Annotated in this window: 106 protein-coding genes and 2 riboswitches (2 of these 108 only partly in view); of the genes, 38 read left to right on the forward strand and 68 right to left on the reverse strand. The window is 66.5% G+C overall.

From position 1 onward, the window contains the following. The 4 genes from U743_RS12190 to U743_RS12200 all read right to left on the reverse strand — a co-directional run. Nucleotides 1-968, reverse strand: partial view of a putative bifunctional diguanylate cyclase/phosphodiesterase gene (locus tag U743_RS12190; protein ID WP_156966532.1) — the 5' portion only. Its footprint begins 583 nt before the window's first position; the window shows 968 of its 1551 coding nt (coding positions 1-968); the start codon lies at nt 966-968; the stop codon falls past the left edge of the window. Between the two features lie 112 nt (nt 969-1080). Next, nucleotides 1081-1707, reverse strand: coding sequence for a PDC sensor domain-containing protein (locus U743_RS19510; RefSeq protein ID WP_156966427.1), 627 nt, complete (start codon nt 1705-1707; stop codon nt 1081-1083). Then, nucleotides 1700-2122, reverse strand: a complete 423-nt coding sequence (locus tag U743_RS12195) for a type 2 periplasmic-binding domain-containing protein (protein ID WP_052368071.1) — start codon at nt 2120-2122, stop codon at nt 1700-1702. The genes U743_RS19510 and U743_RS12195 overlap by 8 nt, the downstream gene beginning before the upstream one ends. Nucleotides 2123-2135: 13 nt before the next feature. Then, complete coding sequence (locus U743_RS12200) at nt 2136-3356, reverse strand: porin family protein (RefSeq protein WP_156966428.1); 1221 nt, start codon at nt 3354-3356, stop codon at nt 2136-2138. Between the two features lie 374 nt (nt 3357-3730). Here U743_RS12200 and truD point away from each other — a divergent pair, with 374 nt between their 5' ends. Further along, complete coding sequence (gene truD / locus U743_RS12205; protein ID WP_043768638.1) at nt 3731-4738, forward strand: tRNA pseudouridine(13) synthase TruD; 1008 nt, start codon at nt 3731-3733, stop codon at nt 4736-4738. A gap of 35 nt (nt 4739-4773) precedes the next feature. On the opposite strand, the gene U743_RS12210 is transcribed toward truD, so the two are convergent. Next, on the reverse strand, nt 4774-5568 hold the full coding sequence (locus U743_RS12210) for an SDR family NAD(P)-dependent oxidoreductase (RefSeq protein WP_043768639.1): 795 nt from the start codon (nt 5566-5568) through the stop codon (nt 4774-4776). Between the two features lie 4 nt (nt 5569-5572). After that, a complete protein-coding gene (locus U743_RS12215; protein ID WP_043768641.1) occupies nt 5573-6238 on the reverse strand; it encodes a TetR/AcrR family transcriptional regulator in 666 nt (221 codons plus the stop codon). 445 nt (nt 6239-6683) lie between these two features. On the opposite strand from U743_RS12215, the gene U743_RS12220 reads away from it, so the two are divergent. Then, complete coding sequence (locus U743_RS12220) at nt 6684-9410, forward strand: LuxR C-terminal-related transcriptional regulator (protein ID WP_198022024.1); 2727 nt, start codon at nt 6684-6686, stop codon at nt 9408-9410. A gap of 42 nt (nt 9411-9452) precedes the next feature. On the opposite strand, the gene U743_RS12225 is transcribed toward U743_RS12220, so the two are convergent. From U743_RS12225 to U743_RS12235, 3 genes are all read right to left on the reverse strand, one after another. Continuing rightward, nucleotides 9453-9794 (reverse strand): hypothetical protein, encoded by a 342-nt coding sequence (locus U743_RS12225; protein WP_043768644.1) that lies wholly within the window; start codon nt 9792-9794, stop codon nt 9453-9455. Nucleotides 9795-9999: 205 nt separating this feature from the next. Next, on the reverse strand, nt 10000-10320 hold the full coding sequence (locus tag U743_RS12230) for a 2Fe-2S iron-sulfur cluster-binding protein (protein ID WP_043768645.1): 321 nt from the start codon (nt 10318-10320) through the stop codon (nt 10000-10002). A gap of 96 nt (nt 10321-10416) precedes the next feature. Then, on the reverse strand, nt 10417-11682 hold the full coding sequence (locus tag U743_RS12235; protein WP_052368074.1) for a cytochrome P450: 1266 nt from the start codon (nt 11680-11682) through the stop codon (nt 10417-10419). Nucleotides 11683-12064: 382 nt separating this feature from the next. On the opposite strand from U743_RS12235, the gene U743_RS12240 reads away from it, so the two are divergent. Beyond that, nucleotides 12065-12559 carry a hypothetical protein gene (locus U743_RS12240; protein ID WP_052368076.1) on the forward strand — a complete coding sequence of 165 codons (495 nt, stop codon included), beginning with the start codon at nt 12065-12067 and terminating at the stop codon, nt 12557-12559. Between the two features lie 299 nt (nt 12560-12858). On the opposite strand, the gene U743_RS12245 is transcribed toward U743_RS12240, so the two are convergent. From U743_RS12245 to gatC, 5 genes are all read right to left on the reverse strand, one after another. After that, nucleotides 12859-14970, reverse strand: coding sequence for a PQQ-dependent dehydrogenase, methanol/ethanol family (locus tag U743_RS12245; RefSeq protein ID WP_198022152.1), 2112 nt, complete (start codon nt 14968-14970; stop codon nt 12859-12861). 800 nt (nt 14971-15770) lie between these two features. After that, nucleotides 15771-16691 carry an Hsp33 family molecular chaperone HslO gene (gene hslO / locus U743_RS12250; RefSeq protein WP_052368078.1) on the reverse strand — a complete coding sequence of 307 codons (921 nt, stop codon included), beginning with the start codon at nt 16689-16691 and terminating at the stop codon, nt 15771-15773. Then, nucleotides 16688-18154, reverse strand: a complete 1467-nt coding sequence (gene gatB, locus U743_RS12255; protein WP_043768648.1) for an Asp-tRNA(Asn)/Glu-tRNA(Gln) amidotransferase subunit GatB — start codon at nt 18152-18154, stop codon at nt 16688-16690. Before gatB ends, hslO begins: the two co-directional genes overlap by 4 nt. A gap of 145 nt (nt 18155-18299) precedes the next feature. Then, a complete protein-coding gene (gene gatA / locus U743_RS12260) occupies nt 18300-19754 on the reverse strand; it encodes an Asp-tRNA(Asn)/Glu-tRNA(Gln) amidotransferase subunit GatA (RefSeq protein WP_043768650.1) in 1455 nt (484 codons plus the stop codon). Between the two features lie 13 nt (nt 19755-19767). Beyond that, the gene (gatC, locus tag U743_RS12265; protein ID WP_043768652.1) at nt 19768-20055 is read right to left on the reverse strand and encodes an Asp-tRNA(Asn)/Glu-tRNA(Gln) amidotransferase subunit GatC; all 288 of its coding nucleotides are present in this window, start codon (nt 20053-20055) and stop codon (nt 19768-19770) included. Nucleotides 20056-20262: 207 nt separating this feature from the next. On the opposite strand from gatC, the gene U743_RS12270 reads away from it, so the two are divergent. The 17 genes from U743_RS12270 (at nt 20263) to ettA (ending at nt 35337) form a co-directional block, all read left to right on the forward strand. Beyond that, the gene (locus U743_RS12270) at nt 20263-21300 is read left to right on the forward strand and encodes a rod shape-determining protein (protein ID WP_043768654.1); all 1038 of its coding nucleotides are present in this window, start codon (nt 20263-20265) and stop codon (nt 21298-21300) included. A gap of 98 nt (nt 21301-21398) precedes the next feature. Next, nucleotides 21399-22355 carry a rod shape-determining protein MreC gene (gene mreC, locus U743_RS12275; RefSeq protein WP_052368080.1) on the forward strand — a complete coding sequence of 319 codons (957 nt, stop codon included), beginning with the start codon at nt 21399-21401 and terminating at the stop codon, nt 22353-22355. Continuing rightward, nucleotides 22352-22834, forward strand: a complete 483-nt coding sequence (gene mreD / locus U743_RS12280) for a rod shape-determining protein MreD (protein ID WP_052368082.1) — start codon at nt 22352-22354, stop codon at nt 22832-22834. The genes mreC and mreD overlap by 4 nt, the downstream gene beginning before the upstream one ends. A 6-nt stretch (nt 22835-22840) precedes the next feature. Further along, nucleotides 22841-24721, forward strand: coding sequence for a penicillin-binding protein 2 (mrdA, locus tag U743_RS12285; protein WP_043768656.1), 1881 nt, complete (start codon nt 22841-22843; stop codon nt 24719-24721). Beyond that, the gene (rodA, locus tag U743_RS12290; RefSeq protein ID WP_084191518.1) at nt 24718-25845 is read left to right on the forward strand and encodes a rod shape-determining protein RodA; all 1128 of its coding nucleotides are present in this window, start codon (nt 24718-24720) and stop codon (nt 25843-25845) included. Before mrdA ends, rodA begins: the two co-directional genes overlap by 4 nt. A gap of 53 nt (nt 25846-25898) precedes the next feature. Continuing rightward, entirely contained in the window at nt 25899-26879 is a 981-nt protein-coding gene (mltB, locus tag U743_RS12295) for a lytic murein transglycosylase B (RefSeq protein ID WP_232226776.1), read from the forward strand. Then, nucleotides 26876-27697: a septal ring lytic transglycosylase RlpA family protein gene (locus U743_RS12300; RefSeq protein WP_052368084.1), complete on the forward strand. Its 822-nt coding sequence runs from the start codon at nt 26876-26878 to the stop codon at nt 27695-27697. Before mltB ends, U743_RS12300 begins: the two co-directional genes overlap by 4 nt. 52 nt (nt 27698-27749) lie before the next feature. After that, nucleotides 27750-28895, forward strand: coding sequence for a D-alanyl-D-alanine carboxypeptidase family protein (locus U743_RS12305; RefSeq protein WP_084191790.1), 1146 nt, complete (start codon nt 27750-27752; stop codon nt 28893-28895). Beyond that, nucleotides 28885-29184, forward strand: a complete 300-nt coding sequence (locus U743_RS12310; protein ID WP_043768662.1) for a DUF493 family protein — start codon at nt 28885-28887, stop codon at nt 29182-29184. Before U743_RS12305 ends, U743_RS12310 begins: the two co-directional genes overlap by 11 nt. Nucleotides 29185-29249: 65 nt before the next feature. Continuing rightward, the gene (gene lipB, locus U743_RS12315) at nt 29250-29849 is read left to right on the forward strand and encodes a lipoyl(octanoyl) transferase LipB (RefSeq protein WP_408607402.1); all 600 of its coding nucleotides are present in this window, start codon (nt 29250-29252) and stop codon (nt 29847-29849) included. A 5-nt stretch (nt 29850-29854) separates the two neighbouring features. Then, nucleotides 29855-30667: an ABC transporter ATP-binding protein gene (locus U743_RS12320; RefSeq protein WP_043768663.1), complete on the forward strand. Its 813-nt coding sequence runs from the start codon at nt 29855-29857 to the stop codon at nt 30665-30667. Further along, complete coding sequence (gene mlaE / locus U743_RS12325; protein WP_043768665.1) at nt 30664-31434, forward strand: lipid asymmetry maintenance ABC transporter permease subunit MlaE; 771 nt, start codon at nt 30664-30666, stop codon at nt 31432-31434. Before U743_RS12320 ends, mlaE begins: the two co-directional genes overlap by 4 nt. A gap of 14 nt (nt 31435-31448) precedes the next feature. Beyond that, nucleotides 31449-31910, forward strand: a complete 462-nt coding sequence (gene mlaD, locus U743_RS12330) for an outer membrane lipid asymmetry maintenance protein MlaD (protein ID WP_043768667.1) — start codon at nt 31449-31451, stop codon at nt 31908-31910. A 4-nt stretch (nt 31911-31914) separates the two neighbouring features. Then, nucleotides 31915-32574, forward strand: a complete 660-nt coding sequence (locus U743_RS12335; protein WP_084191520.1) for an MlaC/ttg2D family ABC transporter substrate-binding protein — start codon at nt 31915-31917, stop codon at nt 32572-32574. A gap of 4 nt (nt 32575-32578) precedes the next feature. Beyond that, complete coding sequence (locus tag U743_RS12340) at nt 32579-32836, forward strand: STAS domain-containing protein (protein WP_043768669.1); 258 nt, start codon at nt 32579-32581, stop codon at nt 32834-32836. Further along, nucleotides 32830-33591: an MlaA family lipoprotein gene (locus tag U743_RS12345; RefSeq protein ID WP_043768670.1), complete on the forward strand. Its 762-nt coding sequence runs from the start codon at nt 32830-32832 to the stop codon at nt 33589-33591. The genes U743_RS12340 and U743_RS12345 overlap by 7 nt, the downstream gene beginning before the upstream one ends. An 81-nt stretch (nt 33592-33672) precedes the next feature. Further along, complete coding sequence (gene ettA, locus U743_RS12350; protein ID WP_043768672.1) at nt 33673-35337, forward strand: energy-dependent translational throttle protein EttA; 1665 nt, start codon at nt 33673-33675, stop codon at nt 35335-35337. A 54-nt stretch (nt 35338-35391) separates the two neighbouring features. On the opposite strand, the gene U743_RS12355 is transcribed toward ettA, so the two are convergent. After that, nucleotides 35392-36471 (reverse strand): GGDEF domain-containing protein, encoded by a 1080-nt coding sequence (locus U743_RS12355; RefSeq protein WP_043768673.1) that lies wholly within the window; start codon nt 36469-36471, stop codon nt 35392-35394. 323 nt (nt 36472-36794) lie between these two features. Next, the gene (locus U743_RS12360; protein ID WP_043768675.1) at nt 36795-37052 is read right to left on the reverse strand and encodes a hypothetical protein; all 258 of its coding nucleotides are present in this window, start codon (nt 37050-37052) and stop codon (nt 36795-36797) included. A gap of 174 nt (nt 37053-37226) precedes the next feature. On the opposite strand from U743_RS12360, the gene U743_RS12365 reads away from it, so the two are divergent. After that, nucleotides 37227-38060 carry an ATP-binding protein gene (locus U743_RS12365; protein WP_084191521.1) on the forward strand — a complete coding sequence of 278 codons (834 nt, stop codon included), beginning with the start codon at nt 37227-37229 and terminating at the stop codon, nt 38058-38060. 118 nt (nt 38061-38178) lie between these two features. Here the strand turns inward: U743_RS12365 and U743_RS12370 are convergent, their stop codons facing one another. The 15 genes from U743_RS12370 to U743_RS12440 form a co-directional block, all read right to left on the reverse strand. After that, nucleotides 38179-38439 (reverse strand): acyl-CoA-binding protein, encoded by a 261-nt coding sequence (locus U743_RS12370; protein WP_043768677.1) that lies wholly within the window; start codon nt 38437-38439, stop codon nt 38179-38181. Nucleotides 38440-38504: 65 nt separating this feature from the next. Continuing rightward, nucleotides 38505-39683, reverse strand: a complete 1179-nt coding sequence (locus tag U743_RS12375; protein ID WP_156966429.1) for a BamA/TamA family outer membrane protein — start codon at nt 39681-39683, stop codon at nt 38505-38507. A 95-nt stretch (nt 39684-39778) separates the two neighbouring features. After that, nucleotides 39779-40261, reverse strand: coding sequence for a dihydrofolate reductase (locus U743_RS12380; protein ID WP_043768679.1), 483 nt, complete (start codon nt 40259-40261; stop codon nt 39779-39781). Between the two features lie 76 nt (nt 40262-40337). Then, nucleotides 40338-41735, reverse strand: a complete 1398-nt coding sequence (locus U743_RS12385; RefSeq protein WP_043768680.1) for a hypothetical protein — start codon at nt 41733-41735, stop codon at nt 40338-40340. Between the two features lie 260 nt (nt 41736-41995). Next, nucleotides 41996-42757, reverse strand: a complete 762-nt coding sequence (locus U743_RS12390; RefSeq protein ID WP_043768681.1) for a class I SAM-dependent methyltransferase — start codon at nt 42755-42757, stop codon at nt 41996-41998. A 148-nt stretch (nt 42758-42905) separates the two neighbouring features. After that, nucleotides 42906-43700 (reverse strand): thymidylate synthase, encoded by a 795-nt coding sequence (locus U743_RS12395; RefSeq protein ID WP_043768683.1) that lies wholly within the window; start codon nt 43698-43700, stop codon nt 42906-42908. 183 nt (nt 43701-43883) lie between these two features. Beyond that, complete coding sequence (locus U743_RS12400) at nt 43884-44666, reverse strand: tetratricopeptide repeat protein (RefSeq protein ID WP_156966430.1); 783 nt, start codon at nt 44664-44666, stop codon at nt 43884-43886. Between the two features lie 402 nt (nt 44667-45068). Next, nucleotides 45069-46415 carry a hypothetical protein gene (locus U743_RS12405; RefSeq protein WP_043768687.1) on the reverse strand — a complete coding sequence of 449 codons (1347 nt, stop codon included), beginning with the start codon at nt 46413-46415 and terminating at the stop codon, nt 45069-45071. 214 nt (nt 46416-46629) lie between these two features. After that, complete coding sequence (locus U743_RS12410; protein WP_156966431.1) at nt 46630-48315, reverse strand: hypothetical protein; 1686 nt, start codon at nt 48313-48315, stop codon at nt 46630-46632. Between the two features lie 44 nt (nt 48316-48359). Beyond that, nucleotides 48360-52121 (reverse strand): LVIVD, encoded by a 3762-nt coding sequence (locus U743_RS12415; protein WP_043768692.1) that lies wholly within the window; start codon nt 52119-52121, stop codon nt 48360-48362. A gap of 45 nt (nt 52122-52166) precedes the next feature. Next, nucleotides 52167-54224: a hypothetical protein gene (locus U743_RS12420; RefSeq protein WP_052368086.1), complete on the reverse strand. Its 2058-nt coding sequence runs from the start codon at nt 54222-54224 to the stop codon at nt 52167-52169. Further along, nucleotides 54214-56355 carry a heme-binding protein gene (locus U743_RS12425; RefSeq protein WP_043768694.1) on the reverse strand — a complete coding sequence of 714 codons (2142 nt, stop codon included), beginning with the start codon at nt 56353-56355 and terminating at the stop codon, nt 54214-54216. Before U743_RS12425 ends, U743_RS12420 begins: the two co-directional genes overlap by 11 nt. Then, nucleotides 56327-57961: an FHA domain-containing protein gene (locus tag U743_RS12430; RefSeq protein WP_043768696.1), complete on the reverse strand. Its 1635-nt coding sequence runs from the start codon at nt 57959-57961 to the stop codon at nt 56327-56329. The genes U743_RS12425 and U743_RS12430 overlap by 29 nt, the downstream gene beginning before the upstream one ends. Before the next feature lie 4 nt (nt 57962-57965). Beyond that, the gene (locus tag U743_RS12435; RefSeq protein ID WP_052368091.1) at nt 57966-58943 is read right to left on the reverse strand and encodes a hypothetical protein; all 978 of its coding nucleotides are present in this window, start codon (nt 58941-58943) and stop codon (nt 57966-57968) included. Next, complete coding sequence (locus U743_RS12440; protein WP_043768698.1) at nt 58930-61347, reverse strand: cyclic nucleotide-binding domain-containing protein; 2418 nt, start codon at nt 61345-61347, stop codon at nt 58930-58932. Before U743_RS12440 ends, U743_RS12435 begins: the two co-directional genes overlap by 14 nt. Before the next feature lie 197 nt (nt 61348-61544). Here U743_RS12440 and U743_RS18185 point away from each other — a divergent pair, with 197 nt between their 5' ends. From U743_RS18185 to U743_RS18190, 3 genes are read left to right on the forward strand one after another with little or no spacing between them, the layout of a single operon-like run. After that, complete coding sequence (locus tag U743_RS18185; protein ID WP_052368093.1) at nt 61545-62876, forward strand: multiheme c-type cytochrome; 1332 nt, start codon at nt 61545-61547, stop codon at nt 62874-62876. A 51-nt stretch (nt 62877-62927) separates the two neighbouring features. After that, entirely contained in the window at nt 62928-63629 is a 702-nt protein-coding gene (locus U743_RS12450) for a PP2C family protein-serine/threonine phosphatase (protein WP_043768699.1), read from the forward strand. Between the two features lie 4 nt (nt 63630-63633). Beyond that, entirely contained in the window at nt 63634-65964 is a 2331-nt protein-coding gene (locus tag U743_RS18190) for a serine/threonine-protein kinase (protein ID WP_052368095.1), read from the forward strand. Between the two features lie 52 nt (nt 65965-66016). Here U743_RS18190 and U743_RS12465 read toward each other — a convergent pair whose 3' ends face one another. From U743_RS12465 to gcvT, 8 genes are all read right to left on the reverse strand, one after another. After that, nucleotides 66017-66907, reverse strand: coding sequence for an adenylate/guanylate cyclase domain-containing protein (locus U743_RS12465; protein ID WP_084191524.1), 891 nt, complete (start codon nt 66905-66907; stop codon nt 66017-66019). Nucleotides 66908-66962: 55 nt separating this feature from the next. Further along, a complete protein-coding gene (locus U743_RS12470) occupies nt 66963-67649 on the reverse strand; it encodes a hypothetical protein (RefSeq protein WP_043768700.1) in 687 nt (228 codons plus the stop codon). Between the two features lie 153 nt (nt 67650-67802). Further along, nucleotides 67803-68591: a prolipoprotein diacylglyceryl transferase gene (gene lgt / locus U743_RS12475; RefSeq protein ID WP_043768702.1), complete on the reverse strand. Its 789-nt coding sequence runs from the start codon at nt 68589-68591 to the stop codon at nt 67803-67805. A 100-nt stretch (nt 68592-68691) separates the two neighbouring features. Then, nucleotides 68692-69624: a carbohydrate kinase family protein gene (locus tag U743_RS12480; RefSeq protein WP_043768704.1), complete on the reverse strand. Its 933-nt coding sequence runs from the start codon at nt 69622-69624 to the stop codon at nt 68692-68694. A 120-nt stretch (nt 69625-69744) separates the two neighbouring features. Next, nucleotides 69745-71217: an aminomethyl-transferring glycine dehydrogenase subunit GcvPB gene (gene gcvPB / locus U743_RS12485; RefSeq protein WP_043768705.1), complete on the reverse strand. Its 1473-nt coding sequence runs from the start codon at nt 71215-71217 to the stop codon at nt 69745-69747. A gap of 26 nt (nt 71218-71243) precedes the next feature. Further along, nucleotides 71244-72617 carry an aminomethyl-transferring glycine dehydrogenase subunit GcvPA gene (gcvPA, locus tag U743_RS12490; RefSeq protein WP_043768708.1) on the reverse strand — a complete coding sequence of 458 codons (1374 nt, stop codon included), beginning with the start codon at nt 72615-72617 and terminating at the stop codon, nt 71244-71246. Nucleotides 72618-72676: 59 nt separating this feature from the next. Continuing rightward, a complete protein-coding gene (gene gcvH / locus U743_RS12495) occupies nt 72677-73057 on the reverse strand; it encodes a glycine cleavage system protein GcvH (RefSeq protein WP_043768710.1) in 381 nt (126 codons plus the stop codon). A 46-nt stretch (nt 73058-73103) separates the two neighbouring features. Continuing rightward, nucleotides 73104-74183: a glycine cleavage system aminomethyltransferase GcvT gene (gene gcvT / locus U743_RS12500; RefSeq protein WP_043768713.1), complete on the reverse strand. Its 1080-nt coding sequence runs from the start codon at nt 74181-74183 to the stop codon at nt 73104-73106. Nucleotides 74184-74231: 48 nt separating this feature from the next. After that, nucleotides 74232-74340: riboswitch (glycine riboswitch) on the reverse strand. Nucleotides 74341-74352: 12 nt separating this feature from the next. Next, nucleotides 74353-74445, reverse strand: a riboswitch (glycine riboswitch). Between the two features lie 121 nt (nt 74446-74566). Here gcvT and U743_RS12505 point away from each other — a divergent pair. Both U743_RS12505 and U743_RS12510 read left to right on the forward strand, forming a co-directional pair. Beyond that, complete coding sequence (locus U743_RS12505; protein ID WP_043768715.1) at nt 74567-75472, forward strand: alpha/beta fold hydrolase; 906 nt, start codon at nt 74567-74569, stop codon at nt 75470-75472. A 38-nt stretch (nt 75473-75510) separates the two neighbouring features. Next, nucleotides 75511-75918 (forward strand): thiol-disulfide oxidoreductase DCC family protein, encoded by a 408-nt coding sequence (locus tag U743_RS12510; RefSeq protein WP_156966434.1) that lies wholly within the window; start codon nt 75511-75513, stop codon nt 75916-75918. Between the two features lie 9 nt (nt 75919-75927). On the opposite strand, the gene U743_RS12515 is transcribed toward U743_RS12510, so the two are convergent. Genes U743_RS12515 through U743_RS18195 form a run of 4 tightly spaced genes read right to left on the reverse strand, consistent with a single transcriptional unit; the run spans nt 75928 to nt 80202 of the window. After that, nucleotides 75928-77100, reverse strand: coding sequence for an FAD-dependent monooxygenase (locus U743_RS12515; RefSeq protein ID WP_043768717.1), 1173 nt, complete (start codon nt 77098-77100; stop codon nt 75928-75930). After that, nucleotides 77097-78284: an FAD-dependent monooxygenase gene (locus U743_RS12520; RefSeq protein WP_043768720.1), complete on the reverse strand. Its 1188-nt coding sequence runs from the start codon at nt 78282-78284 to the stop codon at nt 77097-77099. Before U743_RS12520 ends, U743_RS12515 begins: the two co-directional genes overlap by 4 nt. Next, the gene (locus U743_RS12525; protein ID WP_043772098.1) at nt 78281-79621 is read right to left on the reverse strand and encodes an aminopeptidase P N-terminal domain-containing protein; all 1341 of its coding nucleotides are present in this window, start codon (nt 79619-79621) and stop codon (nt 78281-78283) included. Before U743_RS12525 ends, U743_RS12520 begins: the two co-directional genes overlap by 4 nt. A gap of 14 nt (nt 79622-79635) precedes the next feature. Next, the gene (locus U743_RS18195) at nt 79636-80202 is read right to left on the reverse strand and encodes a UPF0149 family protein (protein WP_052368100.1); all 567 of its coding nucleotides are present in this window, start codon (nt 80200-80202) and stop codon (nt 79636-79638) included. Nucleotides 80203-80265: 63 nt separating this feature from the next. Here U743_RS18195 and argE point away from each other — a divergent pair, with 63 nt between their 5' ends. The 3 genes from argE to bioA all read left to right on the forward strand — a co-directional run bounded on the left by argE (nt 80266) and on the right by bioA (nt 84808). Next, entirely contained in the window at nt 80266-81423 is a 1158-nt protein-coding gene (argE, locus tag U743_RS12535; RefSeq protein WP_043768723.1) for an acetylornithine deacetylase, read from the forward strand. 674 nt (nt 81424-82097) lie between these two features. Beyond that, a complete protein-coding gene (gene argA / locus U743_RS12540) occupies nt 82098-83441 on the forward strand; it encodes an amino-acid N-acetyltransferase (RefSeq protein ID WP_043768725.1) in 1344 nt (447 codons plus the stop codon). After that, the gene (gene bioA, locus U743_RS12545; RefSeq protein ID WP_043768728.1) at nt 83438-84808 is read left to right on the forward strand and encodes an adenosylmethionine--8-amino-7-oxononanoate transaminase; all 1371 of its coding nucleotides are present in this window, start codon (nt 83438-83440) and stop codon (nt 84806-84808) included. Before argA ends, bioA begins: the two co-directional genes overlap by 4 nt. Here bioA and U743_RS12550 read toward each other — a convergent pair. Both U743_RS12550 and U743_RS12555 read right to left on the reverse strand, forming a co-directional pair. Further along, a complete protein-coding gene (locus U743_RS12550; protein ID WP_043768730.1) occupies nt 84787-85590 on the reverse strand; it encodes a CsgG/HfaB family protein in 804 nt (267 codons plus the stop codon). The genes bioA and U743_RS12550 overlap by 22 nt on opposite strands. Continuing rightward, nucleotides 85571-86233: a CsgG/HfaB family protein gene (locus U743_RS12555; RefSeq protein ID WP_043768732.1), complete on the reverse strand. Its 663-nt coding sequence runs from the start codon at nt 86231-86233 to the stop codon at nt 85571-85573. The genes U743_RS12550 and U743_RS12555 overlap by 20 nt, the downstream gene beginning before the upstream one ends. A gap of 108 nt (nt 86234-86341) precedes the next feature. On the opposite strand from U743_RS12555, the gene U743_RS12560 reads away from it, so the two are divergent. Next, nucleotides 86342-87073 carry a 16S rRNA (uracil(1498)-N(3))-methyltransferase gene (locus U743_RS12560; protein WP_043768734.1) on the forward strand — a complete coding sequence of 244 codons (732 nt, stop codon included), beginning with the start codon at nt 86342-86344 and terminating at the stop codon, nt 87071-87073. On the opposite strand, the gene U743_RS12565 is transcribed toward U743_RS12560, so the two are convergent. The 9 genes from U743_RS12565 to U743_RS18825 all read right to left on the reverse strand — a co-directional run bounded on the left by U743_RS12565 (nt 87067) and on the right by U743_RS18825 (nt 95969). Then, complete coding sequence (locus U743_RS12565; protein WP_052368102.1) at nt 87067-87948, reverse strand: alpha/beta hydrolase family protein; 882 nt, start codon at nt 87946-87948, stop codon at nt 87067-87069. The two genes, U743_RS12560 and U743_RS12565, sit on opposite strands and share 7 nt — an antisense overlap. 7 nt (nt 87949-87955) lie before the next feature. Beyond that, the gene (gene ubiA / locus U743_RS12570; RefSeq protein WP_043768736.1) at nt 87956-88822 is read right to left on the reverse strand and encodes a 4-hydroxybenzoate octaprenyltransferase; all 867 of its coding nucleotides are present in this window, start codon (nt 88820-88822) and stop codon (nt 87956-87958) included. A 13-nt stretch (nt 88823-88835) separates the two neighbouring features. Further along, entirely contained in the window at nt 88836-90917 is a 2082-nt protein-coding gene (recG, locus tag U743_RS12575; protein WP_084191528.1) for an ATP-dependent DNA helicase RecG, read from the reverse strand. 5 nt (nt 90918-90922) lie between these two features. Further along, nucleotides 90923-91312, reverse strand: a complete 390-nt coding sequence (locus U743_RS12580) for a RidA family protein (RefSeq protein ID WP_043768738.1) — start codon at nt 91310-91312, stop codon at nt 90923-90925. A 49-nt stretch (nt 91313-91361) separates the two neighbouring features. After that, entirely contained in the window at nt 91362-93542 is a 2181-nt protein-coding gene (locus U743_RS12585) for a RelA/SpoT family protein (protein WP_043768740.1), read from the reverse strand. Nucleotides 93543-93649: 107 nt separating this feature from the next. Then, complete coding sequence (gene rpoZ, locus U743_RS12590) at nt 93650-93919, reverse strand: DNA-directed RNA polymerase subunit omega (protein WP_043768742.1); 270 nt, start codon at nt 93917-93919, stop codon at nt 93650-93652. A gap of 30 nt (nt 93920-93949) precedes the next feature. Continuing rightward, nucleotides 93950-94600 carry a guanylate kinase gene (gene gmk / locus U743_RS12595; RefSeq protein ID WP_043768743.1) on the reverse strand — a complete coding sequence of 217 codons (651 nt, stop codon included), beginning with the start codon at nt 94598-94600 and terminating at the stop codon, nt 93950-93952. Continuing rightward, nucleotides 94593-95444: a YicC/YloC family endoribonuclease gene (locus tag U743_RS12600; RefSeq protein ID WP_232226779.1), complete on the reverse strand. Its 852-nt coding sequence runs from the start codon at nt 95442-95444 to the stop codon at nt 94593-94595. The genes gmk and U743_RS12600 overlap by 8 nt, the downstream gene beginning before the upstream one ends. A 108-nt stretch (nt 95445-95552) precedes the next feature. Beyond that, on the reverse strand, nt 95553-95969 hold the full coding sequence (locus U743_RS18825; protein WP_043768747.1) for a hypothetical protein: 417 nt from the start codon (nt 95967-95969) through the stop codon (nt 95553-95555). Nucleotides 95970-96119: 150 nt separating this feature from the next. On the opposite strand from U743_RS18825, the gene U743_RS12610 reads away from it, so the two are divergent. The 7 genes from U743_RS12610 to U743_RS12640 all read left to right on the forward strand — a co-directional run bounded on the left by U743_RS12610 (nt 96120) and on the right by U743_RS12640 (nt 103289). Continuing rightward, nucleotides 96120-96917, forward strand: a complete 798-nt coding sequence (locus U743_RS12610) for a glutaminyl-peptide cyclotransferase (protein ID WP_052368106.1) — start codon at nt 96120-96122, stop codon at nt 96915-96917. Between the two features lie 116 nt (nt 96918-97033). Next, nucleotides 97034-98245 carry an acyl-CoA dehydrogenase family protein gene (locus U743_RS12615; RefSeq protein ID WP_043768749.1) on the forward strand — a complete coding sequence of 404 codons (1212 nt, stop codon included), beginning with the start codon at nt 97034-97036 and terminating at the stop codon, nt 98243-98245. A gap of 105 nt (nt 98246-98350) precedes the next feature. Continuing rightward, the gene (locus U743_RS12620) at nt 98351-100642 is read left to right on the forward strand and encodes an AsmA family protein (protein ID WP_043768750.1); all 2292 of its coding nucleotides are present in this window, start codon (nt 98351-98353) and stop codon (nt 100640-100642) included. Beyond that, the gene (gene mutY / locus U743_RS12625; RefSeq protein WP_232226780.1) at nt 100608-101681 is read left to right on the forward strand and encodes an A/G-specific adenine glycosylase; all 1074 of its coding nucleotides are present in this window, start codon (nt 100608-100610) and stop codon (nt 101679-101681) included. Before U743_RS12620 ends, mutY begins: the two co-directional genes overlap by 35 nt. Continuing rightward, entirely contained in the window at nt 101678-101965 is a 288-nt protein-coding gene (locus tag U743_RS12630; protein WP_043768752.1) for an oxidative damage protection protein, read from the forward strand. Before mutY ends, U743_RS12630 begins: the two co-directional genes overlap by 4 nt. A 2-nt stretch (nt 101966-101967) precedes the next feature. Next, nucleotides 101968-102603 (forward strand): 2-polyprenyl-3-methyl-6-methoxy-1,4-benzoquinone monooxygenase, encoded by a 636-nt coding sequence (coq7, locus tag U743_RS12635; protein ID WP_052368108.1) that lies wholly within the window; start codon nt 101968-101970, stop codon nt 102601-102603. Between the two features lie 2 nt (nt 102604-102605). Further along, nucleotides 102606-103289, forward strand: a complete 684-nt coding sequence (locus U743_RS12640) for an MliC family protein (protein WP_052368110.1) — start codon at nt 102606-102608, stop codon at nt 103287-103289. On the opposite strand, the gene speD is transcribed toward U743_RS12640, so the two are convergent. The 5 genes from speD to U743_RS12665 all read right to left on the reverse strand — a co-directional run bounded on the left by speD (nt 103286) and on the right by U743_RS12665 (nt 107703). Next, nucleotides 103286-104092: an adenosylmethionine decarboxylase gene (gene speD / locus U743_RS12645; RefSeq protein WP_043768754.1), complete on the reverse strand. Its 807-nt coding sequence runs from the start codon at nt 104090-104092 to the stop codon at nt 103286-103288. The two genes, U743_RS12640 and speD, sit on opposite strands and share 4 nt — an antisense overlap. A 101-nt stretch (nt 104093-104193) precedes the next feature. Continuing rightward, nucleotides 104194-104619, reverse strand: coding sequence for an OsmC family protein (locus U743_RS12650; RefSeq protein WP_043768756.1), 426 nt, complete (start codon nt 104617-104619; stop codon nt 104194-104196). Between the two features lie 668 nt (nt 104620-105287). Further along, nucleotides 105288-106082, reverse strand: a complete 795-nt coding sequence (gene trpC, locus U743_RS12655) for an indole-3-glycerol phosphate synthase TrpC (RefSeq protein ID WP_043768759.1) — start codon at nt 106080-106082, stop codon at nt 105288-105290. After that, on the reverse strand, nt 106079-107107 hold the full coding sequence (trpD, locus tag U743_RS12660; RefSeq protein ID WP_043768761.1) for an anthranilate phosphoribosyltransferase: 1029 nt from the start codon (nt 107105-107107) through the stop codon (nt 106079-106081). Before trpD ends, trpC begins: the two co-directional genes overlap by 4 nt. After that, a complete protein-coding gene (locus tag U743_RS12665; protein ID WP_043772115.1) occupies nt 107107-107703 on the reverse strand; it encodes an anthranilate synthase component II in 597 nt (198 codons plus the stop codon). Before U743_RS12665 ends, trpD begins: the two co-directional genes overlap by 1 nt. Before the next feature lie 123 nt (nt 107704-107826). Between U743_RS12665 and U743_RS12670 the strand changes: the two genes are divergently transcribed. Next, the gene (locus U743_RS12670) at nt 107827-108261 is read left to right on the forward strand and encodes a DUF3293 domain-containing protein (RefSeq protein ID WP_052368112.1); all 435 of its coding nucleotides are present in this window, start codon (nt 107827-107829) and stop codon (nt 108259-108261) included. A 12-nt stretch (nt 108262-108273) separates the two neighbouring features. Here U743_RS12670 and U743_RS12675 read toward each other — a convergent pair whose 3' ends face one another. The 9 genes in view from U743_RS12675 to ccoO are tightly spaced (at most 56 nt apart) and all read right to left on the reverse strand, a layout consistent with a single transcriptional unit that may run on beyond the window. Then, entirely contained in the window at nt 108274-108912 is a 639-nt protein-coding gene (locus tag U743_RS12675; RefSeq protein ID WP_052368114.1) for a LysE family translocator, read from the reverse strand. A gap of 13 nt (nt 108913-108925) precedes the next feature. Then, nucleotides 108926-109561 carry a nuclease-related domain-containing protein gene (locus U743_RS12680; RefSeq protein WP_043768763.1) on the reverse strand — a complete coding sequence of 212 codons (636 nt, stop codon included), beginning with the start codon at nt 109559-109561 and terminating at the stop codon, nt 108926-108928. 56 nt (nt 109562-109617) lie between these two features. Continuing rightward, nucleotides 109618-110337 (reverse strand): sulfite exporter TauE/SafE family protein, encoded by a 720-nt coding sequence (locus U743_RS12685; protein ID WP_043768765.1) that lies wholly within the window; start codon nt 110335-110337, stop codon nt 109618-109620. Between the two features lie 48 nt (nt 110338-110385). Continuing rightward, entirely contained in the window at nt 110386-110571 is a 186-nt protein-coding gene (gene ccoS / locus U743_RS12690; protein ID WP_043768767.1) for a cbb3-type cytochrome oxidase assembly protein CcoS, read from the reverse strand. Continuing rightward, nucleotides 110568-113027: a heavy metal translocating P-type ATPase gene (locus U743_RS12695; protein ID WP_052368115.1), complete on the reverse strand. Its 2460-nt coding sequence runs from the start codon at nt 113025-113027 to the stop codon at nt 110568-110570. Before U743_RS12695 ends, ccoS begins: the two co-directional genes overlap by 4 nt. 34 nt (nt 113028-113061) lie before the next feature. Continuing rightward, a complete protein-coding gene (locus U743_RS12700) occupies nt 113062-113265 on the reverse strand; it encodes a hypothetical protein (protein WP_043768769.1) in 204 nt (67 codons plus the stop codon). Next, a complete protein-coding gene (ccoP, locus tag U743_RS12705; RefSeq protein WP_043768771.1) occupies nt 113262-114176 on the reverse strand; it encodes a cytochrome-c oxidase, cbb3-type subunit III in 915 nt (304 codons plus the stop codon). The genes U743_RS12700 and ccoP overlap by 4 nt, the downstream gene beginning before the upstream one ends. Continuing rightward, nucleotides 114173-114385: a cbb3-type cytochrome oxidase subunit 3 gene (locus U743_RS18205; protein WP_052368117.1), complete on the reverse strand. Its 213-nt coding sequence runs from the start codon at nt 114383-114385 to the stop codon at nt 114173-114175. The genes ccoP and U743_RS18205 overlap by 4 nt, the downstream gene beginning before the upstream one ends. Then, nucleotides 114382-114502: the 3' end of a cytochrome-c oxidase, cbb3-type subunit II gene (ccoO, locus tag U743_RS12715; RefSeq protein ID WP_043768774.1), read on the reverse strand. Its footprint extends 530 nt past the window's final position; only the last 121 of its 651 coding nucleotides appear in the window; the start codon falls outside the window, past its right edge; it ends in the stop codon at nt 114382-114384. Before ccoO ends, U743_RS18205 begins: the two co-directional genes overlap by 4 nt.

A 114502-nucleotide genomic window follows, 5' to 3' on the forward strand; every position in this document is an offset into this window, starting at 1 on the left:
TCCCGCGGCGGAATCAGGCCGAGCTCCGGATGCTGCCAGTACAGCAGCGCCTCCATGCCGGTCAGGCTGTTGTCGGCCATGCTGCGCTTGGCCTGATAGAACAGCCGCAGCTCGCCGCGCTCCAGGGCATTGCGCAGGCTGGATTCCAGTGCCAGCCGCTCCAGCGAATCCGTGCTCAGCTCTTCTGAATAGATCTGATAGTTGTTCTTGCCCCGGCTCTTGGCGTGATACATCGCCACGTCAGCGTTCTTCATGAGTGTCTGCTCGTCCTCGCCATCACCGGGGAAGACGGCCACGCCGATGCTCACCGTGACCCGGAACTCCTGGCCGACCAGCGTCATCGGCCGAGCCACCGCCTCGAGCACCTTCTCCGCCACCGGCACCACCTGCCCGCGCGTGGCGATTTCCGGCAGCAGCACCACGAACTCGTCGCCGCCCAAACGCGCCACGACATCGCTTTCGCGCACCGAGCCGGCGAGGCGTCTCGCCATTTCCTGCAGCAGTTCGTCGCCCGCCTCGTGTCCGAGCGAGTCGTTGATGTTCTTGAAACGGTCCAGGTCGAGGAACAACAGCGCCAGGCTTCGCCCATGACGCCGTGCCTGCTGCATCTCCCGACCCAGAAGATGGCTGAAGAAGGCCCGGTTCGGCAGATCGGTGAGATTGTCGTGAAAGGCCAGATACTCGACGCGCTCGGCGTGGGCGATGCGCTCCGCCAGAACCCGGGCACGCGCCTGATGCAGGCGCCAGCTCATGAAGCCGAGCAGGGCCACGACGATGAGCACAACCGCGCTCGCCGCAGCAGCACGCCACATGTAGATCATCTCCAGCCGCTCGGCCGGGGCCAGCTGCTCCTCCTCCGACAAGCCCACCACGATGGCCAGCGGGAACTCGAAGAGCTTGCGTGCAATGGTGTAGCGACGGACCTCGTCCCAGGCATTGACCCGGACTTCGGCCGGCTGCTCGCTCATGCCCTCCTCGACGATCAAGGCTCCTGAATCGATCGCCGAGCCGGCGGACAGAGCATCACCCGTGCGCCGCACGCGGAAAACGCCATCCGTTCCGAGCAGGCCGAGCACGCCCTCATCGCCAAGTGCCGCCGGCTCGTAGCCGCTGACGAAATAACCGGCATGCACCGAAATCACGACGGCGCCGGAATCGACGCCGTCGCCGTTGGCAATCGCCCGTGCGAAGCGCAGCCGCCACTCTCCATCCTCTGCCTCCCGGCGCGGCTGGCCGATCACCCAGGGCATCGGCGCTTCGCGCGCGCTGCAGCAGCTCGGCAAAGGCAGCATCCACTGGCTCAGCTCCCCCTTCGGTGCTGGCAACAACCCGCCCCTCGCCGTCCAGCACGTTGACCGTGAACAGCAAGGAGGGGAGCAGCAGATCCTGCTCGGCCAGATTCTCCAGGACATCGGAGGCGGCGGCATCGCCGGGACGATCGATCAACTCGTAGCGTACGAGCTTCAAGGCATGATCGATCTCGCGCAGGGCACGGACGACCTGCGCCTCGTAGGTATCCGCCACATCCGTGGCGAGTGAGGCCGCCGTGCGGTGCGCGGCAGCGTGCTCCTTCGCGGCGAGGTTCAAGGTTGCGCCCCAGATAACCGCCAGCACGAGCAAGCCGATCGCCGTGAACAGCACCGGCGGCTCGACCAGAAGCTGCCATCGGCTGCGCCTGGCAGGCGTTTCGGGTTCCGGACTACTCAAGCTGCACCACCCGCAAGCCATCGCCCACGCGCTCGGCATCCATATAGCCGATGGCATTCGGCGTTGCGGCGATGCGATCCGCCAAGGTCTCGACATCGCGCAGCGAGGGCGGCGGCCGCCCGCGACCGGTGAAGATCAGGCGCGACCAATGCGCCTTGATCTGCGCCGGTGTGCGCCCGAGATAGTTCTCGTAGAAGCGCTCGTAGGCGGCGCTGCTTTCGGCCTGGTCGAGGGGGAGCAGCGGCTCGCCGCTCGGCAGGCGGACCACCCGTCCAAGATAGGCGTCCGCGAGCTCCGCACGACTCAGCGAGTCAACCGGGCTATCGCTGGAGACCACCACCACGACATCCGCGGCGCTCGCCGTCGTCGCGGCGCTCAGCAGAAGCCCGAAACCTGCGACTGCGAGAGATTTCAATAGGCTCGCCATCTCAGAACACGAAATCGAGCGCAAGACTGACCAAGGTGGCCGAACCGCCACGACGGAAACCGGGTTGCGGGTTGACCAGCACGCCGCTCGAATCGGAATCCAGGTCCAGATAATCGAGTTGCAGTTTCAGGGCCATGCTGGGCGCGAAATCCCATCGCGCGCCGAGGGCAATGCTCTTCTGCCGCGCCGCGCTGCCGAGCAAGTCGTTGAGCGCGGCATTGAAACCCTGGGCTTCCGGATTGCTCAGCCCCGGATCGCTGGTGTTGCTCGCGACCCAAACCCTGGCCAGCGTGAGGTAGGGTGTAACGGCACCCAGCCGATAACCGCCGGTGACATACCAGCCACGGAAATCCGCAATGAAGGTACGGCTCTCGCGGAGCGCGAACTCCCCCATCGCGAACCAGTCGCCGGGGTCGTAGCGTGCCCCCGCGCTCAGGATATTTAGGGGTGTGTCGTCGGCGTCGTAGCGGTTGGCAATCGCCTCGCCCTCCGGCCCGAAGGAACGAAAGGCATCGAACAAGGGTGCGAAGCCATCGGCGGTGATATGCGTCCGGCTGTAACTGGCGAAAAGCGTCCCCGCGCCGCGCTCGATGGTATTCGCGATGGTGAAGCCGTTGCGCGTCTCTATCTCGCCGCCCCCGGGGGTCGAGGTATCCTTACCGCCGTAGACCAGCTGAAGATGGTTGTCGTAGCTGCCGAGGCGCCGCCGGTAGCTTGCCGCAATGCCGTCGAAATTGGTGGCCGGGACCGTCTGATAGACCTCAGGCGGCGGTCGCACCCATGGGTTGGCGAAACTCACCTTCCGGTATTCGGAGGCGAGGAATATCGGCAACACCATGCGCCCGGCGCGCAGCGTCAGCCGCGGCGTAGCGTCGAAGCGGATATTCGCCCACTCCAGGGTGGGCTTGTAGGTATCGTCGTAGCGCTGCTCCACCACGACCTGCACGATGCCGGACAGCCGCGGGGTGAATTCGGAACCGAGTTGCAGGCCAAGCCGGCTATCCACCTCGGGGCTCAGGTCGCGGGTATGGCCGGCTCCATCGGGGGCGAAGACATTGGAAACGAAGTCAGCCCGGTCCTCGTTGGAGTGCACCACGCCGACCGTGCCGAAGCCATCGAAGCTCAGGGTCGGCTCAGCCGCGGCTTCCGGCATCCACGCTACGGCCGCGCAACATAGTCCGACGGCCACCTGAAGTGTTGTCGTCATCGTTGCTGCCGCCATGCTGGAGCGCCTCCGTCTCCTCGCGCCGTGACGGTCGAGCGGCAGACTGCCACGAAAGCACGCGGTGGCACAGCTACCATTGCGTCTTCGAGCTTGCACTCGGATCGCTCAGGCGAACGTGCGCCACTCGGCTTCTCCAGCACAGCGCCTCCTCCCTATCCGTCGAGACGACCTTCCCGCAGCACGCCCGCAGGTCCGCCCTCAGCTTGCGCCATGCACCACCATGAAACAACCAAGGCCGACCTACGGTCCCTTCGGGCGGGCAATGGGGCGAATGGGACCGTCCAACTGGACCCTGAGCCCCCAATCCGGCCCGACTGGCTCAGTGGAAGCGCGGCTAGGATGACACCACCCCCGCCCCGGTTGCGTTCGCATTGACCGATTCCCTAGCCCACGCGCACGGTCGCCCACCCCTGCAGGCGCGACTGCGCAGCAGCCCCGAGGACTTCGTGGTGGAGGAGTTGCCCAATGTTGCCCCGGACGGCGACGGCGATCATCTGTGGCTGGAGGTACGCAAGCGCAACACCAATACCGACTGGCTCGCCAAGGAGCTGGCGCGCTTCGCCGGCGTCAATCCGGTGGATGTCGGCTATGCCGGAATCAAGGACCGGGATGCGGTCACGACACAGGCTTTCACGATCCACCTACCGGGCCGCGAGGCACCGGACTGGGCAGCCTTCCCGCACGCGGAGGTATCAATCACCCCGCGCGGCCGTCACCGGCGCAAGCTCAAGCGCGGCGCACTGGCAGGCAACCGCTTCCGGCTGACCCTGCGCGAGGTGCAGGGCGACTCCGCGGCGGCCGAGCACTGCCTGACCGCGATCCGCGACCGCGGCGTGCCAAACTACTACGGCGAGCAGCGCTTCGGCCTCGGCGGTGCCAATGTGGCACGGGCAGAGGCGATGTTCGCCGGCCGGCGCGTCGACCGCAACACCCGCTCGATGCTGCTGTCGGCCGCTCGCTCGCACTGCTTCAACGCCGTGCTGAACGCCCGCGTGCACGAGGGCAACTGGGATCAGGGTCTGGATGGCGAGATCTGGTGTCTGGCCGGCTCGCGCTCCTGGTTCGGGCCGGAGGCAGCCTCGCCGGAGCTGCAGGCACGGCTGGCCGCCGGCGACATCTCGCCCTCCGGCCCGCTCTGGGGCTGCGGCGCGCTGCCCACGGCCGACACCGCGCGGGCGCTGGAGGAGCGCGTGCTGGCCCCCTTCGCCACGCTGAAGGCGGGCCTGGAGTCCGCCGGCATGGAACAGTATCGGCGCGCGCTGCGACTGCTACCCGGCGAATTGCGCTGGAGCTGGCCGGAGACCGACGTGCTGACCCTGGACTTCCGCCTGCCGCCGGGCGCCTACGCCACGGTGGTGGTGCGCGAGCTGACGCACTAAACGGAGACTTCCGAAACCCAGCTGGGACATCGACACTACTCGTTGCGCATCACCAGCCAAGCAATGCGCGCCAGCATCGGTCGCGGCGTGAAACGCGTCGTAAAAGCCATGAAGGCATTGATCCAGCCCGGGATGATCTCGGGACGACGGCGCAGCATGCGACGCAGGCCGCGGCGCGCGACACTCGGCGCATCCATCATCGTCAGGCGGTGATACCAGGTCTTGCGCTGGCCGGATACCTGCAGGAACTCGGTGGCCGTCACACCGGGGCAGACGGTGGTGCAGGACACACCAGTACCGCGCAGCTCGAAATGCAGCGCGTGGCCGAAACTCAGCACATAGGCCTTGGCCGCGGAGTAGGCAGCGTAGGTGGGCGTCGGCTGAAAGGCGCCAGTGGAAGCGACGAGCAGGATGTAGCCCTCTCCACGCGCCACCATGTCGTCGACGAAGAGCCGCGTCAGATGCGTCAAAGCCATGACGTCGACCTCCAGCATGGCCTGCATCCGGGCCCATTCCGTGTCGCGGAAATCGCCGAAAACGCCGAAGCCGGCGTTGTTGATCAGCACCTGCACCGGGCGTCCTTCGGCGCGCAGATCGGCCGCGAGCTTCTCGCGCGCGCCGGGGTCGGCGAGATCGACCGCCATCACGTCAACGTGTACGCCGTGATCGCGACGGATGTCGCTTGCCACCGTCTCCAGCAACTCCCGCCAACGCGCCACCAGGATCAGATCGGCGCCTTCGGCGGCGAGCTGGTGCGCGAAATCGGTGCCGAGGCCACTGGAGGCACCGGTGACCAGGGCGGTCTTTCCGTTCAGTCTCTTGCTTGCCATATGCTCAACCCTCGTCCTGCCAGCCGCGAATCAGCGCGGCCAGGCTATGATGAAAGGCAGGCGCGAAGTCAGCCCGGAACAAGGCGAGCTGCGGCTCGGCCAGCAACTCGGCGACGACCGGCGCGGGCTCGGCGAGGTGACGCCAGCCCACTGCCAGCGCCTCGACGTTCAGCAGCAGCCGCGCCCCGTCACCCGCCGCAAGCTGCGGCAGCAAGCCCTCCAGTCGCGCGCCGGTAGTATCGGTGCGCTCGCGCAGCATCATCTTGAAGGGACGCGCCTCGGTTGGGCTGATGTTGTGCTCCAGCACGACATGCAGCAGCGCCACGAGCTTGAGGAACAGCGGATGCGCGGTCAGCGACTCGGTAACCGCAGCCGCCACGGCTTCCGCGCCGGCCGGTGCCGTCATCGCCGCCAGTGCCGCGTCCAGCACGTCAAAGCAGCTGGTGTACTCGCTGCTCAACAGTTCCAGGAACAGGGCTTCCTTGGTCGGGAAGTACAAATAGAGCGTGCCCTTGGCGACTCCCGCCGCGCGCGCGATGTCCAGCATGCCCACAGCATCGTAGCCATGCGCCAGAAGCAACTCCCGACCAGCCGCGACGATGGCCTCGCGGCGCTGTTGCCGCTGCTCAGGGTGATGGGCGCGCTTCAGAACGGCGGCACTGTTGACCATAGGTCATTAATAACTGACTTCAGGTCATTGGTCAACAGGAGCAGCTTCTAGTTGTGCGTGGAACTGATCAGCGGGTAGCCGACAATAGGGATTGACGGGGTCCAGATCGCCCCCCCCCCTTCCTTTTGTGAGGTTCACGCACTTCGAGGGCGGGAGTAGCGTAGTGGCGCACATAGATCTACCGAACGCTGGCGTACGTCACCATCCGGCCGACTCGCCGGCGTGGGGGCGTCTATTAGAACCAACCAGGGGCCATCGAGAGGCACCCCGACGGCTGAGAAATCGGGTGCCAACCCTGTGCGGCGAATGAACTCCAACGGAAGGCCCCATCCATCACCTTCAGAGACTCGACCGATCGAGATCAGGAGTACCATGACGCTGCACTGGAGTTCCTACATCTCCGGCCCAACGCTCCCGACCGGCGGGGTATAGCGACGTGACGGTAGTGAACGGCGTGAAAGACCCCCCGCCCGGCGGCGAACCTCATAGCTGGGAGCTCCCTCGCGACCGCCTGCAACTGCCAGAAGCCATCTGGACGCAAAACAAGGCGATCGTAGTGGTCCACGCCGGGCCCGGATACGGCAAGTCGACCCTACTGTCGCAATGGCACCGCCAAGCCTCCAGTTCCGGTCACCGCGTGATCTGGCTCACGGCAGAGGCCGATGATCGACATGGCGACCAACTTCTTGTGGACCTCGCCGCAGCACTGGGAAGGACGGACACCGCGGCCGGGACTTCTGTGCTGGACAGCTATGGCAGCGAAGGGCGATTGGCCATGGTCAAGGCACTACTGAGCGACCTCGAATCCCGCGAGCGCCGCACGGTCTTGTTTATCGACGATGTTCATGAGGTACTCGAACAGTCCGCCTCATCAACCCTGCGCCTGCTGTTGCGTTATCAACCCAACGGCATAGTCCTGGTTTTCAGCGGGCGCTCCTATCCGAGCGCAGCTTTCAGCAAGCCCCTGCTCGAAGGGCGCCTGCATCGCTTCAGCGCCGATCAGTTGGCGCTGAACCAGGATGAAATTTCGAGGATGCTGGCTCAGCATGGCATCGAACCACGCAAAGAGCTGATCGATCAGTTAATCGGACGCGCGCAGGGATGGCCGGCTGCCGTCAGATTGGTTGCTTTGTCGCTGCAGGGGGAACACACATCACAGGATCACCTGCTCGCCGGCCTCATAGAAGGCACCCAACCGCTGACCGATTACCTGAACGATGCCTTCCTGTCCCAACAATCGCCGCGCATACGGGATTTTCTGCTGCGCCTGTCGGTTCTGCGCAATTTCACCCTGCCCCTGGCCGTTGCCGCCACCGATATGCCGGATGCCGGCACCCTGCTGAAGGAACTCGACCAGCGCGCACTCCCGATCAGCCGCAGTGGCGCAGCAGACCCCCGATATGCTCTGCACCCGCTGGTTCGCGACTTCCTGTTAGAGCACCTGAAACGAAATGATCGACCGCTTCTTGAGGAAGTGCGCGACCGGGCCCGAAGCTGGCTGGCGGCACAAGGTCACGTCGACCTCGCGATAGAGGTATCGCTGGACACGGAAGACCCCGACACCGCGGCCGCGTTGATCGATGAGCACGCAAGCGTAATGGTCCAGCACTTCGGACGACATACCACCTATCTCCATTGGATCAACAAACTGCCGCAGAGCGAGTTATCCCGCTTTCCGGAAATTCGATTGCGGCAAGCTTGGTCGCTCGACTTCGTTAAACAGCACGCGGACGCAGAGAACATCCGCCGCGAACTCGAGCAACAACGCATTAGCGCCCCTGTCGACCAGTCCCCCCTATCGGCCGACAAACTCGAGGAAGCCATCGAGTTGCAACGATGTGTGGAGGCCGGCTTACAAGACCGAGCCGAAGAGGCCCACACACGGACGCAGCGCTGGCTCGCACGCTGGCCCGATGCCAGCATCTTTGATCGAGGCGCAGCCCATGCCGTACTGGCTTTCTCGGCCAAGTCCTTGAGTGATTTCAATGTCGGACTGCAGCATGCCCGCCTGTCCCAGGAACTGGCGCGGCAGTGTGACGCCCCATACATTCTGGCGTGGGGACACATGCTGGCTGTCGCCAACCTGATCAAGCGCGGCCAGTACCGGCAGGCACTGCACGAAGCCACAGAGTATGTGGCGGAACTCGACGCCCAATTGGGCGAGTGGTCCCGTGCGGTGACAATGCTCCATGCATTGCGCGCTGGACTGCTGTACGAGTTCAACCAGTTGCCCGAAGCAGGACACGCGCTTGATCGCGGCCTCTCAACGCTGGTCGAGGAAAGCTCGACGGACCCGGTGATTGTCGGCTACGTGACACTCGCCCGCATTCAGAATGTGCAGGGCGCCGCGCTAGACGCCCTGGAAACCCTCGCCGAGGGCGAAGCATTGGCACGCGGACGCGGACTGCCTCGATTGGCAATCGCACTCGGCGCCGAACGGGCGGTGCTCCTTCTGCATCACGGTGAGCACGAACAAGCAGAAGCTGTATGGCAGGAATTCCGGCACTCGCCGCCGACCGGCTGCAGCTCGCTGGAAGCTCTGCAAGGTGCACTGGAAGACAAATCCGTCCGAATACACGCGCGAACCGCGCTGCTCCAGGGCAAACACGCAGAGGCCTGTGAACTCCTTGCACCGATTCTGCGCCACGCCAAGCAGAGCGGGCAAAAGAAGAAGGAGGTCGAGATCCTGATACTTCAGGCGCTGGCGTTGTATCAATCGGGCGACGAGCGCAAGGCACTCTCCCTTTTTTCTGACGCGCTCAAGCTGGCGATGCCTGAGGGGTACCTGCGCACCTTTGCCGACGAGGGGGCAGCACTGCGCCCCCTGCTGTCCAAGTATCTGCAATCAGCCTGCCAGGCAACGCCAAACTCCCCGACAACCAAGTATCTCGAACAAATCGCCGGCATCATCGGCCTAAGCGAAGCCGAAGAAGCGGCGCAGACAACAAGCAGCCAGGAGAAGCAACCGCTCGTCGAGCCCCTGACGTCCCGCGAGCTGCATATTCTTTCCCGCTTGCAGGCAGGTCTAGGCAACCGCCAGCTGGCCGACTCACTGTTCATCACCGAAGGGACCCTGAAGTGGCACCTTCACAACATCTACGGAAAACTCGCGGTCTCCAGCCGGCTTGCCGCTGTGGCGCGTGCGCGTGAACTCGGGCTGCTGGACAGCTGAGCACTGCAATTCCCCTGGACTCAGCCCCCCTGGCTAGAGACTTCAGAAAGCGGACAGCCCGAGCAGCGCGAGGCCGGTAACCCCCAGTGCAGCGTGACCGGCGATAAGCTTGATTGGCGCGCGGTCCCTGAACAGGAATCGGAACAAGAAGCCTCCACCAAGGAAACCGGCGGCGAGAACGCCGAAGGCCCACCATGCCAAAGCGCCGTTGTCCGCTGTCAGGTTCGCTGCCAGAAAGATCGCTAACGCCACCAGTGCCAGAAGGCCATGCCCATTGCTCAACGCCCGCGGGACCCGGTACTTGAGCAAGATAAGGCACGCCATGAGCACACCACCCAGGGCAAGAGCGAGAAAGATGAAGAAAGTCAGCTGTAACAAGGTCACGACATTATCTCCCTTGTGATCGGCGCAACGCGTCTCACGCTCACATGGATTGCACTTCACTCAAGCCATAACACGGCGGTGCAAATCAACAACCCGCTGGTCCATCAAGGCCCGTCATAGCGGATCACATGCCGCGTGACCGGCGCCGCCTTCTGTGCGCCCCTGGCTCTAAACGGCTGTCTTCGCTTGATGGACCGGGCTCGGGTCAATGCTGGCCCAAAGGCGTCTGCACGACGATGCCCGACAACCCGGGTCCAAGCTTGATCTGGCAACCGAGACGCGAGCGCTCGTCGCGCTCGTCGGTAAGATCGAGCATTGAATTCTCCATATCACTCATGGGCGGCAACTTGTCGCGCCAAGCCGGATCAATGTGGACGTGGCAGGTGGCGCAGGCGCACTCGCCGCCGCAATCACCGTCAATGCCGGGCACCATATTGCCCACGGCCGCTTCCATAATGCTGCTGCCGTCGACCGCCTCGACCTCTCTAACCGTGCCGTTGAATTCCACGAACGTAATCTTGCTCATTACTCTCTCCTTGGAGCGGTAGACGCCATCTGGCCCCGTAAAGCGAATGCGCGCCCCGCGCGGGCCGCACGCGGACACTCGCGGACAGGCGCTAGATCAGGCGTTGATGCGCACCGGTAGGGATTCGTAGCCCTTCACGAAACTCGATTCGACCCGCTTGGGCTCGCCGACCACCTCGATCTGCATGGGATCGGGCCAGCGCTGCAACAACCCCTCCCACAGGATCCGGATCTGCAGTTCCGCGAGGCGGTTGCCCACGCAGCGGTGAATCCCGAAGCCGAAGGACAAATGATGACGCGGGCGGGCGCGGTCGATGATGAACGCCTCCGGATCGTCGATGCTCTCCTCGTCGCGGTTGCCGGATACGTACCACATCACCACCTTGTCCCCCTTCCGTATTCGCTTGCCGCGCAACTCGGTGTCTTGAGTCGCCGTGCGCCGCATGTATGCCAGTGGCGTCTGCCAGCGAACGATTTCCGGCACCGCCGACGAGACCAATTCCGGATTGGCGCAGAGTTTGCGGTATTCGTTGGGGAAGCGGTTGAAAGCCAGCAGGCCGCCGCTCATCGAATTGCGAGTGGTGTCGTTACCGCCGACGATGAGCAGGAAGATGTTGCCGAGGAATTCTTCCGGCGTCATGTCACGCGTCTTGTCAGAGTGCGCCAACATTGAGATGACGTCGGCCCCCGGCTCGGCATTCACGCGTGCGTTCCACAGCCGCGTCATGTACTCGGCGCAGGCTTGCATTTCGACGTACCGCTCCTCCTCGCTATCAATCAGACCGGCCCCGGGCAGGGTGGTCGCGATATCGGACCAGTGGGTTAACAGATGCCGGTCCTCGAAGGGAAAGTCGAAGATCGTGGCCAACATCTTGGTGGTCAGGTTGATCGACACCCTTTCCACCCAGTCGAAGGTCTCGTTGACGGGGAGTTCGTCAAGGGCGTCGGCGGTACGCTGCCGGATCAACCCCTCCAGCCTTGCCAGATTGTCCGGCGCCACGATCGGGCTCACGACCTTGCGCTGCTCGTCATGCTTCGGCGGGTCCATAGCGATGAACATGGGCAGTTTTGCAACGGTGTTGTCGTCCATGATCGTGATACCGCCATAGCGCCAATCCGAGGAATAGATCTCCGGATGGGTTTCGACCTGCATGATGTCCTTGAACTTGGTCACGGACCAGTACGGGCCAAACCGGCTGTCGGCGCAGTAATGGACAGGGTCCTCCGCCCGCAGCCGCTGAAAAAGGCCCCACATCGCGTCGTCCCGGAACAGCTCCGGATTGCTGACGTCGATCCAGTCGAGCGGTATGGCGCCGGCGTCGCCGGCCTCTTCCAGCGTTTGCTGGGCTCCGATTTCGGTCATCGTCTCCTCCGTATCGCCCTGCCCCGGGTGAGGCTTGTGGCTATCGTTTAAGAGGAATCTTTGATGAGGAAGCGCGGGTCGTCGCCTTTCTTTTGTCAGGTATGCGGGAGAAGGCATCGGTGCATCTGGAAGCCCGGGACCAGGCAACTTGGTCGCTGAGCCCGTCACTGCCGCTCGCAGAGCTTGATATGCCGATCGTGGACGGCGTTGCGGCGCAACAGGGCCAAATAAGTGCCCGGCCGTCGCTTGCCGAAGAAGGCGGACTCACTTCATCGCCGCACGCGGCATGGAAGCTCGCTACTCGGCGAGTGAAACCACAAGGCGTCGCGCACGATGAATAACGCGCCGACAAAGGCCCGAGCGCGTGCGCGGGATCACTTACATGGAATCCATCGTCAAACCTCTGAGTTGGGAAGAATGGCCGGACTCCATTCGCGAGATCTTTCAGGCTCTCCGATCGGACGCCGGAAGCGAAATGATCCTCGATAAGAACCTGTTCATCGAAACGATCCTCCCAGGCGCCATTCTCCGGGACCTCACCACGGAGGAAATGGCGGAGTATCGCCGCCCCTTCGCAGACGCGGGCGAAGCACGCAGACCGACACTGACATGGCCGAATGAACTTCCGATCGCAGGCGAGCCCGCCGATGTCATCGAGGACATTGAGGCATACGGTGCATGGTTATCGGCGAGCGAGGTCCCGAAACTCTTCATCAATGCAGAGCCAGGGGCGATTCTGGTGGACGGCGCGCGCGAGTTCTGCCGCAGCTGGCCCAACCAGACGGAAGTAACGGTCAGCGGCCACCATTTCGTCCAGGAAGACTCGCCCGACGAGATAGGACACGCCATCGCCAACTGGCTACGTGACATCGAATAGCCGCCATCACGACGACGAGCATTCCGCCCCCGCACGGTGCCTAAGCCCGCGCGCCCCTCCTTGCAGGCATAGCAGCAATGGCAAGGAGGGTGCGCGGCACTGAGGACGACCGCCCGCGGGAAGCTGCTCCAGGCGACAGTACGACCATCCATCGTGCCGGCCTTGGGGAACGCGGCAATCCTGGCATGAAGAACCCGCGTCTTGCCGAGCAGCAGGCGCCTGCGCTCTGACGCCGGCGGGCTTGGCATGGCGGCGGCCAGCGCCGCCCCAGAGCCGTTGGCCCTCGAAAGCGAGAGGAACTATTCGCTGCTCGCCTTCTCGATGTCCGCCACCAGATCGTGACTGCGCTTGATCACGTACTCGTGCACTAGACGAATCTGATCATTATCCCCGCCCAGGATGTGGCCAAATGACGGCATGCCTTGGTGGGCACGCGCGCCGTGCACAATCGCCGCGAAGTGCTCGTGAGTCTCCGCGTCCAGGTAGCGCAGATCCGGCACCACCCCGCTGCTCTCCACATTGACACCGTGACAGGTGGCGCAGACCCCGTTGTAGAGATATTTCCCGGTAGCCAGCGACTCGGCGCCAATGTCGGCGTCGCGCTCCGGCGGCTCCGGTACCGGCCGCGGCTCGTTGCGCGGCGGCGGCAACTTGCCCTTGCCATCAAGCTTGTAGGTCAGAACCCGGGATTCGGGCTGCACGTCGATTCTGGAGGCCAGTGGACCGGTCAAGAGCGTAAAAGCGCCGCCCCAGCCAACCATGAAGGTCACGTACTGCTCGCCGTCGATCTCATAGGTCATGGGTCCGGCCAGCACACCGCTGTTGGCGCGCGACTTCCACAGCAGCTCGCCACTATCAGCGGCGTACGCCCGCACTTCCCCCTGAGCGTTGCCCTGGAATACCAGATTGCCGGCGGTGGTCAGCGTACCGCCGTTCCACAGGTGCGGGTGCTCGACCTTCCAAGCCGCCTCTTGCTTCACCGGATCCCAGGCCAAAAGCGCGCCGTGGAATTGCTCGGCCAGTGCGTCGATCTCGTCCGGGTCCTCCGGCAACTCGAGCGGCTCCAAGCCAATGTTCCACAGGTTCAAAGCGACGATCGGATCCGCCTCGGAATCCGCGTACAGAAAGCTGGCGTACTGCGCCGGGATATAAACCAGCCCCGTATCCGGGTTGTATGACATCGGCTGCCAATTGTGGCCGCCAAAAGGACTGGGAGTGACCAGCTTCGGCTTTTCGCTGTAGTCCCCGGCTTCGCTAAAGATCGGCCGTCCGGTATCCATGTCGATACCCTCCGCCCAGTTCACCGGCACGTAGTTCTCGGCCGATAGCAGCTCGCCCGTCTCGCGGTCGATCACATAGAAAAAACCATTCTTGGGGGCCTGCATCAGCACCTTGCGACGCTCTCCGTCCAGGCTCAGCTCTGCCTGGACAAGGTGCTGGGTAGCGGTGTAATCCCACTTGTCGCCCGGCGTCGTCTGGTAATGCCAAATGTATTCTCCAGTGTCGGGATCCAGCGCCACAATCGACGACAGGAAAAGATTGTCGCCCTTGCCCTCGCTGCGATCGGCGATGTTCCAGGGCGAACCATTACCGACACCGATATAGAGCTGATCCAACTCCGGGTCATAGGCGATCGAGTCCCAGACCGTGCCGCCCCCGCCCTGCTTGTAGTAGGTCTCTCCGTGCCAGGTCTCCCGGGCCATCTCGAGGATATCGTTCTCCACAGGTTTGGAAGGATCGCCCGGCACCGTGAAGAAGCGCCAATCCAGATCGCCCGTATCGGCGTCGTAGGCGCTGACATAGCCACGAACCCCCAGCTCGGCACCGCCGTTGCCGATAAGTACCTTGCCCTTGACCACCCGCGGGGCGCCCGTAATGGTATAGTTGGGATAGCCGTTGTCTACGATCGTATTGGTCTCCCAAACCACCTCGCCGCTGGCCGCGTCGAGTGCAATCAGCCGGCCATCGAAGGCCCCGACGTAGACCTTGCCCTGCCACACCGCGACGCCGCGGTTAACGACACCGCAGCAGGCCTTGCCGCCGGTCGCTCGCGGCACCTGTGGGTCGTACTTCCAGATCAACTCGCCGGAGACCGGATCCAGGGCGTAGACGATGCTGTAAGGCCCAGTGGTATACATCACGCCGTCGACCACAATCGGCGTGGCTTCCACCCCGCGATCCACGTCCAGCTTGAAGCTCCAGGCCAGCCCGAGCCTATCGACGTTGTCGTCGTTAATGGCGTCCAGCGGCGAATAGCGCTGCTCGGAATAGGTGCGACCGTGACTCATCCAGGCGCCCGACTCGCCGTCGGCGGCTCGCAGGCGTTTTCCATCGACCGCAGCAACTTCTGTGCCCTTGGCGGCTTCGTCATCGGTGTGCGGCGCATCCGACTGTGAGCAGGCGGGCAGCATCAACACGGACAGACCGACTAGGAGCAGGCTCCTAAGACTATCCATCACGCCAAGGGATACTGCGCCAGAGCGCTCGCGGAAGCCCGAACCGTGTATCCGCGTGGCCTTTGGGATCACCACCATGAGTCTCTCCTCTAGTTTTTGTCTTCGTGCGGACTCTCGTCAGCCAGGCCGACCGATCCCACAGCTCGCTAGCCCCGCCCTCCAACTCAAGATCGATCTTCTATCGAACAGAGCGGTCCGAGCATGCTCATCATCGAGGCTTGAGACCGAAGCCCATTGGGCTGGAGGCCCTCATCGACGCAAGACCTGGCTACGTTGGCGATGAAGCCGCTCAAGCCGGGCGACGGGATTGATCCACGACGAGTTTCTGGTTCCGCTTGCCTCATTCCGAGTCGGTGCGTAGACGAGTCAGTGCAAAAATACAGCCTGACCTTTTGTGAGCCTGGCCCTGGTTCCTTACAAAATCACAAACAAGATAATCGACCGTCAGGCGGAGAGCTTATCCCCACTAAAGCAACGAGACTGCTCACTAACCACATTCATGCAGTGACAACCTTGAGCTTTCAGTACGGCCATAGACGGCGGACAGCGCCGAAGCCTTGGGTAGGCTTATTGCACTCCGCGGGATGGGGCAGCGCCCCCTACTAAAGGAGGGTTTTGGCTGCGCCAACGCATGACCTCAGCTCGCATCAGGCGACACATTTCGTCGCCGGCGCAATGCTTAGAGAAGCTTGGAGCACTCGACCAATGTCGCGCGCAAGGATGGCCCCACAGCGCCCCTCAGGTTGAGGGCGCTATCAGTGCAGCCCGCCGCTGGGGGGCACCGGGTCAGTGGCGCTGGCGTTCACGGCGGCGAAGAGCGTCTGTATCTGCGCCGGGTCGTAGTGGTAGCCCTGACCACAGAAATCGCAGTGCACCGTAACCGAGCCCTGCTCCGCCAGGATGTCGCGCACTTCGTCTTCGCCCAGCGACAGCAGCACGCGCGAAACCTTGGCGTGACTGCAGGAGCAGGCAATGGCCACCTGTCGCGGTGCGTGCAGCTGCAGATCCTCGGCGTGAAAGAGGCGCTTCAGGATGACGGCGGGCGATTGCGCGATCAGCTCTTCGCCGCCCAAGGTGTCGACCAGCGCCTCGACATGCGCCCAGCCGGCATCGGCCTCGGCGCCCACTCCTGGAAGACGCTGCAGCATGAGCCCGGCGACACGCTCACCGTCGGTGGCCAGCACGAAGCGCGTCGGCAGCTGTTCGCTCTGCGCGAAGTAGGCCTCCAGCGCCTGCTCGCAGCTGGCGCTGCCCAGCGGCACCATCGCCTGATAGCTCTGCCCGGATTTCGGCTCCAGCGTCACGCCGAAGACGCCGTCCCGCGTCAGCTGCGCGAAGTCGCCGGCACCGCCCGTGTCGCTGCGCACCCGGGCCATGCCGCGCGTGCGCAGATCGTCCTCGGTCTGTACCAGCAGCAGCGCCAGCTCGGCACTGTTCTGGATCTGCAGCCCCATGCGGCCCCTGAACTTGAGATTGGCCGCCATCAGCGGCCCGGCGGCGAGCAGCTCGCCGAGCAGGCGCTGGACGTCAGGCGGATGCCCGTCGCGGGCCACCATCGCCGGCACGCCCTCGCCGGCGCGCAGAATGGCGCCGCGCACGCCGTACTCGGGCAGATGAAAGCCGGTGAGCTGCTCGTCGGGGGCGTGCTCGGTCTGTAGATCCCGGACGGTGCTCATTCCGACGACGGCGGGCCGAGTCGCTCCTTGAGCAGCCGGTTGACCGCATCCGGATTCGCCTTGCCACCGGTGGCCTTCATGACCTGACCGACAAAGAAACCGAGCACCCGCTCCTTGCCGCCCTTGTACTGCTCGAGCTGCTTGGGATTGTCGGCAACGACCTGCTCGATGATCTCGCCGATCGCGCTGTCGTCCGTGATCTGGCGCAGGCCCTTGGCCTCGATGACGGTGTCGGCGTCGCCTTCGCCGTTCATCATGGCCTCGAAAACCTCCTTGGCGATCTTGCCGGAGATGGTCTCGTCGACCATGCGCTGGACCAGACCGGCCATCTGCCCGGCCGACACCGGCGATTCGGTGATCCCCAGTCCGGCCTTGTTGAGGGCTCCGAGCAGATCGGTGATGACCCAGTTCGCGCAGAGCTTGGCCTCACCGCCGGCGGCAGCAACCATGGCCTCGTAGAAATCGGCCAGCGGCCGCTCGCCGGTGAGCACGGTGGCGTCGTAACGCGACAGGCCGTACTGCTGCTCGAAGCGGTTGCGCTTGTCGATGGGCAGCTCGGGCAGCGAGGCGCGGACCTCCTCGATATAGGCCGGCTCGCAGCGGATGGGCAGCAGGTCGGGGTCCGGGAAGTAGCGGTAGTCGTGCGCGTCCTCCTTGGAGCGCATGGCGCGGGTCGTGCCGCTGGAGGGATCGAAGAGGCGCGTCTCCTGGTCGATGCTGCCGCCGGCTTCGAGCACGTCGATCTGGCGATGGATCTCGTGCTCGATGGCCTTCTCGACATAGCGGAAGGAGTTGACGTTCTTGGTCTCCGTGCGCGTGCCGAACTCGGCCTGGCCGACCGGCCGCACCGAGACGTTGGCGTCGCAGCGGAAGGAGCCTTCCTGCATGTTGCCGTCGCAGATGCCCAGATAGACGACGATCTGGTGCAGCTTCTTCAGGTAGGCGACGGCCTCGGCCGGCGTACGCAGCTCCGGCTCGGAGACGATCTCGATGAGCGGCGTGCCGGCGCGATTAAGGTCAATGCCCGAGGCGCCGACAAAGCCCTCGTGCATGGACTTGCCGGCGTCCTCCTCCATGTGCGCGCGGGTGATGCCGATGCGCTTTTCTTCCTCGCCGACGACGATGTCCAGATGCCCCTTGCCGACGATGGGCAGTTCGTACTGCGAGATCTGGTAGCCCTTGGGCAGGTCCGGGTAGAAGTAGTGCTTACGCGCGAAGACCGACACCGGCGCGATGTCGGCCTCGACGGCCAGACCGAACATGACGGCCATGCGCAGCGCGTCGCGGTTGAGCACGGGCAGCACGCCCGGCATGCCGAGGTCGATGGCCGAGGCCTGCGCATTCGGCGGCGCGCCATAGGCGGTGGGTGCGCCGGAGAAGATCTTCGACTGCGTCGAGAGCTGGCAGTGGACCTCCAGGCCGATGACGGCCTCCCAGCCCTCGGGAATACGAACATCACTCATAAATAAAGTGGCCTCAGTGCGTAGCGAGCGGGTGCCTGAGAGCGGCCGCCGGAGCGCAGGGCGCGCAGTGTATAAGGCAATACATGAGCAGTCCGAGCACCGCCGGACGCGCTCAGGCGCACGCGCAGTAGCTCTGTGGCCACTTTCATGCGAAGGCCTCGGGGAAGCGCGTATGCCAATCGGTGACCTGCTGGTAGGCGTGGGCCGCGGCCAGCAACCGCCCCTCGTCGAAGTGGCGACCGATGAGCTGCGCGCCCGCCGGCAGGCCGTCCTTGAACCCGCAGGGCATGGACAGCGCCGGCAAGCCGGCCAGATTGGCGGCGATGGTATAGACGTCGTTGAGATACATCGTCACCGGGTCGTCCGCCTTCTCGCCGAGCGCGAAGGCCGTGCCCTGGGTGGTCGGCCCCAGGATCAGGTCGACGTCGGAGAAGGCGCGCTCGAAGTCCTCGGCGATCAGGTGGCGCACCTTCTGCGCCTGCAGGTAGTAGGCGTCGTAGTAGCCGTGCGACAGCACATAGGTGCCGATGAGGATGCGGCGCTGGACCTCCTTGCCGAAGCCCTCGCCGCGCGAGCGCTTGTAGAGGTCCTCCAGATTCTCGGGGTCGGCGCAGCGATAGCCGTAGCGCACGCCGTCGTAACGCGACAGATTGGAGGAGGCTTCGGCCGGCGCTACCACGTAGTAGGTGGGCACCGACAGCGGCGAATTGGGCAGCTGGATCTCGACCAGCGTGGCGCCCAGCTTCTCGTACTCGCGCGCGGCCGCCATGACCGCTTCGCGCACGGCGTCGTCCAGTCCCTCGGCGAAGTACTCGGCGGGCAGGCCGATACGCAGCCCGGCCATGGGCTCGTCGAGCGCCGCGCTATAGTCCTCGACCTCGCGCTCGGCGCAGGTGGAGTCGCGCGGATCGAAGCCGGCCATGCCCTGCAGCACCAGCGCGGCGTCGGCGGCGCTATGCGCCACCACCCCGGCCTGATCCAGCGAAGAGGCGAAGGCCACCATGCCGTAGCGCGAGACGCGCCCGTAGGTCGGCTTGATGCCCGTTAGGCCGGTCAATGCCGCGGGCTGGCGGATGGAGCCGCCGGTGTCGGTGGCCGTGGCCGCAGGCGCCAGCCCGGCCGCCACTGCCGCGACACTGCCACCCGAAGAGCCGCCGGGAACGCGCTCGGTATCCCAGGGATTCCTGGTGGGGCCGTAGAAGCTGGTTTCGGTCGAAGAGCCCATGGCGAACTCGTCCATGTTCACCTTGCCAAGCGTGACCATGCCGGCCGCGTCGAGCAGCTCGACGATGTGCGCATCGTAGGGGGCGACGAAGTTGTCCAACATCTTCGAGCCGCAGGAAGTGCGCACACCCTGAGTACAGAAGAGGTCCTTGTGCGCCAGCGGAATGCCGGTCAGCGGCCCCGCCTCACCCTTGGCAATGCGGGCGTCGGCGGCGTCGGCCTGGGCCAGCGCGCGCTCGGGCGTGACGGTGACATAGCTGTTGAGCCCGCCATCGTGCGCGTCGATGCGCGACAGGAAGTGCTCGGTCAGCTCGCGGCTGGAGAATTCGCGGGCGCGCAGGCTCTCGGCGAGCGCGGCGAGGGATCGGCTGTGCATGGTGGCCTTCTGCTTATTCGATGACGCGCGGCACGCGGTAGAGGCCGTCGACGGCCTCGGGGGCCAGGGCCTGGAAACGGTCGCGCTGGTCTTCCTCGGTCACGATGTCATCGCGACCGCGCTGGGGCATGGCCAGCGGGTGCGCCATGGGGGTGACGTCGGACGTATCGGCCGCGCGCAGCGCGTCGACCATGCCGAGGATGGCGTCGAGCTCGCCGCCAAGGCTATCCAGCCGCGGCTGCTCGATGTGGAGCCGCGCCAGATGCGCCACGTGGCGGAGCTGTTCGTTGCTGAGTGGCATGCTGCCTCGCGATGAGCTATGGCCCGCGCGCCGACCGCCGCGGGTGCGGCGCCGATTCACGGGCGGAAGCGGGAAAATCCATTATGATGCGTGCATTATCTTAGCTCTTGTGCAGGCAGACCGCCGCCAAGTCAACGGCCCGAGGCCGTTGCCATCCGGCGCTGTCGGCGACCATCCCCGTTAGATTCCTTCCCCCGTCCTGAACTGATGCTCGAAGCGTTTCGCCGGCTCTTTATCAACGACCTGTCCATCGACCTGGGCACGGCCAATACCCTCGTTTATGCCCGCGATGAAGGCATCGTGCTCAACGAGCCCTCGGTGGTGGCCATTCGCACCGAAGCCGGCGGCCGCAAGCGCGTCGAAGCCGTCGGCACCGACGCCAAGGAGATGCTCGGTCGCACGCCCGGCAATATCTCGACGGTGCGCCCGCTGCGCGATGGCGTCATCGCCGACTTCACCGTCACGGAGAAGATGCTGCAGCACTTCATCCGCAAGGTGCAGAAGGGCCGCATGCTGCGCCCGATGACGCGCGTCGTGGTCTGCGTGCCGCACGGCTCTACGCAGGTCGAGCGCCGCGCCATCCGCGAATCGGTGGAGAACGCCGGCGCGCGCAAGGTCTTCGTCATCGAGGAGCCGGTAGCCGCCGCGCTGGGCGCGGGCATCCCCATCGGGGAAGCACGCGGCTCGATGGTGCTGGATATCGGCGGCGGCACCTCCGAGGTCGGCATCATCAGCCTCAACGGCATCGTCTTCGCCGAGAGCGTGCGCATCGGTGGCGACAAGTTCGACGAAGCGATCATGAATTACGTCCGGCGGCAATACAACATGCACGTCGCCGAGCCCACCGCCGAGCGCATCAAGATCAAGATCGGCACTGCCTTCCCGGGCCACGAGGTGCAGGAGATCGAGATCGTCGGCCGCCACGCCGCCGCCGGCGTGCCGCGCACCTTCACGATGAACTCCAACGAGGTTCTCGACGCGCTGCAGGAGCCGCTCACCGGTATCGTCGCCGCGGTCAAGAAGGCGCTGGAGAAGACCCCGCCCGAGCTGGGCGCCGACATCGCCGAGCGCGGCATCGTGCTGACCGGCGGCGGCGCGCTGCTGCGCGACCTGGACAAGCTGCTCTCCGAGGAGACCGGCCTGCCGGTCATCGTCGCCGACGACCCGCTCACCTGCGTCGCACGCGGCGGCGGCCTGCTGCTGGACATGCTGGACCGGCAGGGCGAATTCCTGTCGCCGGAATAGCCACGGCGGAGGCGCGGCCCCGGCCGCGCGTCCGGCTTTGATGATTCCGCGCTTCGCCTTATGCTCGAAGCCCGCCAGCCCGTGATGATGCCAAGGTCTTGAATACGCTCTCGCGCCCGCGACGCCCGCTCTTCCAGCGCAGCGGCACGGGCAGCCGGCGCGCGCTGGTGCTGGCGCTGCTCTGCCTGGCGCTGATCGCGGTCGACCTGCAGACCGAGCGCCTCGCGCCGCTGCGCAGCGCCGCCATGGTCGCCGCCAGCCCGCTGGTCTGGCTGGCCGAACAGCCCGCCGAGTTGCGCCGCTTCGTTAACTTCATCTCGCTGCGCGCCGAGGAGCTGGAAGCCTACGAACAGCTGCAGCGCACGCATCTGAGGTTGATGTCACGCGTGCAGCGCGTAGAGGCGCTGGAGGCCGAGAACCGCCGGCTGCGCGCGCTGTTGTCCTCAACCGATGTGCTGGAAGCACGCGCCTTGGTCGCCGAAGTGCTTGCCGCCAGCCAGGACCCCTACCAGCAGCGCCTGATCCTCAATCGCGGCAGCGAGCACGGCGTCTATCGCGGCCAGGCCGTCATCGACGCCTCGGGCGTGCTCGGGCAAGTCGTGCGCGTGCATGCGCGCTCGGCGAGTGCGCTGCTGGTCACCGATCCGGACCACGGCATCCCGGTGGAGGTCAACCGCACCGGCCTGCAGACCATCGCCGTCGGCCGCGGCGACGGCCAGTCGCTGTCGCTGCCCTACCTGCCGGGCAACGCAGACATCCGCGTTGATGACCTGCTGGTGTCATCCTCGCTGGGCGGACGCTTCCCCTCTGGTTACCCGGTAGCGCGCGTACGCGAGGTGCGATACGAACCTGGACAGAGCTTCATGGAGGCCATAGCCCTGCCCGAGGCACGCGTCAACCGCAGCCGCCAGGTGCTGCTGCTTTGGAGCGAGGAGGGCCTGGGCGAGGATGGCACGCGCATAGAGACCATCCCCGAAGATGCCTTCGAAGTCATGCCACCCACTCCGTCCGAACCGGCTAAGGCGCCGGAAAACGAAGCGGAGGAAACGCCATGACCACGCTACGCGACGGCCTGCTCCTGATTACCTTGACGGCGCTGGCGCTGCTGCTGACGCTGCTGCCGCTACCCGAGCCGATCATGCCGCTGCGGCCGGCCTGGCCACTGCTGGTGCTGTCAGCCTGGGCCATGCAGCGCGATCCGATGGCGGTGCTGCCGCTGGCGCTGGCCGCCGGGCTGATGCTGGACGCCGTGCGCGGCGTCACGCTGGGCCTGCACGGCGCCGCGCTGCTGCTGCCACTGGCCGCGACCATGCAATGGCGCGCCGCGTTGCGCACCATGCCGCTGTGGCAAGCATCGATCGCAGCCGGAGTGCTTTTCCTGCTGCACGCGCTGCTGCTAAGCCTGCTCGACGCGCTCACGGGCGAGCACAGCCTACGCAGCGCGCACTGGTGGGCCATTCCCGTCTCCCTGCTGCTGTGGCCGCTGGCCGTGCTGCTGCTACGCCCAGCGCCCGTGGCCAAGTCGCCGGGCTGAGCGCCGGTGGGAAATTTCGACCGCATTAGGGATCTCTACGCGGAGCGGCGCAGCTTCTTTGCGCGCGTCTTCCTGGCCGGCGGGATCTGCCTACTGCTGATGTTGCTGCTGATCTGGCGCAGCTTCGACCTGCAGGTGCTACAGCACGAGCAGCTGTCCACGCGCTCCAACGACAACCGCATGCGGCTGGTCACTGTACCCCCCGTCCGCGGGCTGATCTTCGATCGCAATGGCGTCGTACTCGCCCAGAACAGCCCGGCTTACGTGCTGGAGCTGGTGCCGGAGCAGGTTGACGACATCGACACCACGCTGGCCGAGCTGGGCGAGATCATCGACATCAGCGACGCCGACATCGACCGCTTCCGCGAGCGACTGGTGCGCACTCCGCGCTACCGCGGCGTGCCGGTGCGCACGCGGTTGTCCTTCGAGGAGGTCGCACACTTCCAGGTCAACCGGCACGACTTTCCCGGTGTGGACGTACGCGCCGGCCTGACGCGCGAGTATCCCCTGGGTGAGGCTATGGCCCATCTGGTGGGCTATGTGGGCGGCATCACCGAGCGCGATCTGCGGGTGTTTCCAAACGCCGATTATCGCGGCACCACGCATATCGGTAAAACAGGGGTGGAACGGCAGTATGAGGAGCGACTGCACGGCACCACCGGCGCCAAGATGGTGGAGACCAACGCCACCGGCAGGCCGCTACGCGATCTGGAGCACCGGCCCGGCAAGCCCGGCGCCAACCTCCACCTGACAGTCGACGCCAATCTGCAGCTCGAGGCCCACGCGGCGCTGGAAGGCCACGAGGGCGCAATCGTGGCGATGGACCCGCGCAACGGCGAGATCCTGGCACTGGTTTCCAAGCCGGGCTTCGATCCCCGGCACTTCGTCGATGGCATCTCGCACAAGCGCTACCGCGCCCTCAACGACGACCCACGCCGGCCGCTGTTCAACCGGGCGCTGACCGGCACCTACCCCCCAGGCTCCACCATCAAGCCGATGATGGCGATGATCGCGCTGGAGGAGGGCGTCGTCAGCCCGGAGCAGCGCGTCTACTGCCCCGGCCACTTCGAGCTGCCCAACGTCAGCCGTCGCTTCCGCGACTGGAAACGGCGCGGGCACGGCTGGGTCGATCTCGAGCGGGCGATCTCGGAGTCCTGCGACGTCTACTACTATCAGGCTGCTCACGAGCTGGGCATCGAGCGCATCGAGGGCATGCTCAGCTGGTTCGGCCTGGGCAAACCCACCGGCATCGACCTACCCAGCGAGCGAGCCGGTATCGCCCCATCGCGCGAATGGAAACGGAAGGCGCGCGGCGAGATCTGGTTCCCCGGCGAAACCCTGAATATCGGTATCGGCCAGGGTTACATGACGATGACGCCGTTGCAGATCACCTATATGACCGCCCGCATCGCCACGCGCGGCGGCGGCGCACGCCCGCACGTGCTGCGCGCAGTGGAGCGCGTCGCCGAGGGCCACATCGTCGCCGAGCCACAGGAAGCGCTACCGCAGATCCCCATCTCGCACGCCGAGCACTGGGACCACGTCCACGAAGGCATGGTCACGACTATGCACGCCCCGCAGGGCACGGCCTACCGCAGCGGTCGTGATGCCCCTTACCGCATCGCGGGAAAAACCGGCACGTCTCAGGTAGCCGGCCTGTCGCAGGAAGATGACCAGGCCCCGGAAATCGAGGATGTACCCAAGCGCCTGCGTGATCACGCCCTGTTCACGGCCTACGCACCGGCCGAGGACCCCCGCATCGTGGTGAGCGTACTGGTGGAGCACGGCGGAAGCGGCGGCGCCGTGGCCGCGCCCATAGCGCGACGGGTGCTGGATGCCTGGCTGGTCGAGCGTACACCGCCCGTCATCACGGAGATCACACCGTGAATCCACTGCAGTCGGACGCCGGCCGCGACGCCGGCAACATCCCCGGCTTTTTCGCCCGCCATCACATCGACGGTCCGCTACTTGGCCTGATCCTGGTGCTGATGGTGGTCAGCCTTGCCACTCTGTACAGCGCCACCGGCCAAGACGCCGGCGCGATCTGGAGCCAGAGCAAGCGGCTGGCAGTAGGCTTGGTGATTCTCGTCATCTGCGCGCGTATACCGCCAGACGGCTACCGCGCCGTGGCACCGGCCTTCTATGTACTCACACTGCTGCTGTTGGGGCTGGTGCTACTGCTGGGCGACAGCTCCAAGGGGGCTCAGCGCTGGCTCGACCTGGGCATCCTCCGCTTCCAGCCCTCGGAGCTGATGAAGCTGGCCATGCCCATGGCGGTGGCGGCCTATCTACACGCCACCGGCACGGCGCCGGGCACCCGCCGGCTTGGCGTGGTGGGCATCATCATTGCTCTGCCCGTCGCCGCCATCATGATCCAGCCCGACCTCGGTACCTCGGTCATTGTCGCCATGACCGGAATGATTGCGCTGTACCTGGGCGGGCTGCGCTGGCGCTGGATCGCCGGCTTTGCCGGCACCATCGCCGCGGCCCTGCCCGTGCTCTGGCTCAACATGCACGACTACCAGCGCTCGCGCGTGCTCACCTTTTTGAACCCGGAGCGCGACCCGCTCGGAACCGGCTACCACATCACCCAGTCGAAGATAGCGATCGGCTCGGGCGGCGTCTTCGGCAAGGGCTTCGGCAACGGCACGCAGGCCAGCCTGGATTTCCTGCCCGAATCACACACGGACTTCATCTTCGCCGCCTTCGCCGAGGAGGCCGGCCTGACCGGGGCAATGCTGCTGCTACTACTCTATATGGCGCTAACCGGACGCTGCCTCATCATCTCGCTCCGCGGCCAGGAAACCTTCCAGCGCTTGCTGGGCGGCACGCTGGGCATCATCTTCTTCGTCTATGTCTTCATTAATGTGGGCATGGTCTGCGGTCTGTTGCCGGTGGTAGGTGTGCCGCTGCCGCTGATGAGCTTCGGCGGCACCTCAACGGTCAGCCTGCTAGCCGGCTTCGGCATACTCATGTCCATTCAGACCCACCGCAAGCTGGTCCCGAGCTGAGGTGCCCCGACGCGATGCATGTGATCCGACGATTTGCCTGCGGACTCCTCTTGATGGCCCCCTTCGCCGCCCCAGCGGACTATTCCGAGCACCCGCGCGCGGCTCTGCTGCTCGATCGTCTGGAATCCGAGCACGGCTTTGACGCAGCTGACCTGCAAGCGGCGCGCGAGGCGCTGACGGCAGCCGAAAAGCTGCCGGAGTTGATCGAGCAAGAGCAAACCGCTCCGGAGCACACGCTGACCTGGACGGCCTACCGCAAGCTGCATGTCACCGAGGCCATGATCCAGCGCGGTGTGGCCTTCTTCGAGGAGCACGAGGCGACGCTGCGTCGTGCCGAGGACGACTACGGCGTGGCGCCGGAGGTCATCGTCGCCATCCTCGGCGTCGAGACTCGCTACGGCGGCTTTACCGGTCGCACACGCGTGCTCGACGCGCTGGCCACGCAGGCCTTCGACCACCCCAGCCGCGGTGATTTCTTCCTCTCCGAGCTGGCCGCCTTCCTGGCGCTGACGCGCGAAACCGCCCTGAAGCCGACGGAGCCGGAGGGCTCCTACGCCGGCGCCATGGGCTGGGCGCAATTCATGCCCAGCAACTACCGGCGGCTGGCGGTGGATTACGACGACGACGGCAGTATCGACCTGTGGACCCCGGCCGACGCCATCGGCTCCATCGCGCGCTACCTGATCGACTACGACCCGCGCTCGGCCTGGCGCGCCAGCGAGCCCATGGCACTGACGCCGCGGCGCTTTCAGGTCCGCGCCGACGCCATCGCCTTCAACACACTGCGCCCGAACAGCAGCGTCGCTGAGCTCGCCACCATCGGTGCCGAGCCGACGCGCGCAATGCCGGCCGACATGCCGGCCGGCCTGCTGGAGCTGCAGCGCGACGAAGGCCGCGAGTTCCTTGTCGCCCTGCCCAACTTCTACGCCGTCATGCGCTACAACCCGCGCGTCTTCTACGCCATGGCCGTCGGCGACCTCGCCGAGGCGATATCGCAGGCGCGTGGCGAGCCGGCCGGACGCTTCATGCCATGAAGACACGCACCCGACTCAGTCTGACGGGACTGGCGCTACTGATCGGCGGCTGCGCTACCACTCCCGAGACCGCCGAGGATCGCTTCGGCACGCCCGCACCCCGGCATGAACAGGACCGTGCGCCGTCGGAGCACGAGATCCCGGCCAACGTCGCCCTGACGCCGAATCCCGAGGTGCGCGACGAGCCGAAGAGCCGCTACGGCAACCCCTCCAGCTACGAGGTCTTTGACCAACGCTACTTCGTGCTGGACAAGGCCGAAGGCTACCGCGAGCGTGGCGGCGCCTCCTGGTACGGCAAGAAGTTCCACGGCCGCCGCACCTCCAGTGGCGAACCGTACGACATGTACGAAATGACGGCGGCACATCGCACGCTGCCGCTGCCCAGCTATGTTCGCGTCACGCATCTGGGCAACGGGCGCTCGGCGATCGTGCGCGTCAACGACCGCGGCCCCTTCCACGAGGACCGCATCATCGATCTTTCTTACGCCGCCGCCGCGCGCCTGGGCATAACCGAAGCGGGCCACGCGCCGGTGGAAGTCGAAGCGCTCGCACCGCCCGGCGAGCCATCGACCAACGACGGTGGCTATCTGCGCGTGTGGCAACCCACCACCGATCCCGTAGAGGCCGTCCAGCGTCGCGAGCAGTTGCTCGGGCTGGGCGTGGACAACGCTGCCATCCACCTGATCGAAGGTGCCGACGGCCGCGCGCGCCATGAGGTGCGCATCGGGCCATTGGAAGACGCCGAGCAGGCTGCCGAACTGGCGCGTTGGCTGCGCGCACGCGACGTCCCGGCGCAGCACATGCGCGCGGCGCGCTGAGATCCCTGCCGAAACCGCTATCATGAGGGATTCATTCGTAATGCCGAGCCTGATGCCCCGCCTTCGCCTGCTTGTCGCCCTCCTCGCCGTCCTTCCCGCCGTCGCCGCCGCGCGCTCGGTGCCGGAGGCGCCACCTCTGCAGGCTGAGGCCTATGTGCTGATGGATGCGGCCACCGGGCAGATCATCGCCGAGCACGCTCCCGACGAACGGCGCAGCCCGGCCTCCATTACCAAGGTCATGACCAGCTACGTCGCCTTCGAGGAAATCGCCGCCGACCGCGCCTCGATGGACAACCGCGTACTGATCTCGGAGAAGGCGTGGCGACAAGGCATCGACTCGACGCAGTCGCGCATGTTCATCGAGGTCGGCACGCTGGTGAAGCTGGAAGACCTGCTGCGCGGCATCATCGTGCAGAGCGGCAACGACGCCAGCGTGGCAGTGGCCGAGCACCTCGCCGGCAGCCAGGCCGGCTTCGCCAGCATGATGAACGCCGCCGCCGAGCGCCTGGGCATGGAGAACAGCCAGTTCCAGAACGCCTCCGGCATGCCGGAGGAAGGGCACTACTCCACCGCTGGCGACATCGCCAAGCTCGTTCGGGCGCACATTCGCGATTTCCCGGAGGGCTACGCGATTTACTCCGAAAAGGAGTTCACCTACAACGACATCCGCCAGTTCAACCGCAATCGCCTGCTGTGGCGGGACGATTCGGTCGACGGCGTCAAGACCGGCTACACCAGCGAGAGTGGTTACTGTCTGGCCTCCAGCGCGGTGCGCGACGGCCGCCGCCTGATCTCGGTCGTACTGGGCACACCCAGCCCGGATCAGCGCACGCAGGATTCGCTGGCCCTGCTCAACTACGGTTTCCGCTTCTTCGACACCGTCACACTCTTCGCTGCGGGCGAAAGCGTGCAGACGCGCGCCGTCTACGGCGGTGAGCAGTCGGAGCTGGCGGTGGGTCTCGGCGAAGCGCTGCAGGTCACCGTGCCGCGCGACGCCACCGACCGCCTGTCACTGGACGCCGAGATCCGCTCACCACTGCAGGCGCCCATCGCCGCTGGCGAGCGCCTGGGCACCCTGACCGTGCGGCTGGATGACGAAACGCTGCGCGTCGAGCCTTTGGTCGCTACCGAAGCCGTGCCGCAGGGCGGCATCTTCAAGCGGCTCGTCGACGCCGTCAGGCTGCGCCTTGGCGTCTGATCCGGACAAGCCGAAGGTCAGCGGGCCGCAGGTCGACGATGAAGCGGTCTACAAGCTGCCCTGCCGCGTTCCCTTCAAGGTCTTCCTGCGACCGGACGCCAATGCCGAGCAGGCGCTGATCAGCGCCTGCCGGGAGACCGCCGGCGTCCATATCGACGCCGAACGCCAGCCCTCGCGCAAGGGCAACTTCATGTGCCTGCGCCTTACGCTGCACGCCAGCGAGCACGACCAGATCCGGCGCGTGCGCGCAGCGATCGCTGCCGATACCTCGGTGATCATGGCGCTGTGAGCCGGTCGCCCGCCCCCATCGTCCGGCGTCTCGGCTTCGTCGACTACGCCGCCGCCTTCACGGCGATGCACCGCTTCACCGACGCGCGCGACATCGACACCGCCGACGAGATCTGGCTGCTGCAGCATCCGCCGGTCTTCACGCAGGGGCAGGCCGGCCGACCGGAGCATGTCCTCGATCTCGGCGACATTCCGTTGGTACAGAGCGACCGCGGCGGCCAGGTGACCTACCACGGGCCGGGCCAGATCGTCGGCTATCTGATGGTCGACCTGCCGCGACTGGGTATCGGCATCCGTCGGCTGGTGGAGCGCATCGAGCAGGCCATCATCGACACGCTGGCCGCGCACGACATCGCGGACGGGTGCCTGCGCGACGGGGCGCCGGGCGTCTTCTGCGCCGACGGCGCCAAGATCGCCTCGCTGGGCCTGCGCGTGCGCCACGGCTGCAGCTTCCACGGGCTGGCACTGAATGTCGACATGGATCTGGCGCCCTTTTCGCGCATCAACCCCTGCGGCATGCAGAATCAGCGCATGACCGACATGCGCGGCCGCGGCGCGAGCGCTTCGCTGACCGAGGTCAGCGCCACGCTGGAGGCGCGCCTGCTGGCGGACGGCCTGGCGCCGCTGGCCGCTTCACAGGCGGTTCAGGCCGTGAGCGGAGACTGAGCTCCATGCCGGAATCCAACGCCAATCTCGTGGAAGTCCGCGGCCTGCGCTTTTCCCAGCCGGGCCGCCTGCTCTTCGACGGCATCGATCTGGATATCCCGCGCGGTCGCATCACCGCCATCATGGGACCCTCCGGCACCGGCAAGACGACGCTGCTGCGCATGATGGGGGGCCAGATCCGGCCGCAGGCGGGCAGCCTACGCCTTAATGGCGAGGAGATCGTGGGTGCGCCACGCCGCCGGCTCTACGCCATGCGCCGGCGCATGGGCATGCTCTTCCAGAACGGGGCGCTGCTCACCGATCTCACCGTCTTCGAGAATGTCGCCTTCCCGCTACGCAACCACACGAAGCTGCCGGAGACGCTGATTCGCGATCTGGTACTGCTCAAGCTGGAAGCCGTCGGCCTGCGCGGCGCCGCCGGGCTCTTCCCGGCGCAGCTCTCCGGCGGCATGGCCCGTCGCGTCGCGCTGGCTCGCGCCATTGCTCTGGACCCGGATCTGGTGCTCTACGACGAGCCCTTTACCGGCCAGGACCCGATCTCCATGGGCGTGCTGCTGCGGCTGATCCGCGGCCTCAACGACGCCCTGGGCACGACCTCGGTGATCGTCTCCCACGACGTCACCGAAACCCTGTCCATCGCCGACCACGCCTATGTGCTGTCGGAAGGCCGGCTGCGCGCTGCGGGCACCGCCGCCGCCCTGCGCGACAGCACCGACCCGCGCGTACGGCAGTTCCTCGACGGCGAGGCCGACGGCCCCGAGCCCTTCCACTACCCGGCGCCGCCGCTGGCAGCGCAACTGCTGGGGAGCGCGGCATGAAGGCGCTGATCGCCTGGCCGGCCGATCTGCTGGCGGGACAGGGTCGCGCAGTGCTCTTCGGCCTGCGCACACTGGCGGCGACGCCGGCGGCCTTCGCCCGGCCGCGCCAGCTGGCGCTGCAGCTCTACGCCAGCGGCATGCTGTCGCTGGCCATCATCGTCATCGCCGGTGCCTTCGTCGGAATGGTGCTGGCCCTGCAGGGCTACCGCCTGCTGGTGCAGTTCTCGGCCGAAAGCGCGCTGGGGGCCTCGGTGGCGCTGGTCATCATTCGCGAGCTGGCGCCGGTACTGACCGCCCTGCTGCTTGCCGGGCGCGCAGGATCGGCCGTCACCGCCGAGATCGGCCTGATGCGCGCCACCGACCAGCTCTCGGGCATGGAAATGATGGCCGTGGACCCGATGAAGCGGGTGATCGCGCCACGCTTCATCGCACTGACACTGGCCGCGCCGCTGCTCAACCCCATCTTCATCGTCATGGCCATCGGCGTGGCCGGCGGCCATCTCGTCGGCGTCGAGCTGCTGGGCGTGGACGCCGGCAGCTACTGGGGACAGATCCGCGCCGCCGTGGATATGGGCGATCTCGCGGACAGCAGCCTGAAGGCGCTGGTCTTCGGTGCCGTCATCGCCTGGATCGCCGTCTATCAGGGCTATCACGCCACCCCGACCGCCGAAGGCGTGGCACGGGCCACGACTTCCACGGTCGTGGTGGCGTCTCTGGCCGTGCTCGGCCTCGACTTCCTGCTGACCGCGGCGATGTACGCCGCCTGACCCCGGAGCACCTCATGCCCTCGCGCGCTGCAGAAATCATGGTCGGACTCTTCTTCGTCCTCGCCGTGGCCGCCGTCTTCCTGCTGACCTTCCGCGTCGCCGGGCCGGATGGCGCGGCCGTGGAGGACGGCTACAACGTCACCGCCGACTTCAACAATATCGGCGGTCTGAAGCGCGGTGCGCCCGTGACCCTTTCCGGCGTGCGCATCGGGCGCGTCGCCGACATCCGCATCGATCCGGTGACCTTCTCGGCCCGCGTGACGATGCGTATCTCGGCCCAATACGATGACCTGCCCGCCGACAGCGGTGCCAGCATCCTCACCAGCGGCCTGCTCGGCGAGCAGTACATCGGTATCGATCCGGGCGGCGCCGAGCAGGCGCTGGCGGAGGGAGACCGTCTGCCGCTGACGCAGGACGCCCTGGTGCTGGAAAAGCTCGTCGGCCGCTTTCTCGAATCCATGACCCAAAAGGACTGACCCCATGCTCCGAATCATGAAAACTCCGCTTTCCGCGCTCGCGATGCTCGTCGTCGCGGCACTACCCGCCTCCTGGGCACCTACTGCCGTCGCCCAGGAAGCTTCCGAAACCCGGCCGCCGGACGAGGTCATCAAGACCGCCGTCTCGCGTGTGCGCGACCTCATCAAGGAGAACGCCGACACCTATCGCGAGGACAGCGACGCCTTCTACGCGATGATCGACGAGGAGATCGTCCCCTACTTCGACATGCCCTATATCGCGCGCCTAGTGCTGGCCCGCCACGCCCGCAGCGCCGACAAGGAGCAGCGTCGCCGCTTCACAGAGGCGTTCAAGAACACGCTGATGCGCACCTACGCCGACGCCATGCTCGAGTACAACGAGGCGGTGGAGGCCGAGTTCCTGCCGCTGCGCATGGAGGAAGGCGCCGAGCAGGTGACCGTCGACACTCGGCTGGTGGTCGAGGACGGCGAGAACGTCCCCGTGGGCTTCGTCATGCACAAGGTCGACAGCGAGTGGCTGATCTACGACATCAACGTCGAGGGCATCAGCCTAGTGACCAACTTCCGGGCCCAGTTCAATCAGCGCATCCGCGAGAACGGGCTCGACGCGCTGATCGAACGCCTGGAAGGCGGCGAGATCAGCACCGAAACGCCCGGCGCCTGAGGTCATGGCCCAGCTGTCGGGAGCGCTCACCCACGAAGGCATCGCGGCGCGCTACGACGCCCTCGTGACGAGCGTGGAGCCGGCGGATGTCCTGGATCTGTCCGCAGTCGAGGCTATCGACAGCGCGGCAGTGGCACTATTGCTCGATATCCGCCGTCGCCACGGTCGGCCGTTGCAGTTAACAGGCGTTCCCGAACGCTTGCACCAGCTGATCGCCTGCTTTGGCGCCGAAGACCTGCTGACCGGAAAGCCGTCATGCTGAGACGCCAACTTGCCCATGGCGCCGTCGCGGCCCTCACCACAGGGCTGCTCGCCGCCTGCGCCCATACCCCAGCCTACGACCCCGCTGACCCGCTGGAGCCGCTCAACCGCGGCATCTACAGCTTCAATCGCACGGCGGACCGCTATGTGCTGAGGCCGGTCGCGCGCGGCTACAAGAATGTCACGCCGCAGCCGGTGCGCAGCGGCATCGGCAATTTCCTGTCGAATCTGAGCTATCCGGTCACCATTCTCAACGCAGCGCTACAGGGAAAGTTCGCGCAAGCCGGCCGCGACACCGGCCGCTTCCTGATCAACAGCACGGCGGGGCTCGTCGGCTTCATCGATGTGGCCACCCCCGTCGGCCTGCGGGAAAATGACGAAGACTTCGGGCAGACGCTGGGCCACTGGGGCGTCGGACCCGGCTGGTATCTGATGGTGCCCTTCCTGGGGCCGAGCACCAACCGCGACATCCTCGGCCGCGGCGCCGATTCCTTCTCCACCCCGGAGCGCCTGCTCAACAACGAGGTGCAGTACGTCATCACCGGCTTTCGGGTGATCGATCTACGCGCGCGGCTGCTGTCAGCCGACGGTTTTCTAGAGGGCCAGGTCGACGAATACGTCGCCCTGCGCACGGTTTACCTGGAGAGTCGCCTGAACCTGGTCTACGACGGCAACCCGCCCATCGACTACGGCGAAGAGCCGCTCGAAGAAGGCGAAGACAGCGACGCCGACGACGACTGGCGCGACGACTGGTAGCGCCCCACGCCGCAGCACGGCTGCTGCCAGCGGCCGCGCGCGCCGGTACACTGCGCAACCTCGCAAGCTGCCAGTAAGACCATGAGCCAGTACGTCTACACGATGAACCGGGTTGGCAAGACCATCCCGCCGCGCAAGGAAATCCTGCGCGACATCTCGCTGTCCTTCTTTCCGGGCGCCAAGATCGGCGTGCTCGGCTACAACGGCGCCGGCAAATCGACGCTGCTGCGCATCATGGCCGGCGTCGACAAGGAGTTTCACGGCGAGGCGCGCGCCCAGCCCGGCATCAAGGTCGGCTATCTGCCGCAGGAGCCGCAGCTCGACGCGAACAAGGACGTACGCGGCAACGTTATGGACGGCGTCGGCGAATTGGCCGAGTGGCTGAGTGAATTCGACGCGGTGACCAAGGAGTTCGAGAACCCCGAGGCCGACTTCGACGCCCTCATCGCGCGCCAGGGCGAGCTTCAGGAGAAGATCGACGCCGCCAACGGCTGGGAGCTCAACGTCATGCTCGACAAGGCTGCCGAGGCGCTGAACCTGCCACCCTGGGAGGCCAGCGTCGACCGGCTGTCCGGTGGCGAGCGCCGACGCGTGGCGCTGTGCCGCCTGCTGCTGTCCAAGCCCGACATGCTGCTGATCGACGAGCCCACCAACCATCTGGACGCCGAGTCGGTTGCCTGGCTGGAGAAGTTCCTGCACGACTTCGAGGGCACCGTCGTTGCCGTCACCCACGATCGCTACTTCCTCGACAACGTCGCCGGCTGGATCCTGGAGCTGGACCGCGGCCACGGCATCCCCTGGCAGGGCAACTACTCGAGCTGGCTGGAGCAGAAGGAAAAGCGCCTGGCCGGCGAGGAGAAGCAGGCCGACGCCCGGCGCAAGGCCATGGCGCAGGAGCTGGAGTGGGTGCGCTCCAACGCCAAGGGCCGGCAGAGCAAGTCCAAGGCCCGCCTCAAGGCCTTCGAGGAGATGCAGAGCCAGGAATACCAGAAGCGCGCCGAGACCAAGGAGATCTACATTCCGCCCGGCCCGCGGCTCGGCGACGTCGTCGTGCAGTTCGACGATGTGGCCAAGGGCTACGGCGACCACAAGCTCTACGAAGGGCTGTCCTTCGATGTGCCGAAAGGCGCCATCGTCGGCATCATCGGCGCCAACGGCCGCGGCAAGACCACCCTCTTCCGCATGATCACCGGCGAGGAGCAGCCTGATGCCGGCACCGTGCGCGTCGGCGAGACCGTGCAACTGGCCTATGTCAACCAGAGCCGCGACAGTCTCGCCGACGCCAAGACCGTCTTCGAGGAGATCTCCGGCGGCAACGACATCCTCAAGATCGGCAATTTCGAGATGCCCTCGCGCGCCTACATCGGCCGCTTCAACTTCAAGGGCGGCGACCAGCAGAAACGCATCGGCGACCTGTCGGGCGGCGAGCGCAATCGCGTGCATCTGGCCAAGCTGCTGCTGGCCGGCGGCAACGTGCTGCTGCTCGACGAGCCGACCAACGACCTCGACGTCGAGACCCTGCGCGCGCTGGAGGAGGCCCTACTCGACTTCCCCGGCTGCGCCATGGTGATCTCGCACGATCGCTGGTTCCTCGACCGCATTGCGACGCACATCCTTGCCTTCGAGGATTCCGGAGAGATCGTCTTCCGCGAAGGCAACTATCAGGACTACGAGGAGGACTTCCGCAAGCGCCATGGCGGCGAGCCGGGCGTCAACCGACGCGCCCAGCACAAGAAGCTGGCCTGAAGCGCAACGCACCTCGCGGCCGCGCGCCGCGCCGCGCCGCCTACCGGCGTGCGCTCAACCGGTTTCGCACTGCCTGGCGCCTACAGGGGCGCTGCTCTGCGACGCGCTGGGCGGAAAGATCGTCACGCAGTTCCGCCCATTCGCCTTCGAGGAATACAAGGCTTCATCGGCGGTGCGCATGTAGACCTCCGCGTCCCGGTCGACCGGCGGGACGCAGACGCCCACCGATATCGTGATCTGGCCGATCTCCTCGCCACCGTCGCGCCGCTTGACGCGACCACGCGCGACTTCCGCGCGCACGCGCTCGGCCAGCGCCCGCGCTTTCCCCCGGGAGGCGTCGGGCATCACGATCGCGAACTCCTCGCCGCCGTAACGCGCTGCAGTTTGACCCGGTACAAGCGCATCGCGCAGCACCTTGGCCACCGCAACGATGACGCGATCCCCAAGCAGGTGGCCGTAGGTATCGTTCACGCGCTTGAAGTGATCGATGTCTACAAGCAACAGGCAGCAACCGCTGTCTTCCCGGCCGGGGTCGGCGCGCAGCGCTTCGTTCAGCGCCGCGTCGAAGCCGCGGCGGTTGGCAATACCCGTCAGCGGGTCACGCAGCGATTCTTCGCGGGCCTGCTCAAGCGCCTCCTGAAGGCGGCCGATCTCCTGCACCGTCGATGCCAGCTGCTGCTGTATCGCACCGACATTGCCGCGCATGGTTGTCGTATCGCTTATTAGCGAAGTCAGCGTGCGCGACAGCTCGTCGGAATTCTGAGGCTGCTGCAGGCGTGCAACATGCTCCTGCAGAGACTCCTCGAAAGCCTCGGTCTGCGCGCGGGACTCCTGCGTGCTGCGTGCCACCGTATCCACCACGCCCGCCAGATCGCTGCGAACGCGCCGAATCTCTTCAATATCGTAATCGTTGATGTACTGATCGAAGAGGCTGCGCACCTGTTGCGACGTCAAAGGATCGTTGAGCACCAGCTGTGCGCGGACATCTTTTACCAGCGCCGGCATGCTCCCCGCCACGAAGGTGTACCAGAGCGCGTAGTTCAAGGGATTCATCGAGGAGCCGTGACGCGCCATCTGGGGCAGGGTCAGACGCAGCAGCTCCGCGCTGTAGGCCATCTCATCCTGCCTGCACATGTGCGCGCTCCCTCAGACAGGTGCCGCCAAAGACGCGGCGAGAGGCTCGGTATTCTGTATCCACGGCGCACATCCTGTGACAACTCTCCTGGCGCACAGCATCTGCCCATCGAAAAGACATACGAGCATCGCGGTCGACCAGTGGTAGCTTCTGGCTGCCCGGCGCTGCGAGGGCTCATTGCCTAGGAAACGCTCACCCCGTTGCCCAACCGTGCGGCCGCCAAGGCGTGAACGGACCTGGGCCTAGTCTCCGGCACGCAGGCTAGAATCTTCGAGTTGCACCAAGCCCCTTCAGGCGCTTTGAACCGGTGCCAACAAGCCAATCATCGCTTCGAGAGGATCGCCGGAGACTGGCACATCCGGCGCGGTGAGCCGGCCGCCCTCGCGCGGGACTCGGCATCAGCCGCGCCAGGCACCAGATCGCCCGGAATCAGGCGGTCGACGAGGCTGCGCAGGGTCGCGCGCTCGGTGTCAGCGAGAAAGCGCGCCAGCGGCGTCGGGCCCGGCGGGCCGCGCAGATCGCCGCTCGCGACGGCGCTGGATCCGCCACAGCCGGCGCGCGGCACCAGCCAGGCACTCATCACAACGCGACGCGACCGTCCCTACCGCGGTTTCGTCTTCTCCACCCCCGTCTCCCTAGCGCGAGCGACGCAATGCGGTGCGCTCGCGGATTCTCGATATCTGCGTGGAATCTGGCGCCGAACGCGTGACGCGCCCATCGTAGGAGTGACGAGATCCCACTTTCCCGAACGAGGATGCGGCGGCAGAATGCGTGCTCACCAACCAGCGAGGAAACCGTGACGCCCGAGCAACAGGATCCCTCGACGCTGGCCTACCGTTGGCGCGATGGCGGCCTTCAGACGATCGCGCACCCGCATACCCTCGCCCTTGAGGATCTGCATGGCATCGACCGCCAGAAGGCGGCCCTGCTGGCGAACACGCAGCAATTCGTGGCCGGCCATCCATCCAATCATGCGCTGCTCACCGGCGCACGGGGCACCGGCAAGTCCTCGCTGGTAAAGGCGATGCTGCACCGCTTTGCCGACGAGGGCCTGCGCCTGGTAGCCGTGCCACCCCACGATCTGGTGGCGCTGCCCGACATCGTCGCGCCGCTGCGCGACCGCGCCGAGCGCTTCCTGATCTACGTCGACGACTTCTCGGTAACACCGGGCGACCGCGCCCTGATGGAGTTGAAAACCGCTCTCGACGGCGGCATTGAAGAGCCGGCGGAGAACGTGCTGATCTACGCGACCTCGAACCGCCGACATCTCATGCCGGAGCATCAATCCGAGAACGAGGCCTACCGCATGGTCGACGAGGAGCTGCACCCCGGCGAGACGACCGAGGAGAAGATCTCGCTCTCCGAGCGCTTCGGGCTGTGGCTGTCCTTCCCGCCCTTCGAGCAGCAGCAGTATCTGCAGCTGGTGGATCACCACCTGCAGGCGCTGGGCAGCAAAATGGACGAAGCCGCACGCGAGGCAGCGCTGCGTTGGGCGCTACAGCGCGCATCCCGCTCCGGGCGCGTCGCCGCGCAATTCGCGCGCGACTGGGTGGGGCGCCGAGCTATAGAATCCCGCGAAAAATCCTAGAACCAGAGATTTCGCAAATTGACACAGATCTTTCTGGTGTCTGCTGGCGCTGACAAAGTCAGCGCCAGCAGAAGGAACCCCGGGAATCTGTGGAGCCCGTGGTGACTCGCTATCGGCCCTAGCGGCCGAGCAGCTCGTTGACCTTGTCGATGTACTTCTGCATGGCGTCATCCTTGCTCACGCCCTTGAGGCCGGCCCAGGCGTCGTACTTGGCGCGACCCACCATATCCAGCATGCCCGGGCGCTTGCCCGAAACGTCGCCGTCGGTGGCCTGCTTGAAATGGGCGTAGAGGGCGAGCAGATCGTCGTTGCTGGGGCGCTCGGTCAGAGTCTTGACGTCGGCCTGGGCCTGCTCGAATGCGGACTTCAGATCACTCATGCGATGCACTTCCCGGTGAGATTGTTTGAGATACCGGTTTTACCACGAATGGCCCCGAAGCCGTCTCAAACGCCGCCGGCAAAACCGCGGAGGCCATCGCCGCCACGCAGCGGGTAGGCAACGCCGAGTTCGATTTCGGCGTCGACGAACCACGTAAAGCGAACGCGGAAGCCGAGACCGATGCTGGCCATGAAGCCGGGATCCCGGTCCGGGAAGCTGGCGCGATGGACCTGACCGGCCTCGAGCACGGCGAGGACTCGCAACCATTCCCAGCCGACGGGGCGCAGGTACTCCGCACCCACGGTCCAGAAGACATCACCCTCCCCGAACTCGTTGTCGTAGCCGCGCAGATTGCTGGCCCCGCCGAGCTGAAAGGTGTCGCTGCGTCGCTGGGACGGGCCGCCGTGGAAGCTGCCAGCGCTGGCGCGCAGATGCAGGCGCTGGTGCGCGCGCTCGCCAATGGGCTGAATGTGCAGCACCGCACCACCGAAGCGCGTCTGATCGTAGTCCGAGAGCTCGGGAACACTCGCGGACATGGCGATGCGCGCGGTAAAACCACGCTCACTGTAGACCGAGGAGTGCAGATCCGTGTAGGACAGCCCGATGCTGGGCGCGACCAACACACCCTCGTCGGGCGGCGCCTCGCGCCCGCGATTACTGCCGCGCACCCAGTCGAGGCCGCCATCCAGCGCCCAGCCTTGACCGGTCTGGTGACTGGTGAGCTGCCTGGAGGCCCCCACACCGAAGCTCATCTCGCGATCCTGGAAACGACTATCACCGTCGACAGCGCTCTCGCGACTGTCGCTGCCGCGCAGCGTGATATTCGTGCGCGTCCCGCCAAAGCGGCGCCAGTTGTAGGCGGCGCTGACGATGGTTTCGTCGTCGAGCGTGCGCTCCTCGAGTTCGCGTCGCACCGCGCTCATCGACAGGCGGTGATTACGGCCGCCAACATTGTTCCAGTTCAGACTCACGCCCAGACCGAAAGTCGCGTCGCTGTTGGCGTCGACCCGTGGAACAGGCAGAAAGTACCAGCGCTCGCGCACACTGTAGACGACGCGCAGCCCCCCGTCCTCAGTGGCCTCCTCGTGCCAATTGACCTCGCGAAAGAGACGCAGGTCGAGCAACGCCTGACGTCCACGCTGCAGATCAGCTGGACAAACCGGGTCGCCAGGGCCGAACGCGAGTTCGCGCGTCAGCGTTTCGCGACGCGTCACCTCGTTGCCTTCGAATACGATTTCCGCCACGGGGCGCGACCGCTCGCCTTCCGGGCATTCAGCGGCGAAAAGCAGCGATGGCGCAAGCAGCCCGTAACAGGCGATTGCCAAGCAGCGCCCTGACCTCACCGCGGAACCAGTGTCTGGAAGCTGTAGGGCCAGGCATGACGAGAATCGGGCTGATGGACGACCAGGTCAGTGGTGCGCCAGCCTTCCAGCGCCGGGTCGGGGAAATAGGCATCCCCCTTGAGCCGAGCGTGGATGCGTGTCAGCTCGATACGCGTGGCCTTCGGCATCAGCTGCTCGTAAACGCGCGCCCCGCCAATCACAGCCAAACCGCTCGTTGGTGCGGCCGCAAGCAGGCTATCGATATCCGTGAAAACACGCGCGCCGTCGGCCTCGAAGCTCGGATCCCGGCTGAGCACCCAATTGTCCCGCCCATCGAGAGGACGCCCGATGCTCTGCCAGGTCGTTCGTCCCATGACGATCGTCCGGCCCATCGTCAACTCCCGGAAGTGGCGCAGGTCGGCTGGCATACGCCAGGGTAACCCGCCGGCGGCACCGATGAGACCGTCGTCGTCCATCGCCAGCACGAGAGTAATATCCATGCCGGCAGTGTAAAAGACGGCGGCGCCTCTAGGGCGCCGCCGATCGATAGAGAATGCGGTTTATTTCCCGCTGCGATCAGGCGCCGAGCAGCCCGGCCAAGCTGTCCAGCAAGCCCTGCAGACCACCACTGTCGCCGCTGGCCAGCGTCGAGAAGATGCTCTGCAGCGTGCTCGCGAGCGGGTTGTCGCCGTTGCCGAGCTGCGGCAACAGGGCCAGCAGCCCCTCGGCATCGGTGGGCAGCTCGGAGGCATCGCCGCCGCCGGCGCTCTGCAACTGACCGGCCGCGCTCTGTAGCGCCTCCAGCAGGCTCGGCAGGCCATCTTCACCGCCACCGGATAGCAGCGCGGAGATCAGCGGCAAGCCGCCTTCCAGTTCGCCCGTATCGACGCCGTCAGCAGCCAGCACCTGAGCCAGAATGTCGCCGAGCACCGGGATGCCGGCAAGACGCTCAGCCAGCGGTGCGGTGCCGAATCCGTCTGCGCCGGCAATGGCACCGGCGAGCGCGAAATCAGTCTCCCCGGCGAAACCACCGGCAAGGAAATCGGCGAAGGCATCGGGCTGGAAGCCGCCATCGCTCAGTTGACCGGCGATGGCGTCGAAGAGCGGCACCAGCAGCTGACCCAGCCCTTCGCGCAGCGAGGCTTCCGCCTGCGCCAAAGGCCCGGCTGCCGCATCACCCGGGGCCAGGTTCAGCACCCCGCTAAGCACGCCGCCGACGGCGGTCGAGAGCCCGTCGGCGACACCCTGACCATCCAGCGTTCCCGCAGCGCGCAATGTGTCGGCGATATCGGCGAGCAGGATGCTGGGCAGCGTGAGTAGTCCCTGGAGCTCCGGAGGCACGCCCGGAAGGCCGATGTCCTGCGCCGCCAGCGTGGCGAGAGCCGACAAGGTCTCGGCAACATCGGCGATGCGCGCGGTCAGCGTCTCAATGCCTTCCGGCCCGAGAGTCGCGGGGTCCTGGGCATCCAGCGCCAGCGCGAGATTCTTGAGATCCTCAAGCAGTTGATCCATCTCGGGCAGCGTCGCCAGCGGGCTGGCCTGCCCCGCCTCGGCGAGGGAAGCCGCGCCGCATTGCAGCGCCTGCGTCGCACCCAGCAGATCCTGACTCGCAAGTTCGGGATCCTGGCTGACGGCCAGGCTCTCGCCGCTCGCCGCGAGCGCATCCACGACATCCAGCAGACGCGAAACGCCGGTGATGATCGCGACTGCGGATTCGCCGAGCTGCTCGTTGTCGCCGAGATTGCTGGCTGTCTGCTCGATCAGCGCGCTCTGCGCCTCGTCCAATGGTCCAGCGACCGGCCCCTCTGCAGCGAAGCTGCAGTCGAACTTCGCGAACACTTCATTGACAGAGGCGTTGTTGTCGTCGCCTGGATTGCCAGCATTGGGAGTGGAGCCGCCACCACCACCGCCGCAGGCCGCCAGCAGCAGCGCCGCCGCGCCGACGGATAGCAACGAAATCGGATTCTTCAGCATCGAACTGTCTCCTTCCATGTGTTTTCCCTCCACCCTGCGCACCACCCTACGCAGGGACCTCGGAGTAAAACGCCAGCCACCGATGATCGGTAGCGTCCGCCTGAAGGAGCGTTCAGGTAAGCCTGGGATGACAAGCTGTAGCTGACATCGCACGACCACTCCGGGCGGGCAAGCGCCGGAGCGCCGCTGCCGCCGTGATGGTCAGAGGAGGGATGCCGCGGCTGATGGCGTCGCGCCGCTGCGCACGCCAGTGGTTACGCCTAGGCGCGGCGGCGCAGCACCCAGACTTCCAGCAGCGCCCATTCCTCGCCGGGATAGTTCTCCCGCTCGATGGGCGACATCATGCGATGGCGCGAGGCCATGCTGCCGACGAACTCGAAGCGCTCGAGCAGCGTGCGCTTGGTGGCATCGGCCGCTTCGAGAGCGAAGGGGTTGAGGAAGTTGACGAGCATATAGCCTTCATCCTGCCCATCGGCGAAGGCATCCATCAGCCGCGCAACAGCCTCCGGTTCGAGATAGACCAGCGCCGCGGTGGAGATCAGGATGTTCGCCGCGCGCAGCGTGTCGCTGAGCTGCGCCTGGGTCTCTGCGGATGGATGGTTGAGATCCGCCTCGATCGTGGTGTCGTAGATCCCGGCCGACTTACCGTAGGCCAGCGCATTGGCAGAGATGTCGATACCCGTGACCTGCGCCGGGAAACGGCGTGGCTGCGCAACCTTTCTGGCAGATTCGGCATCCTTCCAGTTATCGCGAATGGCGTCGTAATCCATGCCGTTGAGCGTGGCCATGGTGGTATTTCCGAAGCAGCCGGCCAGATCGACGAAATTGAGAGGCGTACCATTGGCTGTCTTCTGCTGCGCCCAGGGCAGGATCAACCGATCGAAACTCTGCTGGTTGAAGTTGTCCGAGACATACTGCAGCGCGTCCATGATCCGTTCCTTGAAAGGAACCGGATTCTCGGCCACGTAGATGTCGTCAAAGTGCTGCTTCTTCTCGTCGGTCTTGACGCCGGAATCACTCATTCGCGGGGATACCCCTGACTGGAAAGCAGCGAATGATCCCCGTCACCCGGGGATGGGTCAAGCCGGTAGGGCGCCTGCAAGCGCGGCCGAAGCCGGCCGAAGATCCCCAGGAATGCCGCAGCAGTGGGCCCTGCGGCCCATGCCAGCATCAGACGGCGACCGCCGCCGGGATATGCGGGTGTGGGTCGTAGCCCTCCAGCGTGAAGTCCCCGTAGGCGAAAGCGAAGAGATCGCGTCGCTCGGGATTCAGGCGCATCGTGGGCCGCGGTTGTGGTGCGCGCTCGAGCTGGGTGCGCGCCTGCTCGAAGTGATTGCTGTAGACGTGACAATCGCCGCCGGTCCAGACGAAATCGCCCGGTTGCAGATCGCAGACCTGCGCCACCATCAGCGTCAGCAGCGAATAGCTGGCGATATTGAAGGGTACGCCCAGGAAGATGTCGGCGCTGCGCTGATAGAGCTGGCAGGACAGCCGGCCATCGGCGACGTAGAACTGGAAAAGCAGATGGCAGGGCGGCAAGGCCATCTCGGGCAACGCGGCGACATTCCAGGCTGAAACGATGTGCCGACGCGAATCGGGATTGTCGCGAATCTGCTGCAGGACCTGGCTGATCTGATCGATATGCCCGCCATCAGGCGTCGGCCAGCTGCGCCACTGCGCGCCGTAGACCGGACCGAGCTCACCGTCCGCGCCGGCCCATTCGTTCCAGATGCGCACGCCGTGCTCCTGCAGCCAGCGCGCATTGGTTTCGCCACGCAGGAACCAGAGCAGCTCGTAGATGATGCTCTTCAGATGCAGCTTCTTTGTCGTCAGCAGCGGGAAGCCTTCGGAGAGATCGAAGCGCATCTGATGCCCGAAAACCGAGCGCGTGCCGGTGCCGGTACGGTCGGTCTTATCCGTTCCCTCCTCGAGGGCGCGGCGCATCAATTCGAGATAGGGCGTCATGTAACGGGCAGTTAGTCGTGAGCCGGCGCGCCGCGCATCAATAAGGCCGATGGATCAGCGATTCGACATAGCGGCAGTGCGGCTTCGCATGATACATCCGGCGAAGGAACCCGACGCCTGTTGGCGCAACAAGCGAACACTCCGGTATACGAACTCCCCTGCCGCGGCGCACGCACAATCAAGCTACTGTTCGAGCTTGAGCCGCAGCGCCTCTCCCGTGGCAGGACGAATTTCGCCCTGCGCTTGCGGGTCACCCGGATTGCCGGTCGCCTCGCCGCTGGTGGACAGGCGCGCACCCACCATGAGTCGGTCATAGCTCGCCAGCGAGCGACCCTCCTGCAGGCGGTCGGCATCGCTGATGGTCAGAGTCAACGGGAAGCTCGGCGCGCCCACACGCTTTGCCGCCAGCGGCATCGGCGGTCCTTCCGGACGGCGGAGAAACACGAACAGCGTCCCACCAACAGCTTCAATAGCCGCGTCTGCTTCCACCACGATCTCCATCGCCGTTGCGACCTCCGCTTCGACAAACTCCGTCGTGGCGGCTTCTCCCCGCCACTCCGCGATGCGATCCCGCAGCAGCGACTGCGCATCGGGCTGCAGAATGCCCGAGTCCAGCACCAACTCCAGATGCGGCAGCGCCCCCTGAGTGTCGCCGGCCTGAAGCTTCAGCGAAGCGAGGTAGTAGTTGGCACCCGGATGCTCCGGCGCCAAGGCCAGCGCCTGATCCAGACGCTCTCGCGCCAAGCTCGCGCCGCCGTCGGCGTGCGGCGCATTCAGCCGGGCCTGCGCCTCGGCAACCAGCATGTCGGCGTTGCCAAAGTCCGTCCTGCGATTAGCGAGCGCGTAGGTCGCGGCCGCCTTTTCGTACTTGCGCGCCGCCTCCTGGGTTCGCGCGAGCAGAACCAGCTCATCGACGCTGACATCCTCGCCACGAGCGGCGAGCTCAGCCTCGAAGCTTTCCGCCAACCCGGTCGATGTACGCTCGGGATTATCGCGGTGGGCGCGGAGACTGTCGCCCTGTACGCGCTCCTCGGCGCCAGCGAAGTGCCAACCTGCCCACACGGAAAAGGCGAGCACAAGAACCGTGGCGAGAGCCATATAACCGGCGAAACGGGCGCCAAAACCGAAGTGACGCAACAGGCCCCACGCAATCGGAAGAACCGCGATAACGCCTACGCCCAATCCGATAAGAAACGCATTCATGAGTGAATTGCCTCTGGCTAACTGCAGTTAGCTACGAAGAAATGCCGTGCTGATCCACGTGTCAGGCCCATGCTCCATGCTCCATGCTCCATGCTCCGCGCATGTGACCCCCTATCAAACGAAAAGGGGGCCGAAGCCCCCTTTCCGATCCGTTGCACCGTCGACTTACTCGAGGCGCGTCCAGTTGTAGGTGAGCCGAACATCAACATTGATCTGCTGGGTTTCACCATCCTGCGTGCAGGTTCCATCAGCGAAATAGTCGATGATCAGTTCAACCACCGTACCAACTTCGCCGCCGCCATTTCGCGTGAAGTCGAGCTGCTCGACTTGGGCCTCGCCGTCGAACTGGTCGCACGCTTCCTGAAAACCGGCGGAGAAGCTGTCGGAAAGGACAATATCGCTCTCATCCGGCTGTTGCTGCGGGACGCTGAGCCCATTCACGGGCTCCGGACTCTCGAAGCTGACATTCTGCGTCTCACCGTCCTGCGTAACTTCTCCGTTAACCGAGAAGCTCCAAGCCTGATCTTCCAGAGGCGTGCTGCTTCCACCGCCTCCACCATTGCTCTGCGGTCGCAGGTACGGATCCTGCCCGGCGAAACCCGTCGGACGGGCGGAGGGCGAACCGTTCTCCTCACCGACGTTGAGAAAGAGCTCATCCGGCTGCTCGGTAACCCGCAAGATCCCGGAGAACTGCAGACCGACATCCTCCGGTGCATCTGACTCGGTGACCTCGGCGTCGAACTCGTTCGCGAACAGACCATCGTCAGCCGTGAAGGCGGGTCCGATCGAATACTGGAGCGTGTCGTTGAAGGTATCGACAACAGCTCCCGAGCAACCGGTTTCCGCGTACTCGGTCTCGCTGAAGCTCAGGGTGCCACCTTGGAAGGTTCCGGTCTCCAGAAAGCGACCGTTGCAGAGTTCCCATGTGCCCTGGAGGCGAGCCTGGACCGCAGCCGGACTGAACTCCTCGGGGCGGACGTTGAAACAGACCTGCTCGCTTTCAGAAGTCCGGGACTCCGTATCGCCGACTGAGATATCCACGCAGAACTCGCCAGCGCCCAAATTCTCCGGAATATCGAAGCTGAGTGTTATCGGAGCGTTCGTCTGCTTGGTGAGCGACTGCGTCTGATCCACACCGGCTTCGAAGTAATCGTCGGAACCGGTCACCTTGGCGTACAGGGCCGCAAGCGCCGAAGACGGGCTGGCATCAGCATTGAAGCTGATCTCCTTGGTCTCCCCCGGAGTCACATCTTCCTCTCCGGGAACATCGCTGACCGTCGGGTTTTCCGGATCACTAGGATTGGAAGCTGGCGGATCCCCTTCCTTGCGCTCCGCATCCACGCCCCCGAACTTCACCGCGAGTGCGCGGGACATGGCATTACTATCCTCGGGGTCGATGACACCACCACCACCACCGCCGCCGCCGCAGGCGGTCAGTCCGACGACAAGGATTCCCGCCAGCAGGCTCGCAAGAAAACGGGGCCACAGGCTATTGCCTTCGTTTGCACTCATCACGTTACTCCGCCTTTGTGTTTTCACCAGATTACTCCTTTGGCCGAGAGAGGCAAGTGGGCTGCGTCCCCATTCTTCGGGTCATGTCGCTCCTTGCAGCAAATGCTTCGCAGAAAGGGCCGTAGTTCATCTGCACCCGACGCATCGAGGGCATCAGATATCGGCTGGCACAGCGTAGACCGGTGCCAATCGTCAGCGTGGCGCGGGGCCTCGGCTACTGCCGCTCAAAGCTCACGGAATCCTCGATATGTTGATCACCATCCTCATCCACCTCCAGAGTCAGCACATCACCATTCGCGCTCAGGAAGAGATTGGGCGGCGGATCGTAGGCGTCGGACAAGCCCGTCGATCCGTTCTCGTCGAAGCGACCGCTTACCGTCAGCACCCCGCTGGCGGGGTCGTGCGTGTAATCGCCCCACTCCAATCCGGAGGTTTCCTCAGGATCGTCGTCGTCGACTTCGAAATGGATGTAGCTGCCGTCGTCGAGAAAGTTGAAGAGCAGGAGGTCGTTCTCGTTGGGCTGCCGCACGAGCCAGGTGCCCAGAATCCCGTTCGATGCGATGGGGTCGAGCTCGAGCCGCTCGTCGGCCTGCCCGTCCTCGAAGACCTCGATGACGAGCCGCTCACCGCTCAGGTTCACGAAGATATCCTCGACCTGCTGATCTCCCTCGGTGGTATCGAACAGGCCGGCCGCGCCGGTGCTGTCGAAGATGATGCTGATGTCCAGCAGCCCCGACTCGGCATCGCGCGTGTAGCTCGCCCATTCCATGCCGCGCTGATCGACGGAGTCCTGCTGGCTGACGGAAGCCAGCACATAAGTGCCGTCGGGCAGGAAGTTGATAAGTGCGAGACTGTCGGGGTCGCCGGTGTCGAGTCGCCAGCTGCCCGTGAGCTGCGCGTTGCCGCCTCCGGCTGCTCGCGTGTAAGGATTGTCGAGGTCGAGCGCCGTCGGTCGGTTCTCTGGACTGCTCGCATCGTCCAGACTGGTAAAGAGTTGGTCAGTGTCATCATCAACGCGAAAGATGCTGAACTCCCTGTTGCCTATCTCGCTTTCGTTGGGAGAATCGATCACCTCAAGGTCAATCTCGTTGACAGTGAGGCCGCTGTCAGAGATCAGCTCGGGGCCGACCGTGATCTGCAACGTATCGCTGAAGGTAGCGAGCACATCACCAGTGCAATTCTGGTTTGCGTACTCGGCCTCCGAGAAGTCGAGAATGTCGCCGTCGATCGCCAGCATCTCGATTCGCCCGTCGAAACAGCGTTCCCAGTTTCCCTGCAGACTTTCCAGAGCAGCGGCGGCGCTACCGTCCGCGGGCACGCTCTCGAAGCAGATCTCATCGACATTGGAAACGCGCTGCGCGTCGTCCTGGATCGACACCTGTACGCAGAACTCTCCGGCTCCCAGGTTGCCCGGAATTTCCAGGCTGAGGCTCGGCAAGCCGCCGCTCTGTTTGGAATAGGCTTGCGCCTGGGAGAGTTCTGCGCGGAAGAAGCTGCCCGAGCCCGTAACCTTGGCGTAGAGCACCGATAAGGCAGAGGCGCCCTCGGTATCGGCGTCGTAGCTGATCTCCTTGGTCTGTCCAGGGGTTACCCGACGGTCCTGTTCATCGGGCACATCCAGCGCCGGATTGCCCGCAGTTTCGGTGTTCTGCCGGGGCGGATCGCCTTCCACTACGGTCGCGTCACTGCCCCCGAACTTCACTCGGAGGGCATCGGCAACGCTATCGCTGTCGCCGGGGTCGATGATCCCGGCGCCGCCGCCACCTCCGCCGCAAGCGGTGAGCATGGTGGCCAGCAGAACACTTCCGGCGAGATGAACAGGACGCAGTGCAAATGTCATGGCGCTTCTCCTTGCTTCTTCGTGGCTCTTCGAGGGGGACACGACGCGCCACAACTCCATTCGCAGCCCGCAGCCCACAGCCCGCCAAGCGTTCGTTCAGTCGTTCATGGCTCGTCGGTCACGAACCAGGGCTCGCCTGCATCGTTCAGGTACATCGCCTGCTGCTCTTCCAGCGTGAAGGGCCGCGAGCCGATGCGGCCGAAGACCGCCATCTGGCCACCGGTCTCGTCAACGGCGCGGTCGCGATGCAGGCCCTCGGATAGCGCGCGAGCCGGCTTCGGTGTCCGGTACCAGGCGATCAGCTCGGGCTTGGGTGCCGGCGAGAAGCCGTAGTAGTTCGGCTGGCTTTCCGGGCTCATCAGCTGCAGCACTTTCAGGCCGGCCTCGCCATCCGCCACGTAGGCGTAGAGAGAAGCGTAGGCACCGCCCACCTGCACGTCCCAGGCATCCTTGATCTGGCCATCGGCGTCAAAGCTCTGTACCAGCTTGGGTTCCTCGGGGTTCTTGATGTCGACGATGCCGAGACCCTCGCTGCCCGCCGCCACATAGGCGTAGGTACGCACCGGATAGACCTTGCGTGCGTTCTCGAAGGGGACCTTCGCGCCGGTGAGACGCGGCTCGTTGGGGTCGGTCACATCGACGACTTCCAGCCCGGCGTCGGTGGTGGCGAAGAGATAGCGGAACTGCACGGCCGTGGCGCGCACGCCCTGCAGCGGAATGCGGGCGGCCACGCGCGGCTGCATCGGATCGTCGAGATTGAGCACGACGATACCCTCGTCGGTGGCGACATAGACGTAGTAGCCGGCCACCGTCAGGTGGCGCGCGCCGTCGAGCACTCCGCCTTCGTTCCAGGTGAGCGCGCGCTCCAGGAAGTTGTTGCGCGGCTCGCCATCAGAGAGCGTGTTGACGTCCACCAGGATCAGGCCTTCTTCCGCGTCGGTGATCAACGCGAAGTCGTAGATCGGATGGAAGGGCTGCTCCTGATTAACCTCCTGCATGTACTCGGTGTTGCGATCCGGATGGATCGGCTGCGTCGTCGGCAGCGCCACACAGGTCGCGTTGGCCGAATCCACCTGCGTATCGTGGCCCAGCGCCGAGAAGGGCGCGCTGATCATCCGCTGCGAGAAGCCCTTGTTGCCGATAGACGCTACGTCATAGGCCTCGAAGCCCCCGTCACCCTGCGCGACGTAGAGATACTCGCCGCGCAACTGAATGCAGTTGACCGGCCCGGGCGCATTGTGGGAGTGCGCGATCGGCTCCTCGCGACCCTTCAGCTCGCGATCCCGCTCCAGATGCTGCTCGTGCCAGTCCGGGTAGGCTTCGCGATGCAGATAGCTGCCGATGACCGCCTGCGGCTCTTCCCACTCGGTGACCTTGACCGCGGAGAGGCCGCCGTCCAGACCCACCCACGAGTGGTAGCCAATCAGGTTCATGAAATTGGTGCCGTGCAGCAGCAGCTGCGCCATCCAGGCGTTGTTGTCGTTGTCCTCCGACAGGTGACAGTCCGTGCATCCCTGCGTCTCGGTCTTGCGCTCGGTATGCGGATAGTGCGGCGCGAAAGCCTGCGAGGAGTAGCCGCTGGAAGACACCGGCGGCTGCTGCACGTAGATCTTCTCGCGGTTGGCATTGGTGGAACTGAGCACCAGCGCACTGGAGGAACGCACGGGCGCGATGCGGTTGCCCTTGGCGGGTCCGTGACGGCCCAGCTGGTAGACGTCGTTGCGCGTGATCTGCGGATTGTAGGTCGCGAAGTTGCGCCGCTTGCCGCCTTCGTAGTGCTGTCGCTCGGTCTTCCAGTTGGCCTCGACCGGCAGATGGCAGCCTGCGCAGCTCGTGGTCCAGGAACTGTGGCAAGTGATGCACATCATCTCTTCGTTCTTGTGCGCACGATCCTCGGGCGCGACGTCCGCGCCCCAGTTCTGGGTCTCGGTATCCGAGCTCATCAACTTGGCGCGCGCGGCCTTGCTGTTGTATGCGGCGTGCCCCTTGGAAACGCTGTCCTTGACCAGCGACATCTCCCACTCCAGATCCTCATCAAGGTTGGAGCGCTGGATCAGCTTGCCGCCGCGCCATTCGAAGCGAAGCTCGCCGAAAGGCGTGCGCATCGTCGACAGATCGGTGCCACCTTCCGGCGCAGCCGGCCCGGAGGTCAGCAGCGGCGGATAGGCGTCGGCGGTACCGTGGCAGTCCGCGCACTGGATCTCGATGGCCTGAGCAACCTCGCCGTACATATGGCCGTCGCCGTGGACGTCCTGTGAGAAGTGGCAGTCGACGCAATGCATGCCCTTGTCGACATGGATCGAGGACATGTGCACGGCCTTGTCGAACTTCTCGGGATCGTCGTTGGCGACGATATCGCCCTCGTCATCCAGCAGATTGCCTTCGCGATCGCGCTTGAAGACGGCGCGGAAGTTCCAGCCGTGGCCGTGATAATCGGCGAACTGCGTTTCCTTCAGCTCCGGATTCATCTCCCAGACCTGCTTCAGGAAGTCGACGTCGCTCCACTTGCCCCGCACCGCCGCACCTTCGGGGTTGCGGCGGTTGATCTCGCGCTCCTCCTCAGGCGTCGGGTACTTCTGCTCCTCCGGCCACATGAAGGGCGCGTCGGACTCGTAGTCCCACATCGTGTAGCCGAGCATCGAATTCAGGAAGATATTCGGCTGATGCATGTGGCAGCTCATGCACTGACTGGTCGGGATCGCGCTGGTGAATTTGTGCTCCAGCGGATGGCCGGACTCGTCCTTGGGAATGGTCGGGTCCACGCTCTGCGACTTGCCGCTGTGGCCGAACTTCGCGTATTGCGCCGAATGCCGCGGGTCGCGATCGTTGGCGTAGACCACATGGCAGGAGGCGCAGCCCGAGCTGCGGTAATCGCCGGGTTGGTCGTTAGTGCCCAGGAACCACATCAGCGGGTCGTTGAGGCGCGTCTTGTGCAGATTGAGCACAGGAATCGAGATGCGGTTACCGGTGCCGGGACCGCGGTTCGACTGGCGAATATCCGGGCGCCCCGGCTCCTCAAGCACCTGAATCGTGCCCAGATTGGGGCCAATGGCATTGACCTGCGCCGTCTCGGGGAAGAGATTGACGATAATGCGCCCACCGCGCTCAAAGATGCGGAAGACGTCGCCGGGAGGCACCGTTTCGTAGGCCGGCATCGGATAGAGCGTGTCGACCACGCCCTTGCCCTTCATGTTCTCGTTCGGCTCGACCGGCCCCTTGATGATCGCGGCCTCGCCCTCGCGCGTGTAGGCTTCGCCGAGGATCGGCCGCTTGTAGGGCAGGATGCCGTTGTTGTAGGAAGCGCCCTGCCAGAACATCGCCGTAGTCGCCATCAGGCTGCGCTCGGCAGCCTCGATCACAGGAAGGTGGCAAGCGCCGCACGCCTCGCGCACGACACGGTAATCCGAGGGATTCACGAAGCGCGCGAACTCGGGGCTGTCCTTGTTGAGCAGCGTATAGGTGTGCTCCGGGTTCCCCGAATCCGGCCAGCTCCAGCTGTCCGGATAGCGCGGCAGCACATGCGCCTCTTCAAGGGCCGCGAGGTAATTCTTGTCGACGATGCCATCACCGCCAGGCGGGCGCTTCACGCCGGCATCACCGCCATGGCAATCCGTGCAACCCAGCGTCACGGCCGGATTGTCGTGCATGGTCTTGGCGTCGGTATCGGTATGGCAGGTCACGCAACCCGCCGATTTGGCGTCGGCCTGTTCCGGCGACTGCTGGCGGGGCGCCGGCGGCGCCGGCTCGTAGTCGCGAGCGACCGCCTTCTCGCCGCTGGCCGCCTGCGCGACCTCGACCGGGACGGCCCCCAGACCCGCGAAAACCAGCGCGGCGATAGTGAGTTGGCGGAGCGTGGAAACAGTCATGTCAATGCACCCGATCGGTTGCGAGGCACGGCTTGCCACCGCCGATCACCACAGGAGTGTGAGATTGAAGAGCATCGAGTAGGCGACCTCGTCGCCGTAGAGCTCCTCGTAGCCCTTACCCGGCAGCAGCGCCGCGGCTGATGCTCGGAAAACGATGTTCTGCGTAAAGAAGGGGCGCCAGATGGCGGCCACCGAAGCGTCGGTACCAATCATGCGGTCGATGCCGGGCTGCTGGCGTGCCGCCTCCAGCACTGCCGTATCAGCAAATGCGAGCTGATTCAGATTCGTCGACAAGCGCCACTGCGGCGTGATGTCGAGATCGGCCCCGATGCCGATCAGCGCCAAGCCCGGATTCGTGAAGTTGGACTGGCCCTGCGCCTTGGAGCTGCGCAGCGAGTTCAGGATACCGTTGCGACCGGACAGCGCCACGACGCCGCCGCCGATGAGCGGAACGTTCTGCCGCACCCAGAAGCTGGTGTCGGCGCCGGCGAAGAGCGGGTTCTCGAAGATGGCATCGAATCCGGTCTCCGTGTCGTCGTAGGCGTCGTCGTCGCCGGAGGCGTAGAGCGCCTGGAAGCGCAGGCGCCGCCAGTCGAAGTCCACCGACAACTCCGCGGCACCGAAGAAGGCGCGGATGTCGGTTTCGCGGTCAACGAAGACGCCGCGATCGGCGCTGCCCAGTGCCAGATAGGTGGACACCGAGGTATTGAGCCGGCCGAAGTGGCCTTCGCCGTTGTAGCCGATGTAACCGACATCGTAATTGCGTGCCTTCTCCAGACCGATGGAGGCCGGCCGCTCGATGAAGTCGTTGTTGTTGAAATAGGGCGCATTATCGCCCTCGGTGTTGCGGTTGTAGAGCAGCACGCCCTGGCTGGTAAAACCACGGCTGGGGAAATCCTGCCAGTAGAGGTTGAAGACGAAGATGTCGTCGTCGCGCAGCGACTGGCCAGCGTCGTTCAGCTCACTGTTGGTGTCCTTTTCCATGCGCCGGAACCAGGCGATGTTGTAAAGGAAGATGTTGTTGCTGCGGTTGCCGAAGAAACGCAGGCCGAAGGGCTGGTCGCGGAAGAGGAAGCCACGGAAATCGACGTTGAAGGGCTGGATACCGAAACGGACGCTGTCGAAATCGTACTGCGTCGACACGTCTCGGATGTGGTAATCGATGAACAGCTCTTGGATCGCGAAATGATTGTCGGAGCGTGTCGTGCCACGGCCAGGGTCGATGCGCAGCACACGCGCCTGCTCGACCTCGGCGTAGTTGTAGTTGTAGATCGGAGTGAAGCGGAACTCCCAGTCCGGCGGCATGAAGGTGGTGTCGCCGCGGTAGAGCACGAAGGAAGCCGCGAGATTCTGTGCGAAGAGGGTCTGCTCGCCGTCACCGATCAGGTCCGCACTGCCTGGCCCGTCCTCACCCTGCGGGCCGACCGGTGTCGGCAGCCGGCGCGGCTCGTACTGGGTATCCGAAACCAACAGCGTGTTGAAGAACCAGTCGCCGAAGATGGGGCGGTCCGCCTTCAGCGTGTTCTGGTTGTAGGGATCCCACCAGGGATAATCGGTAAGACCCAGGCGCTGGGTCAGGAACCAACGGTCGTTGGCCACCGTTTCCTTCTCATAGCTGGCGCCGCGCGGGGGTTTCGCCACCGGCTTCAGCCCGGAGGCCGCGTTGAAGTCGAAGGGTTGGCGCTCGCGCACGGGCGACCCCGGATCGGGACGCTCGCCACGCGAGGTGCGCGTGGTGGCCTCGGACTGGCCGGGCCGCCGCCGCTCGCTGCGCTGCACCGCCGGTTGCGAGTCCGGGGCATCGTCGGCACCGGGGCGGCGCCGTTGTACGGCGGGCGTCTCGCGCGCTGCCGGAGCGTCTCCGGCGCGGCGACGTTCGGTCGCAGGCTGCAGCTCGCGAGCCGCTGGCGCAGGCTCGGACTGACGCTGCTGCTGCCGCTCGGATGGCGCCGGCGGTGCATCGACTTCCGAGCCGCGCTCGGCGCGCTCACCGGGGCGGCGGCGGTCGTCCTGGGCATTGCTGTCGGTCGCGCTCAAGCCAAGCACAAGTGCCAATACCAGCGCAGTCGAACTGTTTCGATGCAGCATCAGCTTAGAGGTCATTGCAGACCTCCTGCTCGGTTGGATCGTCGAGGAAGGGCGACTGCGGGCAGATCACCCAGCGCAGATTGACCTCGCGCGCGTCGGGTGGAAGGCCGGGATCTTTTGCCTGCAGCACATCGGCCCGGATTTCGCGAGGCGCATTCTGCAGATTCCCGGTTTCCTTGCCGACGCGATCGACAGCCAGGAAAGGCAGGAAATCGTCCTGCTCCAGCCCGTCACCGGAAAGGCCAATCGCACCGATCAGCTCACCGCTGCCATCGTAAATCGGGAAACCGCCGGCGAAGAGAGTGAGGCCGTTGCGCAACTCGCTAAAGGCATCCGTCTGCGCCAGTAGACCGTCCGGAATCGAGCTGTAGCCCGTGCAGTTGCGCGCAACGTCGGTGTCGAATAGAGGCTGTGCCGGATTACCCGGATTCGGCACCTGCAGCACGTAGACCAGGTGACGCACCACCGCGTTGTAGACGAGATCGAGCTCCAGCCCCGTCGAGAAGATGCTCCACTCGCCCGGCGGCTTGGAAAGTGGCCCCTCGGGCTGCGGGTTGACGCCACCGGCGCCGTTCTGACCGTCCGGATAGAAGGGACGTGAGATATTGCCGACCGCGCGGGTGGAAAAGGCAATATTGCCGTCGGCCAGCCCCTGCGGCAGATCGAAGAAGTCGCGATAGGCCTGCACATAAGGCGGGATCTCGGATTCCGCCTGATCGTCGTTCAGCGCGCGCTGCACGACCGTATTGAGATCGCCCTCACCGAGATAACCAGCCGGCGGCAGGCTGTTGAGCCGATCGGCCGCGAAGTCTGCGGAGAGCGTCAGCGCGGTGCGCGCCTTCTGCGTCGTGACGTCGACGGCATCGATGAGCGCGTCGCGAGTGCGCGCCATGCCCAGTACATCGCCGTTGATGTCCACGACAGTGACATGGATACCGGCGCTGGAACCAAGTGGCTTGCGCACCTGGCTGCGCGAGCGGTTGGCCAGCGAGATCGAGTCGGCGAGCAGGCGCTGGACGTCGTCCGCGGACAGACCACCGACGCCGGCCGTCGGCGGGAAGCGGTTGTTGTTGGCGTCATCGACCAGCACGAAAGCGTCCAGCGCTGGATCGAAGAGGGCCGGATCAGCCGGCCGCACACCTGACTCGGGCTGACCAAAGGCCGTGCCGGCGCGCAGCGGCGGCGGCGGATCGGCCGGGTCGTCGACCGTGTAGCCGAGCACGGCGAGCAAGCCCGGGTCCGCCGGATCCAGCGCACCGAAAGCCGGCGCCTGCTCCGGGTCACTCGCGAGATCGCCGAAATCGACATCGGCGAAGCGCAGCGTCTTGCCTTCTACCGTTATGACATCCGCGCGCCGGTTGCGCGGCGCGCCGAAGCCGAAGCTGGCGGCCGTGGCCACCAGCTCGTCGACGTTCCGATCATTGTCGGTAATGGTCTTGTCCAGCGAATATTCGCCGTCAGCGATAACCGACACCGCGCCGACCAGCGTGCCGTTCTTGTAAAGAGGCAGCCCGCCCGGATCGGCCGCGAAACCGATTGGCGCGCGATGCGGACCGGGGCTGGGGCCGCTACCGTCGAATCGCTGCGAGATATCCGAGCAGGGCAGCTGACTGATCTGCACGCCGAAGAGCGGTCCGCCGGGCGTGTTGAACTCACCCGGATTGAAGTTCTCCTGGATGATCTGGTTGGCCGTGCGCGTGGTGAAGGCGTTGCCTTCCGAGGAGAAGTAGGCCGCAGTCAGCGCCTTGGAAATCACGCCCAGCTCCGAGGCGACGATCTCGACCCCATCCAGGCCGCCGGTCACGGGTGCGCCGGTGATGGGCTCCGGCCCGGAGGTAATGCGGATGGTCTCGGGCGCACCGTCCATGCGGTAGATGGCCAGCACATTGCCAACGCGATCGACCACGCCGATGGTCGCCGGCATGCTGCGCGCTTCGGCCTCCTGGACGCCCTGGGCGATGATGCGCCCGACGTCGCCGCTGCTCAGCTGCGTCGGCGTGTCCTGGCAGGAGCCGTCACAGGGCTCCGGGCCAGCGCCGATGCCGCGTTGACTATCGTTACGGTCTCCCGAGCAGGCCGCCAGGCACAACAACGCCCCGGCAGCCACTGCGAAAGCCCTAATCCCCCGTGGATCCCATAGGCTCATGCTGATTATCCCCTTGCGCCCAGCCCATCACTGTGTCATGTGCGACGTGAAAGCCATGACAATCTATGCAGGCCGAGCGAACGCCTCTGCTTGATGCTACCCCGGCATGGCAGGAGCGACAAGTCGCCAGATCCGGTAGCAGCAGTTCGTCCGCATCCTCCGAGTCACGCGCCGCATGACAATCGCCGCAGGACACCCAGCCGTGATCGGCGTGCGTGAAGCGCGCGTGCACAAGCCAGCTGCTGCGCAGCCTTACCGGCTGGACGTCCGGCAGCCCTTCGGCGTCTTCGGCAGGCTCATGACACTTGGCACAGACGCGGGTCGAGAAGACCTCCGCGACCAGCGCATCGGCCGAGACCGGGCCACCGCGTTCAGCTTCGGCACCCGCCCGGCGTCGCGCCGAACTGTCCGGTCGACGCGAGAAGGCGCCCTCCGGAAGTGCGGCGACTGCCGAGCGCACCTGCTGGCGAACGGCCGCGGGCTCGGCGTGCGGCAGACGCAACAGATCCTCGCCGACGACGAGGTCCAGCTGATGGCAGGACTGGCAATCGCGCTCGAAACGAATGGCGCGGAAGCCCACCTCGCCGGCGTCCGGGCGATGACAACTGCTGCAGGCGAGTTGCTCGGGTCCGTCCGGACCGAGCACGCCTTCTTCGTCCAGGTGCACATCGTGCGGAAAAACCAGACCTGTCTCGTCGGCCGGGGCTTCGGACAGCAGCAGACGCGCGGTGCCCAGCTCGGCGCCCTCGCGCCGCGTCACCGTCGCGCGGAAGGATGGATGATCCTCGAAGGCGGTAATGCGGCGCAGTTCAGTAGACACCGGGAAGGCCTCCGGATCGCCGTGGCAATCGACGCAGGTGCCCGGGTGCTCCGGTAGCACGGCGTGCGCGCCACCGTGCTCGCGATGGCAACTGGCGCAGCGCTGCTCGTCCAGGCTGCTCAATCCGGCTTCCGCCACCATGTCGGAGTGGTGCGCGATACCCTCGTGGCAATCCATGCACGCCTTGTCGGGTACGCGCCGGAAAAGCTGCAGATGGCAGCTGCCGCAATCCTCGGCGAAGTGCTGATGCGCATTGCTGAGCCGGCCGGAGCTCCACCAGTCGTCGATAGGCAGCACTGTCTCTACAACCGGTGGCACCGCCACCGCGCGCAGCAGCAGTGGAACCACCAGCATCAACAGCAGCACGGCCGCAGCCGCGATCAGCGCCGGCCTGCGCATGCGCAAGCCGGCGGCGCGCAGATCCAGTCGTCGATCGCCCGCCGTGCCGGAAGCGGCGCCGGTATCAACGGTAATCCGAAGCAGGGTCTCCTTGCTGCCCGGATCCATGGTTAGCAACAGTTGGTGACCCGCGATCTCGAGCCTGTCGCCGGGCTGAAGATCGCAGTCCTCGCGCACGGTCTTGCCGTTGCGGACAACGCCGAGCGGCGACTTGCAGCGCAGGTGCAGCGCACCACCGTCTTGTTGGGCGATCTCTATGTGCCGCCGCGCCACATAGAGACCGGGCAGCACCACCGTCGATTCCTCGCTGCGCCCGATCGAGATCGTAGCCTCGGTATCGAAGCTGCGACGCTCCTCGCCCTGGATGACCTCGACGCGCAGGCTCATTGGGTCACCAGTAGAGGAAGACGGAGACGATGTGCACCACCAGCGCTGCCAGTAGCGCGATGGTCAGCGGCACATGCAGATACAGCCAGATGTTGAGGCGCGCGCGCAGCGTGGTGTCGCGATTGATGCGCTCGATCAGCGCCTTGCGCTCGGAGGTCACCTGCAGCAACTTCTGCAGTTTCTCACCGCGCGGCTCGCGTCCGGAATCGAAGAGCTGGTCGGCGAAGAAGGCGATGGTCGCCTGGCGCCCACTCGGCCCGGCCGGCGCCGCGCCCACCTCCGAGCCCTTGAGCTTGAGGAACTCTTCCAGCGTCCCGCTGCTGTCCGCGCGCGGATAGCGGCCGCGCAGCTGCTCACCGACGCTGCCGCCAACACGGGCGCTGCCCACCGAGCGCGCGACGACGGCGTGGGTTTCGCTGTCGATCTGGTCCGCCAGCTTCAGCGCCTGCTCGCCGAGGCGGTCGATGCTGGCCACCATCTCGCGGAACTCGCCACCCTCGCGCGCCTGGGTGATCCGCGTCGGGAGAATGCTGTAGGCGATGATCCCGTAGATGCCGCTGACGATCACCAGCACCATCAGCGTATAGGCCAGCGTGTGCACGTTGAGACCGAACTGGAAGCCGGTGTGCAGCGTCGCCACGATCAGCAGGGACAGGCCCAGATACACGTGCGCGCTGACCCAGCCCTTGACGCGCCCGGTGCCGGCGCGAAAGTTGCGCTTGCGCACACCCAGCCAAGCCAGCCACACGATCAGCAGCGCACCGATGGTGCCCAGCGTGTAGCCCAGCCAGGTATTGCCGCTGGGCGGGAAATGCGGGTCGTGCAGCGCGTAGGCCAGGATGCTCAGCGCGCACAGCAGCAGCGCCGCTTTCAGGTACCGGAAATTGGCATAGACGAAGATCGAGCGATGCTCGGCCTCGCGCTCGGCCGCTGCGGCGCCGCGCGAACGCAGGCGCTGTAGCAGGCGCTCAGCGACCGCCACGCGACAGCACCTGGAAGAAGGACTCGGGGCCGACGCGGATGGCCGCGCCGGTCGGGCAGGCCTGAACACAGGCCGGCCCCTCTTCACGGTCGCCGCACATATCGCACTTGACCGCCTTCTTGATGCTGCCCTTGCCCTTGATCTCGCTGCCCGGCTCGGGGCCGCCACCGGTCAATAGCCACTGCAGCAGGCTGGGCTTCTCGTCGCTGGCCACGCCCATCTGGATGACGCCGTAGGGACAGTTGCGCTCGCAGTTGCCGCAGCCGATGCAGGTGTCCTCGATGTAGACCTCGCCGTTGGCGGCGCGGTGAATCGCGTCGGGAGGACAATCCTTCATGCAGTGTGGATGCTCGCAGTGCCGGCAGGAAGTCGGCACGTGCAGATTGGCGAAGGTCGCTCCGGCTTCGCGGTTCAGCCGTGAGACATTGCCGTGCGTCGCCGCGCAAGCCTTCTCACAGTAGTCGCAGCGCACGCAGAGCGACTCGTCGATGAGCAGCGCGTCGGTGGCCTCACCCAGTCCCTCCTGCAGCAGGAAATGCATGATCGCGCCGCGCTCGGGGCTGCGCTCCAGCTCCAGGCGTTGCTGGATCTGGGCGCTGAAGCGCTCGCGCACGCGCTCCTTGATGGCCGGGTATTTCTCCAGCAGCTCCAGGAAGGGGCCGGCCGGTACGCTGATGGTTTGCGTCTTGATGGCCGCGCGCGCGGTCTGCTGGCGATCGGTGCCGGCGATGACGTCAAGCTCGCCAAAGTAGTTGCCGCCCGGCACGTAGTTGAGAATCACATCCTCCTTGGTACCGGGCACCGACATCATCACCGAGCCGGAGCGGATGAGATGGATATGCTCGGCCGCATCGCCGATCTCGTAGATGGCATCGCCAGCGCGGAACTCGCGCAGTTCGGCCTCGGCCACCACGCGCGACAGCTCCGACTCGTCGGCCCCCGGCGCCAGGAAGCGCTCCAGCGCGCGCATCGTGAAAGTACGATCGACGTAACGCTGCACCTTCTCATTGCTGGCGATGAGCTTGAGCATGGCCCGGCGCGGGATCTCCACCACCACCGTGTCCTTGCCGGCCGCCACAGACGCGCTGCGTGGCCGCCCAGAGATCAGCGCCATCTCGCCGAATATGCGACCCGATCGGATCTTCGCGGTCTTGCTGAAATCGCCGGTTCCGAAGGTCACCTGCGCCTCGCCGGAGACGATGACGAAGACGGATGCACCGTGATCGCCCTGGCGATAGACGACCTCGTCCTCGTCGAGCGCCCGGATCGTGCTCTCCAGCAGGAATTCGCGCAGCTGCAGGCGGTTGAGCGCCGAGAAAATCGGCGAACGCGCGGCGAGCACATCGAGCACCACCTCGACATCGTCAACCCAGGGAAAGACGTTGAAGCGTTCCTTGAGAATCGGCTCGTCGGCCGGCCGTACCGGGCGGCCGCAGATGGTCTCGACCACCTCGTAGCCCTGGTTCATCGCCTGCTTGATGAGCGGATAACCTGCCAGCGCGCCGACGACGTAGAGCCCCCGCACGTTCGACTCGTAGGTCGACGACACCTGCGGCACCGCGTTCGGATCATCGCTGGGGAATTCGACACCACAGGCCTCGACGAAGCCACGCGGCGGAATGGCGCCGAGACGCGCGATGATGCGATCGCAATCGACGACGACCTGATCCTCCTTGCCGTTGAGCGTCAGGCGCATGCTGCGACCGCTGGGGTCGTCTACCGGCAGGGCCTCGACTGAATCGACGGTGGTGTTGTAGTGACAGGTCACGCTGCCGTCGTCGATCGCTTGCAGGATCAGATTGTTGTTGCCCTCCTTGGCACGCGAGAACTCGTCCTTGCGATTGACGATGTGCACCGCGTTTTGCTTGGCCAGCGCCACCGCGTTCTCGATGGCCGCGTCACCGGCGCCGACCACCACGATGACCTCGTCGCGGTATTCGTCCGGGTCATCAAGGGTGTACTGGATACCGGGCAGGTCCTCACCCGGAGCGCCCAGCTTGCGCGGATTGCCCTGCACGCCAATGCCGAGCACGACGGCGTCGGCGGTCACTCGCGTACCGTTGGCGCACTCCAGCGCGAACACCGAGTCGTCGCGCTGAATCGCTGCCACTTCCGACTCATATCGGATATTGACGCCGCGCTCGCGGGCGTCCTCTTCCCAAGCCTGCAGGATCGCCTCGCGCGTGCCGGCGTCGAAGCGCGCCGCGGCGCGCAAGGGCAGCACCGACGGCTCGGCCATCACGTGCTTGCCCTTCTGGTAGCGGAAGATCGTGTTGGAGAGGTGCGGCTTGGCCTCCAGCAGGATGTGCGAGTCGCCCATCTCGGCGGCACGGCAGGCAGCCGAGAACCCGCCGGGGCCGGAACCTACGACGGCAATGCGGTAATGCGTGCCATTCTCTGCCATGAGTAAGCGATCCCCCGACCGGCCCTCAGTCTATGTGGAAGCGGCTAGCGATGCACCAATTCGACTGTGTGCAGCCCTGGCGCGCAGATGCAAGTTGTGCGGAGACGCAGTAGATTGCGTTGCCTATCATGAGAGCGCATCTTTGGCGCAGATAACGAACCATGAACATGGGGCATCCCCGCGACAGGACCTTCGTTATGCGACTTTCCAAGCTACTGCCCGCCTTCACCCTGCTCGCGACGGTGTTAATGCCCGGCGCGGCAGCCGCCACGCCGGAGATGCCCTGGAACAGCAAGTACCAGCACGTCGGCGTCGCCACCTGCGCCGGCAGCAACTGCCACGGCGGTCAGCAGGCCTTCGATGACGCCTACGTGCTGCAGAACGAATACCTCACCTGGCAGCGCGAGGACGCACATTCGAACGCCTACAAGCTGCTACTGACGCCCGAGGCCGAGCGCATGGCGAAGAACCTGGGCATCGGCAAAGCCGAGGAAGCGCGCGAATGTCTGACCTGCCACAGCGACTACGTACCGGCCGAACGCCGCGGGCGGCGCTACTCGCTAAGAGAAGGTGTCGGCTGCGAGGCCTGCCACGGCGGCGCCGAGGAGTGGCTGGGGCCGCACGTGACCGACAACACCCACGCTGAGAACATCGCCGACGGCCTCTTCCCGCTGGCCGACCCGGTCAACCGCGGGCGCCTGTGTATCAACTGCCACATGGGCAGCACCGACAAGCCCATCGATCACCGCATGATGGGCGCCGGCCATCCACCACTGGACTTCGAGCTGGATACCTTCACCAATATCCAACCGCCGCATTTCCAGGTTGACGCCGACTACCGCGAGCGCAAGCCCTACGCCCCGGCCGCCAAGACCTGGGCCATCGGCCAACTCATCGCCGCCGAGCAATTCCTGAGCGGCCTGGACAGCGAGCGCTTCCGCGATCGCGGCATGTTCCCCGAGCTGGTCTTCTACGACTGCAACGCCTGCCATCACCCCATGCGGGAGCCGCGCTGGAATGCCGGTGCCGGCGGCCCACTCGGGCCGGGCGAGGTGCGCCTGGCCGACGCCTACCTGTTGATGTCCGGGCACGTCCTCGACGCGCTCGCGCCGAGCCTGGCCGAGGATTGGCGCGGCACGCTGAACGCCCTGCACCGTGCATCGCAGGACTCGGTCGGTGCCGTCCGCCAGCAGGCACGCGCGCTGAGCGCGCTCATCGACCGCGCTCTGCCGACGATTCGCGACGCTGAGATCGGCAGCAATCAGGCGCTGGCACTTATGGAAGCGCTGGCCCGCTCCGGTATCGAGCGCGACGCTGGCGACTACACCGCCGCCAAGCAGATCTTCTACGGCCTGGAGGCGCTTCTCGCCCACCTTCGGCAGACCGGCCGCAAGCCCGGCAAGGACGTGGGCTCTGCCATGGACCGCATCTTCAAGACCGTGGACGCGGAAAGCCGCTACGATCCCGTCGCCATGCGAGCCGGACTGCGACAGCTGCGGCAAGCGCTTTCCGGTATGCAAGCCGGCTGATCCCCGGTGCTAGGCTTGCGCGGCTTGTTCGGGGGCGGGAGACGCAATCGCATGAAGCTGGATATGGCCGGCGCGACGCACGAGGGTAGTGCGCGCGACCACAACGAAGACGCCATCGGCGTCGACAAGGAGCTGCCCGCCGCGGTGCTGGCGGACGGTATGGGGGGGCTGTCGCGCGGCGAAGTCGCCAGCGCGACGGTCGTGCGCAGCGTGCTCGAAGGCCTGCGCGCCGGCAAGAACGCTCGGGACGCTCTGCTCGCCGCTCACCGCAATATCCTGATGGACAGTCCGGACTCCGCCCACCGCATGGGCTCGACAGCCGTAGTGCTCACCATGCACGAGGGCAAGCTGCTGGCCTACTGGGTAGGTGACAGCCGCGCCTATCTGCTTCGCGGCGATAGCTTGCAGCTGATCTCGCGCGATCATTCCCTCGTCCAGGGTCTCATCGATGCCGGCGCGATTACCGAGCAGGAGGCCGAAAGCCACCCCAATCGCAACGTCGTCACGCGCGCCGTCGGCATCCAGGAAAGCGGACCGCCAGAGATCGACGAGATCACCGTCGACGCCCGCCCCGGAGACCGCCTGCTGATCTGCTCCGATGGGTTGCACGGCTATCTCGCGCAGGGCCGCATCGTGGCAATACTTCGCGAGCATCAGGACAACCAGCGGGCCGCCGACGCACTGGTCGCGGCGACGCTGGCAGAGACAGAGGCGGGAGACAACGTCAGCGTCATCTGCGTGACCGTCGCCTGATCCGGTGCTGGAGGAAGGCGAAAAGGTCGGGAAGTACACGATCGTCCGGTCGCTCGGATCGGGCGGCATGGCCGACGTCTACGAGGCGATCGACCCCAGCCTTGACCGGCGCATCGCGCTCAAGGTCCTGCCGCCGGAGCTCACGCGCAACAAACAGCTGATCCAGCGCTTCCAGAAGGAGGTCCGCGCCGCTGCCGCGCTCAACCACCACGGCATCGTTACCGTCTTCGAGGTCGGCGAGCACGAAGGCCTGCACTTCTATTCGATGCGCATGCTCACCGGCGGCGATCTGCGTGATCGCATCGAGGCCGGACTGAGCGTCATCGAGGCACTCGCCATCCTGCGCGAACTGGCCGACGCCTTCGCGCACGCCCACGCCGCCGGCTTCGTCCACCGCGACGTCAAGCCCGAGAACATCATCTTCGACGAGCAGGGCTACCCGGTGCTCACGGATTTCGGCATCGCCAAGGCCGTGGACTCCGGGACCCGCGTCACCGCTACCGGCGTCTCGGTGGGCACGCCGCGCTACATCAGCCCCGAGCAGGCGCGCGGCCGGCAAGTCGACGCCCGCGCCGACCTCTACAGCCTGGGTGTCATCCTCTACGAGATGCTCACCGGCAAGCCGCCCTACGACGGCGAGGAATCGCTGGCGGTCATCTTTCAACACGTCACCGAACCCATCCCGACGCTTCCGGAAGAGCATGCCGCGCTGCAGCCGCTGATCGACACCCTCATGGCCAAGGCGCCCGAGGACCGACCGGATTCCGCCGAAGTCCTGCTCAAGCTCATCGACGCGCATCTGCCCAACCGCGACTCGCAGGAATTTCGATCCGGCAGCGGCGCTACACAGACCAACCCGCTGGTCACTCGCATGATGACGCCGTCGGCACTGCGCACGACCGGCGGCCGGCGCAGCGCAGAGCCAGAGCCAGAGCCAGAGCCAGAGCCCGGCGAGGATCCCGAAGCCAAGCGGGCCGAGGCCGAGCAACGCGAGCGCGAGGAAGCGGAACGCGAAGAAGCCGAGCGCAAGAAGCGCGAGGCTGAGGAAGAAGAAGCCCGACACAAGGCCGAGGAAAAGCGAAAGCAGGAAGAGGCTGCGCGCGCCGAAAAAGAAGCCGAAGAGCAGCGCAAGCGGGAGGAGGCGAAACGCACCGAGGCCGAGCGCAAGCAACGCGAAGCCGAGGAGACGGAGGCACGCCGGCAGGCCGAGAAAGAGCGCAAGCGCGAGGAAGCCGAACGCGCCGAGGCCGAAGAGCAGCGCAAACGGGAAGAGGCGAAGCGCGCCGAAGCCGAGCGCAAGCAACGCGAAGCCGAAGAGGCAGAGGCACGCCAGCAAGCCGAGGAGAAGCGCAAGCGCGAAGAAGCCGAACGCCAGGAGCAGCAACGCCGCGAGCGCGAAGAGGCCGAGCGGCGTAAGGCCGAGGAAGCGCAGCGCAAACAGGAGGAACGCGAGAAAGCCGAGCAGAAGCGCCGCGAGGAGGCCGCGCGCGCGGAGGCCGAACGCAAACGCAAGGAGCAGGAGCGCAAGGAGGCCGCGGAGGCCCGCGCCGCCGCCAAACGGCAAGCCGCGGAAGAGGCTCGCAGGAAGAAGGAAGAGCGCAATCGCCAGCGCGAGGAACAGCGCGCCGCAGCGGCTCAACGCAAGGCAGCAGCCAAGGCGCAGCGCGCGGAGAATGTGGACCCGCAAGCCCAGCGCCGGCGCAGCGTGCTGATCGCCGCCGCAATGCTGCTGCTCGCAGTGGCAGCCGCGGCCTTCTGGCTGTGGCCGCAGTCAACGCCCTCGGAAGACCCCGAGCTCGTACCCACACCGGATGAGCCGGAGTCCGAGGCATTGCCGCTGGAAACCCTGCCCGTACCGGAAGAAGCTCCGCAGGACGCTGTTCCCGAGCGCGAGGAAGCGCCAGACGACGAGCCAGTGCCCGAAGCAGAACCGGAGCCAGAGCCGCGAGGCGAACGGGAGCCGGAACCGGAGCCGGAGCCGGAGCCGGAGCCGGAAGCAGACACGACCGAGCGCCAACAAAGCGACGCCGAAGCGCGCCGGCAGGCCGAAGAGGAAGCACAACGTCAGCGCGAAGCCGAAGAGCGGCGACGCGCCGAAGAGGAGGCCCGACGCCAGCGCGAAGCCGAGGAACGGCGCCGCGCTCAGGAAGAGGCAGAGCGCCGTCGCATGGAAGAGCTGCAGCGCGAGCGCGAGGCCGAGCGCCAGCGGCGACTCGAAGAACAGCGCGCCGCTGAGCAACGGGCCGCCGAGGAGGCCGCCCGTGCCGAGGAGGATGAGGAACCGGAAGCGCGCGACGATCGCAGTGACCGACTGCGCCGGATTCCGGGCTTCTAGGGGGGAAGGCCTGGCTGGAAGCCGCTCCCCGCGCGCCGGCAACCGTAGCGCGCTACTCGGTCACGTAGCGGACCGCTTCCCCACCTTCTTCGGGGCGCGCGCCGAGCCAGAAGCGGCCGCTGCCCACCAGCGCGAAGGGCTCGTTGCGCACATAGCTGAGCGTCTCGTCGCTCTCGCCCTGATGCGCCACGTAGGTGCCGTTGGTGCTCTCGTCGACGAGCACGAATTTCCCGCGCCGATACTCGATGCGCAGATGGTGACGTGAGGCGAAGGGCGCTTCCACGACGAGACCGCAATCCGGTTGGCGACCGAGCACGAAGGGCAGCTTCAGCGGTGTCAGCACGACATTCTTGTCGCCGTACTGCAGATCGAGCTTGAGGGCGCCGACGACATGATCCGCTGAGAGCACTTCCGTCTGCCCGCGGCTATCCCATACCAGCTGCGAGACCGTGACCGGCTCGCTAACTCCCTTCACCGGCGTGTGATCGAAGAGGCGCGCCGACTTGCGCAGCTTGTCCGGCAGGGCGCCGGCTGTCTCCTCGGTAGTCAGGATCTGGCCAGCCTTGGCCAGATCCGACAGCCGTGCGGCGATGTTGACGACATCACCGAAATAGTCCCCGTCGCGCTCGACGGCCTCGCCGAAGGCAAAGCCGATACGCAACTCAAGCAGCACGGGATCCGCCTCGACGGGGGGATGCCTTGCCTGTTGCTGCATCTCCGTCGCCGCTCTTGCCGCGTGGGCGGCATCCGGAAAGGAACACATGGCCGCATCGCCGATCGATTTCACACGCTTTCCTTGGTGCCGGGCCGCGGAATCCGCGGCCCGGTCCAGGGCTGCCGCTACCAATGCTTCAGCGCGCTCGTTGCCCACCTCGCGATACAGGCGGGTGCTGCCGACGATATCTACGAATAGAACTGCAATTAAGGCGCCAGACTTGGGCACGATCGACCACGCAATTCAGACACACCCCGCGTTCAGGAATAACGCAAAAGGACGCCTACCGGCCCATGGGGAAGAAATTGAACTGGTAGAAGAGGTGCGCGTAGGTTTCCGTGAGCTCGAGCTTTGTCCCGCCCTCGCGCACATCTCCGTTGAATCGTTGCACGCGCAGACCGAAGGTATGAGGAAGACCCGGCTTTGAAACCGCCGCCCGTCCGCTCAACCCGAAGAAATCGATGTCCTGGCTCACGCCTGGCAAGTCCAGCTCGGTAAAGTTCACGGCTGCCGAGGTGCTCATCTCCCAATCAGCGAAAACGGGAAAGGTCGGGAAGCCAACACCTACGAACGGGCCGGTCTCTCGATAAAAATCGTCATCAAGGAAGCCATCTCCCTGCCAGCCGAAGCGATAGCCGGCGGAAACGCTGAAGTCCCTGGGCAGGAAGGTGCCTACCGAGAGCAGAACATCTGTACGATCGAAATCCGCGGAATCGCCATCGCCATTCACCGTCTGATACTCGAGCCCGAGATCGAAGAAGATCGATTCCAAGGCCATGGTGTACCCCGTCAGAAGGCCAAAGGAAGGTTCGGTCGAGTCGGTAGATCCGGAACCTGAAGTGCCACTCAATTCAGCTTCCGCATCGTAGACACCCCCTAGAACCCCCACGCGCCCGATTCCCACCATCTGCGCGGATGCGCTGCTGGCAAACACCGCCCCGATTACCGCGAACGTCACTCTCTTCATCATTTCTTGATCCCCTGTTAGTCGACAACCGTTACAACCACCGCCCGCCGATGATCATGGCGAAACGGTACTCCATTTCGGGCACAGCTGACCACATAGCGCCGTGACCCAGCCGACAACGCTGGCGCCAGTGTCGCTGCCCGCCTCAATCCATCTTCAGCCCCACCGGCTTCGCAATGGCCACAAGACTAGAGCAGCACCTCCAGCCAGCATCGGAATGCACAGCAACATTCCCATGGTGAACCATTCGGTCCCGGCCAGATAGCCGATGTGCGCATCCGGCACGCGCACGAACTCCACTGCCCAGCGGAAGACACCGTAGAGGATCAGGAACAGCCCGGCCGTCCTGCCCGCAGGGCGCGGCTTGGCAGAGAACCACCAGAGGATGCCGAGCAGCACCGGGCCCTCGAGGATGGCCTCGTAGAGCATGCTGGGGTGGCGCGCCAGATCGTCGACGTGCGGGAAGACCATGCCCCAGGGCAGATCGGTGGGCGCGCCCCAGAGCTCGCCGTTGATGAAGTTGCCGATGCGTCCGGTCATCAGGCCGAAGGGCACGAGCACGCAGACGAAATCTCCGACCCGCGGCAGCGTGCTACCAATCGAGCGCGCAAAAAGCCACATCGCCACGATGACGCCGAGCAACCCGCCGTGGAAGGACATGCCGCCTTCCCAGACGCGCAGCAGCCGCAGCGGATCCCCGAGGAAGGCCTCGAAGTCGTAAAAGAGAATATAGCCGACGCGCCCGCCCGCAATGACGCCGAGTGCCACATAGAACAGCAGATCACCGATACGCTCGGCCGGCCACTGCCAGTGCGCGCGACGGCCCTGCAGCACGCCGAGATACCAGCAGCCGGCAAAGCCAAGCAGGTACATCAGCCCGTACCAGTGGATGGAGAGCGGGCCGATGGAGAAGGCGACGGGGTCGAATCCGGGGTGCGTCAGCATGGCGCGGAGTGTAGCAGCGCGCCTCTACGACCCCGTGACAGAGGCCCAAACGACAACGGCCGCCCGAAGGCGGCCGTCGACATCATGCGCAAGGCTGCGACTACTTGAGCTCGTAGCCGAACTCCTTCTTGAAGCGGGCGCGGAACTCATCCATCGTGAACTTGTGGTTCTGCGTGCCCGGGCGCTCGATCTTGATGGCGCCCATCAGGCCGGCGATGCGACCGGTGGTTTCCCAGTCCATGCCGTTGAGCAGCCCGTAAAGGATGCCGCCACGGTAGGCATCGCCACAGCCCGTCGGGTCGGCCAGCGACTCCGGCTTGGCGGTGGGCACTTCCAGCTTCTTGCCACCGGTGTAGATGGCCGAGCCTTCGCCACCAAGCGTGACGATCAGCGCCTCGACGCGATCGGCGATCTGCTCCAGCGTCATGCCGGTGCGGTCCGTGATGACCTGCGCCTCGTAGGAATTGACCGCAACATAGCTGGCCTGATCGATGAAGGTCTTCAGCGCATCGCCGTCAAACATCGGCAGGCCCTGACCAGGGTCGAAGATGAAGGGGATACCGGCCTCGGCGAACTGCTCGGCGTGCTGGATCATCGCGTCGCGGCCGTCCGGCGAGACGGTGCCGATGCTCACGCCCTTGGTCACGATCTTCTGCTCGTGCGCGGCATTCATCGCACCCGGGTGGAAGGCCGTGATCTGGTTATCGTCCATATCCGTGACGATGTAGGCCTGCGCCGTGTAGTAGTCCGGGTTGACCTTCACCAGCTCGCGCGACACACCCTGCTTGTCCATCCAGGCAGCGTAGTCATCGAAGTCCGAGCCGACGGTGCCCATCGGCTGACCTTCGCCGCCCAGCAGCTTAAGGTTGTAGGCGATGTTGCCGGCGCAGCCGCCGAACTCGCGGCGCATCTCGGGCACCAGGAAGGCGACGTTCAGGATGTGCACCTGGTCGGGCAGGATCTCGTTCTTGAACTGGCCAGGGAAAACCATGATCGAGTCGTAGGCAAATGACCCGGTAATGAGTGCAGACATTGGTACTCCTTATGCAGAAAAACTTTGGAACCGCAGGTTTCTCAGATTCACGAAGATTTATCTTGATCTTTTAAAGACTTAGTCATCCGCGCCATCTGCGTAATCTGCGGTTGGAAACGATCAAGCCGCAGCGCCCTCACCGAAGTCGAAGCGCACGTCGAGCTGACGCGCGGCCTTGGTCTCGTCGAGACGGCGCACCGGCAGATTCCAGGGCGCGGCCTTGACGTGCTCGATGTCCTGCTTGGCCTCCTCCCAGATCGCGACCATGGCCTCGACGAAGGCGTCGAGGGTCTCGCGGTCCTCCGTCTCGGTGGGCTCGATGAGCAGGCACTCGGGCACGAGCAGCGGAAAGTAGACCGTGGGCGCGTGGAAGCCATAGTCGAGCAGGCGCTTGGCGACATCGGCCGCGGTCAGCGTCAGCTCCTGCTTCTGGCGCTTGAGCGTGACGATGAACTCGTGGCTGGCGCGACGGCCGTCGAATGCGATGTCGAAGCCGGCCTCGCGCAGTCGCGCCATCAGGTAGTTGGCATTCAGCGTGGCGAACTCGGCAACGCGCTCCATGCCCTCGCGACCCAGCAGGCGGGCGTAGACGTAGGCGCGCAGCAGCACACCGGTGTTGCCCATGAAGGTGGACAGCCGGCCGATGGAATGCGGCAGGTCCTTCTCGTCGAGCCAGCGATAGCCGCCGTCGTCGTCGCGGCCGATGACGGGCATCGGCATGAAGGGCGCCAGCCGCTCCGATACACCCACCGCACCGGCACCGGGACCGCCGCCGCCGTGCGGCGTGCTGAAGGTCTTGTGCAGATTCATGTGGATGACGTCGAAACCCATGTCGCCGGGCCGCGTCTTGCCGAGAATGGCGTTGAGGTTGGCGCCGTCGTAATAGAGCAGGCCGCCGGCCTCGTGCACGAGATCCGCGATCTCCTTGATGCGGCGCTCGAAGACACCGACCGTCGACGGGTTGGTCAGCATGATCCCGGCCGTTTGCGGCCCGACGGCCTCCTGCAGCGCCTCGAAATCGACGTCGCCGTCGGCCTTGGTCGGCACCTCGCGCACCGTGAAGCCGAGCATGGTCGCCGTCGCCGGATTGGTGCCGTGGGCGGCATCCGGCACGATGATCTCGGTACGTCCCTCGTCGCCGCGCGAGCGGTGGTAGGCGCGGATCATCGCCACGCCCGTGAACTCGCCCTGGGCGCCGGCCATCGGCGTCAGCGACACGGCATGCATGCCGGTGACGTGACGCAGCATGTCCTGCAGCTCGTAGAGGCAGGCCATCACGCCCTGGCCGCGACTCACCGGCGCCAGCGGATGCCGGATCAGGAACTCCGGCAGCATCGCCAGCGTATTGCAGGCACGCGGGTTGTATTTCATCGTGCAGCTACCCAAGGGGTAGAAGTGCGTATCGATGGAGAAGTTGAGCTGCGACAGGCGCGTGTAGTGACGCACCGTCTGCAACTCGCCCGTCTCGGGCAGGCGCGGCGGCGTCTTGCGCGCCAGCGAAGCCGGCAGCCCGGGGCCATCCACTGCAGCGGGCCACTGTGCGGTTGCGCCGCGGCCGGCACGGGTATTCTCGAATATCAGCTTTTCGGTCATGCGATTTCTCCGGATAGGGGCGCGCTTCAGGCCGCCTTCGCCCGCTTCAGCACGTCGCTGAGCGTGTCGCGATAGCGCGCGATGTCGGCGGCGCTGCGCGTCTCGGTGGCGCAGACCAGCAGGGCATTGCCCAGCTCGGGGTAGAACTCGGAAATATCGAGGCCGCCGATGATGTCCTGCTCGGCCAGTCGCTCCAGTACCGGGCCCACCGGCCGGTCGAGTTGCAGCACGGCCTCGTGGAAGTTGGCACCGGCAAAGACGCGACTGACACCGGACAGTCCCGTCAGGGCCTCGACCAGCTGCGCGGTGTTGGCCATCGAGGCCTTCGCCACGCGCGCCAGGCCCTCAGGGCCGAGCAGCGACATGTAGATGGTCGCCGCGGTCACCAGCAGGCCCTGGTTGGTGCAGATATTGGAAGTCGCCTTGGAACGGCGGATGTGCTGCTCGCGCGCCTGCAGCGTCAGCGTGTAGCCGGGCTTGCCGTCCATGTCGACCGTGCGGCCGACGATGCGGCCCGGCATCTGCCGGGCGTGCTGCTTGCGGCAGCAGAGGATGCCGAAATACGGACCGCCGGAGGACAGCGGCGCACCCAGCGGCTGGCCCTCGCCGACGACGATGTCGGCGCCCTTGGCGCCCCACTCCGACGGCGGGCGATGAATCGCCAGCAGCGTCGGGTTGACCACGGCGATGACCAGCGCGCCCTGGGCGTGCGCCCAATCGGTGAGCGCATCGACATCCTCCAGCCCGCCGAAGAAGTTCGGCTGGCTGATGACCACGGCCGTGGGCGCCTCGACGCCGGCGGCCTCGGCGGACGCGACCGGCGTCAGTCCGCTGTCGTGGTCGAAATCCATCTCGTGCAGCGTCAGGCCCTGCGCGTGGGTCAGGTTGTGCGCCACCTGCCGGTAGTAGGGGTGCAGCGCACGCGGCAACAGCACGCGGCCGGTGGCGTTGCGGCCGGAGCAGCGCACGGCCATGAGCATCGCCTCGGCCAGCGAGGAAGCACCGTCGTACATGGAGGCGTTGGAGATCTCCATGCCCGTGAGCTCGCACATCATCGTCTGGAACTCGTAGAGCAGCTGCAGCGTGCCCTGCGAGGCCTCGGCCTGGTACGGCGTGTAGGCCGAATAGAACTCGCCGCGGGTGGTGATCTCCCAGACGGCGGCCGGGATGTGGTGCTCGTAGGCGCCGGCGCCGATGAAGTTCAGCGCCGAGCCGTCGGCAGCCGCGCGCTCGTGCATGACGCGCGTGATCTCCATCTCCGGCGCGCTGGAGGGAATCGCCTCCAGCTTGCCGCAGCGCAGATGCGACGGAATCTCGTCGAAGAGCGCCTCGGTGGAGTCGGCGCCGATGACGCCGAGCATTTCCTTGATGTCTTTTTCAGTATGGGGCACGAAGGGCATGGGGGCCTCCGGTCAATCGAATGGAACCGGGCTTACGGGCCCGGCAAAGCGCCGCCGGACTATCCGGCTTCGGCGCTGTAGGCGTCGGCGTCGAGCAGCTGCTCGGCCTGGGCGGTATCGCCCTCGAGCCGGAACAGCCAGCCTTCGCCGTAGGGATCGTCGTTGAGCGTCTCGGGCGCATCGGCAAGCTTCTCGTTGACGGCCACGACCTTGCCGGCGACCGGCGCGTAGACGTCCGAGGCGGCCTTGACCGACTCCACCACCGCACAGGCATCGCCCACTTTCAGCTCGCGGTCGACGTCCGGCACCTCGACGAAGACGAGGTCGCCGAGCTCGGCCTGGGCGTGGTCGGTGATGCCGACGGTCATCGTGCCGTCGGACTCGACGCGGACCCACTCGTGGGATTTGGTATAGCGCAGATCAGCGGGGATATTGCTCATGACGGACTCCGGAAAAGGCGCGAAGCGGATGGAAGGGAAAAAAGGATTAGACGCGAACCTGGCCGTTGCGCACGAAGGGCGGCTTGACCACCCGCACGGGCAGCCAGCGGCCGCGGATGCAGATCTCGGCGGCCTCGCCCTCGGCGTGCGACTGCACGCGCGCCAATGCGATGGAACAGCCCATGGTCGGCGCGTGGCTGCCCGAGGTGGTTTCGCCGTCAGCGCCGTTCGGGAAGCGCACCGGCATGTGACCGCGCATGACGCCGCGGCCTTCCAGCACGAGACCGACCATGCGGCGGTCCGGCTGCGCATTCTCCAGCGCCGCACGGCCGATGAAATCGCGGTCGGCCGGCTCCAGCGCCACGGTCCAGGACAGACCGGCCTCGGCCGGGAAGGTGTCCTCGCTCATGTCCTGGCCGTAGAGATTCATGCCGGCCTCCAGCCGCAGCGTGTCGCGCGCGCCCAGCCCGCAGGGCTCGGCGCCGGCGTCGACGGCGGCGCGCCAGAAGTCCTGGGCCTGCTCGACGGGCAACACGATTTCGAAGCCGTCTTCGCCGGTGTAGCCAGTACGGCCGATGAAGACATCGCCAGCTTCGGTGCAGCGGAAGGGCTTGAGCGCCAGCGCGGCCTCGGCCGCGGCGCCATCCACCAGCTTGGGCAGAATCTCGGCAGCCTTGGGGCCCTGCAACGCGACGATGGTGCGGTCCTCGCGCAGGTGGATGCGGCAGTCGCCGAAGCGCTGCTCGCCCATCCAGTCGAGATCGGCCATGGCCGTGGCTGCGTTGAGAACAGCGCGGTAGCTGCCTTCAGCCACACGATAGATGATCAGGTCGTCCTTGACGCCACCGCGCTCGTCGAGCATGCAGGAGTACAGCGCGCGGCCGTCCTCCAGCTTGGCGACGTCGTTGGCCAGCAGGTAGCGCAGGAAGGCCTCGGCGTCCTTGCCTTCGATGTCCACGGCGCGCATGTGACCGACGTCGAAGATACCGGCAGCCTTGCGCACGGCGTGGTGTTCCTCGACCTGCGAGCGGTACTGCACAGGCATTTCCCATCCGCCGAAATCGATGAGGCGCGCGCCGGCCTCGGCGTGGAGCGGATGCAATACGGTTTTCTTGAGCTGGGTCATGGGCAACCGGGTCTGACGTGAATGAAGAAGGCTTGTGGCCGATTCTTAGCACGCCCCTCTGTCCGGTTACCTGAGAGTTTGGGCGCCCTGCCTTACTTATGGCCGGGCCCTTCCCCTTCGGTGGGCGCCTGATGCGCCGCTCTCCAGAGTGAATTGCGACCTCCTGCGAGGTCATTCCGCACTCCCTGATACCTGAGCGATTGCGGGCAGCTTGCGCCTTCGGTGGCCGACGCGCAGGTCGGCTCTCTCGCGCGGAATTGTCAATTCAGAGACCTAGGTTAGCGCAATTCGCCGCGGATTTCGACCTCCAGAGCCGTCCGGCCTCGACAACGCCGTATCCGCGGAGCCGCTAGAGTGGTGTCGAAACCAACGGAAGACGGCCCATGCAGGCGCATTGCAACGGTATTTCCCTTCACTACGAGACTTTCGGCGACCCGCGGCACCCGCCGGTGCTGCTCATCATGGGCCTGGGTGCGCAGATGATCCTGTGGCCGGAGGCCTTCTGCCGCGACCTCGCCGCGCGCGGGCACCATGTCATTCACTTCGACAATCGCGACTGCGGGCTGTCCCAACGCATGACGCACCTGCCGGTGCCGAAGATTCCAGCTGCCTGGGTCAAGGGCCGCCTCGGCCTGCCGCAGAAACCTGCCTATGGCCTCAACGACATGGCGCGCGACGCCGTCGGGCTGCTCGATGCCCTCGACATCAAGCGCGCCCACATCGTCGGCGCCTCCATGGGCGGCATGATCGCGCAGATCCTCGCCGCAAGGCACGCCGAGCGGGTGGCCAGCGCCACCCTGATCATGACCAGCAGCGGCCATCCGCGCCTGCCCGGCCCGGACTGGAAGCTGCAGCTGCGCATGACACGCGGCCCCAGCGACCGCTCGCGCGAAGGGCGCATCCGCTACGGCATGGCCACCTGGCGCGCCATCGGCAGCCCCGGTTATCCGGCGAGCGAGGAAGAGCTGCGCGCCAAGGTGGAGACCAGTTTCGACCGCGGCTTCTATCCGGCGGGGATGATGCGGCAGCTGCACGCCATCCTCGCCTCGGGCAGCCGCACGCGGCTGATCGCCCGCATCAGCCAGCCCGTAGCCGTCGTCCACGGCGAGGCCGATCCGCTGGTGCCGGTAGCCGCCGCCCACGACCTGGCCAAGCGTCTGCCGCAGGCCAGCCTGCATCTCTTTCCCGGCATGGGGCACGACTTCCCTGCGCCCCTGCTTGCGCCCATGGCGCAGATCGTCGCCGACACAGCGGCGCGAAGCGAGGAGGCGTCGACAGCGGCTGCATAGCGCCGGCGCGTGCGCAGCGGGCGCACTAAGCTACAGCCGTGAATACGACTGAGCAGCATCCCGACATCCACCGCCTGCACGTCTTCTTCGACGGCGGCTGCCCGACCTGCGCGCGCGAGATCGCGCACTATCGGCGCGTGGCATCCGGCGAGACCATCCACTGGGTGAATGCCGACGCCGACGATGCCACGCTGGCGCGTTTCGGTGTCGGCCGTAACGCCGCCATGCGCCAGCTCCACGCAGTCGACGAGGCCGGCACCTGGCACATCGGCGTTCCGGCCTTTCTGGCCATCTGGAAGCGCATCCCGCGCTACCGCTGGGCCGCCATGCTGGTGCGCGCGCTGCGACTGACCCGCCCAATGCAGTGGCTCTACGCGCGCTGGGCGCAACGCCGTTTCACCCGGCTCTGCCGCGCCGGCCGCTGCAGCACCGGCGAAAGCGCCTAAGGCCGAGCCTCAGCCGGCCAGCGGCGCCGGCACCATCGATGTGGCCCCGCCCAGCGCGCGCTCGACGAGCAGGCGCCGCAGGGGGCGGATGCGATTGACCATGGCCATGCCGGCGTCCCGCAACTCGGCGAACTCCGGACCAGTGCGATTGAACAGGCGATGCAATCCATCGGTGACGGCGATCATGTCGGCGGTCGCCGCGCGCCGGCGCCGGCTGTAGGCAGCCAGCGCGCGCGACAGCTGCAGCGGGTGCTCGGCCAGCGCCGCGACCAGCGCCTCGGCGTCGGCCAGGCCCAGATTGAGCCCCTGCCCGGCCAGCGGATGCACGACATGCGCAGCGTCGCCGACCAGCGCCAGGCGCTCGCCGCAGTAACGTTCGGCCTGAAGGGCCTGAAGCGGGAAGGCCGCGCGCCGGCTCTCCACCGTGATCGCGCCCAGCGCCTCCTGCGTGGCCTCCGTCAGCGCCGCGCCGAAGGCGTCGGGGTCCATCCCCATCAGCGTCTCGGCGCGCGCGCCGTCGGCAGACCAGACGATGGAGGCGCGCTGCGCGTCCAGCGGCAGCAAGGCCAGCACCCCGTCGGACAGGAAGCGCTGCCAGGCCGTTGCCTGCATGCCGGCCGCGACCTGCACATTGGCGACGATGCCCTGCTGCTCGTAGCCCCAGCTCGTGATGTCGATGCCGGCACCCTCGCGCAGGCGCGACGCGGCACCGTCGGCGGCCACGACCAGATCGGCCGTCAGCAGATCGCCGTCGGCGCAGTCGATCTCGACGCCGTGATCGCCCAGGGTCACACCACTGGCGCTCACCGGCAGCACGCGCAAGGCGGACTCGGCCCGTTGCCGCAGCGTCGCGGCCAGGGCGCCGTGGCCGACGATGCGGCCAAGGGCATCGCTGCCCGGCGGCGCATCGGCCAGGCTGAAGTGCAGGCCGTCGCGGATCGCGGAGCCCCAGACACGCATGTCGGTGTAGGGACAGCCCTCGGCGGCGATGCCCAGCCCGTCGAGCGCCTTCAGCGAGGCCGGCGACAGGGCGTAGTAGCGGATCTCTTCTTCGCCCGGATCGGCGACCGGCTCCGGTCCGGCAAGCAGGCTGACGCGATGGCCGGCTCCGGTCAGGCGCAGCGCGCAGGCCGTGCCGGCGACGCCGCCGCCCACCACGCAGATGCTGAGCCCGCGACTCATGACGCCGCCCGCAGCCGCGCCAAAGCCGGCAGGCCCAGGTTCTGCAGCATGACCTCGCGGTGTGCCGCGGGCAGAACCCCCAGCCCGGTCAGCCCCAGATGCCGCAGACCGGCGAGACCGGGCCAGCGATTCGAGAATATGCGCACCAGCCGGTCGGTGAATGCGATGGTGGCTTCGCGGTCCTCGGCGCGCAGCTCGGCGTAGCGCGACAGCGCGCTCTCGCCGCCCGGGTCACTGGCGCTGGCAGCCACCGCAGCGGCCGCCGCACAGTCACGCAGGCCCAGGTTGAAGCCCTGCGCAGCCACCGGATGCAGCGTCTGCGCGGCGTTGCCGGCCAGCAGCAGGCGCGGCGCGGTGATGCGCGTGGCCACCACCCGCCGCAGCGGCCAGCGCATGCGTCGGCCGGGATTCGAGAAGCTTCCCAGGCGCGAGCCGAAGGCCTTCTGCACGGCCGCGCAGAAGGCCTCATCCTTCAGCGTTGCAGTGACAGTCGTATCGCCGTGCGCCTGCGTCCAGACCAGCGTGCAGCGCCGCTCGCCGCGCGGCAGCACCGCCAGCGGTCCGCCGGGCAGAAAGCGCTCCCAGGCACAGCCGCCATGATCGCGCTGCACATCGACAGTGGACACCAGCGCGGTCTGGCCGTAGTCGAAGGCCTCGGTCGGGATTCCGGCGGCCGCACGCAGCGGAGAGTCGGTGCCATCGCAGGCCACCACCAGCCGCGCGCGCAGCGAACTTCCATCGTCGAGTTGCAGCGATGCGGCATCGTCTTCTGCCTGCATCGCGGCCACCGCAGCACCGTGGCGCAGCTCGGCGTCGGTGGCCTTGAGGGCGTCGAGCAGCGCGGCGTGCACGGCGCGCAGCGGCGTGTTGTAGCCCAGCGCCTCCAGCCCGGCATCGGCCGCGGAAAAACGCGCGCTGCCCAACCGGCCGGCCTCGTTGACGAGGGTGCTGCGAATGGGGGCGGCTTCGCCTTCGATATGTGACCAGACGCCGAGATCTTTGAGGATGACGACGCTGGCCGCGTTCAGGCCGATGCAGCGCTCGTCCGGCGCCGGCTCGGCCGGCGCGACGGGCACCGGCTCGATCATCACCGTCGATAGACCGGCCCGCGACATCGCCAGCGCCGCCGAGGCGCCGACCAGTCCGCCGCCGACGACGGCGACGTCGCAGTCGACCGCGCTCATTCGCGCACCGCGGCCATCAACGCCTCGATGGCCGAGCGGCTGCCGGGCAGATCGTCGGTGAGCACCTCTGGTTCATCTTCGGTGACCAGCACATTGTCCTCGATGCGCACGCCGATGCCGCGCCAGCGCGCGTCCACGCCGTCGTCGTCCGGCTGCACGTAGAGCCCCGGCTCGACCGTGGTGACCATGCCCGGCGCGAAGGCGCGCGACTCACCGTCGACCCGATAGCGCCCGACGTCGTGCACATCCAGCCCCAGCCAGTGGCCGGTGCCGTGCGGGAAGAAGCGACGCTGGGCGCCCTGCTCGATGAGGCCGTCGATCTCGCCGGACAGCCAGCCGAGATCGACCATGCCCTGCACCAGCACACGCGTGGCGGCCTCGTGCATGGCGGCCACCGGCTCACCGGCGCGCACCTTGGCGATAGCTTCCTGCTGCGCGGCATAGACGATGTCGTGCACCGACGCCTGCTCGGCGGAGAAACTGCCGCTGACCGGGAAGGTGCGCGTGATGTCCGCGGTATAGCCGCGGTATTCGCCGCCGGCGTCGATGAGCACCAGCTGGCCGTCGTCGATGCGATCTCTGTTCGATACGTAGTGCAACACGCAGGCATTGGCGCCACCGGCAACGATGCTGCCGTAACCCGGCTCCATGTCGTGCCGGCCGAATACGGCGTGGATTTCGGCGGCGAGCTGCCACTCGAAGACGCCCGGCACGGCCGCGCGCATCGCCGCGGCATGCGCCAGCGCCGAGACGCGTGCGGCATAGCGCATGTGTGCAAGCTCGGCCTCGGACTTGTGCAGGCGCAGCTCGTGCAGGCTGGTGTCGAGACCGAGGAAAGCCTCCGGGGCCGGCGGCCCGCGCCGTGACATCTCGCGCATGCGCTGCACGCAGGCGGTGACCTCGGCGTCCAGCTCGGGCCGGTCGCCCAGCTGCATGTGGACATTGCGGCGGCCCGCGAGCAGTTTGGGAAGCCGCTCCTCGAAGTCGTCCAGGCAGTGCGCCTCGTCGGCGCCGAAATGCGCGCAGGCGCCGTCGGTACCGAAACGCCGACCTTCCCAGATCTCGCGCTCGGGGTCGCGGTCGCGCACGAAGAGCGCCAGCTCGCCTTCGCTGCGGCCAGGCGCGAACACGGCGATGGCGTCGGGCTCGGGAAAGCCGGTCAGCCAGAGGAAGTCGCTGTCCTGCCGAAAGGGAAAGTGCACGTCGCGGTTGCGCTGCTGCTCGCGATTGGCAGGGAGAATGACGACACCCTCTTCGCCCACGCGCTCGGCGAGCGCACGCCGGCGCGCAGCGAAATCCTCGGCGGTCAGCTCGGGCGGCGCCTGGAAATGGCTCATGGGGGCATTCATGGCTAGTGCATGCGCGGGCCGGCGTTGGCGGGCGCATTCCGGCATTCGAGATGAATGAGCTGCACGACCACGCGCAGATACTCGACGAGCTCGGCGTAGGCGCCCTCCTCGGTCTCGAGGTCGTCGCCGCCTTCGATGGTGGCGCGCGTGAACTGCGTGATGTCGCTGATTGCCTCGCGCACTTCGTCGGAGGCCTTGTCGAGATCGAGCGAGCCGCTGCGCGCGATGCCGAAGAGGAAGCCGTCGCACCACATCGCCAGCGCGCGCGTACGCTGCTCCAGGCTGTGCCCCTCGTCGTCGGGCAGCAGCAAGGTCAGGCCGGCACCACCCTCGGCGAGTTCCGCAGCCACCGTCTCGCGCAGATCGTGCAGCGTCTTGCTGGCCTCGGGCAGCGCGTCGGCTTCCGCCGCCTCGCGCTCCTCGTCGAGGATCGTCAGCGGATCGATCTCCTTGGCGGGACGGGTGCACAGCACCCCGCAGAGCGCGCCGTGATACTGCGCGGGCTCGGCAGCCAGACCGGCGCCCCGCAGGGCCCGGGCCAGCGCTTCCATGGACAGCGTTTCGGACATCAGCCTGCGCCTTTCGCGACAATCCCTGATTATAGGGGCCACCTGCCCGTCGCGTCCGTCACCATGTCCAAGATCCCCGCGCTGCCCGAGCTGCTGCAACGGCTCGTCGCCGCGCCCTCGGTCTCCAGCGAGCATCCCGCCCACGACATGGGGAATCTCTCCGTCGTGCATCTGCTCGCCGAGTGGCTGGAGGCTCTCGGCTTCGCCGTCGAAATCCTGCCCCTGCCGGGGCGAACGGACAAGGCGAATCTGATCGCCACGCTCGGTCGCGGTCCGGGCGGGCTGGTGCTCGCCGGCCATACCGATACCGTACCCTTCGACGCGCAGGGCTGGGCCAGCGAGCCCTTCGACCTCGCCGAACGCGACGGCGCCTACTACGGGCTCGGCATCTGCGACATGAAGGGCTTCATCGGCATGGCCGTGGAGGCCGCCGCGGCCTTCGCTGAGCAGGATCTGGCGCAACCGCTGATCCTGCTCGCCACCGCCGACGAAGAATCCGGCATGGACGGCGCGCGCGCATTGGTCGCCGCCGGCAAGCCCAAGGCACGCCACGCCGTCATCGGCGAGCCCACCGGCCTGCGCCCGGTGCGGCTGCACAAGGGCATTCTCATGGACTCGTTGCACATCCACGGCCACGCCGGACATTCCTCGCGCCCGGATCTGGGCGCCAACGCGATCCGCGGCATGCATCAGGTGCTGGGCGCGCTGGTCGCGCACGACGCCGGCTTCGCGCACCGCTGCGGCGGCCACGGCTTCGCCATCGATCATCCGACGATGAATCTGGGTTGCATCGAGGGCGGCGACTCGGCCAACCGCATCCCGGCGCACTGCCGGCTGGATGTCGATCTGCGCTTCGGTCCCGGCGAGGATATGCAGGCGCTGCGCACAGCCATGCGCGAGGCCGCGGCGGCCGGCCTGAGCGAGGTCGGCTGCCGCTTCGAGGCACAGACGCTGTTCGACGGCATCCCCGCCTTCGAGACCGCGGCCGAGGCCGCCATCGTGCGCGCCTGCGAACAGCTCACCGGCCACAGCGCCGAGGCGGTGGACTTCGCCACCGAAGGCCCCTTCCTGAACCGGCTCGGCATGGACACGGTCATCCTCGGCCCCGGCGACATCACGGTGGCGCATCAGCCCGACGAGCATCTGCCGCTGGATCGCATCAAGCCAACGCAGAAACTGCTGCGCGAGCTGATTGCGCGCTTCTGCCTGGAAAGCGGATAAACCGCAGATTTCGCAGATTGGCGCAGATTGTTTCGATTGAAGGCGATGTCGCGTAGCGACGAGCCAGTCCGATCCGTGCCCTTTGAGGGGTAATTCGCGACCGACTTGCCAGTGGCAAGTCGCAGCGCGAATTACGGCTGGGCCATGGAAGGCCCAGCCTGGGTCACTTTGATGAGGCCCGGAAGACCGAATCTAGTGACCGCGGCGATCTTCGCGCGACGCATGGGCCGCGGTTGCCCGCCGTCCATGGCGCTACCTCTTCGCTATAACCACGCCCCGGCCCGGACATCCCTGTCCGGGCGCTCCCAGCGCTGCGAAGTGCCACTGGCACTTCGGTCGCTGCTCGCCCCCGAGCACGTCGCCCGACTCGGGAACCTGCCGCGGCGCAGCCGCGGCAGGCCACCCGGCGGGCACCATGGCTTTGGGTACTTTGGCCGAAACCAAAGTACCCCGCGCCGATCGCGCGGCACTGTTCGATAGCGCCAATGTTATGAGGCGCGGAACTCGCGAGCAGAACGGGGCCAATAGGGGTCCGCAGGATGGTGCGTCGCTTCGCGACATCGCTGCGAACCAGCAAACAATCTGCGCCAATCTGCGAAATCTGCGGTTCAAATACACGCCGCAGCACAGCGCCAAAGCCATCACCCAGCCAATCGCAAGGCTAGAATGCCGCGATGACCACCGAGGCCTCACCGCAAAGCTTTGTCAGCGCGCTGCGCGCAGCCGCGCCGTATGTGCATGCGCACCACGGCCGCGTCTTCGTGCTGTGCTTCGGCGGCGAAGCCGTATCGGCAGCGGATTTCGACGCGCTGATCTACGACATCGCGCTGCTGCACAGCCTGGGCGTGCAGCTGGTGCTGGTGCATGGCGCGCGCCCGCAGATCAGCGCCGAGATCGCGCGCAGCGGGCTGGAGGCGCGCTTTCACGGCAATCTGCGCATCACCGATCGGCCGACGCTGGATTGCGTGACGCGGGCCGTGGGCGCGCTGCGCAGCGACATCGAGGCACGGCTGTCGACCAGCCTGGCGAGCACGCCCATGGGCGGCGCGCGCCTGCGCACGGCCGGCGGCAACTGGGTGACGGCGCGGCCGGTGGGCGTGCGCGACGGCGTCGACCTGGAGCATACCGGCGAAGTGCGGCGCGTCGACGCCGCCACCATGCGCGAGGCACTGGCCGCGCGGCAGATCGTGCTGCTGTCGCCGCTCGGTTATTCGCCGTCGGGCGAGATCTTCAATCTGCGCGCCGAGGATGTCGCCACGGCCGCTGCCACCGCGCTGCGTGCCGACAAGCTGGTTTTCGTCACGCCCGGCGAGCCCAGGGCCTGGCCACTGGCCGAGATCGCCGGCGACGCCGGCCAGATTCCGGCCAGCGAAGCGCGCGCGCTGCTGAACGACAGCGGCGAGCGACTGGCCGCGCTGGATGCCGACTACATCCGCAGTGCGGTCACCGCCTGTACGGCCGGTGTGGCGCGCGTGCATCTCATCGGCCACGCCGAGGACGGGGCGGTGCTGCGCGAGCTCTACACACGCGACGGCGCCGGACTCTTCGTGCACGCCGACGATGCCTACGAGACGACGCGCGCGGCGACCATCGACGATATCGGCGGCATCCTGGCGCTGATCGCGCCGCTGGAAACCGACGGCAAGCTGGTGCCGCGCTCGCGCGAGCAGCTGGAGCTGGAGATCGAGCATTTCGCCGTCACCAAGCGCGACGGCCTGGTCATCGCCTGCGCGGCACTGCTGCCGCTGGGCGACGGCAGCGCCGCCGAGCTGGCCTGCGTGGCCGTGCACGCGGAGTATCGCGGCGGCGGCCGCGCGGCCGCGCTGCTTGCCCACCTCGAGACGCGTGCACGGCGTCAGGGCATCGCGAGCATTTTCGCGCTGACCACCGCCGCGCCGCACTGGTTCATCGAGCACGGCTTCGCCAAGACCGCGCCCGACGCACTGCCGGTGGCGCGGCGCGAGCTCTACAACTACCAGCGCAACTCACTCGTTCTGCAGAAGACCATCCCCGCATGAGCACCGATAGCGACGATCTGGTGCGCCGCTCGCTGGCGCACGTCTGGCACCCCTGCACGCAGATGAAGGATCACGAGTGGCTGCCGCTCGTGCCCGTCGAGCGCGCCGAGGGCGCCTGGCTCTACGGGCCGAACGGCGAGCGCTATCTCGACGCCGTCAGCTCCTGGTGGACGAATATCTTCGGGCATCGCCACCCGCACATCGTCGAGCGCCTGAAGACCCAGCTCGACACCCTCGACCACGCCATGCTGGCCGGCTTCACGCACCCGCCGGTGGTCGAGCTCTCCGAGCGGCTGGCCGCCATCACGCCGGGCGGATTGTCGCGCTGCATGTACGCGGACAACGGCTCCAGCGCCATCGAGGTGGCGCTGAAGATGTCGCACCACTACTGGGTGAACAGCGGCCAGCCGCAGCGCACGCGTTTCATCGCGCTCTCGGGCAGCTACCACGGCGAGACCATGGGCGCACTGGCCGTGAGCAGCACCGGGCTCTACCGCGACGCCTACAAGGCGCTGCTCATGGAACCCATTGTCGTGCAGGCCCCCGACTGCGGCGTCATGGATCCGGGCACGCGTGCGCCCGGCGTGTCCTGGGAGGATCACGCGCGCCGCACCTTCAAGGAGATGGAGGCCGCGCTGGAGGCGCACGCGCACGAAACCGCAGCGGTCATCGTCGAACCCATGCTGCAGTGCGCCGGCGGCATGCGCATGTGGCCGCCGATCTATCTCAAGCTGCTGCGCGAGGCCTGCGATCGCCATGGCGTGCATCTCATCGCCGACGAGATCGCCACCGGCTTCTGCCGCACCGGCAAGCTCTTCGCCTGCGAATGGGCGGACATCGAGCCGGACTTCCTCTGCCTTTCGAAGGGACTGACCGGCGGCACACTGCCGCTGGCCGTGTGCATGACCAACGAGCAGGTCTACCGGGCCTTCTACGACGACTACAGCAGCGGCAAGGCCTTCCTTCACTCGCACAGCTATACCGGCAACCCGCTGACCTGCACGGCGGCGCTGGCCACCCTCGACATCCTGGAGGAGCGCGACTGGCCGGCGCATGTGCGCAAGCTGGGCCAGCACCTCTGGAACCAGGTGTCCGAGCTGACGCGGCACCCGCATGTCGCCGACGTCCGCCAGCAGGGCTTCGTCCTGGCCATCGACCTGGCCGCAGACGGCCCCGGGCGCGTGCCCTACCCGGCCGGCGAGCGGCGCGGGCTGCGCGTCTACCAGCACGGGCTGTCGCAGGGCGCGCTGCTGCGGCCGCTGGGCAACACGGTGTACTTCATGCCGCCCTACTGCGTCACCGAGGAAGAGATCGACTGGATGGCCGGCGTCGCCATCGAGGGCATTCAGCGCGCCACTGCGGGTTGAGCCGGAGCACTGTCGCGCGCGGCGTCGCCGACCTCGCTGACGGCCAGCGTCACCATCTTCAGCATGGCCGCATGCAGCGGCGTCTTGTCGAGATAGCGGATCACCCCCGGCAGCGCCAGATAACTGCTACCGATACCGATGAAAGCATCGAGGTCCGCCGAGAAACGACTGGCGGCGCCGCGCACGGCGTTGCTGTGCACGACCCGGCCGCTGGCCACATCCAGCACGCGCAGATCCATCGTCAGCGAGGAGCTGCCGCGGCGCAGCCAGATGATGGTGAAGCTGTCGTTGCCCACCGGGATCGGCACCGGTAGCGCACCGCCACCCGCCGGCTCGAAGCTGCTGATGGCCGCGACCAAGACCAGGTCGGCGCCTTCCAGCGAATTCTCCAGGCTGACCGTCTCACCCTGCTCGGCGCGCATGATGCGCTCGCGCGCCAACTCATCCAGCTCGTCGCGCTCGAGCAAAGTGAAGGCCTCGGTGTTGAGCAGCCCCGTCACCAGCAGATCGCGCGCGCCGGCGAGGAAATCCTCAGCGCTGGCGTTGTGGTCGCCAGTGGCCAGCCCGGCCTCCAGCGCCGAGAACTGGCCGGTGCGGGTGTTGTCGCGCAGCGGCGCCACCACGAGGCGCGGCCGTGCCTCCGCCGGCAGTTCGCGCAGCGTGGCAATGGCCTCGCGGCCGCTCTGCGTCAGCTCGATCTTCTGCGTGGCGCAGCCTGCCGGTAGTACAAGGGCGAGCAGCAGGAGCAGACGCGCCGCGGGGCTAGACCTTGGTCTCGACAATGTGTCGCACGGCCGCATCGATCGCGTTACGCAGCGCCGTTTCCATGGGCGTCTTGCTGTAGGTGCCCAACCCGATCGGCAGCTGACCGCGCGCGAAGAAGATGCCGACCTGATTCGAGCGCGAGGTCGCCTCAACCGTGGTGGCATTGACGACGCGGCCGGTCTCGACGTCGATGATGCGCAGATTCATCGTGATACAGGCCTTGCCGGTGCCGCCGAAGAGCAGCGAGAAGCCGGAGCAGTCGGGCTCGAAGGCGACCACCGCGCCGCGGATGAGCAGCTCGGCGCCCTCGAACTGGCCGACCTCGGCCGCCGTATCGGCGCGGAACTCGGCGCCCGACTGCAGCGCCTGCTCCTCGCGCACCTCGTCGAGCCGCGCGCGCTCGAGCACGATGAAACGCCCGCTGTTGAAGAGCGCGTCGGTCAGGAAATCCGACAGCGCCAGGCCGACGTCGGGGCCGGCGCGCATGTCGAAGCGGCTGACCGCGATGCGGCGCTGCTCGCCTTCGATCGGCTGCTGCTGCGCCTGCGAGATCGTCGGGGCCGTGCCCGAGGAACTGACCACCTGCGCCGAGGAACCCGCACAGCCGGCGAGCAGCGCCACGAGCAGGGAAACCGCCAGAAGATGCATCCGCTTGACCATGATCCTTCGCTCCATCGTGCGCTCGGCGCCCCAGCTTGGACGCTCTCTACTAATACGTACTTTGACTGAATCATGGATGAAGGCGCGCAGCCTGCATAGACTGCGCGCATGCCACGCATCTATATCTCGACAGAGCTGACCGCGAACGCGCGCCTCCGTATCGAGGGCGACGCCTTCAATCACACCGTGCGCGTCCTGCGCTTGCGTTCCGGCGACGCGCTCACCGTCTTCAACGGCGACGGGCACGAGTACCCCGCGCATATTGAAGTGATCGAGCGCCAACATGCCCTGCTCGCGCTGAGCGCACCCGAGCAGCCTGAGGTGGAATCACCGCTGGCCACGACGCTGCTGCAGGCTGTGAGCAAGGGCGAACGCATGGACTGGGCGCTGCAGAAGGCCACCGAACTGGGCGTGACGCGCATCCGGCCGATCATCACCGCGCGCTGCAACGTCAAGCTAGACACCAAGCGCTGGCAGAAGAAGATGGCGCACTGGCAGGGCGTCATCACGAGCGCCTGCGAGCAATCCGGCCGCCTTCGTCTGCCCGAGTTGCTGCCAGTGGCCGAGTTGCAGGCGGCGCTGGCTGAAGTCGGCCCAGGCCTGCGTCTGACACTGGATTTCGGCGGCGGCGCCGCCCTACCGCGACAGGCGCCAGAGGACGGCGTCACGCTGCTGGTCGGCCCCGAGGGGGGGCTGAGCGAGGAGGAGATCGCCAGCGCCCGCGCCGCCGGCTTTCACGGCTGGCGCATCGGCCCGCGCGTGCTGCGCACTGAGACGGCGCCGGTGGCAGCCCTGGCGTTGCTGCAGCAACGTTACGGCGACCTCGGCGGCACTCAGTAACGCTCCAGTTCGCGCCAGAGGAACTCGGCCGCGGCGGCAAGCGCGCTGCTGACGGTCAGATAGGTCGTGGTGTGACCGCGCCCCTTCATGCGATAGAGTTCGGCGCGCACACCGAATTGATCCAGCTCGGCCAGCATCGCCTCGGCGCCGGCGATGGGCCAACGGCCGTCGCGGTCGCCGTGGAAGAAGAAGAAGGGCGGCGCCTCGGCATGCGCGACGAAGACCGGCGACGCCTTTCGCAGCGTCTTCTCGGAGGTATCGGGCAGCAATCGGCGTACCTCCGGCCGGTCACCAGCCGGCAGCAGATTCAACGCCGCGCCACCAGCCACCACCGCGCGCACGGGCGGCAGCGAGGCGTCGCGCGGCAGATCCGGCAACGGCCGGCGCGCGCTTTGCGCTAGGCCGAGCATGGCACCGAGATGCCCGCCGGACTCGAAGCCGAGCACAGCCAGCCGCTCGGTATCCAGCCGATGTGCGGAGGCATTGCTGCGTATCCAGCGCAGCGCAGCGTGAAGATCCTGCAGCTGCTCTGACAGCCCGATGCCATCACCCGCGCCGCGGTGCTGAATGGCCATCACTGCCAGGCCGCGCTGCGCCAGATACTCGGCGAGAAAGCGCATGTCCTTGGGATGACCGCCTTCCCAGTCTCCACCGGGAACAGCGAGCACGGTGGGATAGGGCCCCAGGGTGATGGGCGTGTAGAGGTCAGCGTGCAATGGCTGGGCGCCGTCGGCGCCCTCGCGGAAGACCACGCCCTGCTCGACGCGGAAGCGCGTCTCCGGAAGCGGCGTACGCTCAGCGGGCGCGTTGACGTGCTGGGCGCAGCCCGCGAGCAACGCACCGGCGAGCAGGAGGACAAGCGTTTGAGGTCGCATCAAGGAGCTAGGCAGAAATGGGCAGCGCATAGTCGGCCACGATGCCCAGCAAGACAAGCAGCCCGAACCAGTGGCTTGCGAGAAATGCCTGCAGACAGCGCCCCGGATCGCGCTGATGGATCATCCACTGGTGGCGCAGCGCCACAACCATCGCCGCACCCAGGCCGGCCCAGTAGGCGATACCGAGGCCGGCACGCAGCCCGACGGCGACGAGCAACCCCAGCAGCAGCAAGCGCAACAGCGCGGTGATCAGGCGGTCGGCGCGACCGAAGAGAATAGCGCTGGAGCGCACGCCGATCTGCAGATCCTCCTCGCGATCGGCCATGGCGTAGTAGGTGTCGTAGATCAGCGCCCAGACGATGGTGGCTGCCGTGAGCAGCGCGCACAGCGTCCAGTCCACAGCGCCGGGCACGGCGGTCTGCGCCATCGGCACGCCGAAGGCGAAGGCCACGCCCAGATGCGCTTGCGGCAGATGGTGAAAGCGCTTGGCGAAGGGATAGCTCGCCGCCACCAGCACCGCCGGCACGGCCAGCAGCACCGTCGGCAGGTTGGTCTGCAGCACCAGCAGGAAGGCAGCCAGGCAGAGAACCGCGAAGAGCGCCAACGCCTCGCTTACGCTGACGCGACCGGCCGCCAGAGGGCGTGTGGCCGTGCGCGCCACATGGGGATCGATACGCCGATCGGCGAAATCATTGATGACGCAGCCCGCGGAGCGCATGAGCACCGTGCCGGCCGCGAAGATGAGCAGGATGTCGAGCGGCGGCACGCCCTCCGCCGCTGTCCACAACGACCAGCCCACTGGCCACATAAGCAGCCAGATGCCCACCGGCTTGTGCAAGCGTGTGAGCTCGATGTAGGCGCGCAGCTTGTCCACTTCCCCTCCCTTGTCAGACCTGCCCGTAGCGTTGCACGTCGCCGACCCAGCGCGCCACGAGGCGCGTCACCGTGTCGGAAGCGTCCGGGGCGTCGAGTAGCTTCTCGGCAAGCTCGGCCATGGCCGGCAGCTCATCGGCGTCGCGGATGGGGTCGGCGATCTTGAGCCCGACCACGCCGGTCTGACGGCGGCCCAGGAGTTCACCGGGACCGCGCAGCGCCAGATCCTTCTCCGCTATGACGAAGCCGGAATGCGTACGCCGCATGACGTCCAGACGCTCGGAGGCCGCCTCGCCCAGTGGCGGCTGATACATCAGCAGGCACTGGCTCTCGGCGTGGCCGCGACCGACACGGCCGCGCAGCTGATGCAGCTGCGACAGACCCAGCCGCTCGGCATTCTCGATGACCATGATCGAGGCATTGGGCACGTCGACGCCCACCTCGATGACGGTTGTGGCCACCAGCACATCAATGGCGCCTTCCTTGAATTCGCGCATGACCTGCTGCTTGTCGGCCGCCGACAACCGGCCGTGCGCCAGCCCGACGCGGGCGCCCGGCAGCGCAGCTTCCAGCAACTCGGCCGTCTCGCCGGCAGCCTGCGCAGCGAGCTGCTCGGATTCCTCGATCAGCGTACACACCCAGTAGGCTTGACGGCCCGCAGCCACAGCCTCACGCAGCCGGGCGATGACTTCCTCGCGCCGCGTATTGGCCACCGCGGCCGTGACCACCGGCGTGCGCCCGGGCGGCAACTCGTCGATGACCGAGACATCCAGATCGGCATAGGCGGTCTGCGCCAGCGTGCGCGGAATGGGGGTAGCCGTCATGACGAGCTGATGCGGGCGATGGCCTTCCGGCCCCTTGTCGCGCAATGCCAGACGCTGGCGCACACCGAAGCGGTGCTGCTCGTCGACCACCACCAGCCCGAGCTTGGCGAAACGCGTGTCCTCCTGGAAGACGGCGTGCGTACCCACCGCAACGTCGACGGCACCTTCGACGATGGCATCGCGACGCGCCGTGCGTTCGGCCTTCTTCAGGCGGCCGGTGAGCAGCGTCACGCGCAGGCCGAGCGGCGCCAGCCATTCTTCGAGAGTGCGCGCGTGCTGCTCGGCGAGCAACTCCGTGGGCGCCATCAGCGCTGCCTGCCAGCCACCGCGCACGGCCGCCAGCATGGCGGCGGCGGCAACCACGGTCTTGCCCGAGCCTACATCGCCCTGCACCAGCCGCAGCATGGGGGATTCCTGCGCCATGTCGGCACCGATCTCATCGATGACGCGCTGCTGCGCACCGGTCATGGCGAAGCCAAGCTGGCCGCCCAACTCGGCGCGTGCGGCCGTCATTTCCGCAAGCTTTGGGGCGGCGTCAGCGCGCACACGGCGCCGCACCATGCGCAGGCTGATTTGATGCGCCAGCAATTCCTCTCGAATCAGCCGCTGCTGAGCAGGGTGCGTGCCCGCCTCCAGTGCCGCGGCCGTGTCGGCATCTGGCGGCTGATGCAGCAGCCGCAACGCAGCCAGTGTCGTCGGCCCGTCCAGGCCCGGCACGTCTACGGCCAGTACCGGATCGGTCGCCGCCGCTTCAAGCGCCGCCGCCACCAGCCCACGCAGACGCGATTGCGTGACCCCGGCGCTCAGCGGATAGACGGGCAGGATGCCGCCTTCGGGGCGCACCGCAGCCAGCTCCGGGAAGAGCCGGTACTCAGGATGCACCATCTCCCAGCCGCCCGGTCCCATGCGCGCCGTTCCCCAGACGCGCAGCCCGGCCTCGGGCCGGAAGCCCTGGCCCTGCGCATTGCGGAAATGGAAGAAACGCAGCAACAGCGGGGCGCCATCCGCATCGGCGCAGAAGACGCGCAGCTGCCGCCGGGGCGCACTGCGCTGGTCTACCTCCAGCACGCGCAGCGCCAGCTGCGCGGGCACGTTGTGGCGCAGCGTCGCCACGCGCTGGCAGCGGCTGCGGTCCTCGTAGCGCAGCGGCAAGTGCAGTAGCAGGTCGATGACCCGCTCGATGCCCAACCCCGCCAGCTTGGCGGCCAGGGCATCCCCGACGCCGCGTAGCGCCGAGGCCGGCTGCTCCAGCGTCGGGGCGGCCACCGGCAGCGGCTTCAGTCCTCGAGGACGAGAACGCCCTCGGCCTCGAAGCGCGCGCCCTTGGGCAGCGCCGCCACACCGATGGCCGCGCGCGCCGGAAAGGGCTCGTCGAAGATCTCGGCCATGATCTCGTTGACGGTCCCGAAGTCGCCGAGGTCGGTGAGATAGAGATTGAGCTTGGCGATCTGCGCGGCGCTGCCGCCGGCGGCATCGACCACGGCGAGCAGGTTGGCGAAGACGCGCCGGATCTCGTGCTCGATACTGGCGTTGTCCAGCGTCATCGTCGCCGGGTCGAGCGGGATCTGGCCCGAGAGATAGACCGTCGAACCTACGCGCACCGCCTGCGAATAGGGGCCGATCGCCTGCGGGGCATTGTCGGTGTGGATGACCTTGCGCGCGGCCATGGCTGCTCCCTGCATGAATGAAGGCCGCGAATATAGCGCGGCCGTGGCTTCAGAGCCGATGCGCGCGCGCCACCACCGCGAGCCGGCGAATGCGGCGCAGAATACGCGCCAGATGCGTGCGATTGCGCGCGCTGATCACGAAGCGGATATCCGCCGATTCGTCATCGTGCCGCTCCTTCATCTCGACATTCTCGATGCTGGACTCGGCGTGGGCGATCTCGGCGGCAATAGCCGCCAGCGCGCCGCGCTCGTTGAGCGCCTTGACGCGAAGCTCCGCGGAGAAATGGCCCTCGACCTCCTCCGACCATGCCAGCGGAATCCAGTCCTGCGGCGCACTGCGGATTCCACTCGCGGACTGCTTGCAGACCGCGCGGTGGATGATCAAGCCGCGACCGGCGCTAACGTGACCGCGGATTTCGTCGCCCGGTAGTGGATGACAGCACTTGCCGTAGTCGAGCACCAGACCCTCGGTGCCCTCCACGGCCAGCGCCGGGCCGTCGCCTGCGGTGCGGCCGGATTCCGACTCGGGCAGGAAGTGCCGCGCCACCAGCGGCGCCAGCCGCCGGCCCAGGCCGATATCGGCGTAGAGCGCTTCCAGATCGTCGAGCTTGTAGAGCGCCAACACGCGCTCGACGGCCTCGCCACGCAGCGAACTGGTGGACAGATCGAGACCGCGCAGCGCGCGCTCGAGCAGTCGGCGGCCGAGGCGGATGGCCTCGTCCTCGCGCAGATTGCGCAGGTAGTGGCGAATCGAGGAGCGCGCCTTGGCGGTCTTGACGAAGTTCAGCCAGGCGGCATTGGGCTGGGCGTGGCGAGCGGTGATGATCTCCACCGTCTGGCCATTCTGCAGCGTCGCCGACAACGGCTCGAGTTGACCGTCGATGCGCGCCGCCACGCAGCGGTCGCCGAGTTCGGAATGCACGGCATAGGCGAAATCCACCGCCGTCGCGCCTCTGGGCATGCGCAGGATGGTGCCCTTGGGCGTGAAGACGTAGACCTCGTCCGGGAAGAGGTCGATCTTGACCGTCTCGAAGAAATCCACCGCCGCGGCCGAGTCCTGCAGCTCGAAGAGCGAGGACAGCCACTCGCGAGCGCGTGCTTCGGGCGCCGCGTGCTGCGTTCCGCTGGCGCCAAGCTTGTACTGCCAATGCGCGGCGATGCCGCTCTCGGCGATGTGGTGCATCTCGCGCGTGCGGATCTGCACCTCGATCTTGCGTCCGTTCGGCCCCATGCAGGTGGTATGCAGGCTCTGGTAGCCGTTGGTCTTGGGGTTGGCGATGTAGTCGTTGAACAACTCCGAAATCGGGCGATAGATGTGATGCACCATGCCCAGCGCGCGATAGCACTCATCAACCTTGGAGACGACGATGCGGAAGCCCAGCACATCCATCACCGCCGGCAGACGCAGCTTCTTGCGCCGCATCTTTTCGTAGATGCTGTAGAGATTCTTCTGACGCCCGACCACCGTGGCACCGATACCCTCCTCACGCAGCGCGCGCGACAGGCGCGACTCGATCTCGGTAATGGTCTTGCGCGCGTTGCCGATCTGCTGACGCACCGCGCGCTCAATGGCGCGGTAGCGCTGCGGATAGAGATTGGCGAAGGCCAGATCCTCCAGCTCGACACGTAGGAAGTGAATGCCCAGCCGATGCGCCATCGGCGCATAGACCTCCAGCGTTTCCTTGGCCTTGGCGCGGCGCTTGGAGGGCTCCATCACGCCCAGGGTGCGCATGTTGTGCAGGCGGTCAGCCAGTTTGATGAGGATCACGCGCAGATCCTTGGTCATAGCCAGCAGCAGCTTGCGCACCGACTCGGCCTGCGCCTGCGCACGCGACACGCCCTCGGCGCGGTCGAATTTGGAAACGCCGTCGACCAGCGCAGCGACGTCGTCACCGAAGTCGGTGGCAATCTCCTCTCTGGTGATCGCCGTGTCCTCGATCACGTCGTGCAGGATCGCCGCAATGATCGTGACGTGATCGAGCCGCATCTCGGCGAGAATGCGGGCCACCGCCAACGGGTGGTAGATGTAGGGTTCGCCGCTGGTGCGCGTCTGCCCCGAATGCAGCTGCTGACCGAGCGCGTGCGCGCGGCGCACCTCGTCGATCTGCTCGTTGGTGAGATAGGCCTCCAGCACGCGCGCCAGCGCGTCGATGCCGAAGGTGCGCGCAACGCGCTGCGCGCGCAGCGCGTTGCCGATGCGACCGATTACGGGGAGCTGCTGGCGGGTCATGGGCCCAGTATAGGGGCCGCAGAGGCAGGCACGATAACAGCGCCGCGGTCAGCGCGGCGCGTCGGGATTGAATGCGCGGCGCGCCATATCACGCCACGCCGGCCGAATCAGATGTCGAGGGCGTCCAGCGGGTCCAGCGCCTCAAGCTCGACCTTCGGCGCGGAAACGGCGGGCAGATCCTGCTCCTCAAGCACGGCGTCATCGACGTGGCCCTCGGCAATCTCGCGCAGAGCGACAACGGTGGACTTGTCGTTGCCCCAGGTGAGATGCGCCTCGGCGCCGCGCGTAAGCTGGCGCGCGCGCTTGGCGGCGACCAGGGTCAGATCGAACTGGTTATGGATCTGCTCGCGGCAGTCTTCAACGGTGACACGTGCCATGTTTAGCTTCCTCGACGGGGACCGCGCAGTCTAACTGCCACCGCCGTCGTTGGCCAGCAATTCGGCGATGCGCGCGCCTTCGCCGCGCCGCATGATGGCATTGCGGCAGCGCGCGGCGCGCACGATTGCGGCGAAGTCCGCGCGCGCGACCTCCAGATCGTCGTTGATCAACAGGTAGTCGTACTCGTCGCAGTGCGCCATCTCGTCCGCGGCCTGCGCCATGCGCCGGGCGATCACCTCGTCGCTGTCCTGGGCGCGCTCGCGCAGCCGTTGCTCCAGCGCCTGCCGCGACGGCGGCAGGATGAAGATGCCGACAGCTTCCGGCATGGCCAACCGGACCTGGCGCGCGCCCTGCCAGTCGATGTCCAGGATGACGTCGCGGCCAGCGTCCAGCTCCGCCTGCGTGGCGGCCCGACCGGTGCCGTAGCGCCGGCCGAACACCTCGGCATGCTCCAGGAACTCGTGCGCTTCGACCATCTCCTGGAAGCGAGATTCGCTGACGAAGTGATAGTGCACACCGTCGACTTCGCCGGGCCGCGGGTCGCGCGTGGTATAGGACACGGACAGCGACGCCGGCCGGTCGCTGTCGCGTGCAGCCTCAACGTAGGCGCGCGTCAGCGTGCTCTTGCCGCCACCGCTTGGTGCCGAGACGATGAGCAGAACGCCGAGCTTGCTACTCAATGTTCTGAACCTGCTCGCGCATCTGCTCGATGATCACCTTCATCTCCACGGCGCCGCGGGTCAGCTCCGCATCCTGGGATTTCGAGGACAGCGTGTTGGCCTCGCGGTTGAGTTCCTGCATGAGGAAATCCAGGCGCCGGCCGGTAGCTTCTTCGCGCGCAAGGGTGGCGCGCACTTCCTCTATATGGCCGGCCAGGCGCACCATTTCCTCGTCGACATCGGCGCGCTGGGCGACCAGCGCCAACTCCTGCTCGAGCCGACCTTGATCGGCCTCCACACCCAGATCGCGACAGCGCTCGCGCAGCTTGTCGAGCCAGCCCTCGCGCACCTGCGGCAGGCGTTCGCGCACCACGCCGACCTGATTCTCGAGGGCGTCGCAGCGCTCCACCAGCACCTGCGCGAGGCGCTCGCCCTCACGGGCACGGGCGGCGCGCAGATCAGCCAGCGCGGCGTCGAAGGCCTGCGTGGCGGCTTCGTGCAATGCGCTCAGATCCTGACGCTGCTCGCGCACGACGCCCGGAAACTGCAGCACCTGTAGTGGATCGGGCGTCTCCAGCGCACCCCAGGCACGCTCGACATGATCGATCGCCGCCTTCAATTGATTCAGTCGCGCCTCGTCCACCTCAAAGGCACTGGCAGCGCCGTCGGCGAGATAGCGCATCTGCGCCTCGACCTTGCCGCGCGCCAAATCGCGACCAGCGCGCTGGCGCAGTTCCCCTTCCAGCGCGCGGAATTCCTCCGGCATCCGAAAGCCAATGTCGAGATAGCGATGATTGACGGAGCGAATTTCCCAACGGATGGAACCGCCGGGCGCTTCGGCCTCGCCCTGGGCGAAACCCGTCATGCTCAAGGTCATGGCGTGCCGGTTCAGGAAATAGGGACCGCATTGTAGCGGCCGCCAGCACGCGGACCGGGGCGCGAGCTCAGAAGGCGCCCCGGTCCTTTTCGCCGGCTAGGACTTCTTACGCGCCGCCTTGACGCGCTTGCTAACCTTCTCGGCCGTCTTGCGAGCCGTGGTCAGCGCGCTATCCGCCGCCGACTTCAGAGACTTGCTACGGCTGCCACCGACCTTCTTGCTAACCGCCTTCTTGGCCGCGGCGACTTTCTTGCTCGCGGTCTTGGCGGCCACATTGGCCTTCTTGCGGACAGCAGTCGATGCCTTCTTGGTGGCCGACTTCTTGGCAGCACTCTTCTTGGCGGCTGCCTTCTTGGCGGCCGTCTTCTTCGTCGCGCTCTTCTTGACGGCGGACTTCTTGGCTGCCGTCTTCTTCACTGCTGACTTCTTGGCTGCCGTCTTCTTCGCAGCGCTCTTCTTGGCCGATGCCTTCTTGGCCGCTGTCTTCTTCGATGCACTCTTGCTAACTGCCATCGTGGCTCGCTCCTTGATTCGCACCTGCTAACGTGCGGCCATTACAGCCGCTCCCTGGACAGACGCTGCTTGACAAAGCCCCGTAAGCATGAACTGCAGCGTTGATCCCGACTCTGACGCATGACGAAGACAAAAGCAAACAAGCGCAGCATGAGAATCCTCGCCGTATTGCTGCTCAGCATGGTAAGCGGCAGCGCATGCAGCGAGCTGCGGCAGGACACCGCCATTGATTGGAAGCTGATCGCAAGTCACGAACACGACCCCGGCCATTTCACCCAAGGACTGCAACTAAAGGATGGCCGCTGGCTGGAATCCTCGGGCGGATACGGCCGTTCCTTCGTCGTACTGGAAGCCGAAGATGAGACAGTCGCCCGACTCGAGCTACCGGCTTCGGAGTTCGCCGAAGGCGCGAGCTTCGCTCCCGGCGGCATATGGCTGCTGACTTGGCGCACCGGTATTGCGCGCTTACTCGACGAGGAGCTGCGGCTGCTACGCACAGCCCGCTACAGCAGCGAGGGCTGGGGTCTGAGCTTCGACGGCGAGCGGCTGATCATGAGCGACGGCACCCATCGTCTGCAGCATCGCGATGCGGAAAGTTTCGAGCTGCTGGCCACCGTCGTCGTCACAGACGGCGAGCGCCCACTGCGGCGACTCAACGAACTGGAGTTCGCCCACGGTCTGCTGTGGGCGAATATCTTTGGTGCCGAACGCGTCGCAGCGATCAATCCCTATACCGGAGACCTCTGCGGCTGGCTGCATCTCGACGTGCTGGCCGAGGACTTCCAGCGGCCACCGACTTGGGACGCCACCAACAACGTGCTCAACGGCATTGCCGTCGACTCCGAAAGCGGCCACCTGCATGTCACCGGCAAGCGCTGGCCGCGACGCTATGAGATCGCCGTCGCATTGGGCGACAGCCACCGCGATTGCGCTGCGCGGCGGCCCTGAAGCGCCGGTAATGGAAATAAGTATTACTGATCATACTTCGCTTGCTTGCGCATAAGCTACGGTGATACAAGAGTTCGCACAGTTCACGCGACGCGCCCTGCGCAGGATATACGGTAATGGAATTTACCCACGAGCATGACAGCCTCTACCAGACCACCCTCAAGTTCGTCCAGGATGAAATCAACCCGAATGTTCCGCAGTGGGAGGCCGATGGGATCTGGCCGGCACACGAGATTCTCAAGCGAATGGGTGATCTCGGTCTGCTCGGCATCAACAAGCCGGAAGCCGACGGCGGCCTGGGTCTGGATTACTCCTACGAGCTGCGCTTCGCCGAAGCACTAGGCAACTGCACCAGCGGCAGCGTACCCATGGCCATCGGCGTCGTCACCGACATGGCCACACCGGCCTTGTCACGCTTCGGCTCGGCCGAATTGCGCGAGGAATATCTGGCGCCGGTGATTGCCGGCGATCAGGTCTGCTCCATCGCCGTCTCCGAAGCCGGCGCCGGCTCGGATGTGGCGTCCGTCAAGACCACGGCCCGCCGCGACGGCGACGACTACGTCATCAACGGCTCGAAGATGTGGATCACCAACGGCACGCAGGCGGACTGGGCCTGCACGCTGGTCAACACCTCCGAGGGCAAGCCACACCAGAACAAGTCGCTGATCATCGTGCCGCTGGACGCCAAGGGCGTGCAGCGCGACACCAAGCTCGACAAGCTCGGCATGCGCGCTTCCGACACCGCCATGATCTTCTTCGACGATGTGCGCGTGCCAGCACGCAATCTGGTGGGTCAGGAAGGCATGGGCTTCATGTACCAGATGATGCAGTTCCAGGAGGAACGTCTCTTCGGCGCGGCCTCGATGATCGAGGGCATGGAGCACCTGATCCAGGAAACCATCGAGTACACACGCAACCGTAAGGCCTTCGACATGAGTGTGCTGGACAACCAGTACGTGCACTTCCGCCTGGCCGAGATGCAGACCGAGATCGAAGCACTGCGCGCGATGGTCTACCGCACCACCGAACTCTATGTTACCGGCAAGGCCGGCATGGAAGAGCTCGGCAAGCTGGCGTCGATGTGCAAGCTCAAGGCCGGGCGCATTGCGCGCGAGGTCAGCGACGGCTGCCTGCAGTTCTGGGGCGGTCAGGGTTTCATGTGGGAGTCCGAGGTCGCGCGCGCCTACCGCGACTCACGCCTGATCTCCATCGGCGGCGGCGCCGACGAGATCATGCTCGGCATCATCTGCAAGATCATGGGCACCCTGCCCAAGAAGAAGAAGAAGCCGTCGGCCGACACCGAGGCCACGCAAGCCGGCGCAGCCTGAAGCTACGCGGCACCCACGCTCCGCACCGGGCGGGGACGATCAGACGAGGTTCATGCGGCATTCGCTAGACTGCCGGCAGCCACTCAACTGCCGGTTAGTCATCCCATGCGCAAGTTCCTCAAGATCGCCGCCATCCTCGTCGCGGTCGTGCTGCTAGTGGTCTCGGCGGCGCTCGCCACCGCCGTCGCGCTATTCGACCCCAACGACTATCGCGAGCAGATCGGGACTGCCGTAGAGCAACAGACCGGACGCAGCTTCAGCATCGACGGCGACCTGTCGCTCCGCGTCTTTCCGTGGCTGGCGGTGGGCGCCGAGGGCGTGACACTGGGTAATGCGGAAGGCTTCGGCGAGGAACCCTTCGCGCAAATAGGCAGCGTGGCCGCCGGCATCAAGCTGCTGCCGCTGCTGCTGCGGCGCGAAGTCGTGCTCGACGAAATCAGTCTGGAAGGACTGCGCGTCAATCTCGCGGTTGACGCGCAGGGCCGCAACAACTGGGCCGACCTGGCTGCGTCCGCAACGGAGGAGACAGCCCCCGAGACCGACGAACCGATTACCGAGAACGAGGACGGATTCGCCATAAGCAGTCTGGAGGTATCCGGGATACGCATCAGCGACGCGGCGCTCAGCTACACAGATGCCGCTGCCGGCGTGACGCATCGCATCAAGGGTGTGTCACTTTCCACCGGCCGCATCCGTCCCGGCGAACCCTTCAACCTGAGCTTCGGCGCAAGCTATAGCGGCGGCGAGCCGACCACAACTGCGGAGATGACGCTGTCGGGCGTAATCGATGCCGATATCGAGCAGCAAGTCTACGAGTTGCGCCAGCTGGCTCTGGATATCATCGCATCCGGTGAGGCCGTACCAGGGGGCAAACAGAACCTGGCGATTACCGGCAAGGCCTCGTTCAACGCCGCCGACGGCTTCTTCAGCCTGAGCGACGGCCGAATGCAGACGGCGGGAATCACCGCGGACTTCAACGCCGAGGGCAAGGGTCTCAACGGTGATGCACCGAGCTTCTCGGGCACTGCCGGCACTCGCGAGTTCTCGCCGCGGGCGGTGCTCTCTGCGCTGGCTATCGAAGCGCCTGCCACGCGCGACAATGATGTTCTGAAAGCGGCGAAACTGGATCTGCGCTTCAAGGCCGACTCGAGCAGTGTCTCCGTTCCCGAGCTGACCATCCGCCTCGATGACACTCAGATCAAGGGCGAGGCTTCGTTGCAGGATCTCACGACCCAGCGCATCAACTTCAGCATCGGGGTCGACGCCATCAATATCGACCGCTATCTACCACCCGACGCGCAGGTATCCGAGCAGGCAGGCAAGGATGGCGAAGAGGGTAGCGGTGACATCAACGACATCGCCGTTCCCACCGAAATGCTGGAGGCAATCAACGCCAAGGGACGCATCCGCATCGGCGAACTCATTGCACAGGGCATGACCATGCGCGATGTCGTGCTGGAAGTCGACGCACCCAAGGGTAGCGCCAAGACACAGCGGCTGACGGCAAAGCTCTACGGCGGCAACATCGACCTGAGCAATACCATCACGCCCGGGCAGACACCGCGCTACAGCACGCGCTTCAAGGTCGCCTCGGTCGCCGGCGGCGACCTGCTCGCCGATTTCCTTGGCCGTGACCTCGCCGAAGGTCTCGCCAATGCTGAGGTAGACCTGAGCAGCCGGGGCAAGACGGTCGGCGATATTCGCAAGGCTTTGAACGGCACACTGTCTGTGTCGCTAAGCGACGGTGCCGTCAAGGGCTTCGACATCGCACAGACGCTGCGTAACGCACGCCGACGCCTGCGTGGCGAGGCAGCCGTGGAGAGCGACGGCAAGCCCAAGACAGATTTCGCTTCGCTCGTCGCCAGCGCGAAGATCACCGACGGCCTGTTGGAGATCACCAAACTGGACGGTCGCAACCCGCTGTTCCGCCTGCTCGGCGACGGCACCGTCAATCTGGTCGGTGAGGAACTGGACGTGCTGGCGCGCCCCAGCATCGTGAAGAGTCTGGAGGGCCAGGCGGGCGCCGAGCTGTCCGAGCTTGCCGGCATCGAGATTCCGATTCGCGTCAGCGGCAGCTGGGCCGACCCGAAGATCCGTCTCGACCTGCGCAAGGCGCTGGAACAGCAGGCCGCGAGCAAACTGCGCGAGGCCGCCGGAGAACGCGGCGACGAATTGCGCGAGAAGGTGCGCAAGGAAGAGGGGCGCCTGCAGGAGAAGATCGACAAGGAGATCGGCGAGAAGGCCGGTGACGCGCTGCGCAGCCTCTTCGGCCGCGAGCGCGACAAACCAGCCGACAAGAAGCAAGGCGATACCGAGGGCGACCAGAAGACAGCACCCGACGCCGACGTTCCAAAGGACGGCAATGCAGACGATGAAGCCGGTGGGACCGGTAGCTGAGGCCGCCTTCGCCGACCGCCTGCTGAGCTGGTTCGACCAGCACGGCCGGCACGATCTGCCCTGGCAGCACCCGCGCAGCCCGTGGCGTGTCTGGGTTTCGGAGATCATGCTGCAGCAGACCCAGGTCGCCACGGTCATCGGCTACTTCGATCGCTTCATGGCTCGCTTTCCCACCCCCGCCGCAATGGCCGAAGCCTCCGTCGACGACGTGCTGGCGCTGTGGTCCGGGCTGGGCTACTACTCGCGGGCACGCAATCTGCACGCCGCTGCGCAGCGCGTCGCCGCCGAGCACGGCGGCGAAGTGCCGGCCGATTTCGACGCGCTGGTCGCGCTGCCCGGCATCGGTGCCAGCACGGCAGCGGCGATCTGCGCGCAGGCCTTCGGCCAGCGGCACGCCATCCTCGACGCCAACGTCAAGCGCGTGCTCGCCCGCCACGCTGGCGTCGAAGGTTGGCCCGGGCGCAGCCCGGTGACACGCCAGCTGCAGACCGAGGCCGACGCCCGCCTGCCGGATACGCGGCTGGCCGACTACACCCAGGCCATCATGGATCTGGGCGCGCGGCTGTGCGCACCGCGCAGCCCCGCCTGCCCCGAATGCCCGGTGGCAGCCGACTGTGTGGCGCATCGCGAGCAGCGCACGGCCGAGCTGCCGGCGCCCAAGCCACGACGCCAGCGCCCCGAGCGCAGCGCCTTCCTGCTGCTCATCGCGCGCGATGATGGGTGCATCTGGCTGGAGCGGCGACCGCCAGCCGGCATCTGGGGCGGGCTGTGGGCACCCCCCATCGTCGAGGCCGCCGACAAGGCCAGCCTCGCCGCCATGGGCCTGAAGCCGCGCCAACAGCCGAGGCCGGAGCCGCTACGCCACGGCTTCACGCATTTCGTCTGGCAACTACAGCCGATGCCCTGCGCTCCCGTCGACAATCCGGTCAGTCTGCGCGAAGACCTGGGGGCCTGGCATACAATCGGCGGCGCGCAGGCGCTGGGCCTTCCGGCCCCCATCCGCCGCCTGCTCGAAAGCCTCGAGGAGCCGCCATCATGAGCCGCACTGTCTACTGCGCCCGTCTGCAACGCGAAGCCGAGGGCCTCGATGCCCCGCCCTACCCCGGCGCGATGGGGCAACGCATCTTCGAGAACGTATCCAAGGAGGCCTGGCAGGAGTGGCAAGCGCATCAGACGCGCGTCATCAACGAGTACCACCTGTCGCTCGCCGAAAAGAAGTCCCGCGACTTCCTGACCCAGGAAATGGAGAAATTCCTTTTCGGCGGCGGCGAGCTCGCAGAAACCGGCTACGTCCCGCCCAAGGACGCGGCCAAGGACACCTGAGCATGCCGCGCCGGCTGAGCCCGCTGGACGCCGTCCTTGCTCGCGCCGGCGACGCCCTGGTTGGACGACAGCGCGAGGATGCAGTCGCCCCGCGCCCCACGCCTGATGCCACGGACGGCGCACTCACCGCGCCACAGCGCCACCACGCCGCCGGTCTCATGCGCGTCAATCACGCTGGCGAGGTCGCCGCGCAGGCGCTCTACCAGGGCCAGTCTCTGCTGGCGCGCGACCCGCAGGTGCGCCGGCACTTGCAGCAAGCCGGCGCCGAGGAGCGCGATCATCTGCAGTGGTGCGCGCAGCGCCTGGCCGAGCTGGGCGAAGCCCCCAGCCGGCTGCAGCCTGTCTGGTACGGCGCATCCTTCGCGATGGGCGCTGCCGCGGCCATGGCCGGCGACCGCTGGAGCCTGGGCTTCGTCGAGGAAACCGAGAAGCAGGTCGTGCAGCATCTCGAAGGCCATCTCGACCGGCTGCCGCCGGCAGACAAGCGCTCGCGTGCCATCGTCGCGCAGATGCGCGCGGACGAGGCGCGCCACGGCGATGAGGCCCGCGCAGCCGGCGGCACCGACCTTCCCCTGCCGGTGCGCATGGCAATGCGCGGCGTGGCGCGCGTCATGACGCGCACCGCATACTGGTTCTGAACGTGCCGGCAACGCGCCTGTGGCTGCTGCTCACGGCGCTGGGGCTAGCAGCTTGCGACCCCGGCGAACCGGCAAGGCCCAGCGACGAAGTGGCTGCGGTAGCAAGCGGCGACGCCCGTGACTGGCGCTGCGGCAATGTGCAGCTGCGCACCGAGCCGCAGGGCAATACCGATCGACTGGTACTGCATCTTCCCGGCGGCCGCCGCAGCCTGACGCAGGCCGTGGCGGCCTCGGGCGCGCGCTACAGCGAGCCCACCGGCACCGCCTTCTGGTCCAAGGGGCCCGACCGGGCGCTGCTGAGCCTGCCGGATCGCGATCGGCAGGTGGAATGCACCCCCAGCGAGGCAACCTCGCCCTGGATCGCCGCCGCCGAGAGCGGCCTGCGCGCGCGCGCTGCTGGCAACGAACCGGGCTGGATTCTGGAAGTCTCGCCGGATGGCGAGATGCATGCGCTGCTGGACTACGGCGAGCGCGAGCACATCTTCGAAGCCGGCAGCAGCGAAAGCGGGGCCGGCGGCATGCGCATCGTCAGCGCCGACGGCCGCGCCACCGCTGAATTCGTGGCCGAGCCCTGCGCCGACAGCATGAGCGGACAGCGCTTCCCGATGCGCGTGACGCTGGGCGTGGGAGACGATCGCTACAGCGGCTGCGGGCGCGTCTACGAGCGCGACGCGACTAGCGACTAGCGCGAGATATTGCGCCCGTAGAAGATCTCCATTATCTCGTGGTTGACCCGGCCGCGGATGCGCTTGGCTTCGCGTGGCGGCAGCTCGCGCACACCCTCGCCGAAGAGATAGGTCTCCAGATCCAGATCCTTCAAACGCATCTTGGTGTGGAACATGTACTCCTGATACACGTTCACATCGACCATGTCGTAGCGATCCTTGATGTCCTTAGAGATGAAGTTCTGGATCGAATCGATATTGTGGTCGATGAAGTGCTTGGAACCGCGGACGTTGCGCGTGAAGCCGCGCACGCGGTAATCCATGATCACGATGTCGGAATCGAAGCTGTTGATCAGGAAGTTCAACGCCTTCAGTGGCGAGATCTTGCCGCAAGTCGAGACATCGATATCGGCACGGAAGGTGGAAATGCCGTTGTCCGGGTGCATCTCGGGATAGGTGTGCACGGTGATGTGCGACTTGTCGAGGTGCCCGACCACCGACTCCTTTTCAACCGCCCCCTTCTTCTGGTCGTGCGGCGTTTCGGCGTGCCCCTCGGAAATAAGCATCGTCACCGAAGCGCCCTGCGGCTCGTAATTCTCGCGCGCGATATTGAGAATCTGCGCGCCGATCATGTTCGACACCTGGGTCAGGATGTCGGTCAGCCGCTCGGCGTTGTAGGCCTCGTCGATATACTCGATGTACTCCTGCTGATGCTCGGCCGAGCGCGCATAGCAGATGTCATAGATATTGAAGCTCAGCGACTTCGTGAGATTGTTGAAGCCGTGAAGCTTGAGGCGGGGATTGCGGACCGTCTTCTTGGGCAAGGCCTGCTACTCCGGATGAATCGGCGGGCGGTCGCGCGAAGCTTCGCGCAGGCCGCACATTATGGAATACGGGAACGGGCGGCGTGTGACAGCCGCGCGACTCAATCGGTTTCGTCGTTCTCGATGGCGAAGTCGTGCGTGATCTCGGCGGCAGCCCCGAGCATGATCGAGGCCGAGCAGTACTTCTCCGCCGACAGCTTCACGGCGCGCTCGACCTGCGCCGACTTCAGGCCCTCGCCGATCACCGTGAAATGCAGATGGATAGCGGTGAATACCTTAGGGTCCGTCTCGGCGCGGGTGCCCGTGACCTTGACGCGGCAGTCCGCCACCGGCGCGCGACCCTTGCGCAGGATGTGCAGCACATCCACTGCCGAGCAGGCGCCCACCGACAGCAGCATCAGCTCCATGGGCCGCGCGCCGGTATTGCGTCCGCCGATGTCCTCCGGGCCGTCGATGACGATGGCATGGCCGCTGCCCGTCTCGCCGACGAACTGGGCGCCGCTGGTGTGGTGGATGGTTACTTCCATGGGAGTATCCCTCTAAGCGTGCTTAAGCGATGTGCCATCTTCGAACTTCGAGCCAATCGGGAGAAGGTAGTTGACCCGCCTTGCTCTCGGGTTCCGCGCTTCATAACGACGGCGCTACCGGATGTCGCCACGCGACCGGCGCGGGTTCCTTTGGTTACGGCCAAAGGAACCAAAGCCATGGTGCCCGCCGGGTGGCGTGCTCGGGGCACGGATCGTTCTGGCTCGCCGCTCCGCGGCATCGCTACAGATCGCTGCTGGGTCTTCGCGCGATGTCGCGAAGCGACGAGCCGTTCTGTCCTTCCCCTTGGTGGCGCGGCGGCTGGTGGCGCGCGCAGGGGAGGATCGGCCCGGATGGCCGATCCAGCCGTGACGGGACAGGATGTCCCTTCACGGCGGCCCCGAGCACGCCGCCAGCCGCCGGGACTCCGGCCCGCCAAAGGCGGGCCGGAGCGCCACCTCGGGGTGTCCTCTCTTTGGTTTCTTTCTCTGGACAAGCAGAGAAAGAAACCCGCGCCGGTCGCGGGGCGACAGACGACAGCGCAGAGGTTATGCGGCGCGGAAACCCCGTGCAGTAGGGAACTACATGCACCCATTAGGTACATGACCTCCGAGGTCTGCGTGCGAAAACCTCGCAATCCGGCCATCGCAAACATTGCGAGCAATCACCATCACCCGATCAGATCGGCCAACGCCACACCCGGATCCACCGCCCGCATCAACGACTCACCGATCAGAAAGCGCTGCACACCGGCAGCCTGCATACGCGCCACATCGTCGCGCGTGTTGATACCGCTCTCGGTGACCACCGGCGCGCCCGGCGCCAGTCGCGGCAGCAAGTCGAGGGTGGTCTCCAGCCTGGTCTCGAAATTCCGGAGATCGCGGTTGTTGATGCCCAGCAGATAGCCGTCCTTCAGATCAGCCGCCTGCACGGCTTCCAGCTCGGCGCCATCGTGAACCTCGACCAGCACGTCCATGCCGGCCTCGCGCGCCACCGCATCCAGCTCGCGCATCTGCGCAGCCGACAGCGCGGCCGCGATCAGCAGCACGCAGTCGGCGGCCATGGCGCGTGCCTCCAGTACCTGCAGCGGGTCGATGAGGAAATCCTTGCGCAGCACCGGCAGCGCGCAGGCCGCGCGCGCGGCCTCCAGGACCTCGGGACCACCGCCGAAAAAATCGCGATCGGTGAGTACCGACAGCGTCGCGGCACCGCCCTCCGCGTAGCGCCCGGCGAGCCAGGCGCCGTCGAAATCCTGGCGGATCAGGCCCTTGCTGGGACTGGCGCGCTTGATCTCGGCGATGACGGCCGCCCCCTGCCTGGCGCGAGCCGTCAAGGCCTCGGCAAAACCGCGGGGCGCATCGGCCACGCCGGCCAGCTCTTCCAGATCGGCCGTGCGGTAGCGCTTGCGCAGCGCACTCAGCTCCTCGGCCTTGCGCGCGAGAATGGTCTCAAGGATGTCGCTCATTGCTGTGCCTGCGTGGCGGCGACAAAGGCCGCGCGCTTGGCCTGCGCCGCACCCGAGTCGATGCTGTGGCGCGCGCGCTCGATGCCGTCGCTGATGGAACCGGCGACATCAGCGGCGTAGAGGGCCGCACCGGCGTTGAGCAGCACGATGTCGCGCGCCGGGCCGCTATCGCCCATGAGCACGCCCTCGACCGTCGCGCGCGAGGCTTCCGGGCCGTCGACGGCGAGCTGGCGGCTGGAGGCCATGGTCAGCCCGAAGTCCTCGGGATGGATATCGTACTCGTGCACCTCGCCGTCCTTCAGCTCAGCGACGTAGGTCGCCCCGCCCAGCGTGATCTCGTCGAGGCCGTCGCGGCCCCAGACCACCAGCGCGCGCGACAGGCCGAGCTCGCGCAGCACGCGCGCGAGAATGCCCACCAGATCCGGGTGGAAGACCCCCATCAGGCAGTGCTTGGCGTCGGCGGGATTGGTCAGCGGGCCGAGGATGTTGAAGATCGTGCGCACGCCCATCTCCTTGCGCACCGGCCCGACCTCCTTCATGGCCGGATGATGGATGGGCGCGAACATGAAGCCGACGCCGCAGGCCTCGATGCAGGCCGCGACCTGCTCGGGCTGCAGCTCGATATCCGCGCCGAGCGCGGCCAGCAGGTCGGCCGCGCCGGAGGCGCTGGAGACCGAACGGTTACCGTGCTTGGCCACCCTGGCGCCAGCGCCGGCCGCCACGAACATGGCAGCCGTGGAGATATTGAAGGTATGCGCGCCGTCGCCACCGGTGCCGACGATGTCGAGGAAATGCTCGCGATCGGCCAGCGGCACGCCGCGGGCGAACTCACGCATGACGCGCGCCGCGCCGGTGATCTCACCAACGGTCTCCTTCTTGACGCGCAGGCCGGCGAGAATCGCCGCCGTCAGAACGGGCGACACCTCGCCACCCATGATGGCGCGCATCAGCGCGATCATCTCGTCGTGGAAGATCTCGCGGTGGTCGATGACGCGCGCCAGCGCCTGCTGCGGGGTGAATTTCATCAGGCGGGCTCCGCGATCCGGTAGTCGAGGAAGGTGCGCAACATGGCGTGACCGTGCTCGGAGAGAATGGATTCGGGATGGAACTGCACGCCCTCGACGGCCAGCTCGCGGTGGCGGAAGCCCATGACCTCATCGACGCCGCCGTCGGCGGTGGCGGTCCAGGCGGTCAGCTCCAGGCAGTCCGGCAGGCTGTCGCGCGCCACGATCAGCGAGTGGTAACGCGTCGCCGTCAGCGGGCTCTCCAGGCCGGCGAAGACGCCGACGCCGGTGTGATGGATGGCCGAGGTCTTGCCGTGCATGACCTCGCGCGCGCGCACGACCTCACCGCCGAAGACCTGGCCAATGGCCTGATGGCCGAGACAGACGCCGAAGATCGGGATGTGGCCGGCAGCGCGCTCGATCAGCTCCAGGCAGACGCCGGCCTCGTTGGGGGTGCAGGGCCCGGGCGAAAGCAGGATGTGATCCGGCTGCCGGGCCAGCATCTCGTCCACGCTCATGGCGTCGTTGCGCACGACCTCGACCTGCGCGCCGATCTCGCCGAGATACTGCACGAGGTTGTAGGTGAAGGAATCGTAGTTGTCGACGACGAGAACCATGGCCAGCATCCGCACTGAGCGCGCGGGCTGCGCGCCGGGGCGCAATGGTAGCAAGCCGTCGGCCTTGCATTCGGCACCGGAGCGTCGCATGTTGGGCCAAGCACGCATCCACGGTGGCACCCCATGTCGCGTCTATCCACCAGCATCCGGCAGTTGGAGGCGCCCTATCTGGCGACCTGCTACCGCGTCTACTTGCCCACCGCCACCGAGGATGTGCGCGTCGGCGAGCCGGCGCCGGCGGTGGATGCCTGGCTGCTCGAACACGAGTCGGAGACCGCCGCCATTGTCACCGCCTGCAATCCGGGCAGCCGCCTGCTCGGCACCGCCGCCAACCGCCGCCTGCAGGCGGCGCTGCTGCATCTGCTGCACGCCATGCCGCATCCCATGCTGCCGGGCTGCAATATCGCCGAGGAGGGCGGCTGGCCCGACGAGCACAGCCTGGTCGTCGCGGGACTGTCACGCGGCGAGGCGCGCCGGCTGGCCGCCCGCTTCGGTCAGAACGCGCTGGTCTGGCTGGTGCGCGGCACACCCGCGCGCCTGGCCTGGGTGCGCGACTGAGGGCGGGCCGACTCAGAAAGCAGCGAGCGTGGCGCGCGCCAGCATGGCCAAACCCAAGGCGAGCAACACCAGTACAGAGAAGGCGTTGACCCAGCGCAGGAGTCGCATAGGCATGACGCGCCCCGCCCGGAAAGCCCCCCAGGCATAACCGAGCTTGACACCACCCACCGCCACCACGGCGACGGCGATGATCGCGAGCGCATCAACGAAGTGCAGCGTCTGCAGATCGACGAAGGCCGGCAGGAAGCCGAGATAGAAGAGGATCGCCTTCTGGTCGCCGAGCGTCACGAGCAGCCCGGTCATGAAGCTCGACACGCCCGACCCGGTCTCCTGCCCCGGCGCTGCCGGCGCCTGCGCCCGGGCGCGCCAGATGTGTACCGCGAGCACCAGCAGATACAGGCCGCCCGCGTACTGCAACAGGAATGCCGCACCACCGAGGGCTTCGGCGATCAGAACAAGACCGAAGACCGCCAGCAGGATGAAGACAATATCGCCCGCAACCACGCCCGCCGCCGCGTAGGCGCCCTGACGGAAACCACCGGTGACCGCGCGCGTCGACACCAGCAGCACCGACACGCTGGGCGCGGCCGCAAGCAGCGCCATGGCCAGAAAGAGGGCGGCGACGCCGCCGAGGCTCAGCCCCGGCGCCACGACGATCGCCCCTTCACGACAGCTCGTGGCTCCGGAACAGCGCCAGCAGCTCCTCGGCGTCCGCTGCCTTGGGCGCGAAGTGCGGTGCCGGCTGCTGTGCCTGCGCGCTGGCCAGCCACTGCTTCAGCCCGCTGAACTGGACGATATCGGTCTGCGGCTCGTCGTCATCCTCTCCGGTATCGATCTGCAGATCGTCGCGCGCGAAGACCACGACCGGAATCACCGGCACCTCTGCCTCGCGCCACCAGCGCGTGCGCTTCAGCAGCCCGCGCACGCATTCGGCCGTGCGGATGGCCTGCTGGCTGGCATTGCCGTGCTCGCGCTCGCCGTGCTCATTGCGCTGCGTCCAGGTTTCGCCGGCGTCGCAGTGGATCTCCCCGGACCAGCTCTTGACCTCGATGACGACCACGCCGACACCGGCGACCAGCGCCAGCGCGTCCACCTCGAAGCGACGCCCCTGATACTTCAGGTCGCCGGACCAGAGCACGGCGGAAACGGGCTCGCCGAAGGACTGCAGAAAGGCGCGCACCTGCTCCTCGCCGCGATTGCCGGCGGCCTTCTGCGCGCCCTGCGCCGGCGTCTGCCGTCCGCCCTTGAGCAGGAAGAGCAGCAGCACAGCGGCGAAAGCGAAGATGATGATCCATGCCATGGCGCGCAGCCTAGCGCGAATGGCGCCGACGGCCTTGACCAGCCAGCCCCCGCGTATCAGCCGTGCCCGCTGTGCCCCCCGGGCAGCAACTGCATGCCCAGCGGCGCCAGCGCCGTCCAGGCACCCAGCGCAACCACGAGCAGACCGGCGATTCGCCGGAAGCGGCTGTCGCCGCTGAGCGCACGGAAGCGGCTGGCCAGCGCGCCGGTGGCAATCATCGCGGGCGCCGTACCCAGGCCGAAGGCCGCCATGAAAGCGGCCCCGCCCGTCGGCTCAGCGGTGGCCACCGCCACCAGCAGCATGCCGTAGACCAGCCCGCAGGGCATCCAGCCCCAGAGCGCCCCCAGCAGGAAGGTGGAACCGGCGGAGCGGCGCCGCATCAGCCCCGAGGCCAGCGGCGCGATACGGCGCCAGACATGCAGACCCACCGTCTCGACCGGCTGCAGCAGGCGCAGATTGAAGGCCACCTGCAGGCCGATCGCCACCAGCACCAGACCGGTCAGCACCCGCATGACGACCACCGCCACCGGTGCGTGCATCGCCTGCCCGAGCGCCAGGCCGATCGCACCAGCGAGCGCCCCCGCCAGCGCATAGCTGGCGATGCGGCCGCCGTTGTAGAGCAGCGCCCTGCCCAGAGCCGACACCGCGCCGGTTCCCGGCCCGGCGGTGCCCATGCCCATGGCCGCGGCGATGCCGCCGCACATGCCCAGGCAATGCGAGCTGCCGACCAGGCCCGCGATAAAGGCCGCGGAGAGGCTGCCCGGGTCCGGGCTCATGAGCTGACTACCTCGGACGTGGCGGGCCACCCCGGGGCGGCGACGGCCTCAGCGTGGGGGATCATCGGAGCTCTCTTCGCGCCGGGATGGCTCGCGCTCGTCGTCCAGCAGGATGCGGTAGCCGGGGCTGTCCAGGTCGTCGAACTGGCCGCTGCGCACGGCCCAGAAGAAGGCCCAGACCGCCAGCGCGAAGAAGAGCAGCGACAGCGGGATCAGCAGGAAGAGAATCTTCATCCGGTGACCTCCGGCGTCGCGTCGAGCACGCTTGCACCCGCCCTCTGCGCGCGCGCCTTCGGGCGGCGGCCCAGACGCATGGCGTTGGCGACGACGATCAGGGAGCTGGCGGACATGCCCACTGCCGCCATCCAGGGGGCGAGCTGGCCGGTGGCGGCCAGCGGCAGGGCGACCGTGTTGTAGCCGATCGCCCAGATCATGTTCTGCCGCACAACGGCCAGCGTGCGTCGCGCCGCGCGTACCGTGCCGGCGAGGTCATCGAGGCGCTCGCCGGTCAGCAGCAGATCGGCGCTGCTCTGCGCTAGCGCCGAGCCACTACCCATGGCGATTGAGACGTCGGCGCCGCCGAGCACTGGCGCGTCGTTGATGCCGTCGCCCACCATGACCACGCGCTCGCCACCCGCCTGCAGCCGACGCAGACGCGCCAGCTTGTCCTCGGGCGTCTGCCGCGCGCGCCATTGCTCGACACCCAGCGTGCGCGCCAGCACGCCCACGGGCGCCTCGGCATCGCCGCTGGCGATCTCCACGCCGATGCCGAGCGCGCGCAGCTCGGCGATGGCGCGCGCCGCCCCCGGGCGCGGCGCATCGGCCAGACGGAAGCGCGCCAGCAGGCGCTCACCGTCGCCGAGAACAACCACCGTGTCATCGGTGTCGAGCGCAGGGAGCGTGTGACTGCCGTCGACGCCCGCGGCCCAGTCGGGCCGGCCGATGCGCAGGCGGCGCCCGTCGATGCGGCCCTCGACGCCGTGACCGAGCTCCACGCGCACATCCGTGGCAGAGCGCGTCGGGGTGGCGCGGCTGGTGAAGGCGCGCGCCAGCGGGTGCTCGGAATGCGCCTCCAGCGCGGCGGCGAGCGCGCGCGCCTCGGCGGCGTCGACGCCCGGCGCCGTCTCGGTGCCGCGCAGCGTCAGCGCGCCCGTCGTCAGCGTGCCGGTCTTGTCCAGCACCACGCGCCCGGCGTGGGCAAGCCCTTCGAGGGCGGCCGTACGCGCCACCAGCACACCCGAGCGCGCCAGCCGCGAGGTCGCTGCCACCAGCGCCGTAGGCGTGGCCAGCGAGAGCGCACAGGGGCAGGTCACGACCAGTACGGCCAGCGTGACTTCGAAGGCCTGATCGGGGGCGATCCGCCACCAGATCGCGGCGGTGGCGGCGGCCAGCAGCAGCACGCCGCTGACGAACCAGCGCGCCACGCGGTCGGCACCGCGCGCCAGGGCCGGCCGCTGCGACTGGGCGCGCTCGAGCAGGCGCGCGATGTTGGCCACCAGGGTTTCGCGACCGACGCGCGTGACTTCCATGTCGAAGGGAGAGCCGGTGTTGACGCTGCCGCCCAGCACCTCCTCGCCCGCAGCGCGCGCCACCGGCTGGAACTCGCCGGTGAGCAGGGACTCGTCGAGACGGGGCTCGCCGGCGATCACGCGGCCGTCGGCGGGCACGGCCTCACCGGGGCGTACGCGCAGGTGGTCGCCCGCCGCCAGCTCGGCCAGCGCCACGCGCATCGCCTCACCGTCGGGCGCCAGGCGCGTGGCCGTCGCCGGCAGCGTGCGGGCCAGCGCGTCGCCGGCGTCGGTGGCCTTGTGCCGCGCCGCCATCTCGAAGTAACGCGCCACCGACAGGAAGAAGACGAACATCGTCACCGAATCGAAGTAGACCTCGCCGCTGCCTACCAGCGTGTTCCAGACGCTGGCGGCATAGGCGCCGCCGACGGCCAGCGCCACCGGCACGTCCATGCCCGGCCGCCGCACCCGCAGGTCGCGCCAGGCGCCGCGAAAGAAGGGAATCGCAGCGTAGAAGACCACCGGCGTGGCGACCAGCAGGCTCACCGCGCGCAGCAGCGCGCTGACCTCGGCCTCCATGCCGGCGTGGATCGCGCCGGCGTAGAGCCCGACGGCATACATCATCGTCTGCATCATGCCCAGCCCGGCCACCGCCAGGCGCTTGAGCGCGGCCCGCCGCTCGCGCGCCGCGGCCGGCCAGGCGGCCTCCACCCCCAGGGGCCGCGGCTGGTAGCCGAGGCCGTCGATGCGGCGCAGCAGCCGCGACAGCGGCACGCGCGCCGGATCCCAGTGCAGCAGCGCGCGCCCGCTGGCCGGATTGACTTCGATGGCGCGCACGCCGTCGATGCCCCCCAGCAAGCGCTCGATCAGCCAGGCACAGGCCGCGCAATACATGCCCTCGATGGCGAGTGTGGCTTCGCGGCTGCCGTCAGTAAGCGCGCGCGTGAAGCCCTGCTGCACCGCGTCCCGGTCGAAGGCGCTCCAGGCATCGGGCTGCTCAGGCGGCGGGCTCGCGGGCGCACCATCGCGGTAGCGGTAGAAGTCTTCGAGACCGGCGCCGGCGATAAGCAGCGCCACCGCCTCGCAGCCCGGGCAGCAGACTTCGCGCTCGACGCCGTCGATGGCCACGCGCAGTGGCTTCCCCGGGCCCAACGCGTCCCCGCAGTGGAAGCAGGCGCTCATGGGGCCAGAACGATTGCTAGAGCGCGCGCCTCAGTCACAGTCCTCGATCACTGCCCTCGTCCACCGCAAAGCCAAAGCGCGCGCTGGGCGCGACCTCGGCCAGGGCGGTGTCGGAGAGCTGCAGCGCCACGACGACATTGACCACGCAGCCGGCGAGCAGGGCGGCGAAAACGACAACGCCCAGCCAGAGCACCGGAATTCGGTACCAGGGAATATGCTCGCCGTCGCTCGCCTTCATGGCGCCCCGTTACCGTCCCCACCCGCTGCACGCATCCAGGCGATCAGCATCTCGATCTCCTCGGCCGACAGGCGCGCCTCCCAGGCCGGCATGACGCCCTGACGGCCGTGACGGATGGCATGGGCAATATCGGCACGATCGCCGCCGTAGAGCCAGCTGTCGTCGGTCAGATCGGGGGCGCCCAGCGCCGGATTGCCCTTGCCTTGCGGGCCATGACAGGAGGCGCACAGCTGCTGATAGCGCTCGGCACCCTTGCGCGCCAGATCCTGGCGCGAGGTGCTGCGGCCATTGAGGGTATAGACATAGGTCGTTATCTGGCGCACGCCCTCGTCACCGAGCGCATCACCGAGCGCCGGCATGGCGCCGCGGCGTCCCTGGAGGAGGCTGGTGCGGATCGCGTCATCGCTGCCGCCCCAGCTCCAGTTGTCGTCGGTCAGATCGGGCGCGCCCAGCGTGACGTTGCCCTTGCCCTGCGCGCCGTGGCAGGCCGCGCAGTTCTCGTCGTAAACGACACCCGCGGCACGCAGAACGCCGGGATCCTCGGCTAGCGCCGAGATCGGCTTCTTGCGCACGAACTCCTGCAGATCAACGAGCTTGGCGTCATTCCTTTCCATGGCCTGCTCGACCTGCTTGGTGGAACTCCAGCCCAGAGTGCCCTCGTAGGCGCCCAGCCCCGGGTAGAGCACCAGATAGATCAGGCTGAAGACCAGCAGGCCGATCGACATCAGAATCCACCACATCGGCAGGCGTCGGACGCCCTCGCGCAGCGCGCCGTGCGCCCAGATGTGGCCGGTATTGCCGTCCTCGTCGACCGGAATGCGCACGCGCAGCGCAAAGATGAAAAGGAAGACGACGAGGACGATGTTGAGGGTCGCGAAGAAGATGACCCATCCGCTCCAGAAGCTGCTCATCGGCCGTCGCCTCCCTCGCCTTCGGTGAATCGATCACCCTCGCCGCGTTGCGGCGCCGGGCGGTCGTCGTCGTTGTCCAACGGCACCCGCGCCATGCGGTCGAAGACCTGCTTGTGTCGCGGCCGCCAGGCCCAGATCCAGATGGCGATGAAGGCGATCAGCAGCAGCACGGTGATCACGCCGATCGCGTGGCCCCAGTAGCCACTCATGGCTGCGCCTCCGCCTCAACGCCGGCCGGCCCCCTGCCGCCGTGCACACCGAGCCCCTGCAGATAGGCCACCAGCGCGTCGAGTTCGGTCTTGCCGGCAACCGCCTCGGCCGCGCCT

The sequence above is a fragment of the Algiphilus aromaticivorans DG1253 genome (genome assembly GCF_000733765.1).
GTDB classification, from domain to species: domain Bacteria; phylum Pseudomonadota; class Gammaproteobacteria; order Nevskiales; family Nevskiaceae; genus Algiphilus; species Algiphilus aromaticivorans.

Bases quoted from the DNA above. Each gene is read 5' to 3' on its own strand.
- U743_RS12200 (WP_156966428.1), bottom strand. From the start codon at position 3,356: ATGGCGGCAGCAACGATGACGACAACACTTCAGGTGGCCGTCGGACTA.
- U743_RS12210 (WP_043768639.1), bottom strand. From the start codon at position 5,568: ATGGCAAGCAAGAGACTGAACGGAAAGACCGCCCTGGTCACCGGTGCC.
- U743_RS12215 (WP_043768641.1), bottom strand. From the start codon at position 6,238: ATGGTCAACAGTGCCGCCGTTCTGAAGCGCGCCCATCACCCTGAGCAG.
- U743_RS12230 (WP_043768645.1), bottom strand. From the start codon at position 10,320: ATGAGCAAGATTACGTTCGTGGAATTCAACGGCACGGTTAGAGAGGTC.
- U743_RS12235 (WP_052368074.1), bottom strand. From the start codon at position 11,682: ATGACCGAAATCGGAGCCCAGCAAACGCTGGAAGAGGCCGGCGACGCC.
- U743_RS12240 (WP_052368076.1), top strand. From the start codon at position 12,065: ATGGAATCCATCGTCAAACCTCTGAGTTGGGAAGAATGGCCGGACTCC.
- U743_RS12245 (WP_198022152.1), bottom strand. From the start codon at position 14,970: ATGCTGCCCGCCTGCTCACAGTCGGATGCGCCGCACACCGATGACGAA.
- hslO (WP_052368078.1), bottom strand. From the start codon at position 16,691: ATGAGCACCGTCCGGGATCTACAGACCGAGCACGCCCCCGACGAGCAG.
- gatB (WP_043768648.1), bottom strand. From the start codon at position 18,154: ATGAGTGATGTTCGTATTCCCGAGGGCTGGGAGGCCGTCATCGGCCTG.
- gatA (WP_043768650.1), bottom strand. From the start codon at position 19,754: ATGCACAGCCGATCCCTCGCCGCGCTCGCCGAGAGCCTGCGCGCCCGC.
- gatC (WP_043768652.1), bottom strand. From the start codon at position 20,055: ATGCCACTCAGCAACGAACAGCTCCGCCACGTGGCGCATCTGGCGCGG.
- U743_RS12270 (WP_043768654.1), top strand. From the start codon at position 20,263: ATGCTCGAAGCGTTTCGCCGGCTCTTTATCAACGACCTGTCCATCGAC.
- mreD (WP_052368082.1), top strand. From the start codon at position 22,352: ATGACCACGCTACGCGACGGCCTGCTCCTGATTACCTTGACGGCGCTG.
- mltB (WP_232226776.1), top strand. From the start codon at position 25,899: ATGGCCCCCTTCGCCGCCCCAGCGGACTATTCCGAGCACCCGCGCGCG.
- U743_RS12300 (WP_052368084.1), top strand. From the start codon at position 26,876: ATGAAGACACGCACCCGACTCAGTCTGACGGGACTGGCGCTACTGATC.
- U743_RS12305 (WP_084191790.1), top strand. From the start codon at position 27,750: ATGCCCCGCCTTCGCCTGCTTGTCGCCCTCCTCGCCGTCCTTCCCGCC.
- lipB (WP_408607402.1), top strand. From the start codon at position 29,250: ATGCACCGCTTCACCGACGCGCGCGACATCGACACCGCCGACGAGATC.
- U743_RS12320 (WP_043768663.1), top strand. From the start codon at position 29,855: ATGCCGGAATCCAACGCCAATCTCGTGGAAGTCCGCGGCCTGCGCTTT.
- mlaE (WP_043768665.1), top strand. From the start codon at position 30,664: ATGAAGGCGCTGATCGCCTGGCCGGCCGATCTGCTGGCGGGACAGGGT.
- mlaD (WP_043768667.1), top strand. From the start codon at position 31,449: ATGCCCTCGCGCGCTGCAGAAATCATGGTCGGACTCTTCTTCGTCCTC.
- U743_RS12335 (WP_084191520.1), top strand. From the start codon at position 31,915: ATGCTCCGAATCATGAAAACTCCGCTTTCCGCGCTCGCGATGCTCGTC.
- U743_RS12340 (WP_043768669.1), top strand. From the start codon at position 32,579: ATGGCCCAGCTGTCGGGAGCGCTCACCCACGAAGGCATCGCGGCGCGC.
- U743_RS12345 (WP_043768670.1), top strand. From the start codon at position 32,830: ATGCTGAGACGCCAACTTGCCCATGGCGCCGTCGCGGCCCTCACCACA.
- ettA (WP_043768672.1), top strand. From the start codon at position 33,673: ATGAGCCAGTACGTCTACACGATGAACCGGGTTGGCAAGACCATCCCG.
- U743_RS12355 (WP_043768673.1), bottom strand. From the start codon at position 36,471: ATGTGCAGGCAGGATGAGATGGCCTACAGCGCGGAGCTGCTGCGTCTG.
- U743_RS12360 (WP_043768675.1), bottom strand. From the start codon at position 37,052: ATGAGTGCCTGGCTGGTGCCGCGCGCCGGCTGTGGCGGATCCAGCGCC.
- U743_RS12365 (WP_084191521.1), top strand. From the start codon at position 37,227: ATGCGGCGGCAGAATGCGTGCTCACCAACCAGCGAGGAAACCGTGACG.
- U743_RS12370 (WP_043768677.1), bottom strand. From the start codon at position 38,439: ATGAGTGATCTGAAGTCCGCATTCGAGCAGGCCCAGGCCGACGTCAAG.
- U743_RS12380 (WP_043768679.1), bottom strand. From the start codon at position 40,261: ATGGATATTACTCTCGTGCTGGCGATGGACGACGACGGTCTCATCGGT.
- U743_RS12385 (WP_043768680.1), bottom strand. From the start codon at position 41,735: ATGCTGAAGAATCCGATTTCGTTGCTATCCGTCGGCGCGGCGGCGCTG.
- U743_RS12390 (WP_043768681.1), bottom strand. From the start codon at position 42,757: ATGAGTGATTCCGGCGTCAAGACCGACGAGAAGAAGCAGCACTTTGAC.
- U743_RS12395 (WP_043768683.1), bottom strand. From the start codon at position 43,700: ATGACGCCCTATCTCGAATTGATGCGCCGCGCCCTCGAGGAGGGAACG.
- U743_RS12405 (WP_043768687.1), bottom strand. From the start codon at position 46,415: ATGAGTGCAAACGAAGGCAATAGCCTGTGGCCCCGTTTTCTTGCGAGC.
- U743_RS12410 (WP_156966431.1), bottom strand. From the start codon at position 48,315: ATGGAGTTGTGGCGCGTCGTGTCCCCCTCGAAGAGCCACGAAGAAGCA.
- U743_RS12415 (WP_043768692.1), bottom strand. From the start codon at position 52,121: ATGACTGTTTCCACGCTCCGCCAACTCACTATCGCCGCGCTGGTTTTC.
- U743_RS12420 (WP_052368086.1), bottom strand. From the start codon at position 54,224: ATGACCTCTAAGCTGATGCTGCATCGAAACAGTTCGACTGCGCTGGTA.
- U743_RS12425 (WP_043768694.1), bottom strand. From the start codon at position 56,355: ATGAGCCTATGGGATCCACGGGGGATTAGGGCTTTCGCAGTGGCTGCC.
- U743_RS12430 (WP_043768696.1), bottom strand. From the start codon at position 57,961: ATGAGCCTGCGCGTCGAGGTCATCCAGGGCGAGGAGCGTCGCAGCTTC.
- U743_RS12440 (WP_043768698.1), bottom strand. From the start codon at position 61,347: ATGGCAGAGAATGGCACGCATTACCGCATTGCCGTCGTAGGTTCCGGC.
- U743_RS18185 (WP_052368093.1), top strand. From the start codon at position 61,545: ATGCGACTTTCCAAGCTACTGCCCGCCTTCACCCTGCTCGCGACGGTG.
- U743_RS12450 (WP_043768699.1), top strand. From the start codon at position 62,928: ATGAAGCTGGATATGGCCGGCGCGACGCACGAGGGTAGTGCGCGCGAC.
- U743_RS12470 (WP_043768700.1), bottom strand. From the start codon at position 67,649: ATGATGAAGAGAGTGACGTTCGCGGTAATCGGGGCGGTGTTTGCCAGC.
- lgt (WP_043768702.1), bottom strand. From the start codon at position 68,591: ATGCTGACGCACCCCGGATTCGACCCCGTCGCCTTCTCCATCGGCCCG.
- U743_RS12480 (WP_043768704.1), bottom strand. From the start codon at position 69,624: ATGTCTGCACTCATTACCGGGTCATTTGCCTACGACTCGATCATGGTT.
- gcvPB (WP_043768705.1), bottom strand. From the start codon at position 71,217: ATGACCGAAAAGCTGATATTCGAGAATACCCGTGCCGGCCGCGGCGCA.
- gcvPA (WP_043768708.1), bottom strand. From the start codon at position 72,617: ATGCCCTTCGTGCCCCATACTGAAAAAGACATCAAGGAAATGCTCGGC.
- gcvH (WP_043768710.1), bottom strand. From the start codon at position 73,057: ATGAGCAATATCCCCGCTGATCTGCGCTATACCAAATCCCACGAGTGG.
- gcvT (WP_043768713.1), bottom strand. From the start codon at position 74,183: ATGACCCAGCTCAAGAAAACCGTATTGCATCCGCTCCACGCCGAGGCC.
- U743_RS12505 (WP_043768715.1), top strand. From the start codon at position 74,567: ATGCAGGCGCATTGCAACGGTATTTCCCTTCACTACGAGACTTTCGGC.
- U743_RS12515 (WP_043768717.1), bottom strand. From the start codon at position 77,100: ATGAGTCGCGGGCTCAGCATCTGCGTGGTGGGCGGCGGCGTCGCCGGC.
- U743_RS12520 (WP_043768720.1), bottom strand. From the start codon at position 78,284: ATGAGCGCGGTCGACTGCGACGTCGCCGTCGTCGGCGGCGGACTGGTC.
- U743_RS12525 (WP_043772098.1), bottom strand. From the start codon at position 79,621: ATGAGCCATTTCCAGGCGCCGCCCGAGCTGACCGCCGAGGATTTCGCT.
- U743_RS18195 (WP_052368100.1), bottom strand. From the start codon at position 80,202: ATGTCCGAAACGCTGTCCATGGAAGCGCTGGCCCGGGCCCTGCGGGGC.
- argE (WP_043768723.1), top strand. From the start codon at position 80,266: ATGTCCAAGATCCCCGCGCTGCCCGAGCTGCTGCAACGGCTCGTCGCC.
- argA (WP_043768725.1), top strand. From the start codon at position 82,098: ATGACCACCGAGGCCTCACCGCAAAGCTTTGTCAGCGCGCTGCGCGCA.
- bioA (WP_043768728.1), top strand. From the start codon at position 83,438: ATGAGCACCGATAGCGACGATCTGGTGCGCCGCTCGCTGGCGCACGTC.
- U743_RS12555 (WP_043768732.1), bottom strand. From the start codon at position 86,233: ATGGTCAAGCGGATGCATCTTCTGGCGGTTTCCCTGCTCGTGGCGCTG.
- U743_RS12560 (WP_043768734.1), top strand. From the start codon at position 86,342: ATGCCACGCATCTATATCTCGACAGAGCTGACCGCGAACGCGCGCCTC.
- U743_RS12565 (WP_052368102.1), bottom strand. From the start codon at position 87,948: ATGCGACCTCAAACGCTTGTCCTCCTGCTCGCCGGTGCGTTGCTCGCG.
- U743_RS12580 (WP_043768738.1), bottom strand. From the start codon at position 91,312: ATGGCCGCGCGCAAGGTCATCCACACCGACAATGCCCCGCAGGCGATC.
- U743_RS12585 (WP_043768740.1), bottom strand. From the start codon at position 93,542: ATGACCCGCCAGCAGCTCCCCGTAATCGGTCGCATCGGCAACGCGCTG.
- rpoZ (WP_043768742.1), bottom strand. From the start codon at position 93,919: ATGGCACGTGTCACCGTTGAAGACTGCCGCGAGCAGATCCATAACCAG.
- U743_RS12600 (WP_232226779.1), bottom strand. From the start codon at position 95,444: ATGACGGGTTTCGCCCAGGGCGAGGCCGAAGCGCCCGGCGGTTCCATC.
- U743_RS18825 (WP_043768747.1), bottom strand. From the start codon at position 95,969: ATGGCAGTTAGCAAGAGTGCATCGAAGAAGACAGCGGCCAAGAAGGCA.
- U743_RS12610 (WP_052368106.1), top strand. From the start codon at position 96,120: ATGAGAATCCTCGCCGTATTGCTGCTCAGCATGGTAAGCGGCAGCGCA.
- U743_RS12615 (WP_043768749.1), top strand. From the start codon at position 97,034: ATGGAATTTACCCACGAGCATGACAGCCTCTACCAGACCACCCTCAAG.
- U743_RS12620 (WP_043768750.1), top strand. From the start codon at position 98,351: ATGCGCAAGTTCCTCAAGATCGCCGCCATCCTCGTCGCGGTCGTGCTG.
- mutY (WP_232226780.1), top strand. From the start codon at position 100,608: ATGCAGACGATGAAGCCGGTGGGACCGGTAGCTGAGGCCGCCTTCGCC.
- U743_RS12630 (WP_043768752.1), top strand. From the start codon at position 101,678: ATGAGCCGCACTGTCTACTGCGCCCGTCTGCAACGCGAAGCCGAGGGC.
- coq7 (WP_052368108.1), top strand. From the start codon at position 101,968: ATGCCGCGCCGGCTGAGCCCGCTGGACGCCGTCCTTGCTCGCGCCGGC.
- U743_RS12650 (WP_043768756.1), bottom strand. From the start codon at position 104,619: ATGGAAGTAACCATCCACCACACCAGCGGCGCCCAGTTCGTCGGCGAG.
- trpC (WP_043768759.1), bottom strand. From the start codon at position 106,082: ATGAGCGACATCCTTGAGACCATTCTCGCGCGCAAGGCCGAGGAGCTG.
- trpD (WP_043768761.1), bottom strand. From the start codon at position 107,107: ATGAAATTCACCCCGCAGCAGGCGCTGGCGCGCGTCATCGACCACCGC.
- U743_RS12665 (WP_043772115.1), bottom strand. From the start codon at position 107,703: ATGGTTCTCGTCGTCGACAACTACGATTCCTTCACCTACAACCTCGTG.
- U743_RS12670 (WP_052368112.1), top strand. From the start codon at position 107,827: ATGTCGCGTCTATCCACCAGCATCCGGCAGTTGGAGGCGCCCTATCTG.
- U743_RS12680 (WP_043768763.1), bottom strand. From the start codon at position 109,561: ATGGCATGGATCATCATCTTCGCTTTCGCCGCTGTGCTGCTGCTCTTC.
- U743_RS12685 (WP_043768765.1), bottom strand. From the start codon at position 110,337: ATGAGCCCGGACCCGGGCAGCCTCTCCGCGGCCTTTATCGCGGGCCTG.
- ccoS (WP_043768767.1), bottom strand. From the start codon at position 110,571: ATGAAGATTCTCTTCCTGCTGATCCCGCTGTCGCTGCTCTTCTTCGCG.
- U743_RS12695 (WP_052368115.1), bottom strand. From the start codon at position 113,027: ATGAGCGCCTGCTTCCACTGCGGGGACGCGTTGGGCCCGGGGAAGCCA.
- U743_RS12700 (WP_043768769.1), bottom strand. From the start codon at position 113,265: ATGAAGGCGAGCGACGGCGAGCATATTCCCTGGTACCGAATTCCGGTG.
- ccoP (WP_043768771.1), bottom strand. From the start codon at position 114,176: ATGAGCAGCTTCTGGAGCGGATGGGTCATCTTCTTCGCGACCCTCAAC.
- U743_RS18205 (WP_052368117.1), bottom strand. From the start codon at position 114,385: ATGAGTGGCTACTGGGGCCACGCGATCGGCGTGATCACCGTGCTGCTG.